Source organism: Butyrivibrio sp. AC2005, assembly GCF_000424145.1.
GTDB lineage: Bacteria > Bacillota > Clostridia > Lachnospirales > Lachnospiraceae > Butyrivibrio.
On sequence record NZ_AUJI01000013.1, the window covers coordinates 1 to 115343 of the forward strand.

90 protein-coding genes, 2 pseudogenes and 1 riboswitch (1 of these 93 running past the window's edge) are annotated in these 115343 nt (G+C 38.5%); of the genes and pseudogenes, 76 read left to right on the forward strand and 16 right to left on the reverse strand.

What is annotated here, in order from left to right:
• Positions 1-1005 (reverse strand): hypothetical protein (locus tag G602_RS25120; protein WP_044931023.1); only part of this gene is annotated, 1005 nt, incomplete at its 3' end.
• Positions 1006-1289: 284 nt separating this feature from the next.
• On the opposite strand from G602_RS25120, the gene G602_RS0104225 reads away from it, so the two are divergent.
• The 5 genes from G602_RS0104225 to G602_RS0104245 all read left to right on the forward strand — a co-directional run bounded on the left by G602_RS0104225 (position 1290) and on the right by G602_RS0104245 (position 7083).
• A complete protein-coding gene (locus tag G602_RS0104225; RefSeq protein WP_026657835.1) occupies positions 1290-2000 on the forward strand; it encodes a Wzz/FepE/Etk N-terminal domain-containing protein in 711 nt (236 codons plus the stop codon).
• Positions 2001-2010: 10 nt separating this feature from the next.
• Positions 2011-2727, forward strand: coding sequence for a CpsD/CapB family tyrosine-protein kinase (locus tag G602_RS0104230; protein WP_026657836.1), 717 nt, complete (start codon positions 2011-2013; stop codon positions 2725-2727).
• A complete protein-coding gene (locus tag G602_RS0104235; RefSeq protein WP_026657837.1) occupies positions 2724-3866 on the forward strand; it encodes a hypothetical protein in 1143 nt (380 codons plus the stop codon). The genes G602_RS0104230 and G602_RS0104235 overlap by 4 nt, the downstream gene beginning before the upstream one ends.
• Positions 3867-3929: 63 nt before the next feature.
• Positions 3930-6026: a glycosyltransferase gene (locus G602_RS28555; RefSeq protein WP_049945042.1), complete on the forward strand. Its 2097-nt coding sequence runs from the start codon at positions 3930-3932 to the stop codon at positions 6024-6026.
• A 4-nt stretch (positions 6027-6030) separates the two neighbouring features.
• Entirely contained in the window at positions 6031-7083 is a 1053-nt protein-coding gene (locus tag G602_RS0104245; protein WP_081675829.1) for a glycosyltransferase family 2 protein, read from the forward strand.
• A gap of 24 nt (positions 7084-7107) precedes the next feature.
• Here G602_RS0104245 and G602_RS0104250 read toward each other — a convergent pair whose 3' ends face one another.
• Positions 7108-8034 carry a glycosyltransferase family 2 protein gene (locus G602_RS0104250; RefSeq protein WP_081675830.1) on the reverse strand — a complete coding sequence of 309 codons (927 nt, stop codon included), beginning with the start codon at positions 8032-8034 and terminating at the stop codon, positions 7108-7110.
• Between the two features lie 53 nt (positions 8035-8087).
• Here G602_RS0104250 and G602_RS25130 point away from each other — a divergent pair, with 53 nt between their 5' ends.
• The 14 genes from G602_RS25130 (at position 8088) to G602_RS0104320 (ending at position 23257) form a co-directional block, all read left to right on the forward strand.
• The gene (locus tag G602_RS25130) at positions 8088-9041 is read left to right on the forward strand and encodes a glycosyltransferase family 2 protein (protein ID WP_049945043.1); all 954 of its coding nucleotides are present in this window, start codon (positions 8088-8090) and stop codon (positions 9039-9041) included.
• A gap of 47 nt (positions 9042-9088) precedes the next feature.
• Positions 9089-9805: a WbqC family protein gene (locus tag G602_RS0104260; RefSeq protein ID WP_026657841.1), complete on the forward strand. Its 717-nt coding sequence runs from the start codon at positions 9089-9091 to the stop codon at positions 9803-9805.
• Positions 9795-10895, forward strand: coding sequence for a glycosyltransferase family 2 protein (locus tag G602_RS0104265; protein WP_026657842.1), 1101 nt, complete (start codon positions 9795-9797; stop codon positions 10893-10895). The genes G602_RS0104260 and G602_RS0104265 overlap by 11 nt, the downstream gene beginning before the upstream one ends.
• Positions 10896-11120: 225 nt before the next feature.
• Positions 11121-12560 carry an IS110 family transposase gene (locus G602_RS0104270; protein WP_026657843.1) on the forward strand — a complete coding sequence of 480 codons (1440 nt, stop codon included), beginning with the start codon at positions 11121-11123 and terminating at the stop codon, positions 12558-12560.
• A 538-nt stretch (positions 12561-13098) separates the two neighbouring features.
• Positions 13099-14883 carry a glycosyltransferase gene (locus G602_RS28560; RefSeq protein WP_256374966.1) on the forward strand — a complete coding sequence of 595 codons (1785 nt, stop codon included), beginning with the start codon at positions 13099-13101 and terminating at the stop codon, positions 14881-14883.
• Entirely contained in the window at positions 14867-15823 is a 957-nt protein-coding gene (locus G602_RS28565; RefSeq protein ID WP_049945047.1) for a glycosyltransferase, read from the forward strand. Before G602_RS28560 ends, G602_RS28565 begins: the two co-directional genes overlap by 17 nt.
• Before the next feature lie 44 nt (positions 15824-15867).
• Complete coding sequence (locus G602_RS0104285; RefSeq protein ID WP_026657844.1) at positions 15868-16365, forward strand: GNAT family N-acetyltransferase; 498 nt, start codon at positions 15868-15870, stop codon at positions 16363-16365.
• On the forward strand, positions 16365-17504 hold the full coding sequence (locus tag G602_RS0104290) for a DegT/DnrJ/EryC1/StrS family aminotransferase (RefSeq protein ID WP_026657845.1): 1140 nt from the start codon (positions 16365-16367) through the stop codon (positions 17502-17504). The genes G602_RS0104285 and G602_RS0104290 overlap by 1 nt, the downstream gene beginning before the upstream one ends.
• Before the next feature lie 14 nt (positions 17505-17518).
• Positions 17519-19270, forward strand: coding sequence for an ABC transporter ATP-binding protein (locus G602_RS0104295; protein ID WP_026657847.1), 1752 nt, complete (start codon positions 17519-17521; stop codon positions 19268-19270).
• 25 nt (positions 19271-19295) lie between these two features.
• Positions 19296-20411: an acyltransferase family protein gene (locus tag G602_RS0104300; RefSeq protein WP_026657848.1), complete on the forward strand. Its 1116-nt coding sequence runs from the start codon at positions 19296-19298 to the stop codon at positions 20409-20411.
• A complete protein-coding gene (locus G602_RS25145; protein ID WP_044931026.1) occupies positions 20408-20650 on the forward strand; it encodes an acyl carrier protein in 243 nt (80 codons plus the stop codon). Before G602_RS0104300 ends, G602_RS25145 begins: the two co-directional genes overlap by 4 nt.
• 18 nt (positions 20651-20668) lie before the next feature.
• A complete protein-coding gene (locus G602_RS0104310) occupies positions 20669-22075 on the forward strand; it encodes a class I adenylate-forming enzyme family protein (protein ID WP_196808587.1) in 1407 nt (468 codons plus the stop codon).
• Between the two features lie 16 nt (positions 22076-22091).
• Positions 22092-22847 carry a glycosyltransferase family 32 protein gene (locus G602_RS0104315; protein WP_026657850.1) on the forward strand — a complete coding sequence of 252 codons (756 nt, stop codon included), beginning with the start codon at positions 22092-22094 and terminating at the stop codon, positions 22845-22847.
• Positions 22848-22873: 26 nt separating this feature from the next.
• Positions 22874-23257, forward strand: coding sequence for a hypothetical protein (locus G602_RS0104320; RefSeq protein ID WP_155829684.1), 384 nt, complete (start codon positions 22874-22876; stop codon positions 23255-23257).
• A 94-nt stretch (positions 23258-23351) separates the two neighbouring features.
• On the opposite strand, the gene G602_RS25150 is transcribed toward G602_RS0104320, so the two are convergent.
• The 7 genes and pseudogenes from G602_RS25150 to istA all read right to left on the reverse strand — a co-directional run bounded on the left by G602_RS25150 (position 23352) and on the right by istA (position 29184).
• Entirely contained in the window at positions 23352-23789 is a 438-nt protein-coding gene (locus G602_RS25150) for a hypothetical protein (protein WP_049945048.1), read from the reverse strand.
• Positions 23782-24051 (reverse strand): annotated as a pseudogene (locus tag G602_RS31985) (ATP-binding protein); the annotation flags it as partial. The pseudogene G602_RS31985 and the gene G602_RS25150, both read right to left, overlap by 8 nt.
• A gap of 104 nt (positions 24052-24155) precedes the next feature.
• On the reverse strand, positions 24156-25154 hold the full coding sequence (locus G602_RS0104330) for a tyrosine-type recombinase/integrase (protein WP_026657852.1): 999 nt from the start codon (positions 25152-25154) through the stop codon (positions 24156-24158).
• The gene (locus G602_RS0104335) at positions 25147-26127 is read right to left on the reverse strand and encodes a tyrosine-type recombinase/integrase (RefSeq protein ID WP_026657854.1); all 981 of its coding nucleotides are present in this window, start codon (positions 26125-26127) and stop codon (positions 25147-25149) included. The genes G602_RS0104330 and G602_RS0104335 overlap by 8 nt, the downstream gene beginning before the upstream one ends.
• Entirely contained in the window at positions 26117-27010 is an 894-nt protein-coding gene (locus G602_RS25155; protein ID WP_049945049.1) for a tyrosine-type recombinase/integrase, read from the reverse strand. The genes G602_RS0104335 and G602_RS25155 overlap by 11 nt, the downstream gene beginning before the upstream one ends.
• 142 nt (positions 27011-27152) lie before the next feature.
• Positions 27153-27653 carry an ATP-binding protein gene (locus G602_RS25160; protein ID WP_049945050.1) on the reverse strand — a complete coding sequence of 167 codons (501 nt, stop codon included), beginning with the start codon at positions 27651-27653 and terminating at the stop codon, positions 27153-27155.
• On the reverse strand, positions 27646-29184 hold the full coding sequence (gene istA / locus G602_RS0104350; protein ID WP_155829687.1) for an IS21 family transposase: 1539 nt from the start codon (positions 29182-29184) through the stop codon (positions 27646-27648). Before istA ends, G602_RS25160 begins: the two co-directional genes overlap by 8 nt.
• Positions 29185-29398: 214 nt before the next feature.
• On the opposite strand from istA, the gene G602_RS0104355 reads away from it, so the two are divergent.
• The 17 genes from G602_RS0104355 (at position 29399) to rsgA (ending at position 54357) form a co-directional block, all read left to right on the forward strand.
• Positions 29399-30592: a glucosyltransferase domain-containing protein gene (locus G602_RS0104355; protein ID WP_081675832.1), complete on the forward strand. Its 1194-nt coding sequence runs from the start codon at positions 29399-29401 to the stop codon at positions 30590-30592.
• 200 nt (positions 30593-30792) lie between these two features.
• Complete coding sequence (locus G602_RS0104360; RefSeq protein WP_026657857.1) at positions 30793-32187, forward strand: sugar transferase; 1395 nt, start codon at positions 30793-30795, stop codon at positions 32185-32187.
• A 15-nt stretch (positions 32188-32202) separates the two neighbouring features.
• Complete coding sequence (locus tag G602_RS25165; protein ID WP_044931028.1) at positions 32203-33354, forward strand: glycosyltransferase family 4 protein; 1152 nt, start codon at positions 32203-32205, stop codon at positions 33352-33354.
• A 30-nt stretch (positions 33355-33384) separates the two neighbouring features.
• Positions 33385-34812 (forward strand): sugar transferase, encoded by a 1428-nt coding sequence (locus G602_RS0104370; RefSeq protein WP_026657858.1) that lies wholly within the window; start codon positions 33385-33387, stop codon positions 34810-34812.
• 70 nt (positions 34813-34882) lie between these two features.
• Positions 34883-35872: a glycosyltransferase family 2 protein gene (locus tag G602_RS0104375; protein ID WP_026657860.1), complete on the forward strand. Its 990-nt coding sequence runs from the start codon at positions 34883-34885 to the stop codon at positions 35870-35872.
• Positions 35873-35924: 52 nt separating this feature from the next.
• Entirely contained in the window at positions 35925-36611 is a 687-nt protein-coding gene (locus G602_RS0104380) for a polyphosphate polymerase domain-containing protein (protein WP_026657861.1), read from the forward strand.
• A gap of 66 nt (positions 36612-36677) precedes the next feature.
• Complete coding sequence (locus G602_RS0104385) at positions 36678-37322, forward strand: DUF4956 domain-containing protein (RefSeq protein ID WP_207638168.1); 645 nt, start codon at positions 36678-36680, stop codon at positions 37320-37322.
• A 4-nt stretch (positions 37323-37326) separates the two neighbouring features.
• Complete coding sequence (locus G602_RS0104390; protein WP_155829685.1) at positions 37327-39642, forward strand: CotH kinase family protein; 2316 nt, start codon at positions 37327-37329, stop codon at positions 39640-39642.
• A 23-nt stretch (positions 39643-39665) separates the two neighbouring features.
• The gene (locus G602_RS0104395; protein ID WP_026657864.1) at positions 39666-40607 is read left to right on the forward strand and encodes a helix-turn-helix domain-containing protein; all 942 of its coding nucleotides are present in this window, start codon (positions 39666-39668) and stop codon (positions 40605-40607) included.
• Positions 40608-40856: 249 nt separating this feature from the next.
• Complete coding sequence (locus tag G602_RS0104400; protein WP_026657865.1) at positions 40857-42299, forward strand: ABC transporter substrate-binding protein; 1443 nt, start codon at positions 40857-40859, stop codon at positions 42297-42299.
• An 88-nt stretch (positions 42300-42387) separates the two neighbouring features.
• Positions 42388-43281 (forward strand): carbohydrate ABC transporter permease, encoded by an 894-nt coding sequence (locus G602_RS0104405; RefSeq protein WP_026657866.1) that lies wholly within the window; start codon positions 42388-42390, stop codon positions 43279-43281.
• Positions 43274-44125 (forward strand): carbohydrate ABC transporter permease, encoded by an 852-nt coding sequence (locus G602_RS0104410; protein WP_026657868.1) that lies wholly within the window; start codon positions 43274-43276, stop codon positions 44123-44125. Before G602_RS0104405 ends, G602_RS0104410 begins: the two co-directional genes overlap by 8 nt.
• Before the next feature lie 46 nt (positions 44126-44171).
• Positions 44172-47240 (forward strand): glycoside hydrolase family 2 TIM barrel-domain containing protein, encoded by a 3069-nt coding sequence (locus tag G602_RS0104415; protein ID WP_026657869.1) that lies wholly within the window; start codon positions 44172-44174, stop codon positions 47238-47240.
• Between the two features lie 531 nt (positions 47241-47771).
• A complete protein-coding gene (locus tag G602_RS0104420) occupies positions 47772-50546 on the forward strand; it encodes an FAD-dependent oxidoreductase (RefSeq protein WP_044931069.1) in 2775 nt (924 codons plus the stop codon).
• A gap of 135 nt (positions 50547-50681) precedes the next feature.
• On the forward strand, positions 50682-51425 hold the full coding sequence (locus G602_RS0104425) for a Stp1/IreP family PP2C-type Ser/Thr phosphatase (RefSeq protein ID WP_026493713.1): 744 nt from the start codon (positions 50682-50684) through the stop codon (positions 51423-51425).
• Entirely contained in the window at positions 51422-53440 is a 2019-nt protein-coding gene (pknB, locus tag G602_RS0104430) for a Stk1 family PASTA domain-containing Ser/Thr kinase (protein ID WP_026657871.1), read from the forward strand. The genes G602_RS0104425 and pknB overlap by 4 nt, the downstream gene beginning before the upstream one ends.
• Before the next feature lie 14 nt (positions 53441-53454).
• A complete protein-coding gene (rsgA, locus tag G602_RS0104435; RefSeq protein ID WP_026657872.1) occupies positions 53455-54357 on the forward strand; it encodes a ribosome small subunit-dependent GTPase A in 903 nt (300 codons plus the stop codon).
• A 254-nt stretch (positions 54358-54611) separates the two neighbouring features.
• Here the strand turns inward: rsgA and G602_RS0104440 are convergent, their stop codons facing one another.
• Entirely contained in the window at positions 54612-55520 is a 909-nt protein-coding gene (locus G602_RS0104440; protein ID WP_026657873.1) for a LysR family transcriptional regulator, read from the reverse strand.
• Between the two features lie 179 nt (positions 55521-55699).
• Between G602_RS0104440 and G602_RS0104445 the strand changes: the two genes are divergently transcribed.
• From G602_RS0104445 to G602_RS25170, 3 genes are all read left to right on the forward strand, one after another.
• Positions 55700-56149: an Hsp20/alpha crystallin family protein gene (locus G602_RS0104445; protein ID WP_026657874.1), complete on the forward strand. Its 450-nt coding sequence runs from the start codon at positions 55700-55702 to the stop codon at positions 56147-56149.
• Positions 56150-56354: 205 nt separating this feature from the next.
• The gene (locus G602_RS0104450; protein WP_081675833.1) at positions 56355-58859 is read left to right on the forward strand and encodes a GGDEF domain-containing phosphodiesterase; all 2505 of its coding nucleotides are present in this window, start codon (positions 56355-56357) and stop codon (positions 58857-58859) included.
• A gap of 17 nt (positions 58860-58876) precedes the next feature.
• The gene (locus G602_RS25170) at positions 58877-60088 is read left to right on the forward strand and encodes a TrkA C-terminal domain-containing protein (protein WP_242835484.1); all 1212 of its coding nucleotides are present in this window, start codon (positions 58877-58879) and stop codon (positions 60086-60088) included.
• A gap of 127 nt (positions 60089-60215) precedes the next feature.
• On the opposite strand, the gene G602_RS0104460 is transcribed toward G602_RS25170, so the two are convergent.
• Positions 60216-60905, reverse strand: coding sequence for an anaerobic ribonucleoside-triphosphate reductase activating protein (locus G602_RS0104460; RefSeq protein WP_026657877.1), 690 nt, complete (start codon positions 60903-60905; stop codon positions 60216-60218).
• Positions 60902-61507 carry an ECF transporter S component gene (locus G602_RS0104465; protein ID WP_049945053.1) on the reverse strand — a complete coding sequence of 202 codons (606 nt, stop codon included), beginning with the start codon at positions 61505-61507 and terminating at the stop codon, positions 60902-60904. Before G602_RS0104465 ends, G602_RS0104460 begins: the two co-directional genes overlap by 4 nt.
• Positions 61508-61644: 137 nt before the next feature.
• Between G602_RS0104465 and pdxR the strand changes: the two genes are divergently transcribed.
• From pdxR to G602_RS0104490, 5 genes are all read left to right on the forward strand, one after another.
• Positions 61645-62784, forward strand: coding sequence for a MocR-like pyridoxine biosynthesis transcription factor PdxR (gene pdxR, locus G602_RS0104470; protein WP_044931032.1), 1140 nt, complete (start codon positions 61645-61647; stop codon positions 62782-62784).
• A 44-nt stretch (positions 62785-62828) separates the two neighbouring features.
• Entirely contained in the window at positions 62829-65168 is a 2340-nt protein-coding gene (feoB, locus tag G602_RS0104475; RefSeq protein ID WP_026657880.1) for a ferrous iron transport protein B, read from the forward strand.
• Positions 65169-65544: 376 nt separating this feature from the next.
• Positions 65545-66978, forward strand: a complete 1434-nt coding sequence (gene uxaC / locus G602_RS0104480; protein WP_026657881.1) for a glucuronate isomerase — start codon at positions 65545-65547, stop codon at positions 66976-66978.
• A gap of 57 nt (positions 66979-67035) precedes the next feature.
• Positions 67036-68127 (forward strand): sugar kinase, encoded by a 1092-nt coding sequence (locus tag G602_RS0104485; protein ID WP_026657883.1) that lies wholly within the window; start codon positions 67036-67038, stop codon positions 68125-68127.
• Between the two features lie 22 nt (positions 68128-68149).
• A complete protein-coding gene (locus tag G602_RS0104490) occupies positions 68150-68788 on the forward strand; it encodes a bifunctional 4-hydroxy-2-oxoglutarate aldolase/2-dehydro-3-deoxy-phosphogluconate aldolase (RefSeq protein WP_026657884.1) in 639 nt (212 codons plus the stop codon).
• A 4-nt stretch (positions 68789-68792) separates the two neighbouring features.
• Here the strand turns inward: G602_RS0104490 and G602_RS0104495 are convergent, their stop codons facing one another.
• Positions 68793-69674, reverse strand: coding sequence for an AraC family transcriptional regulator (locus G602_RS0104495; protein ID WP_026657885.1), 882 nt, complete (start codon positions 69672-69674; stop codon positions 68793-68795).
• Between the two features lie 121 nt (positions 69675-69795).
• Here G602_RS0104495 and uxuA point away from each other — a divergent pair, with 121 nt between their 5' ends.
• The 4 genes from uxuA to G602_RS0104515 all read left to right on the forward strand — a co-directional run bounded on the left by uxuA (position 69796) and on the right by G602_RS0104515 (position 74350).
• Positions 69796-70872: a mannonate dehydratase gene (gene uxuA / locus G602_RS0104500; RefSeq protein WP_026657886.1), complete on the forward strand. Its 1077-nt coding sequence runs from the start codon at positions 69796-69798 to the stop codon at positions 70870-70872.
• Positions 70873-71050: 178 nt separating this feature from the next.
• Complete coding sequence (locus G602_RS0104505) at positions 71051-72673, forward strand: mannitol dehydrogenase family protein (protein WP_026657888.1); 1623 nt, start codon at positions 71051-71053, stop codon at positions 72671-72673.
• Between the two features lie 124 nt (positions 72674-72797).
• Complete coding sequence (locus G602_RS0104510; RefSeq protein WP_026657889.1) at positions 72798-73037, forward strand: hypothetical protein; 240 nt, start codon at positions 72798-72800, stop codon at positions 73035-73037.
• A gap of 35 nt (positions 73038-73072) precedes the next feature.
• Positions 73073-74350 (forward strand): O-acetylhomoserine aminocarboxypropyltransferase/cysteine synthase family protein, encoded by a 1278-nt coding sequence (locus tag G602_RS0104515; protein WP_026657890.1) that lies wholly within the window; start codon positions 73073-73075, stop codon positions 74348-74350.
• Between the two features lie 11 nt (positions 74351-74361).
• Here G602_RS0104515 and G602_RS0104520 read toward each other — a convergent pair whose 3' ends face one another.
• Positions 74362-75588: a ribonuclease H-like domain-containing protein gene (locus G602_RS0104520; protein WP_044931033.1), complete on the reverse strand. Its 1227-nt coding sequence runs from the start codon at positions 75586-75588 to the stop codon at positions 74362-74364.
• Positions 75589-75847: 259 nt separating this feature from the next.
• Here G602_RS0104520 and rsxC point away from each other — a divergent pair, with 259 nt between their 5' ends.
• The 13 genes and pseudogenes from rsxC to G602_RS0104585 all read left to right on the forward strand — a co-directional run bounded on the left by rsxC (position 75848) and on the right by G602_RS0104585 (position 89725).
• Complete coding sequence (gene rsxC / locus G602_RS0104525) at positions 75848-77164, forward strand: electron transport complex subunit RsxC (RefSeq protein WP_026657892.1); 1317 nt, start codon at positions 75848-75850, stop codon at positions 77162-77164.
• Between the two features lie 26 nt (positions 77165-77190).
• Positions 77191-78141, forward strand: a complete 951-nt coding sequence (locus G602_RS0104530; protein WP_026657894.1) for an RnfABCDGE type electron transport complex subunit D — start codon at positions 77191-77193, stop codon at positions 78139-78141.
• Complete coding sequence (locus tag G602_RS0104535; protein WP_026657895.1) at positions 78138-78740, forward strand: RnfABCDGE type electron transport complex subunit G; 603 nt, start codon at positions 78138-78140, stop codon at positions 78738-78740. The genes G602_RS0104530 and G602_RS0104535 overlap by 4 nt, the downstream gene beginning before the upstream one ends.
• A gap of 12 nt (positions 78741-78752) precedes the next feature.
• Positions 78753-79661 carry an electron transport complex subunit RsxE gene (gene rsxE, locus G602_RS25175; protein ID WP_330369029.1) on the forward strand — a complete coding sequence of 303 codons (909 nt, stop codon included), beginning with the start codon at positions 78753-78755 and terminating at the stop codon, positions 79659-79661.
• Positions 79658-80245, forward strand: coding sequence for an RnfABCDGE type electron transport complex subunit A (locus G602_RS0104545; RefSeq protein WP_026657896.1), 588 nt, complete (start codon positions 79658-79660; stop codon positions 80243-80245). The genes rsxE and G602_RS0104545 overlap by 4 nt, the downstream gene beginning before the upstream one ends.
• A 145-nt stretch (positions 80246-80390) precedes the next feature.
• On the forward strand, positions 80391-81188 hold the full coding sequence (locus G602_RS0104550; protein WP_026657897.1) for an RnfABCDGE type electron transport complex subunit B: 798 nt from the start codon (positions 80391-80393) through the stop codon (positions 81186-81188).
• 199 nt (positions 81189-81387) lie between these two features.
• Positions 81388-82185, forward strand: coding sequence for a heparan-alpha-glucosaminide N-acetyltransferase (locus tag G602_RS0104555; protein ID WP_026657898.1), 798 nt, complete (start codon positions 81388-81390; stop codon positions 82183-82185).
• Positions 82186-82297: 112 nt separating this feature from the next.
• Complete coding sequence (locus G602_RS0104560; protein ID WP_026657899.1) at positions 82298-82777, forward strand: hypothetical protein; 480 nt, start codon at positions 82298-82300, stop codon at positions 82775-82777.
• Positions 82778-82842: 65 nt separating this feature from the next.
• Positions 82843-84258 (forward strand): annotated as a pseudogene (pyk, locus tag G602_RS25180) (pyruvate kinase).
• Positions 84259-84386: 128 nt separating this feature from the next.
• Complete coding sequence (locus G602_RS31320; RefSeq protein WP_049945054.1) at positions 84387-86219, forward strand: N-acetylmuramoyl-L-alanine amidase family protein; 1833 nt, start codon at positions 84387-84389, stop codon at positions 86217-86219.
• 217 nt (positions 86220-86436) lie between these two features.
• Positions 86437-87822 (forward strand): condensation domain-containing protein, encoded by a 1386-nt coding sequence (locus G602_RS0104575; RefSeq protein WP_026657901.1) that lies wholly within the window; start codon positions 86437-86439, stop codon positions 87820-87822.
• 55 nt (positions 87823-87877) lie between these two features.
• A complete protein-coding gene (locus G602_RS0104580) occupies positions 87878-88114 on the forward strand; it encodes a phosphopantetheine-binding protein (protein WP_026657902.1) in 237 nt (78 codons plus the stop codon).
• Between the two features lie 117 nt (positions 88115-88231).
• A complete protein-coding gene (locus G602_RS0104585; protein WP_044931035.1) occupies positions 88232-89725 on the forward strand; it encodes an AMP-binding protein in 1494 nt (497 codons plus the stop codon).
• 4 nt (positions 89726-89729) lie between these two features.
• On the opposite strand, the gene G602_RS0104590 is transcribed toward G602_RS0104585, so the two are convergent.
• Complete coding sequence (locus tag G602_RS0104590) at positions 89730-90302, reverse strand: TetR/AcrR family transcriptional regulator (protein WP_026657904.1); 573 nt, start codon at positions 90300-90302, stop codon at positions 89730-89732.
• Positions 90303-90634: 332 nt separating this feature from the next.
• Between G602_RS0104590 and G602_RS25190 the strand changes: the two genes are divergently transcribed.
• A complete protein-coding gene (locus tag G602_RS25190) occupies positions 90635-91138 on the forward strand; it encodes a DUF2752 domain-containing protein (RefSeq protein WP_044931037.1) in 504 nt (167 codons plus the stop codon).
• Positions 91139-91181: 43 nt separating this feature from the next.
• On the opposite strand, the gene G602_RS28575 is transcribed toward G602_RS25190, so the two are convergent.
• Entirely contained in the window at positions 91182-92417 is a 1236-nt protein-coding gene (locus G602_RS28575) for an alpha/beta hydrolase (protein WP_026657905.1), read from the reverse strand.
• A 390-nt stretch (positions 92418-92807) separates the two neighbouring features.
• Between G602_RS28575 and G602_RS28580 the strand changes: the two genes are divergently transcribed.
• From G602_RS28580 to G602_RS0104680, 14 genes are all read left to right on the forward strand, one after another.
• Positions 92808-96824 carry a BspA family leucine-rich repeat surface protein gene (locus G602_RS28580; RefSeq protein ID WP_049945055.1) on the forward strand — a complete coding sequence of 1339 codons (4017 nt, stop codon included), beginning with the start codon at positions 92808-92810 and terminating at the stop codon, positions 96822-96824.
• 737 nt (positions 96825-97561) lie between these two features.
• Positions 97562-99622: a hybrid sensor histidine kinase/response regulator gene (locus G602_RS0104620; protein WP_026657907.1), complete on the forward strand. Its 2061-nt coding sequence runs from the start codon at positions 97562-97564 to the stop codon at positions 99620-99622.
• Entirely contained in the window at positions 99619-103065 is a 3447-nt protein-coding gene (locus G602_RS25205; RefSeq protein ID WP_049945056.1) for a DegV family protein, read from the forward strand. Before G602_RS0104620 ends, G602_RS25205 begins: the two co-directional genes overlap by 4 nt.
• A 15-nt stretch (positions 103066-103080) precedes the next feature.
• Complete coding sequence (locus G602_RS0104630; protein ID WP_026657908.1) at positions 103081-103875, forward strand: response regulator; 795 nt, start codon at positions 103081-103083, stop codon at positions 103873-103875.
• The gene (locus G602_RS0104635) at positions 103872-105017 is read left to right on the forward strand and encodes a diguanylate cyclase (RefSeq protein ID WP_026657909.1); all 1146 of its coding nucleotides are present in this window, start codon (positions 103872-103874) and stop codon (positions 105015-105017) included. The genes G602_RS0104630 and G602_RS0104635 overlap by 4 nt, the downstream gene beginning before the upstream one ends.
• Positions 105018-105034: 17 nt before the next feature.
• Positions 105035-105250: riboswitch (cobalamin riboswitch) on the forward strand.
• Positions 105251-105943: 693 nt separating this feature from the next.
• Entirely contained in the window at positions 105944-107119 is a 1176-nt protein-coding gene (locus G602_RS31325) for a sirohydrochlorin cobaltochelatase (RefSeq protein ID WP_442855898.1), read from the forward strand.
• Complete coding sequence (locus tag G602_RS25215) at positions 107088-108656, forward strand: ABC transporter substrate-binding protein (RefSeq protein ID WP_049945057.1); 1569 nt, start codon at positions 107088-107090, stop codon at positions 108654-108656. Before G602_RS31325 ends, G602_RS25215 begins: the two co-directional genes overlap by 32 nt.
• A 12-nt stretch (positions 108657-108668) precedes the next feature.
• On the forward strand, positions 108669-110138 hold the full coding sequence (locus G602_RS0104650) for a cobyric acid synthase (RefSeq protein WP_026657910.1): 1470 nt from the start codon (positions 108669-108671) through the stop codon (positions 110136-110138).
• A gap of 5 nt (positions 110139-110143) precedes the next feature.
• A complete protein-coding gene (locus G602_RS0104655; protein ID WP_026657912.1) occupies positions 110144-110773 on the forward strand; it encodes a precorrin-8X methylmutase in 630 nt (209 codons plus the stop codon).
• Positions 110774-110792: 19 nt separating this feature from the next.
• On the forward strand, positions 110793-111941 hold the full coding sequence (gene cbiD / locus G602_RS0104660) for a cobalt-precorrin-5B (C(1))-methyltransferase CbiD (protein ID WP_044931039.1): 1149 nt from the start codon (positions 110793-110795) through the stop codon (positions 111939-111941).
• A gap of 44 nt (positions 111942-111985) precedes the next feature.
• Positions 111986-112870: a precorrin-4 C(11)-methyltransferase gene (cobM, locus tag G602_RS25220; RefSeq protein WP_081675838.1), complete on the forward strand. Its 885-nt coding sequence runs from the start codon at positions 111986-111988 to the stop codon at positions 112868-112870.
• The gene (locus G602_RS0104670) at positions 112837-113859 is read left to right on the forward strand and encodes a FecCD family ABC transporter permease (RefSeq protein ID WP_026657933.1); all 1023 of its coding nucleotides are present in this window, start codon (positions 112837-112839) and stop codon (positions 113857-113859) included. Before cobM ends, G602_RS0104670 begins: the two co-directional genes overlap by 34 nt.
• Positions 113849-114895 (forward strand): ATP-binding cassette domain-containing protein, encoded by a 1047-nt coding sequence (locus G602_RS25225; RefSeq protein ID WP_049945058.1) that lies wholly within the window; start codon positions 113849-113851, stop codon positions 114893-114895. Before G602_RS0104670 ends, G602_RS25225 begins: the two co-directional genes overlap by 11 nt.
• Positions 114873-115343: the beginning of a cobalt-precorrin 5A hydrolase gene (locus tag G602_RS0104680; protein WP_049945059.1), read on the forward strand. 564 nt of this gene lie beyond the right edge of the window; the window shows 471 of its 1035 coding nt (coding positions 1-471); it begins with the start codon at positions 114873-114875; the stop codon falls past the right edge of the window. The genes G602_RS25225 and G602_RS0104680 overlap by 23 nt, the downstream gene beginning before the upstream one ends.

The following is a 115343-nucleotide window of genomic DNA, read 5'->3' on the forward strand; positions in this document are numbered from 1 at the left end:
GCCAGGAGAAGTTTGATTTTCATTTTCCGATAAATTTGAATCACTAGAAGGGGTATTCTCAAGTAAATAATTACTAGAGGCATCATTGCTTTCTTCTAAAGATTCACCATTATAAAGTTTATTTAGTAGAGATGTATTGCAGTTTATATACTCTGAGTTGGGCACAGTCTGTCCCCATACGGTTTTAGGCTTTTGAGATGAAGCTAAACCTCTGGAAGTATATAACTGAGATATAGTATTAATTCCGGTAGAGTCTTTTGTGTCAATTCCACCTACAGCGGTCAGGTTATCAACAGCTTCTTGATCAACCCAGAACGTATATGCACTTGCATAGTATATATAATCATCCTTCTCTAAAGGTACTGATCTTCCCCAGAAATGCAAAGCGCTACTATTCATTTCTTCAGCTGTTAATTCGATTTTTGCATAATTTGCTGTATAGGATATATTACATTTTTTTGGAGTAGAGTCTGACCATGGAAGAGAATACAGGTATATTCCGCGAGGATAAGGATTATCGTCTATTATAATCCATGAATTTTGAGATTTAGAGAATGCAAATAATTTAATGTTGCTTAGGTAGACTGTAAACTTCGCAGGAAGAGGCCTATCACTGGTCGGGTATATTGAACCTATAGATAAAAGCTTTTCAGAAAGAGGGGATAATGTATTCCCGATAATATGAGCATTATCAATACCACCGTTTTTCATTAACTGACTCTGTGATTCTGAAGGCAAATTCATTGAACAATAAACAGGGTCATTTAATAATGAAACAGGAATATAACCATCTTGAACATCACTTGTTAATTTCTTATATGAATTCCAATGGATTATGTCATCGTTAGAATACATATCAGCTGTTGATTGCAAAATAGAAGAGCGATCAAGATCTATAGTTATATCTTTAACATAATAGGAATGAACACTTAAGATGTTTAAAGATAAAAAAGCAACGGTGAAAAAAGGAACAAATAAGAATCTAGTAAAAAAATTATGAAACATATTATTATATCCCCCCTTAGAATGAGTAATTAATAATAAACAATAATAAAAACATCACCTATTTTCAATAATACTTTGAAAAGATATTTCATTCAAAGGTAATCATATAAAATAATTCGAAAATAATTCTTAACAACAAAATTCACAAAAAATGATAGATAAAATAAATATTCTCTATAAAAATATCAATATACATTTTGGAAGATTGAATGCTATAATCGTATATATTTTGCGAAAATATGAGAATGGTATTCGACTGAATACATATTTAGAAAGGGTTCAAAATGTATAAGAACGAATTTGAGATTGATGTTTTTAGATGCTTAAAAGCACTTTTGAAAAATGCAAAGTTTATAGCTCTAATTACAATGCTGTTTTTTATTATCGGGGTTGGATTGACTTTAAATAAAGGTAGCGATAAGTATGGCGCGAAAGCAACTGTATATGCATCAGCAGGGACTTCTTATTCTGATGCTACTAATGCTGTTACTGCCATGAATGCATATATGGATGTAGCAAAGTCATATAAAGTATGTCAAAGAGCAGCCCTCATCCTAGGAAGAAGCGATGTTGAAGCTTCTGATATTCAGAATAATATTTATGTATCGTCATCTGTGGGGTCAGGTGTAACAGCAACTGCGTTGGCAAAGGCTAATTCTGCAACAATAATATCGTTTAATGCAACAGCTTCAGATTCTGATCTTGCAATGGCTATGGCAGATGCTATGGCTCAGGCATATACAATAGAGATGGCAAATATACTTCATACAGATTCAGTTAAAGTATTGGATAATGCATACACGTCTTATAAAGCATATAGTGCTATAAAATCTGCTTGGAAAGATAGAATAAAAATAATGCTTATTGGCTTCGGATTAGCGTGCATTGTTGTTCTGGTTTTAGAAATACTTAATAATAAAGTTAGAACTGTTAGAGAGGCAACTATCAGAAATGAGCTTCCTGTTATAGGGTTAATTCCTGATTATAAGGATTAAGAGGTGTAAATTGAGAAAATTAGAGATTTATAAAAATGATGATTTTGTTTTAAATGATGCATTTGACCAGGTTGTAATGAATCTTCATATTCTTAAGAAACAAAATGAATATAAAAGCTTTGTTATATGTGGATGTGAATCAGGCGATGGGGCTACAACTGTGTCTATAAATCTGGCTGCAGCACTTGCTAGTTCCGGATGGAAAACAGTACTAATAGATGGAGATATGAGAAAAAAGAATCGTTATAAAAGGCTAAATGAAAATGCCACTGTAGGTCTTTCTGATTATCTCATGGATAGAGCACCTATCGGTAGAATTAAATATGATACGACTACTGAGAATCTTACATATATTCCTTGTGGTGAACTAATTGATAATCCCGTACGTCTTTTATGCTCAGGAAAGATGGATGAAGTAAGGGAGGAACTTGCAGGTAGTTTTGATTTCATTATTTATGATATGCCGGCAGTTAATGCAGCTATGGATGCAGAAGTTATTGCTGTTAGTGCAGATGCGACTATATTAGTATCTGCTATTGGCGAGACCAGTAAAAACGGAGTAGTTAAAGCGGCAAATGCATTAACTGATGCTAAGGCTAATCTTATTGGGACAATAATAAATAAGATAGATATGAAACAATATTCTACATATCATGAAAATTATGATTATTTTCAAAAAGAGAAATATACTAAACGTTCGAAAGAGAATAAGGGAATAAAATCATGAAAAAATATTTTTTAGGGATGACAAAAGTTGCAATAAGTATTTGCTTGATGATGCTATTATTTATCTGTGATAATATTCCGGTATTTGCGACTGGTGCAGGAATTCAGTTGGGGACAGACATAGAAGAGGAAGTGATTCCTCAGGGAGAAGGTCAAACCACATATGGAACTGAAAGTGAGCAAGTTCAGGGACCGAATACTGTGGATGAAGCTGCCGGAGAACAAGTACAGGAAACGGTTACTGCGGATGGAACAGAGAGTGGGCAATCACAGGAGATAGCTAATACTGATAATTCTGTTGAAGCTGCATCTGAGACATCGTTAGCTGTTGAGTCAAAGGTTGCATTTATAGAAGTCCAAAACTATTCCGTAGAAGGCGGACTCTTGGAAGCTGGAAGCGATCTTACGGTAAATATCATTCTTCATAATATTAGCTCTACTGTAAAGGCAGAGAGTCTTGTGATTACTATGTCAAGCTCTTCTGGAATGATATATCCCAGATATGGTAGTGATAATCAGATTTTTGCAGGGACGATTCTTCCGGATGAAAGTAAAGTGATTTCTATTCCAATTACCGTAAGCTCAGAGTTTAAAGGCGATGCTGCAGACTTCATTTGCCAGTTTGATTACTTGAGCGAAAATAGCACAATGAGCAATTCTTCTACAATGATCATTACTACTTCTACAGGCAGAAGTCTGATAGTTAAAGGGATTGATGTAGGCGGTAATGCAATATTAAATGGTAAATCCTTGCTTAGTGTGAATTATGTTAATACAAGTAATTTGAACATAACAGATGCCAAGCTGATTATTGAAGGCAATGTTTCGGATGATAGTAAGATTATAGATCTTGATACTGTTTATGCCGGAAAGAGTTATTCTAAAGACTGTAAAGTGACATTTGTTTCAGGTGGTAATCAGGAAATAAATGTTAAGTTATCATATACAGACATAAGTGGAGAAAAGGTAGAAACAGATTTAGGTACTTATAGCGTTATAGTTAGCGAGGAAGAAATAACATCTGATAAATCAAATGCTTCAAATAAGGTGCTCTTCTGGGGGGGAAGAATGCTAGCAGCTATCGCATTTGTTGCAGCTATAGCTTTGGGATTTAATTATTTTAAGAAAAATAATATATAACATTATTATGGCTGCTTTTTATTTTTACTATAAAGATTTAAAGCAGCTTTTTTGGGGAGTATTATGAAAAGAGTTGCTATAATAACACCTTTTGTTTTGCCGGTTCCGGCAACAAAAGGTGGTGCAGTTGAGGGATTAATTACCAAGCTTATAGAGGATAATGAGAAATTCCAAAAAATACATATAGATTTATTTACACTTTATGATAAAAGACTAAATGAACATCAATATTTAAATACAAGTTTGTTGACTTTAACAGGTAATTCTACACTTAAGAAAATTGACAGATCTTTAGATGCTTTTTATAGAAGAGCAAAAAAATATAGTGCTAAAAGGCTATTGGATTATCAGATAGTAAGTGAGTTTTCAGAAATGGAACGAGTTTTAAGCGCGCCTTATGATGCTATTGTAGTTGAAAACCATATGTCGACAGCATTACGAATAGTTAAAACTATTCATGACAAATGTGATACACCCGTATATTTTCATATGCATAATGATGTTGATGTTTATAGAAGCCCTGAATATATCAGAGAATTGGTGAAATATGGGGTTCAGTTTATTGCTGTAAGTAATTATATTAAATCAAGAATCCTGTCATTTGATAAAAATGCTTTAGTCCATGTTTTATATAATGGTGTAAGTCTGGCTGATTGCCCTCAAAAAGATATAACTAGGGAGATTCCCCAAAGTTTTCTTTATTCCGGACGAATAATACCGGAAAAGGGGGTAAAAGAATTAGTTCTGGCTTTTGAGAAGCTGGTTGATGCCATTGATCTAAAAGACAGGGATGGATTAAAACTTGATATTATAGGTTTTTCTGACTATAAGACAAAATATGAAAAGCATATTTTAGAGCTGGTTAAACCTTATAAACAATATATATCCTGTAAAAAAAGAATTTCAGCCAGTAAAATTTTGAAGAGGTACTATGATTATGATGTTGTAGTTATGCCAACAAAAAATGAGGAACCATTTGGACTGGTTGCATTGGAAACATTAGCCCGAGGAATTCCATTAGTAACTACAAAATCAGGAGCTTTACCTGAAGTAGTGGATGATTGTGCAATTATTGTAAATAAAAACGATAATCTTGTTGATGAATTGACTAATTCAATGCATGATTTGATTTCATCAACGTATCAGTGTAAAGAATTATCAGATAAAGGGTATGCGCGAGCAAGAGGGGTATCGGAGTTCAATATAGACAATTACTATAGTCGTTTCATAGATATTATAGTTCCAACTGGAATGAATGAAACTATTTCAGTAATCGTTCCGGTATATAACATTGAAAATTATATTGAAATATCTTTAAAATCCTTAATAACGCAGACATATAAGAACCTTGAGATAATACTAGTGGATGATGGTTCTACAGATTCTTCAGGGAGCATATGCGAAAAAGTTGCAAAAGAGGATGACCGTATACGGGTTGTGCATCAGGCTAATCAGGGATTATCAGCTGCTAGAAATACTGGACTGGATATTGCCAAAGGAGAGTATATATTCTTTTGTGATAGTGATGATTATTTACAAAAAGATGCATTGGAAAAGATGCTTAATATTATGAATCGTGACCATGCAGATATAGTGGCATGCGGAATAATGCATGTTGGTGACAACGAAGGAATGTTTACAAGTCCCCAATATGGTATTTGGAGTGGGCATGAAGCAGTAATACAGATGATGAGATCAAATAATATATGCACGGTTGCTTGGAACAAGTTATATAAGCGGGAGTTGTTTAGAAAATTGAGATTTCCAATAGGCGCTCTTCATGAGGATGAAGCAACAATTTATAAGGCTTTATATCATGCAAAATTGGTGTCATTTACTCCTGAGCCATATTACAATTATGTCCAAAGAAATACAGGAATAATGGGCGAATCTGTAAGTAAGCGTATTGTATTTTTTCTTGATGCTATTCAAAAGAGAATACAATACTTCACGGCAAAAGGTGAAGAAGAGCTTGCAGAACATAGTCTTATAACTATGTGCGACGGCATTAAATATGGTTATAGAAACGAAAAGGATTCTGATGCTAGGAAGAAATTGGCAAAAGAATATAGTAATCGAGTGAATATAAAAAATGTTCCAAAAGTAATGGGAGTAAAGAAGTCGATTGCTTTAATATTATGGAAGTATATAAAGTATTAAAAAAATGAATGAGAGCAATTTAATTTCGATAGTGATGCCTACCTATAATGGTTCGCGCTATATTAGAGAATGTATTGAGGCTATTATAAATCAAACATATAAGAATATTGAATTTATTATAGTTGATGATGGTTCAAATGATAAAACAAATGATATATGTAAACAATATGCTGCTAATGATCATAGAATAAAAGTAGTTAAAACTATAAATAGAGGTGTTTCTGCAGCTAGAAACAAGGGAATTAGTGAAGCAAGTGGTGAGTATATAGTTTTTGTTGATGATGATGATTATCCGGAACTGACACTTATAGAGAAATATGTGGAAGCTTATGATTGTTGGAAGAACAAAGATGTATCTTTTGTCCTATGTGGGATGAACTTCAAAAATGCATATAATAAACGTGTTCCGGATAAAGTAATGGTCCTTGAAACCGGAAGAGGATATATATTAGGGGAAAGCTACTTGCTATCAAGGAATTCAGCATCAACTCTCTCCTGGCTTAAGATATTTAATTTTGTGACAAATAAATGCTATAAGCTTAGAGTTATAAAAGATAACAAAATAGAATTTGATGAGAATGTTAGTGTTGGAGAGGATTTAAAGTTTAATATAGACTATTTGGAGCAATGCGAAGGCAACATAGGGATGTTAAATCTCCCACTATATAATTATATAAAAAGAAAAAATGATGGATTGTCAGTTAAATACCATTCTGATGATTTAGAAAATACTAAGGAAATATATAGACGTTTTATTAGATGGGAAGAAAAGCAACAGGGAGTAACGGAAGACAATATTAACGTATTAAAATCCCTTTTTATATATGACTGGACTAATCGATTGACTGCTATTCATGAGATACATAAAGGAGGAACAACATTTTCGTGTGCGAAAAAATATATAAACAGTGAACTCAGAAGCAGAGAGTTCAGAAACATGCTCCATGATGTTAGAAAAGCTGGAAAAATACGCTTAGTTAGATATCTATGTCTTCGAACCAGAAATTATAATATTTATTATTTCTGCAGATGCTTTTATCAGTTTATGAAGGGATGATGATATTTTGTGTTTTGTGTGCAGTTATTTTAAAAAATGGCTGAAAAGCAGAGGGGCATATATATATATGATTCTTCTTTTTGAAACTGATGAAGGCTTAACAGCTTTTATATCTTTTTGAAGCATTTTTATTTGAGGTAAGACAGTTTTGTTGCCTGTTTTATAGGCTTTTAAAAGGCAATACATACTATAACATAATATGGAGTCATAGCAGTCTATAACATATTGTTTGTTTACTAATTTCTGCAATAAAACAAATGAAGGTTCATATTTAAAAACTAAACCTTCGTATAGGTTTAAGCTATTTGTGGCATTGGAATCGCTTTGAACATAGTGATATAGCGGTTTATTGATACATGCGAATTTTAGATTATTGTTGTTTGTATATAACTCAGCTTGGAAAAGAAGATCCTCACAGATGTCAATATTTTTATTGAATTCATAATTCTTTATAATATCTGCTCTGAATAATCTGTTAAACAGAAAACCTCTGATATTTTCATCAGTAAACATGGCTTCTAATAAAACTGAAGATGAATACAAAGAAATTGAAGAACTGAAAAATGATGTAGTAACCCTGTCCTTTTCAGTAAAATAGCCACAGATACAACCATCGATACTTTCGTCAGTTATAGCAGCTAAAAGCTCGCTATACATATCTGGCTCGATGAAGTCATCGGCATCAAGGAAACTTATAAATTCGCTGGAGGCTATCTTGAGACCGCGGTTTCTTGCAGCAGAGACTCCGGAGTGTGGCTGATTTACAAGCTTAATGATTGAATGCATGTCGGCATATTGTGCGGCAATGTGCGAAGAATCGTCGGTTGAACCGTCATTTATTAGAATTATTTCTGAAGGCAAAACAGTCCCGCTCAGAATACTGTCGAGCATACGCGGTAATGTCAGAGCACTATTATAGAATGGAATAATGGTTGATATTGTTTTATTCATATCTTTGATTATAAATATGTAATCTTACTAAAGCAAGGAAGGAGTACACCAATTTGGATGATAATATTTGTAATAGACTAATTTCAGTAATAGTTCCTGTTTACAATGTGGAAAAATATCTGAATGAGTGTATATCCTCAATTGTGAATCAGACATATAAAAGTTTCGAGCTTATTTTAATTGACGATGGATCAACTGACTCAAGCGGTAAAAAATGTGATATGTGGGCCACTAAGGATCCGAGAATAACAGTAATTCATCAGGAAAATGGTGGCCTTTCTGCGGCAAGAAATGCTGGATTAGATGCTATGTCAGGAGAATACGTATGCTTTGTGGATTCTGATGATTCTATTTCATCTGTTTTTCTGGAAAGGCTTGCAAGTGAAATTGAACGATCTGGAGCGGATTTCGTTTTTTGTGATATAGATTCAGACAAACTATGTAACGCAGATATTAAAACAGATGATGTTATAGAAATGAATGCCAGACAATGCAGAAAGTGGCTTACAAATCCTATTTCAAGAGAGTATGTTTTGATGGTAGTTGCATGGGCAAAACTATATAATAAGAGGCTGTTTGATGGTGTCAGGTTTAAACAGGGATGTTATCACGAAGATGAATTTATGATTAATAATTTTATTTACTCTGTGAATAAGGCAGTTTATGTCCCTGAAAGGTACTATTATTATCGGAATAATGAGGGCGGCATTACAGGTAATAATAATGCAGTAAGCACATATCATCTTCATGTAATTGATGCTTATGAAGATAGAATAATAAAAGCGTTAGATAACGATGACGTTACTTTTGCTAATATTACTTTAAAATGGGGACTACTTAAAACGGCACGGCTTTATCATGAAGGGGACAGAACAATGAAGAATGAAGCGATAAAAAAATATAAATATATATTTAATAAATACTATAGACTGTTGACAAAAAAGCAGAGTCATAAATATCATGTTTTCGAAATGTTTCCAGAAATGTTCTGTCGTTTTTTTATATAAAAGATTTATGCCATTAAATAGAATATGTTAAGTGGAGGTTTTGAATAATGGGCAAATCAGTAGGTTTACATCAGACATATTTTTTTCCGTATCTTGGATACTTTACAATTATGAATAATGTTGACATTTTTGTATATGCAGATTCCTTGCAGTATATCAAGCAGGGGTGGGTCAATAGAAACAGGATTATTTCTGAATCAGGTCAGGTACAGTATATAAATGTACCAATAAAGCATGCAAGCCAAAAAACACCTGCAAATGAAGTTGAAATAGACTATGACAAACCATGGGAAGAGGCTATAATAAACAAACTCTGGTACTATAAGAAAAAGGCACCTTACTATAATGAAGTAGTGGGGATTTTGGAACAGTTATTTTCAAAAAAATACGACAGCATAGCAGCGCTGACAATGGAATCTACTAACCTTGTTCAAAAGTGGCTTGGGAGAGAAGCGCCAAAGTATAAACTTTCGGATATTAACCTTGAAGAGCACGATAAAATAATGCGTGATGAATGGGGAATTATAGTGACAAATCACTTTCCGGATGCTGATACCTATAGAAATGCGCCTGGGGGAATTAAGTTCTATGACAGATTAAAATATGGCTTTGCCGGGATGAACATTGAATTTCTTCAGAACAGGCTTAGACCCTACGATCAGAAAAATGATGAATTTATACCAGGCCTTTCTATTATTGATGTAATGATGTTTAACACACCTGAAGAAGTAAACGAGATGATATCAGATTATTATGTGCTGTAAAAGTGAAGAAGGTATGGTTTCTGTTATCATACCTGTTTATAACTGTGAGAATTACATAATTAATTGTCTTGAATCTGTTTGCAGTCAAACCTATAAAGCTCTCCAGATTATTGTTGTTGATGATGGTTCTTCTGATAATTCATACAAACTGATTAAAGATTTTTCAGACGGAAGGCCGGAATTTTTAATACTTCGTAAAGAAAATGGAGGGGTATCATCAGCTAGAAATCTTGCACTAAAACATGTGCGTGGTGAATATGTCTATTTTCTTGATGCTGATGACTATATTGAAAAGGACTCCATTGGTGTTCTTGTAAGTAGCATGAGAGAAACTGGTTCTGATTGGGTATCATGTCAGTATTCAAGATGGGATACTTCAGGGAAAGAGCTTGATAATTATAACTTTTTGATTGGAGAAAGATGCTTTTCATCTAATGATGAGAGATTTTCTTTTGCTATAAATGATTTACTAAATTATTATGTTGGTTTTGAGGTATGGGATAAGCTATATAAAGCTGAGGTAATATCGAATAATAATATTGCTTTTTCAGAAAAATGTAGTATAGGTGAGGATCTTGCATTTAATCTGAAATACCTTATGAATTCAAAAAAATTAGTATGTATAGCTGATAGATGTGTCAGATACACTGTAAGGGATGATTCTGCTATGGGGCAGCACGATAATATTAGCAGTAAGCTTTCAGAGACAATTGTATTGCTGCAAGATGTGTGGGAATATGCATATAAGTCAGAAAATCAGCTGTTTATAGATAAATTTGCGCTTATTTGTATAAGGCTTTTGGATAATTCTTATAGAGGCTATTCTCCCAAAGAGGTATGTGTGGGATATAAGGACATAAATAACACTTCTTTCATTTTGGATAGATATAAAGGAATTGAGAAAAATAAGAAAGCTGTAATAGGGCTTTATCAACCAGATATTGCGAAGATTAAGTTCAGATATCATATGTTGGTTTACCATTATATGATAGGCCTTAAAGGAATGGATCGGATAAAGCTGAAATTATATGATGTTTATAGGAAACTGAGGCATAGAGAGCCATTGCTTGAGTGGAAGATGCCATATTAAAGAAAATGATTTATTTGTTTGGTTGTTGTTAATGAAGAAGCACGCGTATTTGATAATTGCACATAATGAATTTCATATGCTAAAAAAACTCCTTGCGGAATTGGATGATGAAAGCTTCCTGTATGATTTAAACAGGGATTGACCTAAAAAGAATACCTCAAGTAAAGTTGGATTGTTACTGACCTGGCAGTTGGTAATAATCCAAGAATACAAGAGGTATCTAACATGAATGCTAAGACAACAAGAAACAAAAATCAAGTCACCAATAGTTTTTCGGTAATAAACACTCTATCAGCCGAAGAAAGACAGTCAAGAATCGATGAACTTCTTAAGACAATGCAGGCTAAGACCTGGCATGATCTTGAAACAACGGGGAAGTTTGATAAGAATGCCAAGCTTTCTTTTATATCGGAGGACATGCTTATAGTAGGATGCGATATAGGCAGTGAAACTCATTATCTGAGAGCTATAGATATACGAGGCAGAGAACTCAGCAAAAAACCATTTTCATTCACGAATAATGAAGAAGGATTTGAAGCTGCAAAGGCATGGATGGTTGAGCTTGCTGCAGTAAATGGCAAAAAGCAGATAGTATTAGGACTTGAGCCTACAGGTCATTACTGGTTCTGTATAGCGACATGGCTTATAAGCAATGGTATCAGTGTTGTACAGGTAAATCCATATGCAGTCAAGCAGACAAAGGAGGTTGAAGACAACAGCCAGTTAAAGGATGACAGAAAAGATCCCAAAGTAATAGCAAATCTGGTAATGAACGGAAACTATGGTATGCCATATCTTCCAGAGGGCATATACGCAGATCTGCGTAGTCTCTCGCTTCTAAGGAGTCAGCTTACCGAGAACAGGATCCGTTGTGCAAACAGGATGCACAGGCTAATGAAAATACACTTTCCTGAATATAAGGACGCATTTGGAAGAGTGGATGGAAGTTTTGCTTTAGAAGTATTAAAGATTGCACCATTTCCAAAGGACATAGTTGCATTGGGTGAAGATGGCATAAGAGAGATTTGGCACAATGCTAAGCTAAGAGGACGCGGCTATAGCAGGGCAGCTGAACTATTCAGATATGCCAGTACAAGCGTGGGAAGAAATGAAGGCGCAGAATACGACAGAGAAGCTGTCAGATGGTTTGTGGAAGAAATGATCTCTCTAGATGAAAAACTGACCACAATAGAGGCAGCTATAAATGCGAAGTGTATGGAAATACCACACGCTGAAAACATTCTTGAAATATCTGGTCTGGGTCAGAACATAGTTGCAGGGATCATATCTTCAATGGGGGATATTGATAGATTTGACGATGTTAAGGAAATACAGAAACTAAGTGGATTAAACCTTGTTGCATGCAGTTCGGGCAAGCATAATGGCGAAACAAAGATAAGCCACAGAGGACGCAAAGAACTGCGAACCTGGCTGTTCCAAGGAGCTAAATCAGTTGTGGCTCATGCTGAAGAATTCCAGTTGATACATGAGTACTACACTACACGGCCCAAGAATCCGCTAAAGAAGATGCAGTCGCTGATAGTCATAGCGTGTAAGCTTCTGAGGATTATATATGCAATCCTCAAGAAAGGCGTTACTTATGACCCTCAAAAGATGCTTGATGATATCAAGAGATTTGAGAATGCTGAGATAGTAGCTGCATAAGTAAGAATCACATTTCCGGAATCCTGCCGAGCTGTTGAATACAGTTCGATAGCTGAGCAGGGTTCCGGATGGTAACCCATTAACAGTAGGGGGAATCTCCTACAAAAACTACCAACATATGTCTTTGATGGATTGCGTCCACCGTTTGCCGGTACCATTCAAGACATAATAGGTCAGTTAGTAAGTACCAAAGACAAACAAGAGCTGTAGCTGGCGGGAGTTCTCTCCATAGGGCATAGACCCTGTTTGAAAGCTTTGCTGGCACTTGGTGTATGAATAGGTGGGACGAAGGAAGTTGGGACACGATCCCTTTAGACACGGAAGGTTCACCATCATAGTTGATCAAAGGGAAAATAGCCTTTATAGAGCAAACAAAGGGATGCTTTATTAGTGCTACCTTCAATCAGCTATTCAGTATATGATATATGACTATTCATCACCTCTGGCTCCTGTTAAAGAGGTATATCAACAAACAAAAAGCTCATAAATACTGAAATTTGAGCTTGAAATTATAGGAAGGAATGATATTTATTTACATATAGATAAAAAGGCTAAATATGTAGATGAGGATGAAATATCATCATGGGTCAATAAATCAGATATTCGGTTTATTAAAAGGACAAATATTAACTGGGGCACTATTAGTATTGTTGAATGTGAGATAGCCCTTTTAAAAGAAGCGACTAAAAATAATTATTCCTATTTTCATTTAATATCCGGAGTGGATTTTCCAATAAAAAGTCAGGATAAGATACATCAATTCTTTGATGATGAAGACCGTGAATACATCTCATGGCATGTTAATGGTGAGCATAATGATTATTTTATGGATAAAATTCATTTTTATTATCCATTACTTAAGTTTGTTGGTAAGGGTGAATTTGATGGGCCTGGCAGAAAAAAGGCTTTTATGCGAAGTCTTGTAAGGCTGCAGTGGAGGCTTTTGGAATTACAAAAAAAGCTAAATATATACAGAACAAAAAAGTATAAGAATATAGAGTTCTATAAGGGTGATCAATGGTTTAGCATAACCCATGATTTTGCAGAATATATTATTAAAAATGAACGAAATATATTAAGAATGTATAATTTGTCCAACACCCCTGATGAAATGGTAATACCTACATTGGCGATGAATTCTATATTTCGAGAAAGAGCTGAAAACAATAGTTTAAGGCAGATAGACTGGCACCGAGGGACCCCCTATGAGTATACAGTAGATGATTATGAGGAACTTATAAATAATAATAATTTTTTTGCAAGAAAAATATCCTATGATAAAGAACCATTATTAGTGAATAACCTGATTAGGAATATTCATGGCTTAAATGATCAGAGAAATGAGCCGTTAGTAAGCATTATCGTCCCCTGTTACAATGTTGAAAAGTATATGGATGAATGTGTTGGTTCTCTATTAGCTCAAACATATAAAAATATTGAAATACTTCTTATTGATGATGGCTCTACTGATTCTACAGGAGAAATTGCCAGAGATTTTGCTAAAAGAAACAATAATGTGATTTATATTCATAGAGTGAACGGAGGACTTTCTGCGGCAAGAAATACTGGTCTTGACTTCGCTAAAGGAGAGTATGTCTCTTTTGTTGACTCTGATGATTGGGTGGAACCTGACTATACTAGAAAACTATTAGATGCAATAGAAAATGATTATTCAGACATGGCTGTCTGCGGATATATAAAAGAACAGACTGATACAGCGAGGGTTTCATTTGATGGTTGTAAAGTGATTTCTCCACATGAAGCCATGAAGGCGCTGGGAGATATTTATCCTAAGGAAAATGTTCTTTTGGTGATAGCCTGGAATAAGCTGTATAGAAAAGAGTTGTTTGAGGATTTGCGATTCAAAGAAGGTGTAATTCATGAGGATGAATTCATGAGCCACAGGGTAATTAGTAGAGCTGATTCTATATCAGTACTATCCGATTGTTTATACCATTATAGAATACGCGAAAATAGTATAACCGGTGGGAGCAGGATGCAGGACATTAAACATCTTGATATTATGGATGCTTTTGAGGATAGGCTTGAAACCGTGAGTAATATGATGTATGGTGACATCCGAATCCTTATGTTATATACCTTTTTTGAAGGTATTAAGCAGCTAATGGTAACTTTTACTGATGAAACTATCATTAAAAACGGACTTATGAATAAATTCAGAAAAAGAGTCCTTAGAATGTATTTTAAAAATTTTAAAGATCTTGATAATTATCAAAGGAAAGATTATTTAAAGCTTATTATTTTTCCAAATAAGTATAGAAATAGAGTGTTAGATTTAGTTAAAAATGAAGGAAACAGGTAAAAGATTGGTAAAGGCAAGTGTTGTTGTTGCGACATATAATCACGAAAAATATATTGCCAAAACGCTTGAAAGTATTGTGATGCAAGAGTGCACTTTTGATTATGAAGTGCTGGTCGGTGATGATGCTTCAAAGGATAAAACAGGTGCTATAGTTAATGAATATGCTCAGAAGTATCCTGATAAAATCAGAGCATTTCTCAGAAAGAAAAATCTAGGAGCTTTTCGGAATATCCATAATCTTGTAAAATCCGCAAAAGGTGAATATATTGCATTTGTTGAAGGTGATGACTATTGGCTTGATGATAGAAAGCTACAGAAGCAGATAGATTTTTTGGAGAATAACCCGGATTTTGCTGCGTGCTTTGGCAGATGTATAGTTGTTGATGAAAATGATGAAAGGCAAAAAGACTTTGAAAAATATATGCCTTTCTTTTCAAAAGAAGAATATACTTCGCAGGATTTAGAAGATTATTATTTGCCTGGGCAAACAGCCACGGCTGTGTATAGAACAGAGTCACTTCATAATTTAGAAAAGCTGGCAAAAAAAGATAAAAGAGTTATTCCAAGATGTCCGATGGTTGACATTTTTCTAGTGTTGGCAATTCTTTCCCAGGGAAGAATTAAAACCATGGATGAGGTACTTTCTGCATATAGGTATGTACTTAGAAAAGGGAGTGGCTCATGGTCTTCCAAACATGATGGTTTTAGTCTTATAAACGTGATTTTTTTCTTATATGGAATGAAAGAGCTGGAAAGAGTAGGAAAACTGCTGGGAATAAATATTTGCTACGATGAAAGAAGAAAATCAGAATTTGCTAAGGTTGCTATGTATAAAGGTCAGATGCCAATTATTGCAATTCAAATAATAAGATTTTTTATTTGGCTTTGGTATCAAAACAAAAAAGATTTTTATAGGTTTATTAGAGATAGACATAGGTGATTATATAGCTGAAAGTGAACTGCATTTGTCAGGAGGCTGTTTTTGTGGGAAGAGAAATTGATGTCATTGAAGTGAAAGAGGTAACTGAATTTATTGAGATTTTGAATGAGTTCAGGGACTATAAAACATTGACTTTTATGATTGATGAAGATACTAAAAAGAAATTTGCTAAAAAGCAGATTGATAATGGCCATGTGATTGTTGAAAGACATGATGGACTTCCGGTTGGCTTTATATGTATTTACTGTAATGATACTGAGAATAAAGTGGCATTTGTTACAGCGTTTGCTTTAAGTGATAAGCTAGGATTTGCTAAGGGACTGACTATGGCAAGAATCCTTAACAAAGCTTTTGAATTGGGAATTCAGGCTGGTATGGAGAAAGTAAAGCTGGAAGTGGATGATGAAAACCATAGAGCAAGGAAATTGTATGAGGCAATAGGTTTTAAGTATCTGCCTGAAAAGGGAGAGCACTCCTCCTTTATGATAATGGAGAAGGGGCCGTTTACTGAGTTTATGGCCAGCAAAATGAGGAATAGATAATGTATTTTGAGAAGTTTTCAGATGATAGAAAAGGGATATTTGTTACAAAGCCTACCCTACCGCCTCTTAAAGAGTATATTTCATATCTGGAGAGAATATGGGATAAGGATATTCTCACCAATATGGGACCATTACATGAGGAGTTTCGAGAGAAACTTTCAGATTTTTTTGGAGTCGATATTTGTCTTCCAAGTAGCAATGGGCATATGGCATTGGAATTGACAATTCAGGCTATGGAATTGAAGGGTGAGATAATAACTACGCCGTATACGTTCGCATCAACCACACATGCAATTGTAAGAAATGGCTGTACACCTGTTTTTTGTGATGTTAAAGAGTCTGATTGTACGATTGATTCGAATAAAATTGAGGAATTAATCACAGACCAAACTGTAGCGATTCTACCTGTTCATGTTTATGGTATGCCATGTAATGTTGACGAAATAGACAGAATTGCAAATAAATATGGATTGAAAGTTATATATGATGCCGCTCATGCATTTGGAGTGAAGATTGGAGGTAAGAGCATTGCATCTTTTGGAGATGCTTCAATGTTTTCTTTTCATGCAACCAAAGTGTTTAACACTATAGAAGGTGGTTGTGTAACAGTTAAGGATCCTCAAAATGCTGTAAGACTTTATCAGTTATGTAATTTTGGCATAATGGGTGAAGATGTTGTTTCAGCTGTAGGCGCGAATGCTAAGATGAATGAGTTTCAGGCAGCTATGGGGCTTTGCAATCTGGAACATTTTGAAGAAAATAGGCGAAAAAGAAAAAGTATATATGAGTTGTACAAGAAGGAACTTAATGAATTTGATGGTATAAGGATGCTTGATGCTTACCGGGATGATATAGAGAGGAACTATTCATATTGTGCGGTATTTTTTGATAGTGAAGTTCTTGGAGTTACACGAAATGAAATCTATGATTATTTAGTAAGTAACAATATTTATGTAAGAAAGTATTTTTATCCTATAACAAGTGATTTTGATTGCTACAAAAATGCAGGTTATAGAGGGGAAACTCCTATTTCAAGAAAACTCTCTAACCAGGTCCTGACACTTCCGATTTATCCGGAACTGGAAGAAGAAAAGATTTTTGATATTTGTGAATATTTAAAAGCGTTTATTAGAAGGTAGGAGAGATTTTTATTATGAGTTTTCCGTTAAAAAAGGAAAAACTGCATATTTTTGTTGATATATTTAGAACTCTTAGGTGGGCTCTTAGAGAACTTAAAAGCTTTAGAGTGAGACTTTACTTATATGTTATTATACTGGTTTTACAAGCTCTTTACGAGATATTTATTGCAAGCAGAGTGGGGAATATTATAGATTTAGCCCTTCTTGATAATATGAAAGAGCTCATTAAAACAGCAAGTATATTTATAAGTATGTATGCTTTTAATATTGTTATTTGTATCATAAGTAATAGGTTTGCTGCTCATAATTATAATGGTATGTATAACACCCTTGAATTAAAGGTATATAGGAAAATTATGGATTCTTCTTGGGAAGAATTGACTGAATATCATTCTGGGGATTTAATAACGAGATTGGCATCAGATATAAAAACTGTTGCTGGTAATACCAGTGGCCTTGTCCCTACGATGATAGCCAAGCTGACTATGATCATCTGTGCGGGGATTTATATTATAGCCCTTGATTATTCCATGATTTTGGTTGCAATTATTGTGGCTCCTATAGTGCTTATAGCTTCAAGATTATTAATGGGTAAAATATATAAGTCCCAGATAGAAATAAAAGAAATAGAGTCAAGAATTAATTCATATAATAAGGAGACTTTCAATAATATTCAAGCTGTTAAAGCCTTTAACCTAGGGAATTCATTTTATGATAAAATGGTCGCGTTTGAAGATTACAGGAGAAGTGTGGACTTAAGGTCAAATAAATACTCGATTATTTCATGGGGGATTTCCTTCTTTGCCGGACTTCTTGGTGCTGCAATTTGTATAGGCTGGATGTTCTACCGTGTACATCTTGGTGCGATATCTTTTGGAGCTCTTACAATATTGATTTTTTTGGCTTTTCAGGTAGGAGATGCAATGAAGGTTTTGCTAAATCTCATACCAACCATAATGGAATATATGGCTTCTGCTGATAGGGTGAAGAAAATTTTAAATCTAAATGATGAGGATGTTATCTCATCTGGTGAAAATATTCAGTCTTTTGCAGATGATGCTGAAAAGAATGGCGCATCAATAAAAATTGAAGATATGTTTTTTAAATACAGAAATGGATACGAAGTCTTTAAAGGTGCTTCTTTAGAAGCTAATCCAGGTGAGATAGTTGCACTGGTCGGGCCTTCCGGAGAAGGTAAGACTACCATGCTAAGAATTATTCTTGGAATCGTAAAGGCACAGAAGGGAATGGTCTTAGCATCTAATGGAATATCTTCACTCCCCTTGGGGAAGGAAACGAGACAGCTGATTTCATATGTTCCGCAAGGGAACACTATGATGGCTGGTAGTATCCTGGAGAATATGAAGTTGGTGAATCCTGATGCATTGGATGAAGATATTATAGATGCGCTCAAAACAGCATGCATTTATGAGTTTATAGAACAGCTTCCTGATAAGCTGCATCATATGCTGGGAGAGAATGGCTTAGGATTTTCTGAGGGACAAAATCAAAGGTTATCAATAGCAAGAGCACTTTTGAAAAAAGCACCGGTGATACTCTTGGATGAAGCAACTTCTGCACTGGATGTAGCTACTGAAAGACAGGTTCTTAACAATATTATGAAAAAGGATCCTAAGAAAACTGTAATACTTACAACTCATAGACCCACGGTCTTGTCGATGTGCGATAGAGTTTATAGAATAGCAGATAAGCGCGTTAACGTAATAGGTGATACTGATATTAAAAAACTTATGGATGAGTTTTAAATATATATAGAAAGAATATAAGGGAATGAAAACAAAGAAATTTGAAATTAAAAACACTTTAGGTATGTTTGATCTTCTTAAGGGTATCATTATGATTGCGGTGATGCTTTATCATACCTATGGATTATTTGACTTTATGGCTGTTTACAATTCTGTATATGATCTGGTAAGAGACAGAGGGGTGCTATTCCTTATAATATTTTTACTGTTAAAAGTATTTATGCAGGCAATAATGCCAGTATTGTTTATAATAAGCGGATATGGCTTTAGGAAAACAAGCTTAAAAAAGTGTTTGAACAAACAATTTAAAATATTATTGGTTCCATACCTGACGATTTGTGTTATGGCTTTTGTTGTAAATTTGATTGGGTTTTATGTTTTGTATGGAGGAATAAGGGCATCTATAAAAAGCTCTATACAAGTATTAATTATTTTTCTTTTGGGATTTCCAAAGGAAAGTGCTCTATTTGGAATTACTATTGATAGTAATGGAGTTGGCTGGTTTTTGCTTGCTTTGATGTTTGGAAATATTATTTTTAATCAATTGCTTAATCATTTTGAAGGAAAAAAACTACTGTATTCATCAGTAATATCTGCTTGCATTGGTTGGCTTTTGGGATTGGGAAATGCATTGCCATGGAGTATTTCACAAGGGTTTGTCGCAGCCTTTTTTCTCTATATAGGTTATACTGCAAAGAAAAAGAAACTGCTTACATCACCTGAAAGCATAAAGAATAGAAATAAGGTTGTGGGGCTAATTATTTTTGCAACCACTATTGTAGGTGCGATTGAGAATTTTAATATAGCTGACAGTAGCTATATATTTGGCCCTCTTTCTATATTTTTGTATGGTTTATATAGTCTTTTGGTTATATATTTCTTCTTGTGCTTTAACTGTTTAAAAGGTACAATTTCTATGTTTGTCAGAAAGGTAGGAAGATTATCCTTATATGTTTATTGTGCCCATACTATTGAGTTTAAGACTATAGGAAGCTATCTGCAGTACGGTTTTGCCAATAGTTGGAGGGGGAATCAATTTGTAAGAAGCATGATTATTTTTGGAGTAAGAGCAGTGGTTGTTCTTTCTACTGCATTTTTATATGCTCACATAAAAACGCTTATAGTAAGGAGGGAAAAATGAGTTCAGTGTTTTCAAAACTAGCCAATATTATAAGTGATATTGCAGATATTGATTTGAATGACATCAATGAGGACAGTTCATTCATGGATGATCTGGATTTATCATCATTAGAGATAATGTCAATAATTGCTAGAATTGAGAAAGAATTCTCAATCAAAGTCGAGGAAAAAGAGTTACTTTCAGTTGCTATTGTTGATGATGCAGTAAAAATAATTGCAGCCAAGCAAAAAGAGCTTTAAATGAGAGAGGAGAAAATTATGTTTAAATATTTGGAGTCATTGGAAAAGTATAGCAATGAGTGTGCATTTAGATTTTTGGATGGTGAGAATTCATACAATATCAGTTTTGAGAAATATCTTAGTGATATAAAGAAATGTGCATATCAGTTAGAGAGTATTATGGGAAATGTGGAAGGAAGACACATTGCTCTTATTGGTGGTAACAGCTATGAGTACGTTGTAATTATGGCTGCTCTTATGTTTAGCAGAGCTGTATTCGTTCCTCTTAATTTCCGTGAAACAGAAGAAAACCTTACATTTGCTGTAAAAAATGCAGAGGTTGAATACTTGATTGCAGATTCTTCAAAGTCATATGATTTTGGAACAGAAATAAAATATCTTGGTTTTGATGACGTTCTTTGTGGTACAGAAGAAAAAGAGCTGAATGATTTTACAGAGGATGAGGCAGATAAGCTCTTTATGATTGTTTACACTTCCGGAACAACGAGCCTTTCTAAAGGCGTAGCGCTTTCTGTTGGCAATATTTTCAAGGAAGAAAAAATAGCTCTGCCGGAAGGGTATTCCCATGGATATAAGGCTGTACCTGGATTTAAAATATATACTAATTTTCCTTTTTATCATATAGGTGGAATATTAGCGTGGATTACTTGGTCTGAACATGGATGTACTATGATGCAGAGTGTTAATCCGCAGAATATTCTGTCAGATCTTGAGAATGAGTCTATCGATTATACCTGTGTGCTTCCGGCTACAATAAAGTTATGGCTTAAGGCCATAAGAAGAGGTCATCTTGAAAAACTTGGAGGCGCCAAAATTGTCTCTACTGCAGGAGCACCTGTCAGCGTAGAAGATGTAAAAGAAATTCAGTCACATGGAATGCTGTTTGGACAGTATTATGGTATGACAGAGACCGGTGGAAATGCAACATTTAACTTTGATATGGAAAAACATATTGCTTCCGCAGGGCGTCCTTATGATGATGCAGAGATAAAAATCATTGATGGTGAGATCTGCATCAAGTATTGGGGCAACATGATGGGCTATTACAAAAATGAGGAAGATACAAAGGAAACTCTAAAGGACGGTCTTATTTATACAGGTGATTTAGGATATCTTGATGATGAGGGATATTTGTATATAACTGGTAGAAAGAAAAATCTTATTATTCTTTCAGGCGGAGAGAATATAAGTCCGGAAGAACTTGAAAACCTTTTATATAAGAATATAAATGTTAAGGAATGCAAGGTTTTTGAAAATAATGACAGAATCAATGCTGCTATATATGCGGAAGAATCTGCAAGGGACGAGATTAAGGAGTATGTTTCAGAACTTAATAAGACATTGCCTATTTATAAAAGAATATATGGAATTGAATTCCAAGACGAAGCCTTTGAGAAAACTGCAAGTGGCAAGATGAAGAGATAAATTGTGTAGTAAGCAAATGATTCCTCATATAATTCATTATTTCTGGTTTGGGAATGCTCCCAAACCAGATTCAGTAAAAAAGTGCATAGCAAGTTGGAGAAAATTTTGCCCTGATTTCGAAATAAAAGAGTGGAATGAATCTAATTATGATATTCATAAGCATCCATATATGGCAAAGGCCTACGAAGAAAAAAAGTGGGCCTTTGTTTCTGATTATGCAAGATTAGATATTCTATATAATCTAGGAGGAATCTACCTGGATACAGATGTCGAGCTTGTAAAGGATTATTCTTCTTTATGTAAATTTAAAGCCTTTTTTGGGTTTGAAAGAATTGACTTGGTTAATGATGGACAGGGATTTGGGTGTTCTCCAGGATTGCCCATATTTAAGGAAATGCTGGATGCCTATGATAGCGATGAAGCATATGAATTTTGGGGGGGAGAAATGCATAATACAGAGAGCCCAAAGCTCCGTACACTTGTATTGAAAAGACATGGTCTTATATGTGATGGATCAAGACAAAGCGTTGATTGCGTTGAAATTTTCCCAATAGATTATTTTTGTCCTTTGAATTATGCTACAGGAAGGTTGAATATTACTGAAAATACATACAGTATTCACCATTTTGATGGGAGCTGGCATGGTGGGAATAATAGCATTTATATAAACATAATGCATCTTTTCTGCCGGTTATTGGGAGAAAAGCGTGGGATGGTTGTATATCAAAATCTCATGATGAAAAAAGATGTAATTAAAGCTTATTTTTCTTAATGCTAAAAGATATGGTCATGCTGTTTATGAATTTAAATACATTAAAGAGTAGATTTTTAGATATTAAAATAGAAAAAATTATAAAAATTATTTTTGTAAATTGGCTTATTGCAGTTTTGTGTTACTTGCCTATAATCTCAAACAGTTATACCAATTCATTGGATGGTTTGTGGCAATCCTCAGATTTTTCCCCGGGCAATTGGGAACTCTCATTAGGTAGGTGGGGATGGTATTTGCTGGATAAAGCTAGAGGCAGGTATGCTGCTGAGCCTTTTAATTCATTTCTTTCATTGATGTTTTTAGCAATGGGAGCATGCTTTTTGATTCTTGTTTTTGGCAGGATAACCATAAAGCATTTTTTATATACTGTTTTTTGCAAGAGCTTTTTGGAAAAAGTTGCAAAGTATTAATGGACAAACTTGCATGTCCATTTTGGACAAAGTTGCAAGGGGTTCCCGGCACCATTTAGGTACCAGGAAATCCATTGCAGGCTTGTTGCTTTTATCAGAGGTAAGTAATGGAGGTCTTATCTGTTCCCTTGCTTAACCTGCTCATTAAACTGGCGCGTTTCTTGTTGTCAAATGGATCCTTTCCATTACAACAGCGCTTTACATAATAGTTGTATGCATCAAAGTCTTCATAGACATTCAGGTAGATGTTATCAAAGATGTCCTGCTGAAGGCCATCCGCCCATCTTTCAGGCAGATGCTTTATCAGAGCCTGCCGCCATCTGACTACCTCTGCACGAAGCTCATTTATCTCATCAACCATTGCGTCTGTGAGCTTCAGAAAATCGTTTATATCAGAGCATACAGAACAGTAATCGGGGTAATCTCCGGGCACATGTTCTTCGCTCTCTGGTATTGCAGCATTGCTGCTCATATAGCTTACGTCATCAAACGGAAGCTCCGGTACATTGAAAACTGCATCATTGTTATCCATTTGCAACCTCCTGATCGTTACTGGCTGACATGCCTACGTTAATGCTTGATTCCCTCAGACGGTTATTGCCGCCAGGAAAGAGTATGAGCTCAACATGATGTGTGAGCCTGCCTATAAGGGCTGTAGTCATGCGTTTGTCGTAGAGTACGTTTACCCACTGGGAGAACTCAAGGTTAGTATTAAGAATGACTTCCTTCTGCTCATGTATTTCTGAGAGATAATCGAAAAGAAGCTGGGATCCGGTCCTGTCGTAAGGGACATATCCAAACTCGTCTTATGGGAAGTAAACTGTTATGGGAAGTAAGCGAAAGATTAATGCCATTATCAATAATCGAGCGGATAACTACTTCCCATAACAACGAGAGGTCAAATGTTATCTTTAAGCCAGTTGAGCAGATCATTCATCTGCTTTTGATCGTAATCCGGATGATCAATAATTCCAATTGATGCCGCTTGAATGTATTTTCGCTTGAGTTCGGGATTTGCCTTTGCATAGATTTCTGTAGTAGTAACTGATGAATGACCAAGCAGATCCCGTATATATACAAGGTTAACACCATTTTCAAGTAAATGCATGGCCCGACTGTGTCGAATGCAATGAGGTGAAATCTTTGTCGGAAAGAGAGTTGGATCTTCAGATTTGGCTTTTTCAAAATGTTTCTGAAGCATATAGTCCACACCTTTTCGTGTCAATGGCTTTGACTGAGAGTTTGTAAACAAATAGTCATCAGATTTTTTCTTGTAGGCAATTATGTATCTGCTCATCTGTTTGGCAACAGTTGCATCTATTGGAACGATTCGGGTCTTTCCCCCTTTTCCGTGCAATACTACTGTAGCCGGCTGGTCAAGCCTGACCTCGAACACTTTTATGGCGATAAGTTCCGAAACACGAGCTCCGCTTTCATACAGCATAGCAATTACACAGTAATCACGCAGATCATGAATATTTTCCAGATTGAAGCAGGAAAACAATAGCTCTATTGCTGCAATGGTCAAATAGTTCATCGGAGCAGAGGCTGTCTTCTTAGCCTTTATTTCCAGAATAGAATTGCAGCGATTCAGATACTGAGGAGCCCTATAGCTAACATACTTGAAATAGGATTTCAGACCGGCAAGTCTGTTGTTACGAGTAGAAACTGAAAGTCCCTTTGTGTTCTCAAGCCAGTCAAGGAATCCATTGACCATATTAAAGTCAAATGTCTCCATTTGAACATGGTTTGAAGGGATATTGTGGGTTTCATTCAGATACTCAAGGATTTCAGCAAATGTATCGCGGTAATTTTTCCTGGTATTGATGCTGCAGCCCCTCTCAACTGAGAGATACTTTAAAAAGAAGTCTTCGAGAAGAATCGAGAAGTCATTCATTGTGATCACCCTTTCCTTTCTCGTAAATATGATGGCAGGCACTGGATATTTCCAAGAAGTGGTCTGCTGTTAATCGAAGATATTTTTCAGTGCTTTCAATGCCTTTGTGACCCATGTAAGTGGACAAATACGGTAGGGCACAGAACGGGTCTGCACCACTACGTACCATTTTGTCCAGGCAATGGCAGGCATATGTGTGACGAATATCATGCAGTCTTGGTCCAGTATTATCCGGTTTCCGCTGGATTTTAGCTAATGGCAAAAGCACATTCTGAAAAGTATGACCGACTGCAACCCGATTGCGCGCGCCGCCCTGTGGAGACTCAAAGAAATATGAATCATTAGGTGCAAGAGCCGCGTCCTGGTATTTTATCAGCCAACCGCGTATGTATTCATTAAACGGTACAAGACGGGAAACATTTCCTTTGCTGTTTTGAACAATCAGGATGTTGTTGGCAAAGTCCACATCTTCAAGCTTAAGATGAAGAGCTTCGCTGATACGTATTCCAGTACAATACAGCAACCTGATCAATGTCTGGAAGAATATTTTGTAGTGTGGGTTATTCGGTGTGCTGACGATCTGATCTGTAGCAGTAAAGATCCTGAGGATTTCACCGGATGAAAAAATATATGGAACGAAATCGGTGGCAACCTTAGTATGCTTCTCTGGGTATATATATATGGATTCGTATCCCACATTTCTAAGATAAAGAGCGAATTGACGGATACGACATTCATATGCATGTACTGTAGCAGGTGCTAGAACTGGATTTTGATGCACATACTCATATGCCATTTGTTCAGTGAGTATTACTTCATTTGGTTCATATTTGTTAAGGAATCCATTCAGTGTGTGCAGCGCCAGCGTCTCTCTGTATTCAATGTTGCATCCGAGAGCGGTCTTGTATGTAATGTAGCCTTCAAAGGCTTCTTTGTAGACACCGCTGAATGACAGATTTTTCTTAGTTCTCATGCGGCACCTCCAGACAGCAATCGCGAAGGGATTCAACGTCAATGGACAGATACTTTGAGGTTGTGTTGAGGTCCTTATGCCCAAGAATACCCGTGATTACAGGCATCGGTGCATTTTCTCTCAACAGATTTGATGCTAGGGAATGACGCATCGCATGTGGCCCATGCTTCCTGTTTCCGATGGATATATTAGCTTTTCTGAAGTAGTGATTGATCACCACGTACAGAAATGATGCACTGTACGCAGTGCCGCTCTCTTCGCGGATGAATACATATTTTTCGTCTGAAGTTGGACGGTAGTTTCGTATATAATCAATGAGAAGTATCTTGAGATTTTTAGGTAACGGCACAGAAACAGGAAGCTTCGTTTTCTGCTGAATCTTGCAGATGAGATCTTTGTCCCAGAATATCTCTTCAAATCGAAGATGAAGAATATCGCTAGCCCTAAGACCGGTTTGGGCGGCAAGTAAAACCATACATTTGTCACGCACGCCGTTCTTCGCTGAAATGTCGATGCAGTTAATAAGGCTGCGCACTTCATTAGTCTCATAATAGGACAGAATTCTGTCTCTCTTGTTAGTAAAAATAACAGGGAAGACTGTTCTTCCGGAAAGAGATGTGACGTTGTTGTCATGCATTACATCGAAGAACTCGCGTATGTTGAACTGGAAACCGCTGATTGTCTGCGATGAATATTCCAGCGAAGCAATGAACTCATATACGACATTGACATCAAACTCAGCAAGAGTATGGATATTTCGTGAATCGAGATATCTCAAGAATAAAAGTGCTTGATGTTCCTTGTTGTATAGGGTTCTGACAGATAGATTCGGATCTTGTGCAGCAATAAAAAGATTGAGATAAGATTGTAATTGTGAATTCATAAGCAAACCTCCTTTGAAAAAATATAATCATAAGGAGATTGTTATGAGAAGTAAAAATAAAAAAGACCTTGGAAATCCAAGGACAACGCAGTCAACTTCCTATAACATTTTACTTCCCATAAGACGAGTTATGAGAAGCTTCTCATAACTCATCCAGAATGATTATCTGGGCCGTATTGAGTTTCCTTTTAAGGGCTGTAAGCGTGCCATTCTGATGACTTTCCGTGAAAAGATTTATCAGTCCGGCAGTACGGTAGAATCTTACAGGGATCCCCTCTTTACAGGCCTGTATCCCGACCAGTATGGAGAGCATTGTCTTACCTGTTCCGGTTCCGCCATACATGATGATGTTCTTGCCCTGTCTGTGGAAATCAAGTCCCATCAGACTTTCAAAGGAAACACCATCCGGGAAGTCGACTTCATCTGTCCGGAACTGCTCCGGTGCATATCTCTTTGGAAAGCCGGCACTGTTCTGGAGCTTGATGATCCTTGTTTTTCTCCGGTACTCTATTTCGTTTTCAAGAAGTTTGCAAAGGTATTCCTGGTTCGTTTTTCCTTTCTGGGACATTGCCCTGTCAGCAAGGTTTGAAGATAACCTCAGCTGTTTGCAGCATGCGGCAATCCTTTCGGTATAGTCAGCCATTCATGGTACCTCCCTTCTTTAGCGCAGCATCCATCTTTTTGAGATCGATGGTATTGAAGGGAATGATCTTGCCATCCGGGATTGTCTGTATATCATCCAGCGGTGGGAGCACAGGCACATCGGAATACAGACGGTTATAAAGGCTCTTAAGGCTGTCCGGGTCAGTGCTGTTCATGGCAATGGCTTCATTAACTGTCCTGAGTGCACTGTCGAAACCGGTGCGGTCAGTGAGTTCTGAAAGCACCTTCAGGATTCTGCCACGTTCACTGTTTTCACAGCTGTCCATGAACAGCTGCATGCTCTGCGGCATCATATCGTAAATACCGCTGTTCCTTAAGGAACGTGGTTTACGGGCTATATATTTCAGGTATGGCAGCCAATCCATACTTGTCTGTTTATAGTCACCATACAGGCGCTTATGGGTCACGATCTCTTTCATGTGACTGTCCATGATGGTAACTGTCATGGAAGTGAGCTTTACATTGACTTCACATTCGCTATAGGTGGGGGACACGGAATAGGTGTGCCTGCCATCTGCCAGCTTTATCTGGCCGTATTTATTTGTTCTTGCCGTAATGTATGCCGCTGTATCAAAAGCGGCTTCAGGAAGAGGCAGAAACGCAGCTTTGTCATCCCTGAAGAGATCACTTATGAACAGATCATCATGTTCATAATGCTCACGCTCCATATCCCGGTCACAGGCAAAGAGCAGTTCCTTGTTGAATTCAGTGAGTGATTTGAATTCAGGCACAGGCACGAGTTCGTTGCGACGGAGGTACCCGACTTTATTCTCAACGTTCCCTTTTTCCCAGCCTGATTCCGGATTCATGAAGACCGGTCTGAAGCGATAATGGGATGCAAACCGCTGGAAGCGTTCAGTGACTTTACGGCCACCGCCTTTAATGATATCGGTCACGATGGTTCTGGTATTGTCGAACCATATCTCTGTCGGAACGCCGCCCACATGCTCAAAGATGGCGACCAGTCCTTCGAGAAGGCATTCCATGTTTTCTCCATAATTGAGCTGAAGGTAGCCACCATTGCTATGGGGATAACTGACAACAAGATACTTGCCTTCGTGGTAGAAGCCATTCTCCTTGAAGTCTGCCTTGCCAAAATCAGCCTGGCCTTCCCCGGGGTGGTGCTCTAAAGGAATGTAGCCATCATCCTTTTTCTGCCGGATGAGTTCTTTCTTTTTGAGAGACACATAGCTTGCAACAAGACGGTAACTACAGTCAAAACCTTCGACCTCGTTTTTCAGCCGACGGTATACTCTTTTGGCTGTATGACGCTGCTTACGAGGCGCCTTCTTATCAGCAATCAGCCAGCTGTCGATGATTGGTTTATAGGGATTCAGCTTTGACTCCCTTTCCTGATCAGATGCAGGCTCAGGTGGCGGGCTGCTGAAGTCCTCCATGTCAATGTACTTGGTAACCGTTTTCCGGTTAAGGTTGGTGATTTCCGCTATCTGGGATATGTTTGTTATTCCCTGCTCATAATAGAGCTCGCGGATGTGGCGTATCTGATCCATGTTCAGCATACTCCTTTCCTCCTTGTCTTTGATTTTCATGACAAGGATAAAATACAGGGGTTATGCCTGCAATGAATCCACCATGATGATCTATGTGGTATTCAGGATGCAATGATGCAACTTTGTCCAAAATGGACATGCAACATTGTCCGTTTTTGTTTTGCAACTTTGTATATTTTAATTATGCAATAAACATTTATATACTTTACTCATTATGCTAAGCACTACTGCGTGTTGTTTTTTGTCTTATAGATTTAATGCTCCAGCATTTGGCTTTTCAATATTATTACCTATTTCTGCTGCATGGTTATTAACTAAAGATTTTGAGAAAAGAAATGAAAGAATAATCAGCAATGTTATTTCTATAATATTTTTGGCAATTGGTCTTGGAGCATATCAACCGAGTTTTGGCTGCTTCTTTGTAATAGTTATTTTTATGTTCATGCAATTTCTCGTAAATGGAGATGAGAAAAAAGGATACTCCCTCTTTTGTAGATGTTTTTTATCAGCTTGTTCAGCTTGTATAATCTATAAAATTATTTGGGATATTGTCCTTAAATTTAGAGGAATAAGTGCGGCAGATTATAACGGCGCAAATTCAATTTCTGTCATAAAAATATTGATGAATATACCTGTAGGTATTATTAGAGCATATTATGCATGGTTTGAATATTTCTTATTGTACAATGGCAATTATGTTTTTAAAATCGCTAGAATTACATTGTATTTTTTTCTAATAGCTATAGTAATTATAGTTGGAGTAAGGAAATTAGTAAAAAAACCCAAAATTTTATTTCTATATTTGCTTGCTTATGCATGTGTTCCTGTAGGAGCGAATATTGCATTTATTTTGGCACCAGGCAATTATGGATTAATGTGGCAGATGACAGGCGCTCTATCTATAATAACTACAGTGAAGCTGTGTTTTCTTGATAATCATGTTAGCTATTCTAAAGTGATAACAGTTATTTCAGCCATTTTTCTTTACGGAAATATTTTGGCAGTCGGTACGGATATAGATGCGATGGTACAAGGTAATAATTCTATGAGAACTGTTATGAGTAATGTAGTTACATCTATGATAAAAGAAGATGTGTTTAATACAGAGTTTCAGTATGCATTTATTGGGGATATTTCTGGCAATGAATTATTTTCCAAAAATAGTTTATGGGATTCTGCGAGCGATTATGCAAAGGCAGGAAAATTATGGGTTAAACCGGATTGTATGATAAATAGCTATATTGGATTGTTGGATGATATGGGACTTAACCTAAATATTGTAGATATAGCTACATATGAGGAAATATTGAGGGATGATCATTTTGCTAATATGCCTGTTTATCCTCAGAATGGTTCCATAATAGAGAGAAATGGTGTCGTGGTAGTTAAAGTGTCAAATAATTATTAAAAAAATGACATGATAGATCATCAAGATAATTATTTATTTTGATGATGGTCGGAATTGAATGTTTTTGTAGTCTATTTATTAGAAATATTTAGATTTTACTAGACTGAAAATAAGTGTCATAGTATAATTTTACAATGTATGACAAAATACCTATGTGGGGGTAATAATAGACGAAATAGAATTGGAATTTGGGGTTTTATATGAATCGTTCTAATGTTTCAGCATCTTTTGATGTAGTACATCTTATAATGGATATATTGTTCCAACTTATTGCTTTAGGTCTTACTGCACTTGTATGGGGGAGATTTGTGGCAAATGATGAGTGGGATAGTCTTTTATCCATGTTCGTTATTTTTTTAATAATCTTTCTTGTTTCAAACAGAGCATCTAATATTTACAATAATACATTGTTTTTTTATCTGGACAGGGTAATAAAGAGAGAATCTATGGCTTTTTTTACTGGGGCTTCAAGTGGTGTTTTGATATATTTCTTTTGCCTGGGATCATCAATTGAACCAAGCGTTTTACTTGGGTTTCTTACTGTATCATATTGTGTACTATTGCTGAAGATATTGCTATTCCGTAATATTATTGACAGAATTATAAATAGAAAGCATGTCCCGAGAGTTATTTATGTAGGTAGTAAAGATTCTTATAACAAATTTAGGTATTTTCTAAACAAGACCCCTTTGATGGTTAATGAAATCGGTTATGTCAGCTTTGATGATAATGATGAATCCATTGAGTACATAGGGTGTCTTTCAAATCTCGAACAGATTATTCGTAAATACAATATTGATCAAGTATTTATTTTACAGAAACGAGAGATGGATATTCCATATATTCAGAAGTATATTGATCTTTGTATTGAAATGGGTATTACATGCAGAGTAATTGTTGATATATACAGAAGGAGAAAAGCTTTTTCATATAACAGTAGTATTGGAACATATCCGATTATGACATATCATACGGTTTGCATGAATACCTGGGAGTCAGCATGCAAGCGTATTTTTGATATTTTATTTTCTATCGTAGGAATTATTTTGACTTCACCAATAATGCTTATTACCGCTATTGCCATTAAGCTTGATTCTCCGGGACCTGTTATTTTTAAACAGGTGCGTGTTGGCAAAAATGGCAGACATTTCAAGATATGGAAGTTCAGGAGTATGAACACTGATGCTGATGAACAGAAGGCTGAGCTCATGAAATATAATGAGGTTGAAGATGGCAGAATGTTCAAGATAAAGGATGATCCCCGTGTTACCAAAGTAGGCAGATTTATTCGCAAAACCAGCATTGATGAGCTTCCACAGTTTTTTAATGTGCTTTTTGGTTCTATGAGTTTTGTTGGAACAAGACCACCGACGCTTGATGAGGTTGAGAAATATACCACTGACCAGTGGAGAAGAATTAGCATAAAGCCAGGAATTACCGGAATGTGGCAGGCTAATGGTAGAAGTAATATTACTGATTTCGATGAGGTAGTAGGACTGGATGTCGATTATATTGATAATTGGAGCCTGTGGATGGATATTAAGATCTTATTCAAGACTGTTTCAGGGCTTGTAAAGCATGAAGGATCTTACTGATTTTTAGAGGATATTATGAAAATTGCGATGATTGGGCATAAGAGAATACCGTCCAGGGAGGGTGGAATAGAGATTGTTGTAGAAGAGCTCTCTACAAGACTTGTTCAAATGGGGCATTCTGTAACGGTATATAACCGAAAAGGTAAAAATGTAGCTGATAAAAATGCAGATAAGGAAGCTCATAAATTAAAGTCATATAAAGGAATAAGAATTGTTCATATTCCAACTCCGGATAAAAAGGCGTTGAATGCTGTAGTTTATTCTTTTCTTGCAACTATTGCTGCTTTATTAGGTAACTATGATGTAATTCATTATCATGCGGAAGGCCCTTGTTCGATGTTGGTAATACCTCATTTTTTTGGAATAAGGACAGTCGCAACTATTCATGGTCTTGATTGGCAGAGAGCTAAGTGGGGCGGATTTGCAACAAAATTTCTTAAGTTTGGTGAAAAGATTGCTGCGCGTTATGCGGATGAAGTAATTGTTCTTTCCAGAAACGTACAGCAGTATTTTTTGGACACATATAACAGGCAGACAATATATATTCCTAATGGAGTAAATAGAACAGAGTTTATCGAGCCTGACAGGATTGTTAAGAAGTTTGGTTTGGAAAAAGAGAAATATATCCTGTATCTTGGAAGGATTGTACCTGAAAAGGGCATAACATATCTGCTTGAAGCATATTCGATGATTGACACTGATATAAAGCTTGTAATAGCAGGAGGTGGAAGTCACTCAGGAGATTTTATGAAACAGGTTGAGAAGATGGCCGAAAAGGATGATCGTGTCATAATGACAGGTTTTGTCCAGGGAAATACTTTGGCTGAGCTCTTTAGTAATTGCTATATGTATGTTCTACCAAGCGATATAGAAGGTATGCCAATAAGTTTGCTTGAGGCTATGAGTTTTGGCAGAAGATGTCTTGCCAGTGATATTCCGGAGAATAAGGAAGCATGTCGTGAGTATGCCAAGTATTTTAAGAAATCTAATATTGAAGACCTCAGGGATAAATTGAGAGAATGTATAAATAACCCTGAAGGATTTTATTCATTCGATGAGATCATGGAATATTGTTACAAGAGATTTGACTGGAACAAGGTTACAGGAGCCAGTGTAAGACTTTATATTGATACAATTCTTAATGTTGAAAGGATCAATAACATATAAAGATTTGTTATTTGTGTTTTAGGAGTTTTTATGAATCAGAAACAGAAGGGAATACAGACATATGGCTTGTGGCTTTTGGATATAGCATGTATTTGCCTTACTTATCAGATTGCGACATGGGTGCGATTTTCTAACCGAAACGATTGGGGTAGTAAGTATCTTCATTATGCGACCCTGGTAATTTTTATATTGATAAGCACACTATATAGCTTTTTTAGGGACTGGAATGAAAATTATACACAGAGAGGATATCGCAAGGAATTCCTTGCTGTAGCCAAGTACATTGTGATCATGTTTGTGACTTCTCTGACAATAGCTTTCTTTTTGCAGTGGTCATACATCCTTTCAAGACGCGTGATTATTGATTTTGCCTGGATGAGTGTTCTATTGACATATATTGTCCATGTTTTATATAAGAAGTTCCTTTTAAGGCTTTATAATAATGGAACATATGCTTCTCAGGTGGTTATAATTGCTGAGAAGAATCAGATGAGAGATATTATTCAAAAGCTTCAGAATCAGATGTGGAGCATGGATTATAATATTGTAGGTGCTGCATATGCTGATGTAAAGGCTATAGATTCAAATGCTGAGCCCGAGATGATATGTGGGGTACCTGTTTTTGCAGGCTATAAGAATCTTACTGAGAAGATGGTAACTCTTTCCTTTGATGAGGTGTTTATATGTGCTCCAGACCTTCCAAGAGATTACATTAAGCCTATGGTTGAGGGCTTTAAGGAGATGGGAGTCAGCACCCATTACAGTCTGGACATCCCTGAGTTTGGTGGATCCGGAAATACAGGAAAATTCTGTAATTACAATGTCATAACTTATAGTGGTCCTGACTATAGTTATAAGAAGATGTTCGTAAAACGTGCAATAGATATTCTGGGAGCTTTAGTTGGTCTTATTCTTACTGTTATAATTACAGTGTTTGTGGCTCCTGCAATATGGCTGGAGGATCATGGTCCAGTATTCTTTTCTCAGGTAAGAATAGGAAAAAACGGCAGAAGATTTAAGATTTATAAATTCCGTTCTATGTATATGGATGCTGAGGAGCGTCTAAAGGATCTTCAGGTGAACAACGAGATGAAGGGACTTATGTTTAAAATGGAGAATGATCCCAGAGTCACAAAGGTTGGTAAATTCATCAGGAAGACCAGCCTTGATGAGTTTCCTCAGTTTTGGAATATCCTTAAGGGCGATATGAGCCTTGTTGGAACAAGACCACCCACGGAAAAAGAGTTTGAGCAGTACAATGAGTATTATCGCCGCCGTATCAGTATGACTCCGGGGCTTACAGGAATGTGGCAGGTTAGTGGTCGAAGTGATATTGATGATTTTGATGAAGTTGTAAAGCTTGATCTGGAGGCTATTGATAACTGGAGTCTTGCACTTGATTTTAAGATTCTGCTTATGACAGTGGTAGCTGTATTTGCTTCTAAAGGAGCAAAGTAATATATATTATTAGAGAGGATTCTTATTTAAGTAAAAATATATAGAAATAAAGGAATAATTTAGAAGTAATATGAATTATCTTATATCAGTAATTCTCACTGTTTATAACAGAGAACACTATATACATAGATGCATAGACAGTATATTGTCTCAGAAAAATGTCAATATTGAATTGATAATTGTTGATGATGGTAGTAAAGATTCTTCACCAGAAATTTGTGATGAATATGCTGCTAAAAATGTAAATGTTAAGGTTATTCATCAAAAAAATGCCGGCATTAGCGTAGCGAGAAATGTGGGCTTAGATAATGTAACAGGAGATTTCATTTTTTTTATGGATGATGATGATTTTCTTCCTGAAAATGCATTGCAATCTCTTTTGAATTTGTCAATTGAACATGAGGCAGATCTTGTTATTGGAAATTATGCATGGTATAAAGACGATGGTAGCTATTACAAGATGTCTAAAATCCCGGAAAAGTATTGCAATAAACTTATTAGTAATCGTGAAGTTTGTGAGTTGCTGTTATATACATATCAAACATGGGTAATAATTGTAAACTGGGGAAAACTATATAGAAAACAAGTTTGGGATAATATTAGATTTCCGGCTGAAATAAATAAAAGTGAAGATCAGTTTGTTTTTGTAGATTTAATGGAATCATGTAAAAAGATATATCTAACTGATCAGGTGGTATATAATCAGGTTCTTTCTAAACGAAGTATTTCACGGAGTAAATATGCAAGGTGGCATTTATTTCATGCTGCAGGGGTTTCAGAAATTATCAAATACCTCATTTCAAAGGGGTATTTTGATATTGCCATGTACAAATTTGGAATGGGGACCAGAGACATTATATTTTTTCGCAAAGTTTTGAAGGATGAAATAAGTAAGAAGGAAATAAAGAGACTATATGGAGTCTATTGTAATCTTGCAAAAGAATTAGCACCCCATGTCAATTTTAAAACAAAAATGAGATTATTATTTTTCAGGTGCTCTTTAAAAGGTTATGCTTATTTTCAGGTAAAACATGGAAAAAAGTTTGCAAGGCAAGCATGAGTTAGGCTAGTTGATAGTGATAAAGTTTGAGAAGAAACAATAAAAAGTATAAATGATAAGAAATAATAGTCGATGTGAAAAGAAATTCTATATCAGTATTACAGAATACTATTATATAAAACAGTTGGTACAGACTTTGATGGAGCCTGATCCACACATGAGAGATAAAGACCGGTATTATGTAAGAAGCTTGTACTTTGATTCTGTTGATAACATAGATTATTATTCAAAGCTTTCAGGTATTGAAGAAAGAAAAAAGATAAGACTTCGCATTTATGATATTGCTGATACTGCTGTAAAGCTTGAAATAAAGAATCGTCATAGTGATTATATTGAAAAGGAATCTTCAGCAATTACTAAAAAGGATGCGATTTCAGTTATAAATGGAGATTATTCCTGTCTTGAAACATATACTGATAGCATTGTTATAAAAGCACATAATATCATGACTGGACAGGTTTATAAGCCTAAAGTAATTGTTGATTATGATAGGGAGGCCTATGTTTATCCTGAGCATAATGTAAGAGTTACCTTTGATAAGTATATTCGAGGTGCTTTTTCTGATCGGTTGTTTGATGGGAATATTGGAATGGTTCCTATTATCAGAGAACCCATATTGGTAATGGAAGTAAAATATGATAGGATATTACCTGAATTTATTAAGCAAGCCATTAGCTCAGCTATTTCTCATCATTCTGCTATAAGTAAGTATTGTATGGTAAGAGAAGTATTAGCTTAAGTAATGATTTTATAGTCTAAAAGGAATTTTGATTTAAGAATGAGTAAACGAGAGTTACTATATTATTTGCTAGAAAATAATACAAATATCTCAATTGAAGAGATTGCGATTGGGTTAATAATGTCAGTACTTCTGGCATTTTTTATTTGCTTTGTTTATAAGAAAACTTATACCGGAGTAATGTATTCTAAAAACTTCAATGTTACATTATTGCTGGTAACTATCATTACAACGATGGTAATGATGATAATAGGCAGTAACCTGGCGCTTTCTCTTGGTATGGTAGGTGCACTTTCTATCATCAGATTCAGAACTGCTGTTAAGGATACGAAGGATAGTGCCTTTATTTTTTGGACGATAGCAGTCGGGATAGCTTGCGGATCAGGTATTTACATGATTGCGATTCTTGGAAGTATTATTATTGCAGTCATCCTTTTCTTCATAAGTAAGGGCGTTTTTGATGATACAACATATCTGGTCATAGTACATACAGATGAGAATGTTGATGTAGATAAAGTAACTGACATTATTGAAAAGCATTGCAAAAGAACTAATCTAAAAATGAAAAATGTTAATTCGCAAGGGACGGATATAACTTATGAGGTGTCCTTTAGCAAAGGGGAGGATTCCGAAATAACTAAAGAAATCAAGGAAATTGATGGGATTAAAGCAATTAACATAGTTACTTATAACGGAGAAATTGCGGGGTAATATTTTGAAGAACCGTTATTTTTACAGATTAACCGGTAGCATACTATTGATGCTTCTGGTTTTTCTTTTAATAATCTGTATTAAATCTGAATATAGAGATATTAATGCCTATGCTGAAAATGCAACAGGAATTACTCTTTGCATAAATGAAATTATGTATGAAAATCTGGGTCAGCAGTTAGATGCAGACGGAGATAACAGCGATTGGATTGAAATATATAATTATGGATCAGAATCTGTCAATCTTTATGGTATTTCAATTTCGGATCATGTTGGGGATAAAGTGAGATGGCATTTTCCAGATTATGAACTTGGGGCAGGAGATTATCTTATAGTATGGGCTTCAGGAAAAAATAAGGTTACAGATGATGGGGAGATGCATACTAATTTTTTGATTAATTCTTCTGACAGAATAACCTTATATGATGAGAAAAACAATTCTATTGATGAAATGGAGATTAATTCTGATGTTCAACCCGGGATATCAGCCGGAAGACCGGTAAAAGAACCACAGGTACTTGCCATTCTTTCAAATAATTCACCGGGACTTCCTAATAATGCTAAGCTGATTTCTTATGTATCAAGAGTAGATGCCAAGTTGGAAGCACCTTCTTTTTCAGTACAGTCGGGGATATACAACGAAGAATTTGAATTGGAACTATCTGCAAATGATAAAGAAAGTGTGATTGTTTATACGTTGGATGGTTCAGAGCCTGATGAAAATTCGCATATTTATAAAGAACCTTTGATAATAAGAGATAGAAGTAACGAGAAAAATTTAATCGGAGATACAAAGACCACCCATGATTATCTGTTTAGTAAGAAGTGGGAAAACTCATATAATTACAAAGGTACAGTGGTAAGAGCCAGAACTTTAAAGGACGGAGTAATATCTAAAGAAATATCTACTGAATCCTTTTTTATAGATCCCAAAACAACCATGAATATAGTTTCATTGACAGTAAATCCGGATGATATGTTTGATGAATGGGATGGTCTGTATGTTCCCGGCGAAACTTATTATTTATGGAAAAAATATAATAAAAGCATTCAGAATTCATTCTCTACACCTTCAAATTATTATTCGGATAAAAAGGTAAATGCGCATGTTCAGATTTTTAGTAAAGAAGGAGCGCTTAAAGCTGATAATGATGTAAAGCTGAAGTTAGCTGGTTCGGCATCAAAATCCAGTGCTGCAAAGGGATTAAGACTCATAGTTAATGATGAAGATTCCGGTTTTGATACCGGTATATTTGAACTACTTCCGATAGCTGCAACTGAAAAAGAACATAGTCTTTATGATGAAGATAAAGCAAATAATTCTGATATTGAATCATATGATGCTAATGCAATTACATTAAGACCAAGTGGATCGGATTTTAACAGTACCATGTTTTGCGACGTGTTATCGCAATCTCTTATAGCCGGAAATCTGGATGTTCCGTATCTTGCTGCAGAGCCTGCGGTGCTTTTTATCAATGGAGAATACTGGGGAATACATAATATCAGGGAAGTATGCAATGAGGATTATTTTTACAGGCACTATGGAATCGATAGTGAAAATCTGAATTTGATCAATCTTAATATTGGTACAGTTCCGCATGTGACAGAGATAGTTGCCGGTACGGATGAAGACCTTCAGGATTATTATGATTTGGTTGAATATGTTAAAACGCATGATATGAATGCACAGGCTAATTACGCATATTTTTGTGACAGGATGGATGTTGATAATCTTATTGATTACTTAGTGGTAGAAATTTATTTTGCAAATTTTGACTGGCCTGGGAATAATTATCGTATCTGGAGAGCTGATCAGTCTGATTCTGATTATGGAGATAATAAATGGAGATTCTTTCTGTTTGACCTGGATAAAGCATTTAGATATGCTGATTTTAATTCATTGGAATATCTTTTTGAAGAAAATTATGATGAATCAATTCTGGAAGGAATGAGTCATTATCATGATGAGAACAGGGAGCTTTTTTATAGTCTTATAAAAAATAAAAACTTTTCAGATAAGTTTAATAATAGGCTGAATGAATGTTTGGATACTTGCTTTTCAGAAGGAAAGGTAATTAGTCAGATTGATAAATTGTCTGCTATGTATGCACCGGAGATGGAATCGCATTTTTTACGATGGCACACTACTGATGGATGGCTGAAAAAGCTTAAAAACATGATAAAACCTGGTTGGTCAGAAGATGACATTTATACAGTAAAGAATTGGGAAAATAATGTAGAATCCATAAAGGATTTTGCAAAGAAAAGAAACCTGGTATTGCGAAATTATATAATTCAATATCAAGAAGGTAACTGAAGATTTTGTGGTAATATATTTTTATGGGAAGAAAAAAGAAACCAACAATTGAATTTAGATTTTACGAGATTCCGCAGGGTAAAAGCTGCCTTGCTCTTCTTGGTGAGAAGTGGATAAGGGTTTATGGAGAAGGCGAAAATATGCTTCATTTCCATAATCTTTATGAAGTTGGATATTGTAGATATGGCGACGGTGTAATGACACTTGATGAAAAGGCTTGTGATTATGAGTCGGACATGTTTTCTCTTATTCCACCAAATTATCCGCATACTACAACCAGTGAGAAAGAGAACTTTTGGGAGTATTTCTTTTTTGATGCTGAAGCAATTATAAAGCTGATCTATCCGGATAATATTTCAAAACAAAGGGAAGCGACAGCTATTATCAATAAACGGGCTGATTTGATTCATTCTGAAGAGCATCCTGAGATGGCAGAAATAATTAAACTTATAATGGAGGAAATGAGAGATGAGCGTCCCTATTACAAGGAGACGACGCAAAATCTGATAAAAGTACTTATAAGTTATATTATGCGAATTCATAAGTCCATGAATGCCGAAAATTCCACCATTACAGAGCTGGATACCGGTGGAGATATGATGAGCATAAAGCCTGCTATTGAGTATATTGAGGAAAAATATGCAGAGGAGATTAGGGCTTTAGATCTTGCTAATGTGTGTAATATGAGTGAAACGCACTTTAGGCGAACCTTTGCTGAAATAATCAATATGGCTCCGATGGACTATCTTAACCTTGTCAGGGTTCAGAAGGCCTGTGACACAATGAAGAAAACTGAGCATTCCATGGAGATTGTTGCTGTTGAATGCGGTTTCGGCAATGTGTCAACTTTTAACAGGAATTTTAAAAAGTACTTAGGCACTTCGCCATATCAATGGAAGAAAAACAAGGATAATTATGTCGGAAAGCTCCTGGATTACAATATTCATGCCCTAAAAGGCTGGTAAGGCTTAAAATGGGCAACTTAATGGTTTAAGTTTATTAATATTCTGTTCAAATTTTATTCATAATTGGTCGAAAATGCACATTTTAGTAATTAAAATGTGCATTATTTTTTTGACTCGTTGGTATAATATACATATATTTGATTCGGAAAGAGATTATTTCAGTCAAAATGCCTAAAACTCATCTGACATAATCTTAAGAAATGAATCAGGTACTAATAATAATTTATTTTCATTAGGGAGGACAGAATAATGAAAAGAAAAGCATTATCTATGGTACTTGCATCTGCTATGACACTTTCCATGATCGCTGGTTGCGGCGGAAACGGTGGAGCAGATACAGCAACTGACACAACAGAGAAGACAGAGACAACAGAGACAACAGAGAGCACAGATTCTGCAGAGACTACAGAAGAGACAGCAACTGAAGAAGCAGCTACAGAAGAGGCTGCTCCTACAGCAGATGTTTCATCTGAGGGCGAGCATGAGCTTTCAGTATATGCTTGGGATGAGAACTTCAATATCCCTGCATTGAAGGCAGCAGAGAAGGCTTATCAGACAGTAGATCCTGAGTTCACTCTGAACATCATCACACAGTCAGGTTCACAGGACGTTGAGCAGGCAGTTACACTTGCTGCAGCTGCTGGCGATTTCAGCACACTTCCTGATATTGTTCTTTTCCAGGATCACTACATTCAGAAGTTCGTAGCTGATTATCCGGATGCATGGCAGGATATCGATGATGCCGGTATCGATTGGTCAAACTTAGGTGCTGAGAAGATTTCTTACAGCACAATCGGTGGTAAGCACTATGGTGCACCTGTTGATAACGGAACAGCAATCTTTGCATATCGTACAGATATCCTTGAGCAGTGCGGTTACACACTTGATGATGTAACAGGTATCTCATGGGATAGATGGCTTGAGATTGCTAAGGATGTACATGATCAGACTGGCATGGCTATGCTTTCCATGGACCACTCAGGTGATGATCTTCCTTACATGATGCTTCAGGCTGAAGGCGAGTCACAGTGGACAGATAATACAACTCCTAACCTTGTAGGCAACGATAAGTTCAAGAAGATTATCGAAGTTATCGTACAGGGTGCTAATGATGGTTCTATCATCCTTGCAAACAGCTGGAGTGAGTACACAGATCAGACTATCCAGGGCGACCAGGTTGCAGGTGTTATGAATGGTAACTGGATTATTCCTACAATTGAGCAGGTTGCTGACAACAGTGGTAAGTGGGCAATCACAACACTTCCTACAATCGATGGTGGAAAAGAAGGTTATGCTGCAAACGGTGGTTCATCTCTTTATGTAACTGCTAACTGCACAAAGCCTGAGCTTGCAAAGGCATTCCTTGCTTACACATTTGGCGGTGGAGACGGAGCTATAGAGACATATGACGCAGCACTTACAGATGGTGGTGTTATCACAACATGCATCTCAGCTGGTAAGTCTGATGTATATGCTAAGGGCGTTGACTTCTTCAATGGTCAGGCTATCTACGCTGACATCGTTGAGATGGGTTCACACGTTCCGGTAATTCAGCAGAGTGATTTCCATTACAACCTTCGTACTCTTGTAAATACTCTTATTACAAACGTACAGAATGGTAACGACATTGATTCTGAGATTCAGGCTGCACAGGAGCAGATTGAGTTTGAGATCGCTGGTTCACAGAACTAATTTATAGATATTGTAAGTTGTATTTAAACCGGGGAATCGGGATTTTCCGATCCCCGGTTTTGTAAAATAAAGAAAAGGAGCGGTTAGGATGAAAACAGGTAAGTCCGTTACTGCAAAACAGAAAACAGCCGGTTGGATGTTTCTTGCGATTGCATCCATAATGATTTTTATATTCAGCTTTTATCCGATGGTTTCAGCCCTCATCATGTCATTTAAGACAGGTTCAGCGGCTTCAATGAAATGGGCAAATCCCATTACTTTTAACTACACTCGTATGTTCCAGGACAAGACTTTTATGAAGTCTGTCGGAAACACTTTTTTGTATCTGATAATTCAAGTACCGATAATGCTGGTGCTGGCAATACTTCTTGCGCAGCTCCTTAATAATAAAGACCTTAAGTTCAGGGGACTTTTCCGTACAATGGTATTCTTACCGTGCGCAATTTCTCTTGTATCATATGCCCTTATATTCAGAACACTTTTTGCTACACAGGGTCTTGTAAATATGACTCTGATGAATATGGGACTTATAAGTGAAAATATTAACTGGCTTGGTCAGACCGATACAGCAAGATTTGTAATTATATTTGCTCTTATCTGGAGATGGACAGGTTATAACATGGTATTCTTCCTGGCAGGACTTCAGAATATTGAATATTCTGTATACGAAGCAGCGAAGATAGATGGAGCAACAGGCTGGAAGACCTTCTGGCATATTACAGTGCCGCTTCTTCGCCCGGTAATCATTATGACCTTCATTATGTCAATCAATGGTACATTGCAGTTGTTCGATGAGTCTGTAAACCTGACAAACGGTGGACCTGCAAATACCACAATCACTATGTCACATTATGTATATAACAATGCCTTCGGAACCGGTGTTGCTAACTTTGGATATGCATCCGCAATGTCATTCTTTATCTTTATCCTGGTTGCTATCCTTGCCTTTATCAACTTGAAAGTAGGTGATACACGTGACTAATAAGAAGAATAGATCAAATATACAAAGAAGACTGATACCCAGTTATATATTTCTTACTCTTTTTTCACTGTTTTCTGTATTCCCGCTGTTCTGGATGGTTACAGCAGCTACAAATGCTACAGTAGATGTTGCAAGAGGTAAGATCTGGTTTGGAACACATGCAGCTGAAAACTTTAAAAATCTGCTTAGTACAGCAGCAGCACAGGGGGCAGGCGCTTCACTTTGGAAGTTCATGGGCAACTCCTTTACATATGCAACAGTACAGACTTTGTTATGTATTCTTATCTGCTCACTGGCCGGCTATGGCTTTGAGCTCTATCATGACAAGGGTAAGGATTTCCTGTTTGCAATACTGCTTATGGCTATGATGATTCCCGGTGTTGCAACTATGATTCCTATGTTCAGAATGATGAGTAAACTTCATTTCTTGAACCAGGTATGGGGATTTGTACTACCTGCTATATCTACACCGTTTATGATTATGATGTTCAGACAGAACAGCCGTAATTTCCCTGTTGATATTATGGAAGCAGCCAGAATTGACGGCCTTTCTGAATTCGCAATCTTTTTCCGTATGTATATGCCGGTTATGAAATCTACATATGCTGCAGCTGCGGTTATTACATTCATGAATGCATGGAACGCATATCTGTGGCCCAGAGTTGTACTTACAGAGAACAAAGCACAGACTATGCCGATTCTGATTGCCAATATGTCTAACGGTTATACTGTCGATTATGGAATGCTTATGATGGGCGTATTATTCTGCTCATTACCGACCATGATTATATTCTTCGTATTGCAGAAGCAGTTCGCAGAAGGTATTACAGGTGCTGTTAAGTAATCATTTTGCGTAGAATAAAACTTTTGTTATGACGAGGATGTTATTTATGAAAGAGTTTAATTACGATATAGTTAAAAATCCCGAGGTTTTCCAGCAAAATAGACTTCCTGCACATTCAGATTATGTGGCGTTTAAGTCTATGGCAGAGCTTATGACGGGGGAGACAAGCTATAGATTATCTTTGGATGGCGTATGGCATTTTCATTATTCTAAAAATGTTAATGACGCTCCAAAGAATTTCTGGGAAAAAGATTATGATACCACCACCTGGGACAGGATAAATGTTCCTGCGCATATCCAGATGGAAGGGTATGATAAGCCTCAATATGTAAATATTCAGTATCCCTGGGATGGATCTGAGGATTTAAGACCCGGTGATATTCCGGAGAGATTTAATCCGGTGGCTGACTATGTAAAGCTTTTCACACTTCCTAAGGATTTCAAGGGAGAGAAAATCTGCATATCCTTCCAGGGAGTGGAGAGTGGATTTGCTCTTTGGTTAAATGGAAAATACATTGGATATAGTGAAGACAGCTTTGATCCTTCAGAGTTTGATCTTACGGAAGCTCTTGTTAAGGGAGAAAATAAGCTTGCTGTGAGAGTTTTTAAGTGGACTTCAAGCAGCTGGTGCGAGGATCAGGATTTCTTCAGATTTTCAGGTATTTTCAGAAGCGTATATCTGTTTGCAGTACCTAAGGTTCATGTTTCAGATCTTACAATTGAAACCGGATTATCTGATGATTTTAAAACTGCTCATCTTGAAATCAGTGCAGAAACATCAGGAAGCGGAATGATGGAATTAAGACTCTTATACAAGGGCGAAAAAGTTCTTGAGGGAAAAATACCGCTTTCCGAAACCGGAAAAACGACCGGAAGCTGTGATTTTGAGAAGATTTATTTGTGGAGCGCCGAGGAACCGAATCTTTATGAGCTCTATTTAACCATCACTGATGTCAGGGGTGTAGCTTACGAAGTTATCCGTCAGTATGTTGGACTTAGAAAGTTCGAGATGAAAAACGGGCTCATGCATCTTAATGGAAAGCGCATAGTATTCAAGGGCGTAAACCGTCATGAATTCAGTCATGTTAATGGACGTGTTCCCAACAGGGATGAGCTTATACAGGATATTGTTACAATGAAAAGAAACAATATCAATGCAATAAGAACAAGTCATTATCCTGATGATAGTGCGCTTTATGAGCTGTGTGATATCTATGGTCTTTACATGATTGCCGAAAGTAATCTTGAGACTCACGGTACCTGGGAGCCTTTTGAGAGAGGTATTGAGACGGAAGACTTTATAGTTCCGCGAGATAGAGAAGAGTGGAAGGAGATGCTCCTTGACAGAATAGATTCATGCTATCACAGAAACAAGAACCATCCGTCGATTCTCATATGGTCAATAGGTAATGAAGCTTTTGGAGGAACTGTTCCATATGCTATGAGCCAGCGTTTTAAAGAGCATGATAGCACAAGGCTTGTTCATTATGAAGGACTTTTCCATGACAGAAGATTTAATGATACTTCGGATATGGAGAGCCAGATGTATCCTTCAGTGGAGATGATAAAGGAACACCTTAAGAAGGATAAAAAGAAGCCGTTTATATGCTGTGAGTACACTCATGCAATGGGTAACTCCTGCGGCGGAATGCATCTTTATACAGACCTTACGGATACCGAGCCCAGATATCAGGGCGGATTTATATGGGATTATATAGATCAGAGTATCCTTAAGAAAGACAGATACGGCAAGTATTTTGAAGCCTACGGCGGAGATTTTGGTGACAGACCTACAGATTATAATTTCAGCGGCAACGGTATTGCGTATGGTGACAGGACACCTTCTCCTAAGATGCAGGAGGTAAAATTCAATTACCAGAATATCTCTGTTGTATTTGAAAAGAACAAGTTCAAGGTAATAAATAAAAATCTGTTTGTTAATACGGATTCTTTTGATGCCAAGCTTACTCTTTTGGCAAATGGTAAGAAAATATGTGAAGCTGGCATGGATATAGAGGTTAAGCCTTTATCTACCAAATCCTTTAATATTCCGGCTGTTATAACAGAAGCTATGATGGAATATGAGAACGGATATCAGCTTACATCAGGAAACCTTGAGTTTGTGCTCATAGTTTCGTTTAGCTTAAAAGAGAATACTCTTTGGGCAAAGGCCGGATATGAGGTTGCCTTTGGACAGACCGTTCTTAAAAAGGTATCCAAGCCTGTTAAATGCAACAGTAAGCTTAGAGTTGTGCATGGCAAAAATAACATAGGAATTCATGGGGATGAATTTTCAGCACTGTTTTCTGTTATGGGGGCAGGACTTTGCTCATATGTTTATGCCGGCAGAGAGATGATCGAGAAGGCACCTGCTCCGAATTTCTGGAGAGCACCTAACGATAATGATAATGGAAGTAAGATGCAACAGCGTTACGCTCAGTGGAAAATTGCCAGCATGTATCCTTCAATCTCCGGAAAGCCGGATTGTGCTCCCTTTGTTCCTGAGATGACTGAGGAAAAGAATAGTGTAAAGATTTCTTACAGATACTATCTTCCCACATCTCCTGAGTCAGAAGTGTCAGTTACCTACGAGGTATACGGAGATGGCACTATCAGAATTGATATGAATTACGAAGCTGTTGAGGGACTTCCCGACATGCCTGAGTTTGGAATGCTCTTTAAACTAAGTGCAGATTATGACAACCTGACCTGGTATGGTCTTGGGGCTGAAGAAACTTACCAGGACAGAAAGCGTGGCGGTAAGATCGGTATTTATAGCAACAAGGTCGCTGATAATATGGCTAAGTATCTTGTTCCGCAGGAATGTGGTAATAAGTGCGATGTTCGCTGGGCTAAGGTGACTGATATGAAGGGCAGAGGAATGGAGTTCTTCGGGGATAACATTTCCTTTAGTGCACTTCCTTACACACCTCATGAGCTTGAGAATGCAATGCATGATTATGAGCTTCCGCAGGTTCATTACACTGTAGTCAGAGCAGCCATGCAGCAGATGGGTATTGCCGGCGATGACAGCTGGGGAGCAAGACCTCATCCGGAGGACAGACTTCCGGAAGGAAAAGATCTTAAGTTTACATTCTGGTTCAAAGGTATTTGAGTAGGTATTTTTGAAGGTATTTTTGAAGGTATTTTTTAGGGTATAGTTTTATATTATTTTAATTAGGGTATATTTTTACACCCCTCATCCGGCACTTCGTGCCACCTTCTTCGCTCCGCTTCGGTCGGCGCAAAGCTATCGTCCCCCGGACGATGTGCGCCCCCAGAGGGGGAAGGCAATTCTTAGGCGGTTGTATTTAGCTGACTTAAGACATGCCTTCCCCTTGGGGGGAGGCTATTCTTAGGCGGTTGTATTTAGCTGACTTAAGACATGCCTTCCCCTTGGGGGGAGGCTATTCTTAGGCGGTTGTATTTAGCTGACTTAAGATACGCCTTCCCCTTGGGGGGAAGGTGGCGCGGTAGCGCCGGATGAGGGGATTTACGTAGAGCACTTAGCGAGGTGTTTTGCGAGCTTAGTGCGAACCATGCAAGTTCACTTGGCGAGGTTTTGTCGAGCCTAGTGAAGCTTGTTTTAAGGAGTTTGGAATAATTTATGGGAAGAAGTATGAAAGAGTGGAAAATCGGCGATCCGATGATCAATGAAAATGATTATTGGCAGGATCCGAATTATGTAGCAGAGGATCCTGAAAAAGAAAAGCTGGTTTTAAAGCTTGCAACAATGGTAACAGACCGTTATGTAAAAAAGCTGACGGGAAAAATAAATAACAGGGATCCTGAGTATTGGATGCTCGATATGATCCTTAATAAGGAACAGGTTGAATTTCTGATAAATTTCAAGAAGACCAGAGTTCCCTACAGCATAGAAGAACTTGCTAAGATGAACAACATGACTGTGGAAGAAACTCAGAAGATGGTTGACCGACTTGTCTGGATCGGAATCATTGAGATGAACAGAGCAAAGACTGCGGATAAGCATAAGCAATATGAGCTTCCGATTTTTGTTCCCGGATCTGCCGAGTTTATGATGATGCAGGATAAGCTTACGGATGAATTCCCACAGCTTGCAACCTTCTTTAACCTGATGACACAGCTTCCCCTTGGCGGAATAACACAGATGGTACCGCCCGGAGGAGCCGGCGTGGGAATGCATGTTATTCCGGTTGAAAAGGCTATAAGCATAGAAAACAAGTCCGTTCCGGTTGAACATCTGTCACGTTGGATTGATATGTATGATAAATACGGAATATCTGAGTGCTCATGCAGAAAACAGCAGACAATGAGAGGCGAAGGAAGTGGTGAAATTCGCGGAGATTACTGCATCGGTATGGGTGATATGGCTGAGTATATGGACAGCCGCGGAATTGGTCACTATGTTACCAAGGAAGAAGTATATGAGATTCTTGAAAGAGCAGAGCGTCACGGATATGTTCATCAGATAACCAATATTGATGGGGAAGGCAAGATTGTTGCGATATGTAACTGCGCACCCGGTGTATGTAATGCACTAAGAACATCTCAGCTTTATAACACGCCTAACTTATCAGCTTCAGCTTATCGTGCACATGTTGATAAGGAGAAGTGTGTAGCTTGCGGAAAATGCGTGGAAGTATGTCCTGCCGGAGCAGCCAAGCTTGGACAGAAGCTTTGTAAAAAGAACGGCTCAGAGGTTAAGTATCCCAAGGTTGAACTTCCGGATGCAAAGAAGTGGGGACCTGAAAAGTGGAACTATAATTTCCGCGATGATAATAAGATTAACTGCTATGAGACAGGTACAGCACCATGTAAAACCGCATGTCCCGTGCATCTTTCCGTACAGGGATACATTAAAATGGCTGCTGAGGGCAGATACGAAGATGCTCTTAAGCTTATAAAGCAGGATAATCCGCTTCCCATGATCTGCGGTGCTGTCTGCAACAGAAGATGTGAAGATGCCTGCACCAGAGGCACTATCGACCAGCCGCTTGCAATCGATGAGATCAAGAAGTTTATTGCTTCACTTGATCTTAAGAAGGAGGACAGATATGTTCCTCTTTGTGAAAAGCATGACGGCGGACTGTGGGGAGATGAATTCAAACTTGCTGTTATTGGCGCAGGTCCTGCAGGACTTTCTGCTGCATATTTTGCAAGAAGAGATGGATATCCCGTAACAGTATTTGAGAAAGAAAAGAGAGCCGGTGGAATGTTAATGAATGGCATTCCGAGCTACAGACTTGAAAAAGATATTATCGAAGCCGAGATAGATGTAATCAGCCAGATGGGAGTAGAGTTTAAGTACGGCGTTGAGGTCGGAAAAGACGTAACAATCGATGAGCTGAGAAAACAGGGCTACAAAGCTTTCTTTATCGCTATTGGTTGTCAGGGAGGAAGATTTGTAGGAGTGCCCGGGGAGGATGCAGATGGTGTCCAGACCGGTGTAGACTTCCTTCGAAAAGTTAATCTTGACCACAGTGTGAGATTAACAGGAGAGACTGTTGTTGTCGGTGGTGGAAATGTAGCCATTGATGTAGTAAGAACTGCTGTAAGAGCAGGTGCCTCAAAAGTCACAATGCTGTGCCTTGAAAGTGAGGCAGAAATGCCTGCTGCAAAAGATGAAGTACACGAAGCGAAGGAAGAAGGCATTGATATTAAGAATGGATGGGGACCAAAGGAAATCCTTACCGAGAATGGAAAAGTTACAGGAATCGTATTTAAACGTTGTACTTCTGTAAAGGATGCCGACGGAAGATTTAACCCTAAGTATGATGAAAATGATACAATCACGCTCAACTGCGAAAATGTTCTTCTTTCAGTTGGCCAGTCCATCGTCTGGGGCAATCTTCTTAAGGGAACAAAGGTTGAACTTAGACCAAATGGTGGAGCTATTGCAGATCCGCTTACATTACAGACTGCAGAGCCTGATATTTTCGTTGGTGGTGATGTGTTTACAGGCCCGAGATTTGCTATTGATGCTATAGCAGGTGGACGTGAAGCAGCTGTTTCAATGAACAGATTTGTTCATCCCGGAAACAGGCTGGATCTTGCCAGAGACAGAAGAGAGTTTATTGAGCTGGATAAGGAAGATATCAGGGTTGAAAGCTTTGATAATGCTCCTCGTCAGATTCCGGGAACCAAGGCAGGCGTAGCAAAAGATACCTTTGATGATCTGAGACTTACTCTTACGGAAGCACAGGTTAAAACTGAGGCAAACAGATGTCTTGGCTGCGGCGCTACAACAGTTGATGAGCATAAATGTATTGGTTGTGGTCTTTGCACAACAAAATGTGAATTTGATGCTATTCATCTTAGTCGTGATATACCTGAAGCAAGTACCATGATTCGTGCTGAGGACAAAATGAAGAAGGTAGGACCTTATGCTGCTAAGAGAGCAGGGAAGATACTGATTAATCGAGTAACAGGTAAGAAATAAATTAGTGTAATGGGCGTTTTGGCATTATTGTCAAAACGCCTATTTTATGGTATATTTTTATATTGGCAAAGGTTCTTTTTGTACGATATTATGAAGAACTTTATGCCAAATAATATTCATTGATCGGAGGCATCTTTGCTTAAGACTTTTTCCATAACTGACGTAGGTCAGAAACGAAAACTGAATCAGGACTATGTATTTTCCTCCGAGCGACGAATCGGTAATTTGTCTAATGTATTCATTGTGGCTGACGGAATGGGTGGACACAATGCGGGTGATTATGCGTCGAAATTCACTGTTAATACCATGGTGGAAGAGATTGAGAGATCTTTCGAGCAGAACCCTGTGAGAATATTGGAAAATGCAATAAAGATTGCAAATCAAAAATTACGTGCCAAGGCTGCAGAGGATGAACACCTCTACGGCATGGGGACGACTGTTGTCGCTGCAACGGTTATGGGGCGCTACCTTCAGGTTGCGAACGTTGGAGACAGCAGACTTTATGTTATCGGAGATGACATAAGACAGATTACTCGTGATCATTCACTGGTACAGGAGATGGTGCGCGCAGGCGGACTTGATCCTGAGGAAGCGCGTACGCATAAAGAGAAAAATATAATTACTCGTGCGATTGGCGCAGATGACACTGTCGACGTCGATTTCTTTAATGTTGAGCTCGAAAAGGGGGACATCGTGCTCATGTGTTCCGACGGCCTTACAAACATGCTGGAGGATCAGGAGATTCGAATGATTGTCAGTGGACAACGGGATATTATAGAGAAGGCGCAGAAGTTAGTGGATATGGCAAACCAGCATGGCGGTAAGGACAATATCGCTGTTATCCTGATTGAGCCTTTTGCTGACGGAGGAGCTGAATGATTAAGATAGGAATGATGATCGGCGACCGTTACGAGATCCTTGAAAAAATAGGAACAGGCGGTATGTCGGATGTTTACAGGGCAAAAGACCATAAGCTGAACAGACCTGTCGCTGTTAAAGTCCTTAAACAGGAGTTTTCTGAGAATGATAACTTTGTCTCAAAATTCCGTGTTGAGGCCCAGGCAGCTGCCGGACTTATGCATCCTAATATTGTAAATGTCTATGATGTAGGAGATGAGAATGGCATCCATTACATAGTAATGGAGCTTGTTGACGGTATTACCCTGAAAAGATATATAGAAAAGAAATCAAGGCTTTCGGTGAAGGAAGCAGTAAGTATTGCAATTCAGGTTGCTATGGGATTAGAAGCTGCTCATAACAATCACATTATTCATCGTGACATTAAACCTCAGAATATAATTATATCCAAGGAAGGAAAGGTTAAGGTAACAGACTTCGGTATTGCAAAGGCTGCCACCAGTAACACCATAACTTCCAACGTAATGGGCTCGGTTCATTACACATCGCCGGAACAGGCAAGGGGCGGCTATTCTGATGCGAAAAGTGATGTCTATTCACTTGGTATTACACTTTTTGAAATGCTTACAGGACGCCTGCCTTTTAACGGAGATACAACTGTAGCAATTGCAATTAAGCATATCCAGGAGGATTTACCTTCACCTGCCGAGTTTAGCGATGAGATACCTATAAGCGTTGAGAAGATAGTAATGAAATGCTGTCAAAAGAGTCCGGACAGAAGATATCAGAGTGCGGCAGAGCTTATTACTGATCTTAAGAGATCGCTTATTACTCCTGACGAGGATTTTGTTAATCTTGTTGATCCTGATGAGGAGAGTGCTACCAGAATTGCCTCAGATGAGGAAGCAAAGAGCATAGGCGGCATAAGTGATACAGAGCGGATGAGACTTAATGAAGAGAGCATCCGCGAATATGAAACACAGAAGAGACGTGAGAAGGAATATATCAGAAGGCGTTCTGACAGCTATGACGATGACGAAGATGATTATGATGGAAGAGATTATGGTGATGGTAATCGTATAGAGAAACTCACTATAGCTCTTGCTATGATAGGTGCTGTACTTGTCGGAATTATTGTTATTATCCTGGTTGGAAGATCACTTGGAATTCTCGGAGGAACTACTGAAGAGGAAGTTTTAACACAGTCCAGTCAGACTGTCGCAACTGCTGAAAGTGGAATAGAAGTTCCGAATGTGACCGGGCTGTCTTATGTTGAAGCTGTAACAGCTCTTAAGGATAAGAATTTTAAGTTTGAAAAGATAGATGATGACGAGAGTACACTTGCCAAAAATACGGTAGTGTCTCAGGAGCCTGCAGCAAATACCCGTGCAGAGAGTGGCTCAACAGTTAAGATTACTGTAAGTACAGGAAAAGCTGCTGCTGCTGAGGCAGTGGCTAATGCTTCTATAGAGGCAAGTACTGAGGATACAAGTGCTAATGCATCCACAGCTGAAAGTGACTCAAAGGTTTCCGTACCTAATCTTGTAGGGCTTTCTATTGACGAGGCAGTTGCAACTCTTTCGGAAGTCGGACTTGTTCAGGGGCGTGTCGTTGATGTTAACAGCGATACATACGGTGTGGATGTCGTAACTGCGCAGAGTCAGCCTGTTGGTACAAAGGTTGAGCCTGGAACGGCTATAGATGTGGAAAAGTCCATTGGACCTATTACTAACAGCATATCCTACAGCTTTTCCGGAGATATAGCTGCTCCTACTGAAGGGCAGAATTATACAGACGGAGTATCCGTACATGTTTCGTTTGTAACTGCAGACGGAACATCACTTCTTGATACTACTACAGCATCTTTCCCGATTACCGGGGTAGTTCGTACAGGACTTACTTCTGCTACAGGAGTAATAACGTTTACTTACACAGCAACAAGCCCTGCTACTACTGATGAATACGGTAACATCGTGGGCGGTACTTCAGAGGAATACACCGTTACAAGAGCTGTTACATTTAATCAGGAGAATTAATTGCAGGAGTGTCTATGAAGGGAAGGATTGTTAAAGGAATTGCGGGATTTTACTATGTTAATACCGGTAGTGAACGCGTATACGAATGCAAAGCAAAAGGCATTTTCCGAAAAGACAATATAAAGCCGCTTGTCGGTGATGACGTAGATATTGAAATAATTGATGAAGAAGCCGGGACAGGTAATATCACTAAGATATTGCCCCGGCGTAATGAACTTATAAGACCGCCGGTCGCTAATGTCGACCAGGCGGTTGTTCTGTTTGCAATAGTAAAGCCGGATCCTAACTATAATGTCCTTGATAAATTCCTTATCCAGATGAGGAGGAACGGACTTCCGGTCATTATATGTTTCAACAAGCAGGATATTGCATCGGAAGAAGAGCAGAAGGAACTTATGGATGCCTATGAAAAGTGCGGATATGAGGTTATTTTCATAAGCGTTCATGAAGGCGCCGGAATTGATAAACTTTGTGAAAAGCTTAAGGGTAAAACCTCTGTTGTAGCAGGTCCAAGCGGAGTAGGTAAATCCTCGCTGTTAAATAAGCTTCATCCGGAAGCGGCAATGGAGACCGGAGAGCTTAGCCGTAAGATTTCAAGAGGACGAAATACTACGAGACATTCGGAGATGTTTTATATTTCCGCATTATCGGATGAGAATCAGGTAACATATGTATTTGATACTCCCGGATTTACTTCACTTGCATTAAAAGATATTACCGCAGAGGAATTACCACTGTATTATCCTGAATTTGAGCCCTATGAACCCTCCTGCAGATTTGGAGGATGTAGTCATATTGCTGAGCCTGATTGTGGAGTCAAGGCAGCTCTTGAGGCAGGAGAGATTTCTAAGGTTCGATATGATAACTATAAAATCATCTATGAAGAGTTGAAGAATATGAAACCCGTATACAGATGACAATAAATTTTACTATTTTTGTAAAAATATTTGAAAACATGTTGACAAATATTACATAAATGTTACAATTGTTTATGTTGTATATGAATTAAAAACTTATACAACAATATCATTATTCCAAACTTTTTTATTATATTTTTCAAAAACCGGTGTCACAGCCCCCAAGTCTGTGACACCGGTTTTTGATTTAGGCTATAGTCTGATAAAAGTAAAAAAATACTGCGTGGAGCCATTAAGCTCTGCGCAGTATTTTTTTAGTTCAATTCCGGAACAAATTTTTCAAGTTTATCAACAAACATCTGACCCATCTCACTTAATTGGGCATTCTTTCTTGTAATGTATCCGAATGTGAGAGTTTCTTCTTCCTTAAGCTTGATGTGAGTTAAGTCTGAGCCATTTAGACTGTCCCCCAGCATTGCGGCACCTACGGCATAACCGTTTAGTCCGAGCATAAGCTCAATGGAAGTAGCTCTTTCGTTAGTGCTGATTATTTTTTTATAATCGTAGGTGGCCAGGGCTTCTTCTCTGTAATAAAAAGAGGTATTGTCTCCCTGATCAAAGACCATGCATGGATAGTCCTGAAGCTCTTCAAGAGACAGCTCATCCTTGCCTGCGAGAGGGTGGTCCTTTCGCAGATATACATAGGTATTTCTTGTGAAAAGCTCATGGAATTCCAGTGATGCATCAGCGAAAATCTTTTTGAAGGTATTCTTGTTAAAATCGCTAAGCGCTATCACACCTATTTCACTTTTCAGAGTTTTTACATCTTCAATAACCTCACTTGTCTGAGTTTCTTTTATTGAAAACTGGTACTCATCATAATCATATTCCTTTACTGTTTCTATGAAAGCATTAACTGCGATGGTATAGTGCTGCATGGATACAGAAAAAGTAGGTTTATCATTCTTTTTGTTCAGGTATTTTTCCTCAACCTTTGAAAACTGTTCGACAGCATTTCTGGCATATGCAATAAAGGAAGCGCCAGCAGCAGTAGTAACCACGCCATTATGAACTCTTTCAAAAATCTGGATTCCGAGCTCTTTTTCCAAATCCCTTACAGCACTGGAAAGGCCGGGCTGAGATACGTAGAGCTTGTCGGCAGCCTTTCTTATGGAGCATTCTTCGTCAATTGCAATAACATATTTTAACTGTAGTATTGTCATATCCAGACACCTCGCTAATTTATTTACCTACTAATATACCATATAAATAGTATAAATGTTGCTTAAAATTTTTATTAGCACTCACTTGACAAGAGTGCTAATAAATGTTATAACAGTTATAGAACAAGGGAACAGAAATGTTTCTAAAAAAACATTTTTTACATAAGGAGGTAACTATTATGTTGATGCCTAGTATTTTTGATGAGAAGTTATTTGATAACTGGTTTGATTTCCCGATGTTTAACGATTTTGATAACACCGAGAGGAAGCTCTATGGCAGACATCCTGAGAGACTTATGAAGACTGATGTTCATGAGGCTGAGGATCATTACGAGGTTGATATAGATCTTCCCGGATTTAAGAAGGAAGAGATTACACTTGAACTGGATAACGGATACCTTACAGTAAGCGCTGCCAAGGGACTTGATAAGGATGAGAAGGACAATAAGGGTAAGCTCATCAGACAGGAGCGTTATGCAGGATCAATGCAGAGAAGCTTCTATGTAGGTGATAACCTTACAGAAGAGGATATTAAGGCCAGCTTCAAGCATGGTGTACTGAGCCTGAATGTTCCTAAGAAAGAACAGGCTAAGGTTCCTGAGAAGAAGACTATAATGATTGAAGGCTAATACTTTTACAACAGATAACTCCAAAATAACTTTATACCTAATCCAATGACAAGGAGCCGGGTGCATAACAGATGCGCCCGGCTCCTTTAAAAATATTAGTAGAATTTTATAATCCTTTAATATGATTATAAGGCTTAATTTATAAAGCACCCATATGTATAGTGGTAGAATTTAAATATACTACTATAATTATGGACGGTTTCTTATGACAAAACAGTCAGCACTTCAAAAAATACGCATAGTATTTATATTGCTCAGCGTCTTGTGTCTACTGATTGCCGTTGTATTTCTCAGGCAGTTTGTTACCACAGATGATGGTTCCTCGATGAATGGATCTGTTTACAAGGGAGAGGTTCAGCATCGGGTTCTGTTTCTTGCGTCTTATAATTCCCAGTATTATACATTTGAGCCTCAGATAGAGGGGCTAAAAGAAAGCTTTGAACCCAACGGCATTGAATTTGACGTTATGTTTATGGATGCAAAAAAGCATGGATCGACAAAGGATACAGAGACCTTCCATGATTATTTTATACAGCGTGTAAATTTGAAGAATGATTATGATGGCATTTTGCTTGCGGATGATGAGGCAGTAAAATTCGCAATGAAATATAAAAAGGAATTGTTCTCGGATTTACCGATAGTATTTTTCGGTGTAAATAATATGACGCTTGCACAAATGGCTGTTGAGCGCTATGGAATGTATGGATATTACGAAAATGACTATCTTGTTGATACCATAGAGCTTGCAATGAAGCTTATGCCGGAAAGGAAAAAGTATTATGGCATTCATGATAGCTCGCCTGCAGGCTTGGCTGATATGGTTCTTTACAATCGGGTAAAGAACGCATCTACGGGCTATGAGTTTAATGAAATCAATGTGGCTACAATACCTTTTGAAAGCCTTGAAGATGAACTTAAGGCAATCCCTAAGGATGCTGTCCTCATTTATATGACCTGCTTTAAGGACTCGGATAAAATCGTTCATTCTACGAACGAAATGACCAATATTATTGTAAATAATACGAGTGTGCCGGTTTTGAGAAATTATGCAAGTGGAACCATAGACGGTGTTCTTGGAAGCATAGCTATGGATTTTTCTTATCAGTGTAAATCAGCCGGACATGATATGGTGAATCTTCTTAATGGCAAATCCATTGGCCACGAAAAGCTTATTGTTGATTCACCCTATAATACTGAGTTTGACTATGCGCTTTTAAAAAAATTTGGAATAGATGAATCAAAATTGCCTGATGATGCTGTGATATTTAACAAACCACTAACTTTCTTTGACATGTATGGCAATATTTTCCCGACAATGGGAATGATCTTTTTATCAATGGTATTCCTCATTTTGGCTATATATGTGACGGTTCTTTTAGGTAAGGCAGCCAATCAGGAACTCATGAATTCCAAAAATGAGCTGGAAAAATCTCAGGAAAAATTGAAATATCAGGCAGAGCATGATGACTTCCTTGATATCCTTAACAGGCGTAGTGCCGTAAATTATCTGCGCGAAAATCTGACAATAAAGCATGTTTATTCAATGCTTATGATTGATATAGATAACTTTAAGGATGTAAATGAAACCTATGGGCATCAGCTTGCTGATGAAATATTAAAGTATCTGTCTCTTACTCTTGAACAGATATCTTCCCAAAGAGACTGGATGATTTCAAGATATGGCGGAGATGAATTCCTTATAATGGTTCCAAAGGAGCAGCTGGATGAGGACTCAGAAACCATAAATGAGATACTTGAACTTTTCAGAACGCCGATACCGGTTGGGGATGAGACAATTATTTTATCCTGCAGTATAGGTATATCCGTATCTGATGGAGCGACCCTTCCGGATCAGCACATTATCAATGCTGAAATAGCGATGTACGAAGCTAAGCAGCGAGGACGCAATAAGGCCTTTAAGTATTCTGATGAGATTAAAAAGAAGGTACGAGAGGAAAACAAGATCAAGGCAAAGATACTTGAGGCTTTTGACAACGATGGATTTTTCATGCTTTATCAGCCACAGGTGGATGTACAGACGAAGGCAGTTACCGGATTTGAGGCTTTGGTAAGAATGAAGGCAGAGGGGCTTTACCCCAACATGTTCATTCCGATTATAGAATCCAGTGGATGGATTGGAAGGCTCGGAAGAGTTACGACGGAGCTTGTTATCAAGCAGCTTGCAGAGTGGCGTGATCAGGGGTATGAGCTTAAGCCGGTTTCCATAAACTATTCCAGTAATCAGCTTGGAGATACGGGATATGTAGACTTTATAAAAGAGCTGCTTTCGCGTTATAATATTTCAGGAGAGTATGTTGAGATTGAGATTACCGAAGGTCTGTTTCTTGAGAGGACAGAGCAGGCGGAAAGGTTGTTTGCTCAGTTTAAGGAACTTGGTATAAAGCTTCTTATGGATGATTTCGGAACAGGCTATTCATCTCTGGGCTATCTTACATATATACCTGTTGATTTTGTAAAGGTCGATAAATCCTTTGTTGATTCCTATCTTGTTGATGGCAAGGAAGCTTTCATGCAGGATGTTATCCGGCTTGTACATGATATAGATAAGCAGGTTATAATTGAAGGTGTTGAGGAAAAATGGCAATTTGAAAAGCTTAAGACTTACGGAGCTGATAAGATTCAGGGGTATTATTTCAGCAAGCCCGTTAAGCCTGAAGAAGCAATTGTATTTGATACAGGTGATAAATAAGTTTAGGGGAAAAGGTTGTGGAAAAAAGTAATAACTTTGAAGAGTTCAGGAAGAAACTTTTCAGAATAATATCTGTAGGATATTTGGGGGATATTCCAAGCATAGCTTATGATGTAATAGGAACGGTGGCACTGGTGCTTAATCTGGTGGCAGCGTTCCTTTCTACGTTTTCGGACTTAAACGCCTCCTACGGTTTCATTTTTAGCGAGATTGAAAAATGGACTGTACTGTTTTTTGCTATTGATTATATTTTGAGAGCCTTTTGTGCTAAAAATCTGTTTCCGTATAAAAGTGAAGCAGGAGCGCTTGTGGCATTTGTTTTTTCATTTGCCGGAATTATAGATCTTTTGAGCTTTCTGCCATATTATCTGCCGGTATTTTTCCCTGCTGGTGCAGCTGCATTTCGAATGTTCAGAGTGGCAAGAATATTCAGACTTTTCAGAATCAATGCCTATTATGACTCACTCAATGTTATAACCGAGGTTATAAAAAGTAAGGCACAGCAGCTTCTTTCATCGATGTTTATCATTTCTGTAATGATGCTTGCTTCAAGCCTTTGTATGTATTCGCTTGAACATGATGCGCAGCCTGAGGTATTTGCAAATGCTTTTTCGGGAATATGGTGGGCAGCATCCACACTTCTGACTGTGGGCTACGGAGATATTTATCCTGTAACTTTTTTGGGAAAAGTGTTCGGAATACTGCTTGCATTTCTTGGAGTCGGTATGGTTGCCATCCCTACCGGTATTATTTCCGCAGGTTTCGTGGAACAATATACGAAATTAAAGCATATGGGAGATTACGCGAAGTCTATAGATATGCACTTTATAAAGGTGCAACTTGGTGCTAAGGATAAATGGGTGGATAAAAAGCTAAGAGATATCGACCTGCCTCATGACGCTCTTATAGCAATGATTCAGAGACGTGGCAATGCCATTATTCCCAATGGGAATTTGACTCTTGAAACAGGAGATAAGGTAATAATTGGAGCTCAGGCTATTAAAAACGATACGCCCATGAATTTGAAAGAAGTCACTTTAGGGAACACTCATCCGTGGGTAGATAAATTCATAAAGGATCTTGATTTTCCGAGACAGACACAGCTCTTATCAATTAAGAGAGGAGCAAAAACAATTATTCCCAAGGGTGGGGTGAAGCTTAAGGAAGGCGATACCATAATAGTTATTTCAAAGGTGCACCTGCCTGAGGAGGATGAAGTTACAGTATAAGACATGTGTTTTTTTACAAAAAAGCCTTCCCCCTAAGGGGCGCACGACGTCCAGGGGACGTCGGCTTTGCGCGGACCGAAGCGGAGCGAAGACAGGTGTCAGCGAAGCTGACGGATGAGGGGAATTTCTACAAGCCCCTTATTTCAGCTTTAGGAACATATTTCTGAACCGTTTTCAGGTACAGCATCATATCACTTTCCGTAGGAGCTGTAAGCCTCTTATCAGGCACAGTATCTCTTACAGTAAACTGCTGTAAATAATATGCAGCAGCACCCTCAATCCATTTGCCAATTTCTTCAAAATCCGAAGCTTCATGATATTCATGTACAACCGTAGTCCGGAATTCATAGGGAACACCTGAATTCATAATGAGACTAATACTTTTTGAAATATTATCTAAATTTATATTATTCAGCCCTATTGTCATAGAATACTTTGCCGGAGAATTCTTGATATCCATCGCGATATAATCTATAGCCTTGTCAGCTAATAGAGTTTCTACAACCTCCGGGTGATTTCCGTTTGTATCAAGCTTTACAAGGAACCCCATGTCCCTGATTTTTGATATGAGAGTTGGAAGATCAGAATATATACAGGGCTCTCCGCCTGTTATTACGACTCCGTCAAGGAGTCCTTTTCTTTTTTGGAGAAATGAAAAAAGCTCCGTATCATCCATGATGGGAGCCATGCTTCCGTCTACAATTTCAAAATTATGACAAAACGGACATTTAAAATCGCAACCGCCTAAAAAGACGGTTGCTGCTATTTTTGACGGATAGTCCAATAATGTCATTTTCTGTAATCCATGAATTTTCATGATGCCTGCTTAATTTCGTTCTTTGTTATGCTCGGAAAAAGATTTGCTTTAAATAATGCCGGGCGAAGTGCATTGTACATTACTACTGCAAGAAGTGAATTGATCACTGCATTTATTATTGTAGCATAGGTGGTAACAGCTACAAGAGCACCAATGGCTGCTTCAGCCTTTTCAGCATTTGGTGTGAGAATAGTGTACCAGACATACTTAAGAGCAGGCTCGAATATGCAGTTAAAACCAAGTCCCACAATGGCAGCTATTATAGACCATTTAAGTATGTAGGTCTTTTTATGATCCTCAGAAATTCTGGCTAGCTTGTGAGCTACAAGTCCGACAATAAGTCCGATAACAAGTTTGCAGATAAAGGTTCTGGGAGCGGAGGCAGCATAACCGGAGATGATATCCGCAAGAGATAATCCAATTGCTCCGGCAAGTCCGCCGTACAATCCGCCTAATAATAAAGCACCGAGTACCACAAAGGCATTGCCAAGATGAACTTTGGTTCCAGAAGCGTTTATTGCAGGAAATACAGCATAGCCAACATAGCAAAGAGCTGCCATGAGACCTGCGTATGAAATTTTAGTAATCTGATTGTTTTTCATTATGTCCTCCATCGTTCGTTAACTTTTTTATTATTTTTCGTTTGACGAAATCATTTAACATAATATATCATCAAACTGGTAGTATTAAAAATATCAGATTTGGATTTTTTTATATAATCAGAATAGGATTGAAGACTATGGAAAAGACCAAAAGGTATCTGAAAGTATACGAACAGGTAAGGGAAGATATTATTAAAGGAAGATATTCCGTGGGCACGAAGCTTCCGTCAAAGCGCGTAATGGCCGAAGCTATGGGAGTCAGTGTGATAACAATAGAGCATGCTTATGAGCTTTTAACTGAAGAGGGATATATCAGTCCAAAGGAAAAAAGCGGTTATTTTGTAAGCTTTGATGATAAGGAAATATATACCGGAGCAGGTAGTAAGAATAAGACTACTGTAGCTGAGGATAACAGCAATTTAATTAAAGAAAAGGCTGCTTCTTCAGATCAGTTTTCCATGAGCACACTCCGTGTACCGAAGTTTTCATATTCTATATATGCAAAAACAGTGAGAAGAGTACTTAGTGAATACGGCTCCTTTGTTATGAATAAGTCTCCAAAGAATGGCACAGAAGAACTTAGAAGAGCCATAGCTGCATACCTTAGCAGGTCCAGGCGGCTACTGGTTTCACCGGATCAGATCATAGTGGGGGCGGGAGCAGAATACCTATACCTACTGATAGTGCAGACCTTTGGCAGAGATATAGTTTACGGAGTTGAGAGCCCGTCCTATCAGAAGATTGCGAAGGTCTATACAGCCGGCGGAGCAGACATACATATGCTTAAGCTTGGAAACGATGGCATTGAAAGTGAAGAGCTTTGGAATGCTGATGTTAAGGTTTTGCATATAACACCCTATAGGAGTTTTCCCAGTGGTGTAACTGCTTCTGCTGCAAAAAAGAGAGAATACCTTAAGTGGAGCAGGAATAAAGATGGTTTTATTGTTGAGGATGATTTTGAATCTGAGTTTACACCCAGCAGAAAGCCTGAGGAAACCATATTTTCACTGGATGAAGAGGGGAGAGTTATATATGTAAATACCTTTACAAGGACTATTGGCAGTTATGTAAGAGCTGCATACATGGTTCTTCCGAAGAGTTTGCTTCCTCTTTTTGCCGAAAAAACAGGGTTTTATGAATGTCCGGTGCCGACTCTTGATCAGCTTGTTATCGCTGCCTTACTTAATAGTGGAGATTTTGAGCGGCATATAAACAAAGTCAGGAGACAAAATAGGAAAAAGGATATTGAAAACAACCCGCAAGATGATATTATATAGAAGAAAATAATGAGAATATTTCTCAATAAATAATGAGGCTAATAATGAATTTAAAAGAATTGTCGCTCGGACATTCCGCAGTAATAACCAAGGTAGGAGGAGAAGGGGCTTTAAGGCAGCACTTCCTTGATATGGGTGTTATTCCCGGTGCAGAGATAACGGTTGTAAAATATGCACCCCTTGGTGATCCTATTGAGCTCCAGATACATGGTTATGAACTCACACTTAGATTATCTGAGGCTGAAAAAATCGAAGTAACTGAGATAAACGAAAGAAAAAATAAGCACGAAAGAATTACTCAGATAGATAGCTCCGAACATCCGGGACTGGGTGAGGATGGAAGATATCATAATGACTTTGAGGGAGAAAAGCTTCCTGCCGGAACACTTCTTACCTTTGCGCTTGTCGGTAATCAGAACTGTGGAAAAACAACACTTTTCAATAAGCTTACCGGTGCAAATCAGCATGTCGGTAACTTCCCCGGTGTTACTGTAGACAGGAAGGACGGTCCGATAATAGGCTATCCCGATACTCTTGTAACAGATCTTCCCGGAATTTATTCCATGTCTCCTTACAGTAGTGAGGAGATTGTTTCAAGAAACTTTGTACTGGAAGAAAAACCTAAGGCAATTATCAATATTGTTGATGCTATGAATATAGAGAGAAATCTCTATCTCACCATGCAGCTTCTGGAAATGGATATTCCCATGGTAGTGGCACTGAACATGATGGATGAAGTGCGCGGCAATAATGGTTCGATAGATATTAATAAAATGGAAGCGTTGTTAGGAGTTCCCGTAGTTCCTATTTCCGCTGCAAAGAATGAAGGTGTTGCAGAGCTTATTCGACATGCGGTTCATATTGCGACCTATCAGGAAAAGCCGGTAAAACAGGACTTTTGTCAAAAGACAGATCATGGCGGAGCAATTCACAGAGCAATTCATGCTGTAGAATCCATAATAGAAGATCATGCTGAAAAAGCTGACATACCTATTCGATTTTCAACCACCAAGCTTATAGAGGGTGACATCCTGATATTAAAAAAGATGATTCTCGATAAGAACGAAAAGGAAATGATAGAGCATACCATTGTTCAGATGGAGAATGAAAGCGGAATGGACAGAAGCTCTGCAATTGCTGATATGCGCTATGACTTTATAGAGAGAGTCTGCGAGCAGACAGTTGTTAAGCCTTCTGAGAGTAAGGAACGTATAAGATCCGAGAAAATCGATGAGGTTCTTACCGGAAAATGGACAGCTATTCCATTCTTTATAATAATTATGGGAATAACCTTCTTATTAACCTTTAACGTAATAGGACCATTTTTCCAGGATATACTGGCGGCGGGAATTGATTTACTTAAAGAGGCTACAGATGCCTGGATGCAAAAGGCAGAGGTTAATATAGCCATAAGAGAGCTTGTTATAAAAGGAATATTTGAAGGTGTTGGCAGTGTTGTAAGTTTCCTGCCGATAGTAGTCACGCTGTTTTTCTTTTTATCAATTATGGAAGATAGCGGATATATTGCAAGAGTTGCGTTTTTTATGGATAAGCTCCTTAGAAAAATCGGACTTTCCGGAAGAAGTATTGTGCCGCTCCTTATAGGCTTTGGATGTACAGTACCTGCCGTTATGTCAACAAGGACGCTGCCTTCAAGACGTGACAGACGAATGACTATTGTGCTTACTCCGTTTATGAGCTGTACGGCAAAGGTTCCGATTTACGCTTTTTTTGTAGATGCATTTTTCCCCAGACGCGGTGGACTAATCATGATTGGTCTCTATGTGCTTGGCATAATTATGGGAATTCTTGTTTCGCTGATTTATAAGAATACCTTCTTTAAGGGTGAAGCAGTTCCCTTTGTAATGGAACTTCCTAATTACAGAATGCCCGGATTTAAGAATGTTACTCAGCTTCTTTGGGAAAAGGCAAAGGACTTTCTGACCAAGGCGTTTAGTATCATTTTCCTTGCTTCAATTGTTGTCTGGTTTTTGCAGAGCTTTGATATGCACCTGAATTTTACGACAGATTCTGCAGTCAGTATAATGGCAACAATATCAGGACTTTTGGTGCCGATATTTAAACCTTTAGGTCTTGGCGATTGGAAGGTAGTCACTTCTCTTATAAGTGGTTTTATAGCAAAAGAAAGCGTCGTTTCAACCATGGAGATTCTGTTTACGGAAGGCATAGAAAACGCGCTCACAACAGTTACAGCTGCAACACTTTTAGTGTTCTCACTTTTATATACCCCCTGTGTTGCTGCTATAGCATCCATAAAACGTGAGTTGGGAGCAAAATATGCAATCTGCGTTGTCCTCTGGCAATGTGCGATAGCATGGGTGGTTGCACTTGTTGTAAGATTGATAATGCTGGCTATAGGATGAAAAGATTGACTTTTTCCAATATTACCAGCAAGAAGTCATAAGTATTTTTGAAAAAATGCGCCTGGGTATAGAGTTCTATACCTAAGCGCTTTTTTATATATTAGGAAATTCCTCCGGATTTCCAAATATATAAAAAACGCTCCGCTATGGATGCGCACTCGCGCGTATGGTATTTGTTGCATAAATGCAACCGCGCTCGGCGCGAGCATGTTGCAAGCAACATGCTTTTTCATTTTTTCGGATGTTATTCTGCATACATTGCAAAACTTGTTGTGCTTGTTGAAATAGTTGGTTAGATACCCGGTAATTATATAAAAAAGCACTCGAAAGAATTAAAATAGGCAGGGTAACAATGAAGAAATAAAGGAGCTTAAGGATGAAGAGTTTTTTGGACAACGATTTTCTTTTGCAGACAGATACGGCAAAGCATCTTTTTCATGATTATTCAGAGGAACTTCCGATTATAGATTATCATTGTCATATTTCTCCCAGGGAAATATATGAGGATAAGCGTTTTGACAGTCTCGGAGATGTATGGTTTGGCGGAAAACAGGCAGACGGATCATACTTCGGAGATCATTATAAGTGGAGACTTATGCGTTCAAATGGTATCCCGGAGGAACTGGTTACAGGCAGAGATGATGAGCTTGAAAGGTTTAAGAGATTTGCGGATGCACTTTCTCTTTCAATCGGCAATCCAATGTATCACTGGTGCCATCTTGAATTAAAAAAGTATTTTGGAATTGATGAGCCCTTAACACCGGTAAATGCTGAGAAAATATGGAACAAATGCAATGATATGCTGGGGAATGATGACAGCTTTACAGTAAGAGGTCTGATCAAAAAGAGTAATGTTGCATATGTGGGAACAACGGATGATCCTGTAGATTCACTCGAGTGGCATGAGAAAATTGCTGCGGATGAAAGCATAGATTTCCTTGTTAGACCTTCCTTCAGGCCAGACAAGGCTGTAAATATACATAAGGAAGGCTTTAAGGAATATATTCAGGAGCTGGCAGGGGTAGTAGGAAAAGAAACCCTTGATTCCACACAGGATGTAATTGATGCTCTTATAGAAAGAGTGGAGTATTTTGCTGGGCGCGGATGTGTTGCATCAGATCATGGTCTTGACTATGTGCCCTTCAGAATTGTTTCTATGGAGGAATGTGATAAAGCCTTCAGAAAAGCGATGAGCGGAGAAGCGGTTTCTACTGAAGAGGCAGAAGGCTATCAGACAGCACTTCTTATAGCTCTTGGAAAAGCATATCATAAGCATGGAATAGCTATGGAAATTCATTATTCCTGCATGAGGAATAAGAATGAGAGAATGTTCAGACTTATCGGGCCTGACACAGGTTATGACATGATAGCAAATAATACCTGTGGTGAGAATATTGCAAATCTTCTCTCAGAACTGGATAAGACAGAAGAACTTCCAAAGACAATTATCTTTTCGCTTAATCCTGCAGATAACCAGCAGATCGGAACTATTATCGGAGGCTTCCAGTCCTCTGAGGTTCCTGGGAAGATACAGCACGGCCCCGCATGGTGGTTTAACGATACAAAGATTGGTATGGAAGAACAGATGAAGTCTCTTGCAAGTCTTGGAATACTTGGTAACTTCATCGGTATGCTGACTGATTCAAGATCCTTCCTGTCATATACAAGACATGATTATTTCAGAAGAATAATGTGTAATCTTATTGGCGGCTGGGTTGAGAATGGTGAATATCCTAATGATGAAGAAGCTCTTAAGAGAATTGTCAGTGGCATCTCATACTACAATGCTAAACGATATTTCAATCTTTAAGAGATTCTAAAAAATATTACATCGATATATTAGGAATATATTTAAGGAGAAAAAGACATGGAATTAAATTTAAGACAAGACTGCGCATACGATGCAGTATCACTTGGTGAAGTAATGCTGAGACTTGATCCCGGCGAAGGAAGAATTAGAACTGCAAGACATTTTACTGCCTGGGAAGGTGGCGGAGAGTACAATGTAATCCGCGGACTTAGAAGATGCTTCGGCATGAAAACAGCGGTCCTTACAGCCTTTGCTGATAATGAAGTAGGTAAGCTTATGGAGGATTTTATTCTTCAGGGCGGTGTTGATACATCCTTTATTAAATGGATGAAGACTGACGGAATTGGCAGAGAATGCAGAAATGGTCTGAATTTTACTGAGAGAGGCTTCGGTATAAGAGGAGCAAAGGGATGTTCAGACAGAGCTAACACAGCAATTTCCAAGGCTAAGCCAGAAGACTTCGACCTGGATAGATTATTTGGCGAGCTTGGCGTTAAGTGGCTTCATACAGGTGGAATTTATGCAGCACTTTCAGAGCAGTCAAGTGAGACAGTAATTGAGGTTATTAAGACTGCAAGAAAATACGGAACAGTTATTTCCTATGACTTAAACTACAGACCTTCCATGTGGAGTGCTATTGGCGGTAAGGTAAAAGCACAGGAGGTCAATAAGGAAATTGCAAAGTACGTTGACGTAATGATAGGAAACGAGGAGGATTTCACTGCTTGCCTCGGTTTTGAAATAGAGGGTAACGATGAAAATCTTGCAAAGCTTGATATTGAAGGCTACAAGAAAATGATCAGAGAGGTTGTAAAGACCTATCCTAATTTCAAGGCAGTTGCCACAACCTTAAGAGAGGTTAAAACAGCAACAGTTAATGACTGGAGTGCACTTTGCTTTGCAGATGGTGAAATTTACAAGGCTAAGGATTACAAGGGACTCGAGATAATGGATCGTGTCGGAGGTGGTGATTCTTTCGCATCAGGACTTATCTATGGACTGATGACAACAGGTGATGCAGAGCTTGCCGTAAATTATGGTGCAGCTCACGGAGCACTTGCCATGACAACACCCGGCGATACAACCATGGCTGACAAGAGTGAAGTTGAAGCTATTATGGGCGGCGCCGGTGCCAGAGTACAGAGATAAAAAAGAAAAGAGGTTAAAGCAGATGACTAACATAATAGAAGAACTCTCCGCATACGGAGTTGTTCCTGTAGTAGTAATAGACAGAGTAGAGGATGCAAAGCCACTTGCTGAGGCGCTTGTAAAGGGCGGTCTTAAGTGTGCGGAGGTTACCTTCCGTACAGCAGCCGCTGCAGATGCCATTAAAATCATGACAGAGAATTTCCCTGAAATGCTAGTTGGAGCAGGAACAGTGCTCTCAACAAAGCAGGTAGATGACGCAATTGCGGCAGGTGCAAAATTCATAGTAAGCCCCGGCTTTGATCCGGAGGTTGTGGATTACTGTATTGAGAAAGGGTACCCTGTTCTTCCAGGAGTTGCCACACCTTCAGAGGCTGCATGGGGAATAAAGAGAGGCCTGAAGGTTCTTAAATTCTTCCCTGCAGAACAGGCAGGCGGACTTGCCATGATCAAGGCTATGGCTGCACCCTATACGGAAGTTAAGTTTATGCCTACAGGTGGAATTAATACAAATAATATGTCAGATTATCTTTCCTATGACAGAATTGCCTGCTGCGGTGGCAGCTGGATGGTAAAGGGTGATCTCATCAAGGCCGGAGATTTTGATAAAATTGAGGAAATGACCAGAGAGGCTGTAAAGAAAGTAAAAGAAATCAGAGGATAAAACTCTAATGTGAATACAGAGTCTGATATTCCTTTGGAGATATTCCGTATTCTTTTTTGAAAGCCTTAAAGAAGCTGGAATAATCCCTAAAACCAAAACGTTCATACGTCTTGCTGATGCTTTCGCCATTTGTTATGGCGCTCTGGCATTCGGCAAGGCGTTTTTTTATTATGTACTGATGCAGAGAGATACCAAGAGTATCCTTGAAAAGGTGTGAAACATAATATTTACTTACAAAAAACTGACCTGCAATTTCGTCAAGGGAAAGTGAGCTATCAAGATTACTTTCGACGTAAGAGAGGATGTTTTGAAATAGTGACACTTCATCGGATTTTGCATCTATATGCTCATTGTCATAGATCACGCGGTTAATGGTGAGTATCAGATCACAGAGACACAGATGCCTTGCTGTGCTGCTGCCATATCTGTCTGAAGATATTTCCTCCAAAAGACGCAGAAATCTATATTCCACCTGATGATATTCTGCAGGTGAAAGAGAATAGATATATTTGTGAAATGCCTCTGCCTTTTGTATGAGATACATGTAGTCGACTGATTCCTGCATCAGACTTTTACAGCATTCTTTACTTATCCAGAATACAAAACGTCTGTAGTTTTGCGTCGGGTCGTTCATTATGGCATGGTGACTGGTTCCGGGTGGAACAATCATAAGGTCTCCTGAAGACATTTTGTGGAGCTGCGATTCACCATTTGATCTGAAAATCTCCATGGTGATATCGCCCTCGATAAACAAATAGAATTCATAGTAATCGTGGGAATGGGGATTCAGAGTCTTAAAATTTCTGTCCGAATAATAGAACACCTCAAAGTCTGAGGATAGCATATATTGTCTTGTATTAAATGATGATCTGAGTTTGTTTTTCATGAAAAATATTATAGGACAATTTTTGCAAACATGGCAACAAGTAATTCTATTCTAAACAAATAGGCAAAAAAGTAAGCTATATACATAAGAACAAGACATTTATTTGGAGGTAAGAATTTTTATGGAAATGACATTACGCTGGTATGGCACAAATTACGATACGGTCAAGCTCTGGCAGATCAGACAGATTCCGGGAGTACATGGGGTAATTACTACTCTTTATAATAAACAGGCAGGTGAACTTTGGGAGCAGAGCGAGATACAGGCTCTTAAGAAAGAGGTTGAAGATGCAGGACTGGAGATATCCGGTATCGAATCAGTAAACGTTTCAGATGCAATCAAGGCAGCAACCGCTGACAGAGATAAGCATATAGATAACTATATCAAAACACTTGAAAATTTGGGTAAGGAAGATATTCACATGGTATGTTACAACTTCATGCCTGTGTTTGACTGGACCAGAACAGAACTTGCAAGAAAGAGAGAAGACGGTTCAACAGTTCTTGCATATACTCAGGAAGCAGTTGATGCCATTAATCCTGAAAAAATGTTTGAATCCATTTCCGGCGAAACAAACGGTGCAGTAATGCCCGGATGGGAACCTGAGAGAATGGCTCATGTAAAAGAGCTTTTTGAATTATATAAGGGCATTGACGAGGATAAGCTCTTTGAAAATATTGTTTATTTCCTAAAGGCAATCATGCCTGTATGTAACAAATATGATATTAAGATGGCTATTCATCCTGATGATCCTGCATGGAGTGTATTCGGACTTCCCAGAATCATAAACAATGAAAAGAACATCCTAAAGCTTATGAAGGCTGTAGACGATGTGCATAACGGAGTTACCTTCTGTTCTGGCTCATACGGTACAAGCCTTGAGAATGACCTTCCACACATGATAAGAGCACTTGAGGGCAGAATACATTTTGCACATGTTCGTAACCTTAAGTTTATCTCACCAACAAACTTTGAAGAGGCTGCACATCTTTCATCAGATGGTACCTTCGATATGTATGAAATTGTCAAGGCACTTTATGAGACCGGCTTTGACGGCCCTATCCGCCCTGACCACGGAAGAATGATCTGGGGAGAAGTAGCAATGCCAGGGTATGGCCTCTATGACAGAGCCCTCGGCGCTACATATATAAACGGACTTTGGGAAGCAATTGAAAAATCTCATCAGCGCGGACTGTGATTATATAACTAATAAATCTTCTTTTGGAGATGTAGAGAAAGGCGAAAACAAAAAAAGCCTTCCCCCACCGGGGGCGCAAATCGTCCGGGGGACGATTGCTCTGCGCAGACCGAAGCGGAGCGTAGACAGGTGGCGCGAAGCGCCGGATGAGGGGATAAACAAATCAGGAGAAAAAAAAATGAAACTAAATTCATCAAGCATAAAAACAGATACTGCCTGGAAGGACAAAGGTTACATCCTTCCTTCCTTCGACAGAGCAAAAATGATAGAAGAAACCATTGCCGCACCCGAGTGGGTTCATTTTGGAGCCGGCAATATTTTCAGAGCCTTTCAGGCAAATCTGGCTCAAAGAATGCTGGAGCAGGGCTATAACACCAAGGGTATTACAGTAGTAGAAGGCTTTGATTACGAGATAATTGAGAAAATGTACAGACCTCACGACAATCTGTCAATTCTTGTAACACTTAAGGCTGATGGCTCTGTAGATAAAACGGTCATCGAGAGCATAGCTGAGTCCTGCATACTCGATTCCGAAAACGAAAAAGAATTCGGAAGATTAAAAGAGATTTTTAGAGCAGAGTCTCTTAAGCTTGCAACCTTTACAATTACTGAGAAAGGATATTGCCTTACAAATGCTGCAGGTGAAACACTTCCTGCCGTGGCGGCAGATTTTGAAGAAGGTCCTGCGAAACCTCAGAGCTATATAGGTAAAGTAGCAGCACTTCTGTATGAGAGATATGCTTCAGGCAAAAAGCCCATAGCTATGGTAAGTACAGATAACTGTTCACACAATGGAGATAAGCTTTATGAAGCTATCCATGCTTTTGCTGAGAATTGGGTGAAGAACGGAAAGGCTGATAAGGATTTCCTTGGCTATGTTGAGGATGAAAGTAAGGTATCCTTCCCCTGGTCTATGATTGATAAGATTACACCCAGACCGGATGATTCTGTTAACGACATTCTGAAGGGTGATGGCGTTGAGGAACTTGAAGCTGTTGTAACAAGCAAGAATACCTGGGTTGCGCCTTTTGTAAACGCCGAGGAAAGTGAATATCTCGTAATTGAAGATAAATTCCCTAACGGACGTCCTGCTTTGGAAAAGGTCGGAGTTATCTTTACAACAAAGGAAACTGTAGATAAGGTTGAGAGAATGAAGGTCTGCACATGCCTTAATCCTCTTCATACATCCCTTGCGGTATACGGATGCATTCTTGGCTTTGACAAAATTTCCGAAGAAATGAAGGATGAGGATCTGATAAAGCTTGTTAAGCAGGTTGGCTATGTTGAAGGACTTCCTGTAGTTACAGATCCCGGTGTTATCAAGCCACAGGCCTTTATTGATACAGTTGTAAATGTAAGAATACCAAATAAATTTATGCCGGATACACCTCAGAGAATTGCCTGCGATACTTCACAAAAGCTACCGATAAGATTTGGTGAGACAATTAAGGCATATATGAAATCCGATAGCCTTGATGTAAAGGATTTAAAGTGTATTCCGCTTGTATTTGCGGGATGGCTAAGATATCTGATGGGAGTAGATGACAATGGACAGACTTTCGAGCTAAGTCCCGATCCGCTTCTTGCAAAATGTCAGGAATATGTAAAGGACATAAAGCTTGGCGATAATAAAGATAAGGAATCTCTGAAAGCTAAGGTTCTTCCGCTTCTTAAGGATGAGACAATTTTTGGAGTTGATCTTGAAAAGGCAGGTTTGCTTGATAAAGTAGTCGACTATTTTGCAGCTCTAGTGGAAGGTACGGGCTCTGTCAGAAAAACTCTTCATGCAACAGTTGCTTAATTATATTTTTATATTGTTTTAATGGTACTTGAATAAATCCCAATATAGAATAAGGATGTAGAGGTATGTAAAAAAAACACTTGAATGAGTTTTTAATGTAGGCTAATAATATAGAGGTGATGCCATGCTGGACAAACTTATTCTGATTGGGGCAACAACCCTGACATTAAGTGGCATTATAGGTGCCATACTTATAATTTCATGGCCGGATAAACCGGTTGAAGGCAGCTTTAAGGAAGTTCTAAAGGGACTTCATCTTAAATGGAAGATTCCGCTTCTGATAGAAGCATTGCTTATTGTGGCATCTATAGTTTTGTGTATCTTATCACTGATATTCTGGATCAGAGGAGGTAAGACACTTTAACCATTAAAATAATATCTACACGAGAGGAGAGTTGTATGAAAAATTATAAGATCAACACTAAATGTGTTCAGGGTGGCTATACGCCTGGTAACGGTGAACCCAGACAGATTCCCATAGTTCAGTCTACTACTTTTAAATATGATACAAGCAGTGATATGGGAAAGCTTTTTGATCTTGAAGCATCAGGTTATTTCTATACCAGACTTCAGAATCCCACTAATGATTATGTGGCTGCAAAAATAGCAGAGCTTGAGGGAGGCACAGCAGCAATGCTTACATCCTCCGGACAGGCAGCCAATTTTTTTGCACTTTTCAATATCTGCGAAGCAGGTGATCATATTGTTTCTTCCGCATCAATCTATGGTGGAACCTTTAATCTTATGGCAGTAACCATGGCTAAGATGGGTATTACCACAACCTTCGTGGCTCCTGATTGTTCAGAGGAAGAACTTAATGCAGCATTTCAGGATAATACCAAGGCAGTATTCGGTGAGACAATAGCTAATCCAGCACTTACAGTTCTTGATATTGAAAAATTTGCCAAGGCAGCTCATGCACATGGCGTTCCGCTTATTGTAGACAATACCTTCCCTACACCTGTAAACTGCAGGCCTATTGAATGGGGGGCAGATATAGTTACCCATTCCACAACAAAATACATGGATGGACATGGTGCAGCTGTAGGCGGAGCAATTGTTGATTCCGGTAAGTTTGACTGGATGGCACATGCTGATAAATTCCCCGGACTTACACAGCCCGATGATTCCTACCACGGAATAGTTTATGCTGAAAAATTCGGAAAAGAGGGTGCATTCATAACAAAAGCAACTTCACAGCTTATGAGAGATCTTGGAAGCATACAGTCTCCTCAGAATGCATTTTATCTTAACCTTGGACTTGAATCTCTTCACGTACGTATGCCACGTCATGTTGAGAATGGAACAGCAGTAGCTGAGTTCCTTGAAAAGCATCCGAAGGTTGTAAAGGTAAATTATCCCGGACTTAAGAGTGATGCTTTTTATGACACAGCAATGAAGTATATGGGAAATGGCGGATGTGGTGTTGTATCCTTTGAAATAGAAGGTGGCAGAAAAGCAGCCGAAGAATTTATGGGCAAACTGAAGCTTTGTGCAATTGAAACCCATGTTGCAGATGCGAGAACCTGCTGTCTTAATCCGGCAACCTCAACTCATCGTCAGATGACAGATGAGCAGCTTGAAGCAGCCGGAATACCTGCAGGCCTTATCAGAATCTCCTGTGGCCTTGAGGATAAGGAAGACCTTATAGCTGACATTCAGCAAGCTCTAGCGTAAGGAATAAAAAGCTAAGCCCTCTCAATAATATGCGCCAGCACATGAACAGCATATAGACTCATAGCAGCTCTGCTTTGCTTTAACTTATCGGTTAATTCAAAGTAGAGCTTTTTATCACCGTATTCCTTTTTGAAAACAGGTGTAAAAACTGAATCCCATTGCATTAAATACTGCCCGGGTTTTCTTGTGTAACAGTTAGCAGCGGTAGCCTGTACTCTGTGAGTTTTATCCACAAACTGAGCAACTGACTTATGCAGAGCCTGATCCTCAGCCGGTAGATAATAGTAGTCCTTATAATTGCTGTAGAAATATTTGAGTTCAGTCTCAATAAGCGGAATGCGCAGGGTTGCAGTATCACCCTCGGCTTTAAAATAACATTCGTCAGCGGTTCCTCCAATTGAAGAGGGAAGTATATCGGGAAGAGATACTTTCATAAGAATCTCTTGCTTTTGCCTGCCATCAATATCGTTATAATAGTTTGCCTGTACCTTCATCGCACGAATAGGAAGATCAATTACAGCATCCGGATTTTCATTATCCGAAACTTCATCCACTAAAAATCCTGTACGAACCTGAGGGTATACAGGAGCATCCGTCTTGAAAATAATTACCTTCTGACCTGTGATCATACTGAAAAAGTCATGATAATAAAGAGCAGGAAGTAGCGCAAACATACCGCGAACATCATCAGCGTTATGCAGTAATAGAATTTTATAGTTGTCTTCGTCAGGCTCTATAAGATAATCCTTGTAAACACGTATCAGTTCTCCACCGGAGTAAATGTCCTGTCTGTCAATGCCAAGAAAAAGCTCTATTGTTTTTTGTTTGCAGTCAGGCACTCCAAGTATATTTTTATAAGGCGCTATAAGTTTGTATATGTCTATGGAGTTCATCTTTTCCAAAGAGTTCTCTATATGAAATCTGTCACACTTAAACTGAATAAAGGGAAGATCGAAACGATTTCCGTTAAAGTGAATCAGAACCTTATACTCTTTTGAGAATGTGATAAATGCTCGGACAAGTTCTTCTTCATCACCACGTCTGTCTGCAAAGAACTGCTTGAGATTCCAGGTACCATTTTTATAAAAAGCGCATCCTATCAGATAAATAGTACTGTTTTTGGGAGAAAGACCGGTAGTTTCTATGTCAAGAAATAAAATATCTTCAGGCTTATCGCAGATTCGGCTGATAGGATAGCTATCAGCTGTAGCATTTATTACTTCATCCATAATTTTCATATCAGAAAACCCCACGAAATTTAAATAATTCTATATAATCTACAAACATTTTTATTGTATCACAGATATATTGAAAATAAATGAGGATAATTCTTATTAAAATCTGACTATTAAAGAATTTATGTAGTATAATAGAATAAATTTATTATTCGTTTAGAATAATTATTCTTATGGGGAAAATCTTTTTTACAATTCCATTTTAATAATTTTATTCTGAACATAATTCTGCCTTCGAGGCAAAAAAAAGAAAGGGTAGGAAATGGCTAAATTAACTTTTGTGGGGGGAGTTCATCCTTATGAAGGTAAAGAGCTTTCTAAGGATAAACCCATCAAAGAAGTCCTGCCGAAGGGTGATCTTGTCTATCCGGTATCTCAACATATCGGAGCACCTGCAAAGCCTATTGTTCAAAAAGGCGATCATGTGCTTGTGGGACAGAAGATTGCTGAAGCGGGGGGATTTGTCTCAGCACCAATCTATGCAACAGTATCCGGAACCGTTAAGGGGATTGAAAAGAGAAGACTCGCAAATGGCGGTATGTGCGACAGTATAATTGTCGAGAATGACGGCCTTTACGAGGAGGGCGAAATGCTTCCGACTAAGCCTCTTGATGAACTTACAACTCAGGAAAAAATTGACCTTATCAGAGAAGCCGGAGTAGTCGGAATGGGAGGAGCAGGATTCCCTACCGCTGTCAAATTATCTCCAAAGGAACCTGAGAAAATTGAATATGTAATCGCGAACTGCTCAGAATGTGAGCCTTACCTTACCAGTGACTATCGTCGTATGGTTGAGGAACCGGAGCTCCTTCTTAGTGGTCTTAGAATTGCGGTTTCATTATTCCCCAACGCAAGAGGAATTTTGGCGATTGAGGATAACAAACCTGATTGTATAGCAAAGTTCCGCGAGCTCACAAAAGATGATGATAAGATCATGGTCAAGGCACTTCAGACAAAGTATCCTGAAGGTGCTGAGCGTATGCTTATATATGCCTGCACAAAAAGAGAAATCAATTCTTCCATGCTTCCTGCTGATGCAGGCTGCATAGTTGACAACGTAGATACTCTTTGCGCCGTAAGCAGAGCCGTAACAGAGGGACGTCCTCTCATGGAGAGAATCGTTACCATTACAGGTGATGCAGTTGCTGATCCCAGAAACTACAAAGTAAGAATCGGAACCAACTACAGAGAGCTTCTGGATGATGCAGGCGGATTTGTTAAGGCACCTGCCAAGATCATATCAGGCGGACCAATGATGGGCTTTGCGCTATTTGATCTTGATGTTCCGACAACCAAGACAGCATCAGCGTTAACTTGTCTTACAGAAGATGCGGTTTCAGCAATTGAGCCCAGCGCTTGCATTAACTGTGCTAAATGCGTAGAGGTTTGCCCCGAGAGACTCATTCCCAAGAACCTTGCGGATGATGTTGAAAATGGACAGGAAGAAAAATTCCTTGCAGAGTATGGAATGGAATGCTGCGAATGCGGATGCTGCAGCTATATCTGTCCTGCCAGAAGACAGCTTACACAGCTCATAAAAGGTATGCGTAAGATTCAACTCGGAAAGAGGAAGAAGTAAAGGACTATATCAGAAAGGAAAAGACAATGAGCGATATGATGAAAGTTTCGTCAAATCCGCATGTTCGGTCCGGTGTGACAACCTCTAACATTATGATGTGGGTAGTCATTGCACTTCTTCCGGCTGCAGGATTTGGAATTTATAACTTCGGAATAGATGCGCTGATAATACTTTTATTATCTGTATTTTCAACAGTAGCTACCGAGTTTTGTTATGAAAAGATATTAAATAAAAAGATAACCATAGGTGATTTTTCAGCGGTTGTTACAGGACTGTTGCTCGGAATGAACCTTCCCTGCACAGTACCGTGGTGGCTTCCAATTATCGGTGGAATATTTGCAATTCTTGTCGTTAAGATGCTTTTCGGAGGTCTCGGTCAGAACTTCATGAACCCGGCTCTTGGTGCAAGATGCTTCCTGCTTATATCATTCCCGGCACTTATGACTAACTTTGTTACCGATACATATACGTCAGCAACACCTCTTGCTGCACTTAAGGCAGGAGAGGAGGTTACCGTGATTGATATGATCATCGGTAAGATTCCCGGAACAATCGGTGAGACTTCAATGATTGCCATAGTTATTGGTGCATGCATTCTTATCATGCTGGGAATCATTGATCTGAAAATACCTGGAACTTATATTGTTTCCTTCGTTATTTTCATAATCCTCTTTGGAGGACACGGACTTAACGGTGCATATATTTCTGCACAGCTTGCAGGTGGCGGACTTATGCTTGGTGCATTCTTTATGGCAACCGATTACGTAACAAGTCCAATTACAACAAAGGGTAAGTACATTTATGGTGTTTTCCTTGGCGTCCTCACCGGAATTTTCCGCGTGTTCGGCGTATCTGCAGAGGGTGTATCCTATGCGATCATAATCGGCAATCTTATCGTTCCGCTTATTGAGAAGTACACAATTCCGAGAGCGTTCGGTATCAGACCCGTAGAAAAGAAGGAGGAGAAAAAAGCATGACAGATGTAAAAACTATGCTGAAAAATGCACTCATCCTTTTCATAATTACTCTTGTGGCAGGTGTTTCCCTTGGCTTTGTTTATCAGGTTACAAAGGAACCCATTGCCTACCAGGAGGAGCTTGCTCAGATAAAGGCTAATCAGGCAGTTTTCCCTGATGCAGCTGATTTTGAAGATGTTGATATTGATGAATCTGTAAAAGCTTCTGTTCTTAGCGGAGCTGATTACAGCAAAATCGATATTCTCAGTGCTAAGAAAGCTGTTGATGGCTCCGGGAACGGACTTGGATATGTTATTCAGGTATCAAGCGGCGGATATGGAGACAAGATAGTATTTACAGTTGGTATATCCAATGAATCCAAGGTTAATGGTATATCACTTATTTCCATAAACGAGACACCCGGTCTTGGTATGAATGCCGAGAAGGTTCTTGTTCCTCAGTTTGCAGGAAAGCCTGCGGGTCAGTTTTCTGTAACTAAAAATGCTGCTTCTTCAGACAGTGAGATAGAGGCTATTTCAGGTGCTACTATCACTTCAAAGGCAGTTACATATGGCGTTAATGCAGCAGTTGCTTATTTCCAGGCTGCTTTTGCAGGTTAAGGAGGTGTTCATATGAGTGAAGAGAATAAAGGAGCTTTAGGCTTCAAACAGGACACCCCCATGGAGCGTTTCCTGAACGGACTTATAGTTGAGAATCCGACACTGGTTCTTATGATCGGTATGTGTCCTACACTGGCTGTTACAACCTCAGCAATCAACGGTGTTACAATGGGACTTGCAACAACCTTTGTTTTGGCACTTAGTAATGCGGTTATATCACTTCTTAGAAAAGTGATTCCGGATACTGTACGTATTCCTGCATTTATTGTTGTAATCGCATCCTTCGTTACACTGGTTCAACTTGTTATGCAGGCTTATGTTCCGGTAATGTATCAGGCTCTTGGTGTTTATATTCCGCTGATAGTAGTTAACTGTATTATCTTCGGAAGAGCCGAGGCTTATGCATCAAAGCATGACCTTATTCCTTCCTTCTTTGATGGAATAGGAATGGGACTTGGCTTTACCTGTGCAATCACTATTATCGGACTTTTCCGTGAGCTCATCGGCGGCGGCACAATGTTCGACGTTCAGATATTCGGAGAGGGTTCCGTAGTTCCCGGACCTGTGGGTTATTTCTTTAGCCAGTATCAGCCGATTCGTATTTTCATTCAGCAGGCCGGTGCATTTATCGTACTTGCAGTACTGATTGCAATCATGAATCAGGTTAAGTTTAATATGGAAAAGAAGGGCAAGGATACTTCCAAGTTTGGCGTAGGCGGATGCTGCAGTGATGTTGAGATCAAGGATCCGCATAAGGTTAAGGACGAGCTTCTTGCAAAGGAAAAGGCAGCTCTTGAAACAAAGACTGAAACTATTAAACCTTCGGATATAAAGGTTCCTGAAAAAGAACCTGTTCCTGTGGAAAAAAATACAGAAGAAATAAAGGAAGTTATTACACCCGGAGAGGAGGATAAGAAATGACAAATACAATAATAGGACTTTTGTCCATCATGATTACAGCCTCTCTTGTTAATAACGTAGTACTTAGCCAGTTCCTTGGACTTTGTCCTTTTCTTGGTGTTTCAAGAAAAACAGAGACGGCTTTTGGGATGGGTATGGCGTGTGTATTCGTAATATCACTCGCATCCCTTGTTACAAATGTGATTTACAAATTCATTCTTTCACCACTTGACCTGTCATTCTTGCAGACAATCGTGTTCATCATGGTTATTGCAATGTTGGTTCAGTTCGTTGAGATGTTCCTTAAAAAGTTTGTTGTATCACTTTATCAGTCACTTGGTGTTTACCTTCCGCTTATTACAACAAATTGTGCAGTTCTTGGTGTTGCTCTCAACAACGTAACAAACGGCTATAGTATTTTAGAGAGTACAATATGCGGTTTTGCAACAGCAGTCGGCTTTACAATTGCCATCGTAATTCTTGCCGGTATTCGTGAGAAGATTCAGTTTAATGATATTCCCAAGCCTTTCAGAGGAATGCCTACTGTACTTCTTGCTTCAGCACTTATGGCAATTGCGTTTACAGGATTTTCAGCACTTAGATAGTAGTTGTTATAAAGATTTTAAAAGATATATTTCCTGCCTTCTCCTTGGGGGCGCACGACGTCCGGGGGACGTCGGCTTTGCGCGGACCGAAGCGGAGCGTAGACAGGTGCCCGAAGGGCGGATGAGGGGAAATAAAAAGGAGACAATTATGATTAGTGGTGTACTCATTGCTACGGCAGTGGTAGCCGGCGTCGGAATTCTTATTGGAATAATCCTAGGCGTAGCCGACATGAAGCTGCATGTAGATGTTGATGAGAAAGAACAAGCTATATTGGAAGCACTTCCGGGAAATAACTGCGGTGGATGCGGATTTCCGGGATGCTCAGGATGTGCTGCCGCAATTGCTAAAGGGGAGGCTCCGGTAAGTCAGTGTCCTGTCGGAGGACCTCCGGTAGCAGCAGTAATATCAGGAATTATGGGAGTAGATGCAGGAGATGCTAAACGTATGGTGGCCTATGTTCACTGTGGAGGTGATTGTGAAAAGGCTACGCAGAGATATGAATACGTAGGTGCAGATGACTGCCGCGTGATCAACCAGGTTCCGGGTTCCGGACCAAAGACCTGCACATTCGGATGCCTCGGTGGAGGAAGTTGTGTAGGCGTTTGTCAGTTTGATGCTATACATATCGTAAATGGAATAGCAGTTGTTGATAAGGAAGCATGTAAGGCCTGTGGCCAGTGTATTAACATCTGTCCCAGACATCTTATTGATCTTATTCCTTATGATGCGACAGAGTCAGTTCGCTGCAAGTCTCAGGATATGGGTCAGGCAGTAAACAAGTATTGTAAGGTTGGATGTATTGCCTGCCACATCTGTGAAAAGAATTGTCCTTCAGGTGCTATCACCGTAGAGAACAATGTTGCCACAATTGACCAGGATAAATGTACACACTGCGGCTTGTGCGCAGAGAAATGTCCTAAAAAAGCAATACAGGCTATGTAATTGAAAAAAAGGATGCCCCGAGGTATATATATTCATCCCCAACCTCGTTACGCTTCGCGTAGAATCGGTTGGAGCTGAATATATATGCCCCGGGGCTGTTTTTGGATTAATTTATCATAAGAATGGATGAGATATGGTAAACTAGTCTTTGTGAGATAAGTATGAAGAAAGTGGGGATTAATGGAGGATTACTGTTTATATGAAAAAAGCACGACTTGAGACAATAGATGTAATCAGGGGAATTACCATAATAAGTATGGTTTTATACCATTTTTGCTGGGATTTAAAGTATTTAAAGGGCTTCGAAATGTCCTGGTATGGAACCTTTGGATCATACCTGTGGCAACAGAGCATATGCTGGTCTTTTATACTTATTGCAGGATTCTGTATGCATTTTGCAAGAAGCCCCATTAGAAACGGAGCTATTGTTTTTCTGTGTGGCATAATAATTACTCTTATAACGGAAATGTTTGTTCCTGAGGCACCTGTATATTTTGGGGTTTTGACATTTCTTGGTTCAGCGTTGATTATTTTGGGATTGATAAGACTTATTATTAATAAGCTTTTCAATAAAAAAGCAGAAGATAATCCTGATGATAGAACCTTTATTGTAGATCCGTTTTGGGGATGTATAGTAAGTATCCTGTTGTTTGGTATAACAAAATCAATAAACTTTGGAATGCTTAATCTGTTGATTACAAAAGTGACGCTTCCTGTTTCTCTGTATGGTATAGGTGCAGAGGGTATGAACAATTCATTTCTTACCTATCTTGGATTTATGCAGGATGGCTTTTATTCCTCAGATTATTTTTCATTGATGCCATGGATATTCCTGTTCATAGCAGGCTATTTTGCATATGGAGTATTGGAAAAGCATTTTGAAAAAGGTGTATTTCATATAAATATTAAGCCGCTGTCATGGATTGGCAGGCATTCACTTTTAATATATATGCTACATCAGCCTGTATTATATGGAATATCAATGCTTATTAAATAATCATATAGTTAAAACGTTTCCATATGTTACTATATTTGTGTTACAATCATTTCTTGTGTGCTTACAAATTGCACATAAATAGCTGGAATAATATTTACCGGAGGGAACAAGTATGAAAAAAAGAATGAATTTTGGGGTTGTATTTGCAGTTGTATTTGGGGTGGCATGTGCTATTCTTGTGGCTTTTTTGATCTTCATATTAAGCACATCGAACACTCTTAGAGAATTTAAGGTTGATATGTTTGTTCTTTGCAATGAGGCAGATATATGTGTAAGAGAAAGTGATGAGGGGAATCTCAGGATAGATTCAGATAATCTTGGGGCCCTGTATGCAATCATTTATTCTACAAAGGGGTACTTTACAGTAGGGACTCCTGAAGTTACAGAAGAAATCAATTTGAATTTTGATCACAATGATGATAAATGGAATCTTACAATAGGAAGGGCCGGAGAAAACAGGCTTTTAGTCGAACTCGACGGGCCAAGAAATTACAAGGTGTATGTAAAGGACAATAAGAAATTCGAAGAAATCCAGAGATGTGTTTCTAAAAGCGGTTATCATACTGCCAACAAACTAATAGGCGGTAAGTAATATAAAAAGGCATTATTGCGGACTGGGAAGTTTGCAAAAGTAAAAAATCAAAGAGGAGATTTTTAATGAGAAAAACTAAGATCGTTTGTACAATTGGACCCGCAAGTGAATCAGAGGAGATGATTGCAGCACTTTGCAAAGCAGGTATGAATGTTGCAAGACTTAACTTTTCACACGGAGATCATGAGGAGCAGCTTGCCAGAATTAAAAGGATAAAGAAGATAAGAAAAGAACTCGGACTTCCTATAGCTATACTTCTTGATACCAAAGGCCCTGAGTATCGCATAGGCACCTTTAAAAATGGCAAGGTTACTCTTGAGGCAGGAAAAAAGTTTACCTTTACTACTGAAGATATCAAGGGAGATGACACTATTGTTTCAGTAAGCTACAAGAATCTTGCCAAGGAGCTTTATAAGGGCGACAGAATTCTTCTGAACAATGCTCTTTTAGAGTTCAGAGTACTCAGCACAGATGGTACAAGGATCGAAACAGAGATAGTTACCGGTGGTGAGCTTTCCGATAAAAAGAGCATGAGCTTCCCCGGAAAGCATATTAAGCAGGTTTACCTGTAAGAGCAGGACAAGTCTGATATTCTTTTCGGTGTTGAAAATGATGTGGATTTCATCGCATGTTCCTTTGTTTCAGTCAAGCAGGATCTGGTTGACGTTCATGAGTTCCTTAAGGCTCATAACGGAAATGATAAGGTTCAGCTTATTGCAAAAATTGAGAACCAGTCAGGTTATGACAATATTGAAGACATCTGTACAGAGTGCGATGGTATTATGGTTGCCCGTGGAGATATGGGTGTAGAGGTTCCTTTTGAGCAGCTTCCTGCAATCCAGAAGGATCTTATCACAAAGTGCCGTATGCTTGGAAAGCGTGTTATTACAGCAACAGAGATGCTCGAGTCAATGATCCATAATCCCAGACCAACAAGAGCAGAGACCTCTGACGTAGCTAATGCTGTTTATGACGGAACAAGCGCTATCATGCTTTCAGGAGAGACAGCTGCAGGACAGTATCCTGTACAGGCTGTTGAAACAATGGCAAAGATTGCAGAGACAACAGAGCAGAACATTCACTACAACAAGCGCTTCTACAACTATGATTTCATTATAAAAAATGATGTGGATGCAATTTCTCATGCAACCTGCGGAATGGCTATTGACCTTGATGCCAAGGCTATTGTTGCCTGCACTTTATCCGGACGTACAGCGAGAATGGTTTCAAGATTCCGTTCACCTGTAGATATCATCGGTCTTACAACTAATGAGAAGACCTGGAGATGGCTCTCACTTTCCTGGGCTGTTACACCCAAGATGTGTGATGTATTTCCATCAACAGATGTACTTTTCTACAGCGCCAAGAAAGTGGCTATCGAGACCTTCGATCTCAAGGAAGGTGACAAGATTGTTATCACAGGCGGCGTAACCAACGGAGAGTCAGGTAATACGAATCTTATTAAGATAGAGGATGTCTGAGTAATTAAAATTACTTAGCATAGATTATTTAAATTTATTGGTGAATTTATTTAAAGCCTTCCCCCCTATGGGGCGCACGACGTCCAGGGGACGTCGGCTTTGCGCGGACCGAAGCGGAGCGAAGACAGGTGTCAGCGAAGCTGACGGATGAGGATGAGGGTGAGAGAGGAGTGCGAAATATGAAAAAGAAAAGCATAGCTAGTATGATGCTTGCTCTTGCACTTACCTTAAGTGCATGTGGTAGTAATGTTGCAGGTAAAACAACAGAAAGTTCTGTGACAGAAGAATCCATATCTACAGAAGAAAGAACTGAAAACTCTACAGAAGAAGCTGCAGAAACTTCTGAAACAACAGAAGCTTCGTCTGAAGAAACCGAGGATGCTACAACTGTAGAAAGCCAGGATGCAGAATCTGCGGAAGACGATAATAGTATTGAAGAAAGTGCAGAAGATACCACAGATGATACTGCAGATACTGATGAAGAATCAGATGCAGAACCAAATACCGAGGAAACTACGAGTGATGAAAATATAGAAACCTCGCCATTTGTTTTGTGGTCATACAATGGATATGTTGATGAATGCAAGGAATATACATGGTGTGATGATTTCACTGATAAGGATTTTGACAAAGATGGTACCACAGACAGGCTTTATCGTACTCATCACGAGGAACCTCAGACGGCAGATTATGTTATCGAATTTGGAAATGGCAACAAACTGGAAATTGACGGAGTCTGGGAGACCGGCTTTCCGCACATTCAGATGGATGACCTGAATGGCGATGGCGAAAAGGATGTACTATTTACACTTTCCTATGACACCAGCACCGATCCATGGGCTTTTGGGAATATGCTCGTCTATGAGTATGACAGCGCAGGCAAGAGTTACAAAGAAGCTGAACTTCCCTTTGAAAAGACTGACGAAGTAGGAAGCACAGCGCTTATGGTTGACTATGGCGTACCTTCAGAGGATGGCCATATTAGCTTCGATGTAAAGAAGGCAGGATATTCAGCTACTCTTTTGACAGATAATGATTTTATCAGTAACTATTGGACAAAAGAAGCAACATCCGAGGAACGAAATGTCTATGAGGCTTCTATAGAAGATTATCAGGGCAGTAAAGCAATACATTGCAATATGGAAATGATAACAAAATCAGGAATAACAATATCCTTTTATATAGTTAATGAAAATGGGCAATACGTAATAAAGGATATGGGAAGTACTGATGACTTAATCCAGGTAAAAGTCAATGAGATTAAGGAAATGTCTGCTTCTGAGAATACGGAACAGACTGAGGTGCAGGCTACCGCAGCAACTCCTCAGACAGGCGGACATCTGGTTGTAATAGATCCGGGACACCAGTCAAAGGGAATGTCTGAAAAAGAGCCTAACGGCCCGGGGTCTTCTAATATGAAGGCTAAGGTTACCGGAGGAACATCAGGCAAGACTTCAGGACTTACGGAGTATCAGCTGAATCTTACAATTGGACTGCTACTGCGTGATGAGCTTGTTAATCGCGGATATACTGTAATTATGACAAGAGAATCAAATGATGTAAGCCTGAGTAATGTTGACCGTGCCCAGATTGCAAACAACGCAGGGGCAGAAGTTTTTATCAGAATTCATGCAAACGGATCAGACGACACTTCAGTTAATGGAGCTATGACAATCTGCCAGACCTCATCAAATCCCTATAACGCAGCGTATTACTCCCAGTCAAGAAAGCTTTCAGACTGCGTTCTTAGCGCTTATTGCTCAGCTACAGGCTTCAAAAAGCAAAGCGTTTGGGAGACGGATACCATGACGGGTATTAACTGGGCTAATGTTCCATCAACTATTATTGAGATGGGATATATGTCCAATCCTACAGATGATGCCAATATGGCAAATCCTGAGATACAGAAGAAAATGGCTGTAGGTATTGCAAATGGAATAGATAACTATTTTGCCCAGTAATCTTTTTAAATAAAAAACGGTAGGAAACACAATGACCGAGATATATCGAACACTTTTAAAAAATCTGTTTGATATGTTTCGGTCATTTTTTATGTATGTGTTCATTAAGTCTTACAGCCTATGGAACAGTGGAAACAATTATGATAACTTCGTTGTTGTTAACAGGAACCAACAATATTATATGGAAACTGAAATGATTCCTGAAGGGAGAACTAAGATGAAAAAAACTTATCCGCTTACAGCAGCACAGAATATGCATTATAGATGGATAAAAGAGTATGGCACTCAGCAGGTATCCGGACTAAGCATTGTCGCAGCATTAAAAGCTGAACTTGATTTCGGACTTCTGAAAAAGTGCATCGAGCTTGAAATGGAAAGATATGGCTGTATGAGAGTTCGCTTTACAAAGGCTGACAAGGATGGAAATGTACAGCAGTATCTGATTAAGAAGGATCACAGAGACATTCCGATTAAAGATCTTACCGGAATGAGCATGAAGGAAGCAGATGACCTTATGCAGAGCTGGGCTTATCAGACCTTTGATGGTGATGACATTCCCATGTGTGAAGTCTATATGATGAAGCTTCCGGAAGGATATCGTGGATTTTTCATACATATGGATCACAGACTGATTGATTCCTGCGGAGTTGTGGTAATGACAAACGACATAATGTCACTTTACACACACTACCGATTTGGCGCTGAATATCCGGCAGATCTTGCTGACTTTGAGACAGTTCTTGAATCTGATCTGAAAAAGGCAAGTAATGAGAAGAGATTTCAAAAGGATAAGAAGTTCTGGGATGATCAGCTGGACGCCTATGGCGAACCTTTATATTCGGATATACAGGGACCATCAGTTTTGGATGAGGCAAGAAAAAAGCATAAGAATAAGAAGCTCAGAAGTGCTGATATTGAACGAAAGGAATTATTTGTAGCAGTAAAGGATTACAAGCTGGAACCTGAACCGGCAAAAAGACTTATGGATTTTTGCATGAACCATAGCATTTCAATGACAAACCTTTTGCTTCTTGGTATTAGAACATATCTTTCAAAACAGAATGACGGACAGGAAGATATATCAATACAGAACTTTATATCAAGACGATCCACAAAGGATGAATGGACTTCAGGTGGAAGCAGAACAATCATGTTCCCTTGCAGAACTGTTATTAGTTCAGATACGGATTTCATTTCTGCAGCATATGAAATACAGGATGTACAGAACAGAATTTATATGCATAGCAATTATGATCCGGCACTAATTTATGATGAGATAAAAAAGCGCTATAACACACCGGATGATACAACCTATGAGAGCTGTTATCTGACCTATCAGCCCATGCCTGTTAAGATGGATAATCCTTTTCTTAAAAATATACCGATGCATGCCAAATGGTTTGCCAATGGTGCTGCAACAAAGAAAATGTATCTTACTGTTTCTCATACTGAGGACGGTGGCATGAATTTTTCATATCATTATCAAACAGTGCAGCTTAACGAAAAGGATGTAGAGTTGATGAATTACTACCTGATGAGGATCCTTTTCAGAGGCATTGAACAGCCTGATATGACAGTTGGCGAGATTATGGAAGCAGTTTAAGGAAGTAACAAATTATTTTTCATATAACAGATTATAAATTGAGGAGGAAAAAATTATGAGCAGAGAGATGAAATTTAAGGAACTGATAGCACAGTACTGTGAGGTTGCACCTAAGGATATGAAGGATGCACTTAGATTTAGGGAGGACCTGGGCTTTTCATCACTGGACTTTATGTCATTTCTTGGAGAGCTTGAAGATGAATTTGATGTCGAGCTTGAGCAGGAAAAAGCAGTTTCAATTCACACAATCGGTGAGGCTATGAACCTTCTTAACGAGCTTGCAGTTGCATGACCACAATGTGAATGTTTTCAATATATGAAAAAGGATGTAGCTCCTACATTATAGCCTTCTCCCTTGGGGAGAAGGTGTCAGCGAAGCTGACGGATGAGGGGAAATACGGAGGAAAATATGAATAATATAAGATATATCTGGGACGAGTCAGTTGCAAAATATAAAGATATACCGGCAGTAAGATGGCTGGTAAAAAAAGACATACGTGAAAAAAATTATGGGGAACTTGATAGCTCAGTGAAAAAAGTGAGAGCTTTTCTTGAAAAAGAGGGGTACAGAGGATCACATATAGCCATAATAGGAAGCAGTTCTCCAGAGTGGATTGAGGCATATCTTGGAATAGTGACAGGCGTTAACATTGCAGTTCCGCTTGATGCAGGACTTCCCGATGATGAACTGATCGAGCTTATCCAGAGATCCGATTCCGAGGCACTGTTCCTTGGAACCAATAAAGTGACCTTAATGGATAAGGTATTAAAAGAGTGTCCAAAAATCAGAAAAGTATGGGTGCTCACAGAGGATGAATTTTCAAAATTCCCTGAAGCGGAAGTAAATGTTCCCGGTGCTGCAGGTTATGAGATTGCAACTATTATCTATACCTCAGGAACAACAGGTAAAAGTAAGGGCGTAATGCTTACACAGCAGAACCTTTCCGATAATGTAAAGTATGTGGAATATGATGGCGAGCCCGGTGGCGTGACAATGAGCGTCCTTCCTATCCATCACGCATATTGTCTTGTAATGGACTGGTTAAAGACACTTTCACTTGGAACAACTATTTGCATAAACGATTCACTTATTCATATGGTGAGAAATATGTCAATTTTCAAGCCTGAGGTTATGCTGATGGTACCTCTTATGATTGAAACAATATATAAGAGGGTAGCAGCGCTTGATAAAAATGATGTTAAAGCTGTTTTTGGTGGGAAACTCAGAACTATCTTTACCGGTGGAGCTCATCTTGATCCGTATTATATTGAAAAGTTTGCAGACTACGGAGTGGAGATTCTTGAAGGCTATGGCATGAGTGAATGTTCTCCTGTTATCACTACAAACACTGTAAAGGATCATAAGCCCGGTTCAATAGGAAGGCCCCTGGATAATGTGGAAATTACATTTGAAAACGGTGAAATCCTTGTTAAAGGTACTTCGGTAATGAAGGGATATTACAAGATGCCCAAGGAGACAGAGGAGACCTTAAAGGATGGATGGCTTCACACAGGAGACAAAGGATATCTTGATGAGGACGGATATCTTTTCATAAATGGTAGAGTTAAGAATCTTATCATTATGTCCAATGGTGAAAACGTATCTCCTGAGGAGATTGAGAACAAGCTGGGACTAAGTCCTCTTATAGCTGAGGTAATAGTAACCGGTGAAAACAACGGACTTACTGCAAGAATTTATCCTGAGGCTGAATATGTTGAAAGACAGGGCCTTGATGTTAACAGCCTTTACACAGAGCTTCAGAAGTTTATAGACGAGTATAACAGCGGACAGCCCACATACAGACATGTCACATCTATAGTTGTTCGCAGTACTCCGTTTATCAGAAATTCTACAGGAAAAATAAAGAGGCAGGACGCTCTGAAAGAGAATCCTGCAGCGTAAATAATTACTGCATAAAAGGCAGTATTCCGTTAAGGAAAATTGTAGTAAGAATATCAGCAATATTTTCAGCCGGGGATTCAAAATCCTCGGCTGTCCATTTATGTAAGACACCGAGTGTACTTCCGATGATACCGGCTATAAGATAAGAATATTTTTCCCTTGAGACGTTGCCACTTCGTTTTACATCAGAAACCTTTGTTACATACTGGTGAAACATTGTCATGGCTTTCTCAAAAAAACTATCTCCTCTTGCGCTTTCAAGAAGGCTTGCCAGGAATGGATTTTTTTTAGTGTAATTACATATGACAAGGAAGTAGGATTTGCAAAGTTCCCTGTTGTTTTCCGGATGGAAGCTTTCCATCATATGAAATATGTCATTGATGGTTTTGTCTTCGGCAGCGCTTACCAACGCGGGTATATTCTCATAATGATTATAAAAGGTGCTTCGTACAATCCCGGCCTTTTTTATCACATCAGCGACAGTAATTTTTTCAAAATCTTTTTCCTTTATCAAAATAAAAAAAGCATCAATTATTGCTTCATCAGCAGTACTATATCTTTCATCAAGCTCGTTCATTGCATGTCCTCATATTATTACTAGTCAGCCCTCCGTATTTATGTCACAAAATCTGTGTTTACGTCTGCGTCGTGATTTTCTAAAATTTTATTAAAATGGATGTCTCATCTCATTTTATTCGGGACAATCGATATCCATTTTAATAGAATTTTGAAAATCATCTCCTCGTCCGAGAACTACAGATTTTTGACATATATAAGGAGGTCTGATATCTAAATTATTGCTTACAATTTACTAGCAGATTGTATCATAAATAGGTTTAGTGTTACAATTTTTCAAGGCAATTATAAAAAGATATAATTACTAATTCGGTGATACTAGAGAAAAATAGTATGGAAATGATAAATAGAAGAGAAGATACACAGGAAGTGATTAAAGATAATAATGGAGAAAATTTTAATAAAGATATAGCTGATTCAAAATATAAAAGAATCCGTTCAGTTATATCTGAATTGGCATTTATAGTAGGAATTCTTGTGTTGAACTCTATCGTATATGTGCTTACAGGCTATGGAATTCCGTGTGTATTCAGGCTGGTAACTGGCTTTAAATGTCCGGGATGTGGGCTTACACATGCTTACCTTGAGTTGTTTAAGGGCAATATTCATGGAGCGATGGAATATAATATTATGTCTGTAACTATGATGCCGGTACTGGGACTGTTTTTGTTTTATAAAGGGATAATCCTACTTAAAACGGGTGAGGTAAAAATCAAGAAGTGGGAGAATGTATTTCTGATAATATGCGCAATAATAATAGTGGTGTTTTTTGTCTACAGAAATATACCGGAGTTACTTAATCATCCGATTTTTAAAATGATTATAAGTAAAAAATAGATTCCAGCTTTTCTTGATTTGAAGAAAAGCTGGAATCCATTTTTTAATGGATATTTTCGTCATCATGCTTGAATGCGATCTGTGCAAAATTATAAAAGCCCTGATACCAGATATGGAAATCGTGACCACCGTTCATTTCCTGCCACATAAAATTCTCACCATCAGTGAATTTGTCACTTAATGCAGGAAGACTTTTTGCTGCGGCAGAAGAACTCTGATAAGCTATTCTGTCCTGAAGTCCGCATATGTTGTAGAAATAATATATGGGATATTCGCAGCTCTCAAGAAGGCTAGCGGTCTTAGTTGCAGGGTTACTGGTAGGAGCAGCGGAAAAGGCACCAAAGTAGCCGAAAATATCATTACATTCACCAAGGCCTATATTTATGGTCTGCATGCCGCCCATAGACAATCCTGCAATAGCTCTGTGGGCTCGTGCAGCACTCAGGTCATAGCCATCCTCGCTGTATTCGCCATAGGTGCTATAGTGTGAATCCATGTATGGAATAAGATCATTTCGAAGTTCCTCTCCAAATTTATAGAAGGAATCGATCTGACTTGTATCTTTTTTATTATCGGCACCGGCCCTTCCGTTTGGTGTAACTACGATAAAGGGTTCTATGTCTCCATAATAGGTAAGGTTATCCATTATAGCCTTTACCCTTGAAGTATTCTTTGTAAGTCCCCATTCATCTTCATCTCCGCCAATGCCATGAAGAAGAATCATGAGATTATATTTCTTTTCAGGATCATAATTGGGTGGAAGATATACGTTAGCTTCTTTTGTTATTTCACTTCCGTCTCCGGCATAATCATGTCCCGTATATGAAATATGTTCGATTGTCCCTGCTTCATCTGTCCTAAGATTCGTATATTTTGGAAGTACATGCTCACCAATTTCTGCTGTAGGAGTGCGTTCTTCTGATGAATCGACGTCCGTATTTTCGGTAGCTTCCTCTGATACAGAAGTCTCTTCAGCTATGGCTTCTGCATAGGCATTATCTGTGGAACTTTGTTGATTTTGCTGTTGTTCGTGGTCTTCTTGATTTTCTGAGGTTACTGTTGACACAGCTTCATCTGAGATATCCTCTGTTTGAGTCTTGACAACTGTGTTCTCTGTTTCTGACGTTTCTATTTCTTCACTTCCTGATTCATTATTAGCTGTACTTTCTATCATACTTTCTTCTACGACAGAATTTGTATCTGAATTTGTATCTGGTTTAGTGCAGGCGCTCAATAATCCCATTGTCATAATTAGTTCCCATATTACTTTTTTCTTCATTTTGTGACTCCTCCTAAATAATGATTATGATAGCGATATGCTTCAATCTCTACCTGATTATTGCGCAAAAATGCTCAGATATAAACTTATGCCTTTTTACGCCTGCATGCAAGTAATCCTACTTTTTTGAAAATGCTCTTACATTAGAAGATCGTTTTTCGAGAGAATTGGTTTATGGTTCATATTATATAGCTGTATGCATATGCTCAGTGTTCAACAAAGAAAAAAGAGAAATTATTTCAGAAATTTGAATTTAATATCCTTTTTTTGTTTATCTCATTGAAATAAAAGTCCAAAAACAAGAAATAAATCCATTAATATGATTGCGATTTAATAAATGACATGGTACCATTTTGTCCGTTGCGTTTTGAAATTATTAAGGAGAGGTTAATGAGAAAAATGTCACAAAAGAGAATAGCGATAATAATTCTTACTGCTATACTAATGTTCACACAGAATAGTACAGTAATACTCGCTGAAGAACTTAATAATGATTCCACAGTCATATTGAACCAAGAGAATGATGAAAACTCTCAAAATGGCGATTCATCACAGGAATCATCTTCAGAAGAGGATAATACATCCACTACAGAATCCGTAAATGGATCAACCGATGCAGTAACTAATGAAAATAACTCTGAAGAAAATAGCTCAGCTAGTAATGAAACAATAACTGATGAAAATAACTCTGAAGAAAATAGCTCAGCTAGTAATGAAACAATAACTAATGATAGTAACTCTGGAGAAAACAGCTCACTCAGTAATGACTCAGTAACGGATGAAAGTAACTCTGAAGAAAATAACTCAGTTGGTAATGAATCATATACTGAGCCTGCAGAACAGACAGAAAAACCTGAGAAACCTGAAGATAGTTCTAATGTTTCTTATGATAGTTCAAGGGAATCTGCTGACGCTGAAACTCCTGCTCAGTCGAATGAAGGGGATACCGGTGCACCAGATGATGCAGACTTATTTGATTTCAATTTTGATGAGTCCGAGAATAATAATAGCAGCAATGATTCTCGAGAAAACTTAATACTCGACTCAAAAGTACGTACAACCAACCAAAATAATTCAGATTGGTATGAATATTACGATTATGAGTTAGATGATTCAAAAATGACAATCACCTTAAATGTATTTAATGGACGCGGTGACGCATATGTCTATAACCATGCATATATCAATGGAAAGGAGTACCAAACATATGTATCAGGAACAACTTTCTCTTATCATGGCAATATTAACGCCACTTCCGTCAGATTTGAAGAAGGATGTAAAACTGTTGGTTCTCACTTGAAGTTTACATCTAGTTGCTTAACATCTGTTGATCTAACTGGATTAGATACAAGCTCTATAACTGATATGAGCACCATGTTCTCATCTTGCACATCTTTGGAAACAGTTGAGTTTGGAGGTATCAATACTTCAAATGTTACAAATATGAGAGATGCATTTCATTATTGCGGAAAACTAAAAAACATAAGTTTTTCAGGAATTGATACTTCAAATGTCACTGACATGTCAGGTATGTTCATGCTATGCTATCAACTTGAGCAAGTAGATTTAAGTGAGTTTGATACCTCAAAAGTAGAAAACATGCATCAAATGTTCAACGAGTGTAAACGACTTGTAAACCTTGACTTAAGCAATTTTAATACTGCTACCGTAAAAAATATGTCTGGTATGTTTTATGATTGCTCAGCTTTAGAAATGCTTAATATATCAAGTTTTGACACTTCTAATGTGACTGAAATGAACAATCTGTTTTGTGGGTGCTCAAAATTGGAAGAGCTTAATCTTGGCAATTTTGACACATCAAATGTAAAAAACATGTCAAGTATGTTTAGCGGTTGTAAAATATTGACATCTTTGGATCTTAGTAGTTTTAATACGTCAAATGTCACTAATATGTATTCAATGTTCGGAGCATGCTATAACCTAGAAAATATTAACATACGTAGTTTTGACACTAGTAATGTTACTAACATGGAATGGATGTTTAATGATTGTAAATCCTTAAAAAATATTGATGTTAGCAATTTCAATATCACAAATGTAAATAAAATAACTGGCATGTTTTGTGATTGTGAAAATCTTAAAACTTTAGACATGAGCTCTTTTAATATGCCAAACGTAAAAAGCTTTTCTTTAGTTTTGTCCAAATGCAAAAAATTAGATGTTATTGTTACTCCAGCGGATAACCATAGTTTGGGGTTACCTGGAAATTTCATTATTGATAACGATAACGATGGAAAATCTGATGACGGAAAAACTTATACAAATATGCCCTCTACACTAGGTGTTGTTCGCCTCATTAGGAAAGGGGCAATAATCGAAAATGAAGTAAATAATACTTCCAATACCACTACTGGTTTTGATCTTACAAAGCATGGACATTGCGTAATAAACTCAAGTAATTCCTTCAAATACTATACACATTATCGTATCCCTTTAGAACGATATCAGGAAGTATTTGGAGAAGAATACACACAGAATATTTATGATCAAAACATAGATGATTGGGGCGGTAATTGCTTTGGAATGTCATCAACAGCTATCCTGTTCCAAGAAAATAAACTGACCCTTGATAAATTCGTGAAACATAATAATGGTTCATTAAACTCTTCAGGATATGATGACTTTGACAATACAGAAGATGGCAGTTTCCTCTATTCAAATATAGATTCTGAATTGACTAAACTGATAGAACGATATCAGATTTGGCAGGAATCAACGCAATTGATTAATATCAAAACACAAGATAGAGCAAAATTTAAAACTGAATCCCAACGAGCTAAGAATTTTAAGACTGTTGTCCAGAATATTGAAAATAACAAGAAAACATATTATCTGTCCGTGAGATGGAACACTTCATATGGAAATAACGTCGGACATGCTATGGTTGTTGATTCATCAAGAGCTCCAGAAAAACAGTCAAATGGTTGGATTAGAATATATTTATACGATCCAAATTATCCTTATTTCGAAAGCTTTGGTGATAAAACTCCCTGCTATAATTACAATCAGGCAACAAACAGATACGTAGATATAAATACTAATAATGGACATTGGAAAATGGATGCAACTTTGGACGGATCTGGTAACAGTAACTATCAGATTGGTTATACTGACAATAATAGCTTGCTCCCCGGAAGCAGTATAGCTTTTATTGATACCAGTAACTTTCCTTCAGATTTCAGTAAAAAAGCAACTTTCAAGGAGCCTGAGAACTCAACATGTATAGCATATTCCAGCAAAAACTTTAAAGTATACAATTCTTCGGACAAGCTATTGTATCAAGTTGCTGATGGTTCTGTTTCATTCATCGATGAAAGTGCTGTTGAAGATGTTGGAATTGAAGGATACATATCAGATTCAGATCAAGCGAGTAATGTCGGAAGATTAATCCTGTCAAAAGGGAAATACAAAGTAACTGCTGATGATGGCTCAATAGCATTTATAGAAAACGGGGATTATGCAGGTATACTGACATCAAACAGCACTATTACACTTGAAAATACCAACACCAATGCCCTGGCTATTTCATCTGATAATAGTGGAAATACAATGATTGTTATCCAAGACCATGTTTCAGATAACGAATTCTACTCAGTAAAAACCAACCTGAGCACTGATAATGGTGAACTTGGTATTTCACTTAATAAAGACAAACTTACAATAGATACTGCAGAAAATCAAAAAATAGATCTAAATGTTATTACTAAGTCAGGTCAGAAAAAGATGACAAATATCGCTACTGATGATATTAAAAACCTTGATGTTGATGATTCAAATAATACTAAGAAACCTGATAAAAAGAGGAATGACAACATTACCACACCATCAAACAGTGACACAGCTTCAAATAGTCAGGCTACTTCTAACAATCGAATAAACAATGTCTCTACTGATGATACTAAAGACCTCGATGTTGATGATTCAAATAATACTAAGAAGCCTAATGAAAATAGGAATAACAACATTATCACACCATCAAACAGTAGCACATCTTCAAACAATCAAGCTACTTCTGATAATCAAACATCAAGGACTGCTCCCAGCAGTAATAATACTGATACCAACGTAAATTCAAATACAATCGGTTCAGAATCAAATGAGGTGACGATAAGTCAGAACAAGAAAAAAATTAGCTATTCAAAGCTGAAGAAAAAGTCTCAAAAAGTAAAAATTACTGTAGATAATACCACAGGAACTATAACGACTAAAAATACTTCTTCAAAGAAGATAAAGAAGTATATGTCAGTATCAGTGAGCGGCCAGACCGTTACCTGTAAACTTAAAAAAGGTGCTACCAAAGGAACATACAAAATAAAAGTATCTATCTCAGGTGATAGCAATACTAATAATAACATTAGTAAAACAATAAAGATTAAAGTTAAATAATTCTTAACCATATATCTACATTACGAACCACAAAAGGGGCTGTCGCATTAGTGCGACAGCCCCAATGATTTTACCTCGCTGTTACGTCAGAAAAAGGTTTTGGGAGGAAATTGGTATAACCCCAAAATGGTGGGTATTCCTAATGGCTGATTTGTTCGCGAATAGACGTAACTCATTGAGAAGGTGTGCTCCCGCAAGCTGTAGTAATTCAGTCAATGGAGGCAGAAAAACTGATAATGGTCTACTGCAAAATATGAGCAATGCACCAATGAGACAATATCTCTAGGAATAGACGTAAAGTAGATAGAATATGAAAATTTCCATTTCTGAATATTTACGTCAATAGTTAGAAGAATTAAAGTGCTGGTTTACCGCCCAAATTTTGCATGCGTCTATATACATAATTGTTCTCGAGTTGACTTAACTCATACAGGAAGCATAACATCCGCAAGTTGACATGTATCAGTCTAAAATTGCAATAATTGATTTATTGGATTACCGCCTTAATATCGATTACGTCAATGCAAATGAAAAAGAGATAATTGATTGATCTGCGCGGAGATGATTATACGGAGTATGAAAGCATGCTCGCGAACAAGCTTGATGAAACAAGAATATTCATGGAAACTTTATAGATATTTAATCAGAGATATAAAAAAACGTATATATAAACATGATAAAATACATATATTAGGCGAAAGAGGTGGAAAAGCATGATCTTTTGAGGGGGCTAAGAGGTGAATGATAATACTGGCCGTAATCTCAAATCACATAATGTTGTAATTGTTATCATTACCATTGCGTGCATCGGTGCCATAATAGAGAGCGTGAATCTGAGGTGGGAATTCTGGGTTTCGCCCTTGATTTTGTGCGGTATCATCGCAGTTTGGGCTATGCATATAAGTCAACATCGTGACTCAAGGTTCAGAGAAAATTTCTATATGATTTTTTCAATGATAGTTGCTTTCTTTCACGGTGTACATTTTACAAGCTATTTTGATATTTTTGTTATTTCATCGCTTCTTTTGGTTACAGCTACGCTTCTTAAACGTAAAATATATCTGCACCTGAATATCGCAGAGTTCTATCTGATAATGATCATGCAGACAATAACAGCTGCATTGAATCATTCTATGAATTTCGATTCCCTTACAATTTCGAGAATAGTTTTGCATTGTATTGCTGAACTGGGCCTCTATAAAGCTCTTTTGATCCTTCTTGAGGACAATCAGAAGATGCTGGCAGAGGTCGAGTCCAAGGAAAAAGATGAGGAAATGAGTAGTGCAACAATGGAGGATTTCCTTGTAAACATTTCTCATGAACTCAGAACCCCTGTAAATGTAATAACAGGAATGTCGGAGCTTATATTAAAAAAGGAATACAGAAATGATGTTGTTTCCATCAGAAATGCAGGTATACGCTTGTCACATCAGATTGAGGACATACAGGATTATTCTGAAATTCAAAGAGGCGACGCGCTCATCGTTGAAGAGAAATACAGCATAATCTCAATAGTAAACAATATTGTTTCAGGCCTTAATATAATGGGCTTAAAAAAAGGCCTTGACCTGATAATAGACATTGATCCGAATCTGCCTGCTCTTTTAAAAGGAGACGGAAGCAGGCTAAACAAAATTATTACCCAGCTTCTTGATAATGCCATCAAATATACAAAGACCGGTGGGATTTGCCTTAAAATTACAGGCATCAGAAAAGACTATGGGGTAAATCTGATTATAGAAGTTACTGATACCGGAGTTGGTATGAGAAACAGAGATATTGAAAAGCTTTCTAAAGGCGGATATCAGGCAAATAGAAAAAGAAACAGGAGCACAGGCGGTATTGGTCTTGGGCTCTCAATAGTGTATGGATTTGTCAGACTGATGAACGGCTTTGTGACTATAGAAAGTGAAAAAAACAAGGGAACTACAGTAAGGATCAGCGTAGTGCAGGCAGTTCTTGATGGATCACCATGCCTTCGTGTAAAATCCAAGGATTTCATTAATATCATTTATCATGTCAATCCGGAGAATTTTAATAATAACAAGGTTCGTGCTTTTTATAATGAGATGGCTACAAATATGGCGGCGGGACTTAGAGTTAATCTTTATCCTGCTCCGAGTATCAGTGAACTAAAAAAATTACTGGACAGAGGAGATATTACTCATATTCTGATGGGATATGAGGAGTATAAGAGTGCACCGGTATTTTTTGATGAACTTGCTGATAAGAATATTAAGGTTGCGGTTTTTTCTGATAAAGGAACGGTTTTACCTAAAGGAACCGCGGTAATCAATATGCCAAAGCCTATGTATGCATACCCTGTTGTGAGAATACTTAACGGTGACGAATCAGGATACCTTCCGGGAGAAGAAGGGGTAAAACCGGTTCTTGATGGAGTAAAGGCTCTTATTGTTGATGATGAGCCAATGAACCTTATAGTGGCATCGGGATTATTTAAAAATTACAACATGATAACCGATACTGCCGAGAGTGGTAAAGAAGCACTGGAAAAGTATGAAAAAAATGATTATGACATAATTTTCCTTGACCATATGATGCCGGAGATGGATGGCGTAGAGGCTATGAAAAAGCTGAAGCTACTGGCTGAAAGAAAAGGGAGAAATTTGTATACCATAGCACTAACGGCAAATGCCATAAGCGGTGCTAAGGAGATGTTTATCAGAGAAGGATTCGACGGCTTTATAAGTAAACCAATAAAGATAACGGATTTTGAAAGAGCTATGCATCGTGCTTTGGAGGGCGGTAAAATCGCCCGTGGCGGAGGTATAGGGTGATACGCAAAGCATTTAGAAAAATAATTGCGATGATAAAGGATCCCTCCAGAAGCTTCAGAGAGCGCGTATTTATACTGTTAACGTTGGTTTCCTACTTTGTACTTATACTTGCGCTTATAGGAGATATTACTTTTGGAGAAAACATTGTTGAGGTAGTGGCACTTACTATTTCGATGGTTTTGATTCCTCTCATTACATTTGTTTCCGTAAAACTGAATAAGGTCAATCTTGCATCAAGAGTAGTGGTTCTTAGTCTTGTTTTTGTGCTGCTTCCGATTCTGTTCTATTTTGGTGGTGGAATTGAGGGTGGAGGTATACTCTGGATTATTTTTGCTTATCTATATACCGGCCTGGTACTGAGTGGAAAATGGAAGCCTGCAATACTTGCTGTTCTGACTATTGAAACCATAGCATTTTATGCTGTGGAGTATTTTTATCCGGAATTGGTGCAGCATCATACCCAGAAACTGTTCTATGTCGATTCATTATTATCGATGATAATGGTTGGCGTAGTGTGCTGTATGATGGTGTGGTTTGAAGAGTGGCTTTATAAGGAGGAAAACAGAAGAGCGAGAGAAGAAACAAAAAAGATTGAGGAACTTATCAGCAACCAGAACAGGTTCTTCTCTAGCATGAGCCATGAAATAAGAACTCCCATAAACTCTATCCTTGGCCTTAATGAGATTGTTTTGAGACAGGAGGATGCATCCGACGAGATAATAAAGGACTCTCAGAACATACAGGGAGCCGGGAGAATGCTGCTTTCACTTGTAAATGATATTCTTGATATATCAAAGATGGAAGCAGGTGAGATGGATATTGTCCCTGTAAATTACAATCTGGAGACATTGGTATCGGACATTTTTAATATCATGTGCCATAGAGTAGAGGACAAAGGACTTGAATTTTATGTAGAGATTGACCCGACACTTCCTGCCGAGCTTTTCGGAGATGAAGTAAGAATTAAGCAAATTCTCATTAATCTTCTGAATAATGCGGTCAAATATACAGATGAAGGCTCTGTAACACTGCATATTGAAAAGGGAGATATTACCGGTGATGATGTTTTACTTTTAGTTTCGATAATTGATACAGGAATTGGAATTAAGCAGGATGCAATTCCATATTTGTTTGATGCATTCAGAAGAGTTGATGAGGAGCGTAACGCGGGAATAGAAGGAACAGGTCTTGGTCTTGCTATTGTTAAAAGACTTGTTGATCTGATGAATGGCAAAATAACTGTAAGCAGTGTCTATACAGAAGGTTCAACGTTTATCGTTTCGCTTAGGCAGAAGGTTGCCAGACATGAGAGCGTTGGAGAAATCGATATAAAGAAGCTTGGCTTCAATAAAAAGGACGGAAAATATATTCCGGCATTTACGGCTCCTGATGCAAGAGTGCTGATTGTTGATGATAATGAGATGAATCTTGAGGTTGAAAGGAAGCTCATAGCAGATACTCTTATCACTATAGATACGGCACAAAGCGGTGAAGAAGCCCTGTCCATGACATTAAGTGAGAAATATGATGTTATTTTTATGGATCACGAGATGCCCAAAATGGATGGTATTGAATGCCTGCAATATATAAGAAAACAGTCAGGAGGATTAAATAATCATGTTCCTGTTATTGCGTTTACGGCTAATGCAGGTAGTGATAACAGGGAGTTATATAATAAGAGTGGATTTGACGGATATCTGGTAAAACCTGTTACAGGTAAACAGCTTGAAGAAATGCTTCTGGAACATTTGCCTGAGTTCAAGGTGAAGAGAACAATGGCAGATAATGCTTCAAGTGTCCATTCAAATGCTAAAGGAACTTACAGTAAGAAAATTTCCGTAATAGTGGCTACAAGCAGTATGTGTGATCTTCCTCAAAATATATTAAGGGAATGCCAGATTGATATTATCCCCTTTAGTATTACTGCGGATAAGAAAACTTATTATGACCGCTTGGAAGCCAGCACGGATGAAGTAATTAACTATATGCGTCAGGGTGTTACATTTGAATCTGAACCACCGTCAGTAGAAGACTTTGAGAAATTTTTTGGTAAAGAAATTAAAAAGGCTCATGAGGTTATATACGTATCGCTTCCTCCGGCAATAAGCAAAGAATACTATAATGCACTTGAAGCAGCCAAAGAGTATGGCAATGTGCGAATAGTAGACTCCGGATTTAATTCAGGAGCAATGGGCATGCTGGCTCTTATTGCATATAAGATGTCAATGCAGGGAATAAGCTCTGACAAAATAATAGATGAACTTGAAAAAGTAAAGAGGAGAATTAAGTGCAGCTTTGTAACCGATGATGCTGAACTGATGATGAAACGTGGATCAATAGGTAAATGGATTTATGGTTTCATTTCTACATTCGGATTCAGACCGGGGATTGTTGTAAAAAACGGAACTTTATACATTAACAGAATGTATCTGGGTGACCTCCTGACATGCTATGAGGAATATATTGAACACATGCTTTCAAAGAGGATAAAACCGGATACGGATGTGATTATTGTTGAGTATGCATCATTGACAGAAGCTCAACAAGTAAAGATTAAAGAAGTAATAGAAAGCAGATTTCCTTTTGAGCATATTATTTTCCAAAAGGCATCGGCTGTTGTGTCACTTAACTGTGGTATGGGAGCTCTCGGATTATCATTTATGACAAAAGGAGAGACTTCTTATGAGCTAAGCAGACTGCTTGTTCCTGAAGAGCCTGAGAATGAGTCAAAGGATGAATATTTTGGGGAAGATGAGAATGATGACTTATATTCAGATAACCTGGAAGGTGAACTGTCATCTACAGATTATGAATATGAAGATCAAAATGTTTCCAGTACAAAGTGGTATGAGAACCTTGAGGGGATAGACAGCAGAATGGCTCTCGATTACTCAGGCTCAGAAGAATCACTTATGTCAGTTATGAAGATTTATTACGAGGCAATCGACAAGAAGGCGGATGAAATAGAAGAATACTTCACACATGAGGATTATAAGAACTATACAATTAAAGTTCATGCGCTTAAGAGCTCTTCAAGGCTTATTGGTGCTGCTGCTCTGGGAGATCATGCGGAAAAGCTTGAGCTTGCAGGAAAAAGCAGCGATATAGGGTATATAAAAGAACATACAAGGGAATTGCTGAATGAATATCGTGCTTACAAATCCATATTGGCTCCTGTTTTTTCTGATATGAATGAGGAAGAAGCCGGTAATAATGAAAAAGCATACGATTTAAATGAAAAGTTTGACAGGAATCTGCTTGAAAGCATATATGAAGGTATCGCTCAGGGAGTGGAGAACAAGGATGATTCTATGATTGCTGATATTCTTGATGAGATTTCAGAATATGATTTACCTGAAGAAGACAGTGAAAGATTCAAAAAGATAGAAGGTTATTTAAATGAAAAAAACTATAGTGCAATTTCAAACCTGATACAGGGATGATACAGGGGGTAAGCTATGGCAAACAGGGTGGCACTTATTTCGAATCATTTCAGCGTGGTTGTGAGATCTATTGAAAAGAATCTTACTGAACAGCATTTTACTGTTAACCTACTGGATATTAATATGGAACAGATCATGGCTTTTATAGAGAAGGCCGATGTTTTTCTGATTTATCTTCAGAATACTATTGTCGATGATGAGAAAAAAGTAAAAGATCTGTTCAAGCTTTGTGATGCAGTAAGGGATCACAACAGAAGACTTATTTGTATCGGAGCAGACAGAGACAGGGATATGTTTATTCAAACCGTACCTGCTTTACATGATTGTACATGGATGGACAGGCCGGTTGATATGGAACTTCTTACTGATGAAATTAAGGGTGAGATTGAGAGACTGGCAGATGAGAATTCTCACTATAGCATACTTATAATAGACGATGACCCTGTGTATGCGAGAATGGTAAGAGAATGGCTAAGATTTAATTACACTGTCAGTACAGTTGAGGATGGAACACAGGGAATAACTTATATATCGAGAAGAAGGGTCGATCTGATTCTCCTTGATTATGATATGCCTGTTGTTGATGGCCCAACTATTTTGGAAATGCTTAAATCATTTCCTGCAACCGCTCATATTCCTGTTATTTTCCTTACCGGAAAGGGGGACAGGGAGAGCATAAAGAGAGTAGTTGGATTAAAACCCGAAGGGTATATCCTCAAAACAGTGAAAAAGGATGAACTTCTAAAAACTCTTAATGATTTCTTTGAGAAAATAGGAACGGAATCAATTGAGGTGGAAGGTAAGAAATGAGTACCAGAAAGGCGACTATTAAAAAAATATACATAAGCCTCTTTGTCTACTTTATAGTTGTCTCTATACTATATGCGCTAATCATAAACGGAAGACTGGATATAGTGAGTTTTTTACTGATTAGATCCGTCCTTATGGTTATTTTTGTGGCATGTTTTCTGAGGTGGTGGAAAAAGGATTATGCGGCTAAGGAAAGGGACCGTTTCATTAACCGTGCCATTCAGTATGCGGTATCTTCAAATTCTCCTGAGGAAAATATCAGAATGATGATCAGATTCCTTGGAAAAGAACTTGGTGCAATGCGCATTTTTATTTTTGAGGATCAGAAAAACGGAAAGTATCACGGGACTTATGAATGGTTTGATGATGAGCTTGAGTCGGCGTCGCTGGAGCTGATGTATCTTCCTTACAATGGATTGGTAGATGTGATTCTTGATGAGTGTGAGAAAAATAATTATCTTATTATATCCAGCCCCGAGGCTTGTAAACATACCATACCTTCGCTATATGACCTTATTAAAACAAGTGACATTGACAATATGGTTCTTGGGCCTCTTGAAGTAAGCGGTAATATATTCGGACTGTGCGGAGTAATAGATGTTCCAAAGGATAGATTGGAAGAAGTTGCAGAAATCATAACACTTATTTCATATTTCATTTCGCAGCTGATTATGCAACGCGAAGAACAGCGACGAAGCCTATTCTACAATTATAATGACACTTTGACCGGAGCTTATAACAATATTGCATACAAGAGATTTGTAGAAACAGATTTGGACATAAGCTCACCCTTTGGATATATTCGCTGTGACCTTATTGGGCTTACGGAAATAAATATCTCTCAGGGATATGAGGTTGGAGACATGATAGTTATTATTCTTGCCAAGTCACTTATGGAGGTATTTGGTGAGACTAATGTCTATCGCATGAATGGTACTGAATTTGTTGCCTTTGGGTTTGAGACAGATGAGGTTTATTTTAATAATGATGTTGAAAAAGTAAAAAAGATAATAAAGGAAAAAGGAATCAATGTAGCGATTGCACCGGTTTACTGCATGTATGGTGTTACAGATATCAGTCTTGTGGTGAAAAGAGCAGATAATCTGATGCATGAAAATTTTGAAAAAATGAAAATAAGATGATATTATAATGCAGACAATTGCATAAAGCGTAAGGTGTCTGCAGGCATTACTGTTTTTATAAACAGGTGCTGTGCAGGTGAAAAGGGAAGCAGGTGTGAATCCTGCACGATCTCGTCACCGTGATTCGAGAGTTTGTTTCTGTTACCACTGGATATTTATTCCGGGAAGGGGAAACATACGATGCGTAAGCTGAATCGATCAGCCGGGAGACCTGCCTTTCGCTGTACATGGATTTATCCGGGCTACGAGGAATTAGCTGTACGAATAATTTTGAAGCAAAATAGTATTTTGCTTTCTTTGACTACGTACATTTTTAACCTCTGTCTTCCGGGCAGAGGTTTTTATTATCTTATAGATAATTAATAAATGTAAAATCTAAAGAAAAGAGGATTGTTATGAAAAGAAAAACTATTGCGGTAATCATGGCTATGACACTTACACTTTCTCTTATGAGTGGATGTGCCGGCAAAACAGAATCAAACGAATCGGTGGAAACAACTACAGAGGCAAGCACAGAACAGGCTGCAGAAGAAATTCAGGAAGAAAGTACAGAAGAAACATCTTCAGAAGCGCCAGAAGAAACATCAGAGGAATCAGAAGCTGAAGCTACAACAGAAGAAAAATCTGAAGAAGCTTCAAGCGATGCTGCTTTACAGGATGGTGAGTATAGCGCAAAGTTCACAACTGATGGCAGCATGTTCCATATCAATGAAGCTTATGGAGACAGAGGCACACTTACAGTAAAAGATGGTGAGATGACACTTCATATCACACTCCCTTCAAAGAACGTTGTCAATCTGTTTCCCGGAACAGCAGAGGATGCACAGAAGGATGGTGCAGTACTTCTTGAGCCCACAACAGATAAGGTTAAGTACGAGGATGGAACAGAGGAAGAGGTATACGGCTTTGATGTTCCCGTTCCTGCAATTGACGAGCCTTTCCAGCTTGCGCTTATCGGAACAAAAGGCAAGTGGTATGACCATGAAGTGACTGTATCTGATGTTCAGAGTGCTGAAGCAGAGGAAGGTGATGATGATATGGCTGCAGCAAAAAAAGTAGCAGAACTCATTGATGCAATCTATGTTCAGAACTGGACAGAGGAGACTGATGCTCAGTGCGAAGCAGCAAAGAAAGCATGGGATGAACTTACAGATGAGCAGAAAGCGCTTGTTGAAGGTGAAGTAGCAGATCCCGATTATTTCGGAAATGATACAGGTGATGCCTCCAAGGATGATCCGCTTAATGGAGATGAAATCGGAGAAAATGAACTTTTGGTTGTAAGCTTTGGTACTTCCTTTAATGACAGCAGAGCAGAGGATATCGGCGGAATTGAGAAGGCCCTTGCTGCAGCATATCCTGAATGGTCTGTCAGAAGAGCGTTCACAGCACAGATCATTATCAATCATGTAAATGCAAGAGATGGAGAGAAAATCGATAACGTAGATCAGGCACTTCAGAGAGCTGTTGACAATGGTGTTAAGAATCTGGTTATACAGCCAACACACCTTATGCATGGCGCTGAGTATGATGAGCTTGTAGATACACTTGGTAAGTACAGTGATAAATTTGAAAGCGTTAAAATAGCGGAACCCCTTCTTGGAGAAGTAGGAAAAGATCCCTCTATTGTTAATGAAGATAAGGAAAAGGTTGCAAAGGCAATCACAGAAGCAGCTGTTAAGGATGCGGGCTATGACACCATTGATGCTGCCGATGAAGATGGAACAGCCTTTGTATTCATGGGACATGGTACATCACACACAGCGAATGTAACCTACTCTCAGATGCAGACACAGATGCAAGAACTTGGATATAAGAATGTATTTATTGGCACTGTTGAGGGACTGCCTGAAGAAACAGAACTTAATGCTGTAATTGAAGCAGTAAAGACAGCAGGATATAAAAAGGTAATTCTTCGACCTCTTATGGTAGTTGCCGGTGACCATGCTAACAATGATATGGCCGGTGATGAAGAGGATAGCTGGAAGAGCGGATTTGAAAAGGATGGTTCCTTCGACAGTATAGAGTGCCAGATTTCCGGACTTGGCGGAATACCTGCAGTTCAGGAAGTCTATGTTTCACACACAGGTGATGTTCTTAATTGATTTTATGAAAAACAGAAAAAGAAGATTTGAATTAAAAGTTGTAGCTTTTTTCTTACTTCTTTTCACTGTAGGTTTGACAGGATGCGGTGGTATTTCCGATGGGGAGTATACCGCATCTGTGTCACTTACGGGAGGGAGTGGAAAAGCTTATATTGAGAGCCCCTGCAAGGTTACTGTAAGTAATAAAAAAGCAGAGGCAGACATAATTTGGAGCAGTTCTAATTATGACTACATGATAGTTGACGGAAATACTTATTACCCTGTTAATACAGAGGGAAATTCGGAATTCATTATTCCGATTGAAATAGATAAGGATATGGAAATTCAGGCTGATACCACTGCTATGAGTCAGCCTCATTTAATAGATTATAAGCTTAGATTTGAGCTTATAGATACTAAAAATCAAACTGATTCTGATACAGAAAACGTTGACGAAGGCGGTGAGAGTGCAGAAAAAACAGATGCAGATTATTCTGAAAATCTAAAAAATCCGCCTGTGGCAGGAAATCTTCAATATCTAAGTACCGATGAGAATAAGTATGCAGAATGCTTTGTTATTCACCGATACGAAGATGGTTATGCAATAATATCGGTTGATGATGGAAATAACTATCTTGTAGTACCGGAAGGTATGACTGTTCCGTCAGGACTGGGTGAAGACATCATTGTACTGAGTAAGCCCCTTGACAGAATTTATCTTGCGGCCTCCGGTGTAATGTGCCAGTTTGATACCCTTGGAGAAACAGTGAAAATAATTCTATCAGGCATAGAAAAGGATAAGTGGTATGTGGACTCGGCAAGAGAAGCCATGGAGTCCGGAAGTATGGAATATGGCGGAAAATACAGTGCTCCGGATTATGAAAAGATGGTAATGGAGGACATAAACCTTGCTGTTGAAAATACCATGATTCTTCACACGCCCAAGGTTTTGGATAAGCTAAAAGAGCTTGGAATTCCGGTTTTTATTGACAGATGCAGTTATGAAAAGGAGCCCCTGGGGCGCCTTGAATGGCTTAAGATATATGGTCTTCTTACAGATAAGGAATCTGAAGCGGAAGAAGCCTTTAAGGTGCAGACAGACCTTGTGAATAATTCTGATAATTCTGATGCAGGAGACAAGACTGTCGTAGTGTTTTCAATTAATTCAAATCATATGGTATCGACAAAAAAGAGAAGTGACTATTTTTCTAAAATGATAGAAATGGCAGGTGCAAGGTATCTGGGCCCCGATATGGAGGATGATGAGAAAGCTACATCGCAGGTAACTGTAAGCGTAGAGAGCTTTTATCAATATGCATCGGATGCAGATATAATTATTTATAATTCTACTATTGAAGAAACTCCGGAATCGCTGGAATCCCTAATGAGTACGGATATAACCTTTAAGGATTTTAAAGCATTTAAGACCGGTTCGGTTTACTATACCGATAAATCACTTTATCAGTTTGCAAATAAGACAGGAACGATAATAGATAATCTTGGAGATATTATTTCCGGCGAAAAAGACGATACTGAGTTTTTTCACAAGCTAAGATAAAAAGGAGAAAAAGTGGCTAAAAATCTCATGATTCAAGGCACAATGTCAGGTGCCGGAAAGAGCATATTAACTGCCGGAATATTGAGAGTGCTACGCCAGGATGGCTACAGAGTGGCACCCTTCAAATCACAGAATATGGCGCTAAATTCCTTTGTTACCAGGGATGGCAGGGAGATGGGGAGAGCTCAGGTAGTACAGGCACAGGCTGCAGGACTATCCCCTTCGGCAGATATGAATCCTATTTTACTAAAGCCTATGGGAGATACGACCTCACAGGTAATAGTGAACGGACTTCCAATAGGAAATATGAAAGCTGCAGAATATTTTAAAATGAAAAAGCAGCTGATACCTGACATTAAGGCTGCATATGAGAGATTAGCCGCAGAATCGGATATTATAGTAATTGAAGGTGCAGGTAGTCCTGTTGAAATAAACCTGCGGGAGAATGATATTGTGAACATGGGACTTGCACAGATTCTGGACGCGCCTGTTCTTCTTGCCGGGAATATTGATCCCGGTGGAGTTTTTGCTCAGCTCTTGGGAACAGTTAATCTTATGTCTGAGGATGAAAGAAACAGGGTTAAAGGACTGATAATTAACAAGTTTCGCGGAGATGTCTCACTTCTTGAGCCGGGACTTCAAATGTTTTCAGAGTATTGCAGCATCCCGTTTGCGGGTATTGTTCCTTATGTTTCTCTTGATATAGATGAGGAGGACAGTGTTTCAGAGAGACTTGAAAACAGGGGCGATAAGAAGGAAAAGGATGCTCTTATAAAAATAGCAGTTTTGCGGCTACCCTTTATAAGTAACTATTCGGATTTTTCTGTGCTTTCAAGGATAGAGGGTGTAAGCCTGTCGTATGTTAAGGCTGCGAAAGAACTGCAAGAGGCAGATATGGTAATTCTACCGGGGACAAAGAATACCATTAAGGATATGGAATGGCTTAGAAAGAATGGTTTGGATGAGGCAGTAATGAATGCTGCCAAGGATGATAAGCTGATCGTAGGAATATGCGGCGGCTTCCAGATGCTTGGGGAGAGTATCGACGACAGGGATAATCTTGAAGGTGGCGGAAGCATTAAAGGATTAGGACTTCTTTCTGTTTCTACGATTTTTAATCATGAAAAGATGCAGAGGCAGACTACAATAGAATTAGCCTCCGTTACAGGATACTTTTCCGACCTTAACGGTGCCAGGGTAAGCGGATATGAGATTCATATGGGAAGGACAGACAAAGTAAAAAATGAGCTTCCGATTTTGACAAATGAAAACGTGTTGGGAACATATATACATGGAATATTTGATTCGGCAGATGTCTGCAGACGAATTCTTGGTATCATTTGTGATAAAAAGGGGATTGGACATAACCGGTTTGTCATAGAAGATGCGTTGGTTCATCAGGAGAAGGAATTGGACAGGCTTGCAGATGTATTAAGAAAGAGTCTTGATTTTGACCTTATTTATAAGGCAATAGGTATATAGAAAATATGGAGATAAAACATATACTGCCTTCTGATATAGAGAAGGAAAGCTTTAGGATTATTAAAGAAGAGCTTGGTGAGATGGGAAAAGTTTTTCCTGAAAATCTGGAACCCACAATAATGAGAGCTATACATACAACAGCGGATTTTGAATACGCAGATACCATGACTTTTTCAGAAGGTGCTATAGAAAAAGCAAAGGACGCTATAAGACGAGGCGCACATATTGTGACTGACACCAATATGGCTTTGCAGGGTATTAGCAAGAAGACTCTTATGAAGTATGGTGGAGATGTTCACTGCTTTATGGCGGATAAAGATGTTGCGGAAGAAGCTGCAAGGAGGCAGGTAACAAGAGCATACATTAGTATGGAAAAGGCAGGTAAGCTTAAATTTCCAATAATCTATGCAATCGGGAATGCACCAACTGCTCTGATAAGGCTTCGTGAGATGATAGACGAAGGATACAGACCCGAGCTCATAATCGGAGTTCCGGTAGGTTTTGTTAATGTTGTAGAAGCAAAAGAACTGATTCTGGAAACAGATATACCGTACATAATAAACAGAGGAAGAAAAGGCGGAAGCGGAGTTACAGCAGCAATATGCAATTCCATTCTTTATAACATGGATATGTAAATGCTGCGAATGAGGGAAAATGCCGGATAGTATTTTTATAGACAAAAACGGAAATAAGCTAAGGTGCGGATATACAACAGGGAGCTGTGCTGCAGTAACAGCAAAAGCAGCCCTTATGATGCTCCTTTCAGGTGAAGATATATATAATGCAAGCATTATAACGCCGAAAGGACCTGTGTATAATGCTGAAATTATCGACATTGAAAGATGCGATAGCTCCGTAAGCTGTGCAGTTGTTAAGGACGGAGGAGACGACCCGGATATAACAAGTGGAAGCAAGGTATACGCAAGTGTGGCGCTTGCTGAAGAATCAGAAATTGTTATCAGGGGTGGAAAGGGTGTAGGTGTTGTTACTAAACCGGGGCTTGATCAGCCTATAGGTGAGGCAGCGATTAACTCTGTACCTAGGAAAATGATAAGGGAGAATCTGGAAGAGGTTCTTGGGCAATATGGCAGACACAACCAGGGACTTGAGGTTACCATTAGTGTTCCTGATGGGGAAAAGCTGGCAGAAAAAACTTTTAATCCAAAACTTGGAATTGTCGGAGGTATATCAATTCTTGGTACCACAGGAATTGTTGAACCCATGAGTGATCAGGCAATCCTTGATACTGTTCGCACGGAAATCAGGGTTAAGAAAGCAGAAGGAAAAGAGATATTGCTTGTTGCTCCGGGGAATTACGGATTGACGTTTTTAAAACAGGAATATGGTATAGATGAAAATGATGCGGTGCTATGTTCTAACTTTGTAAATGATACGGTAAAAATAGCCTGTGAAGAAGGTTTTTCCAGGATATTATTTGTGGGCCATATAGGAAAACTTGTAAAGGTTGCGGGAGGTATCGGAAATACGCATTCCATGTACGGGGATCACAGAATGGAGATACTTTCCGGGATTGTAGATGAGTTTACGCAGGACTTAAATAGCAATAATCTAAGAAGTAAACTTATGGAATGTGTCATGACTGATGAGGCAGTAAGAATTATAAATGAGGCTGACCTTGGAGAAAAGGTTTTTCCAAGAATGGCAACGAAAATAAAAGAAGTAATGGAAACTTTCTCAGAGGGGAAAATAATTACTGAAATCATTGTTTTTTCAAATGAATATACAGAGCTTGTAAGTACTCCTGATGCATATGCTTTTTTGGATTACTTTAGACATGAATAAAAGGTTACATGATTTGGGAGCTGTTGAAAGAGGAAACTGATTATATGGTTCATTTTGTTGGTGCAGGTCCGGGAGCTGCCGATCTGATCACTGTCAGAGGAAAAAAGTTAATAGAGGAAGCAGACGTTATCATTTATGCCGGTTCACTGGTAAATCCTGAACTTTTGAAGTATGCAGGATCGGATGCGGAGATTCATGACAGTTCAAGACTGACACTGGATGAAGTAATAGCCTTAATGAAAAAGGCAGATAGCGAAGGAAAGACCGTTGTCAGATTACATACAGGGGACCCTTCCATATATGGCGCAGTAAGAGAGCAGATGGATATTCTGGATTCTGAAAAAATATCCTATGATTCAACTCCGGGGGTGAGTTCATTTTGCGGTGCAGCGGCAGCACTCAATATGGAATATACACTTCCCGGAATAAGCCAGAGCGTCATCATTACAAGGATGGAAGGAAGGACTCCCGTTCCTGAAGGAGAATCTGTTGAAGCTCTTTCTTCCCACGGAGCCACAATGGTGTTCTTCTTATCGGCAGGAGATATAGACAGACTTGTTAATAAATTGGAAGCTGCCGGAATGTCTTTGGACACACCTTGTGCCATCGTATATAAAGCAACCTGGGATGATGAGAAAAAATTCATCTGCACACTTGATACACTCGCCCAAACTGCAGCTGATAATGATATTCATAAAACAGCTCTTATCATAGTTGGAAAAACAGTAGCACAAACCGGATATGAGAAATCCAAGCTCTACGCACCGGATTTTTCAACCGAGTACCGACCAATAAAGCCTTCCCCTGATGGGGGCGCACATCGTCCGGGGGACGATGGCTTTGCGCGGACCGAAGCGGAGCGAAGACGGTGGCCCGAAGGGCCGGATGAGGGGACATGCAACAAAAACATAAAAAGCGAACCTACATAGTATATATAACACTAATTATTCTAATAATTATCGGCTTTTTTGCTAACGTTTGCATAGGAAGCACAAGTATAAGCATAAACGATGTACTAAATACTTTTACTATGCCATATGCCAACTCAAAAACAGCCAGCATCATAATGAACATCCGCCTCCCACGAACAATAATGACCTTGTTTCTCGGTGGGGCCCTTGCTGTGTCCGGATTCCTTCTTCAGACCTACTTCGCCAATCCAATTGCAGGGCCATACATACTTGGAATATCTTCGGGAGCAAAAATGGCAGTTGCAATAACTCTTATTTTTATAGTAGGAAGCACAGGAAATTCATCAGGACTGATGCTTATTTTTTCTGCCTTTGCAGGAGCTATACTATCGACCGGTTTTATTATTCTTATATCATCGAAAATAAAAAACATGGCAGCGCTTCTTGCAGCAGGTATTATGGTCGGATATATATGCAGCGCTGTAACGGATTTTCTTATAGCCTTCGCAGACGATTCGGACATAGTGAATCTTCATGGATGGTCACAGGGGAGTTTTTCCGGTGCGAATATGGCAGGGGTAAGATATTCAGTAGTTGTTGTTTTAGTCGCATTTATTCTGACTATGACACTTAGTAAAAGCCTTGATGCATTAAGACTTGGAGAGACATATGCAAAAAGTGTGGGCGTTAATGTTAAGGCATGCAGGATATTTATCATAATATTATCCAGTCTTTTGGCTGCATGTGTTACAGCTTTTGCAGGACCCGTTTCCTTTATTGGAATAGCAGTTCCGTTTTTGATGAGACAGTCACTTAAATCCTCCAAACCAATAATCCTTATCCCGGCTGCATTCCTTGCAGGGGCAATATTTTGTATGTTCAGTGACCTTTTGGCGAGGGTGATGTTTGCACCAATGGAACTTAATATATCAGCAGTTACATCATTGTTTGGAGCACCTATTGTAATTTTTATGATAATCAGGAGAAATAGAAACCATGAAGCTTGAGAAGGTTATTGCAGGCTATGGGAAGAACATAATAATAAACGAAGTGGATGCCAAATTCGAAAAAGGAGAGATTGTATCTCTTATAGGCCCAAACGGAGGAGGAAAATCCACCCTTCTTAAGACTATTTCAGGTCAGCTGAAGCTCCTTGGAGGTACGGTTTATCTTGGAAAAGAAGATATAAAGAACATATCTTTAAAGGATCTGTCCGGGATACTCTCTATTGTTACAACGGAGCGTGTGAAGCCAGAGCTTATGAGCTGCTTTGATGTAGTCATGTCCGGACGTCTTCCGTATACAGGGAGCTTTGGCTCGTTTTCAGATGAAGATTATCAGGCGGCAAACAAAGCAGCGGGCCTGATGAGAATAGACAAGCTGAAAGGTAAAGCTTTTGAAGCATTAAGTGATGGACAAAAACAGAGGACACTCATAGCCAGGGCAATATGTCAGGAGCCTGAGTATCTGATAATGGACGAGCCCACATCCTACCTTGATATCAGATACAGGATGGAGCTTATGGATGTTCTTAAAAAGCTGGCTGGTGAAGGCATAACAATAATAATGTCCTTGCACGAGATCGAACTTGCCTTGGAAATATCATCAAAAGTTCTTCTTATACGAAGTGATGGAAATGTAGTAGCGGAAAGGCCACAGGCTGTTATTGAAAACGGAGTAATAAAGGAACTATACAGACTGACGGATGACATGTATGAGAAGATCGAAATACAACTTAAAAATAGTCTGTATTACGATGATAAGGGAAATGATAAGCCGGATGAGAATATAAGGCATTCCTCATTTTTTCTAAACAAAAAGTGCGAGTATTATCCGTGCCATGATCTGCCGGAGGAAAAATTCAGCTGTATGTTCTGTTATTGCCCCTTATATGATATGGAAAACTGCGGTGGCGATTACAGCTATACCGAAAAAGGAGCAAAGAACTGCAAAAATTGTACATTTCCACATGATAGAAACAATTACGGCAAAGTGATAAAAAAGTTAAAGGAAAAGATGTATGGAGAGCGTCGAGATTCATAATTACAAATTCATATGTTTTACCGATGCAGGCTGTAACCTTATGTTAAAGGTAGTCAAATCTCTAGTTGTAAATATTGAAAAGCCGGGGAAAGAAAACTCAGAGATTGAAGATGCAATTATTCCGAATAAACTGCATGACTTGAAAAGCTTTATTGAGAAGAGCTTTAAAACAGGAAACATACTGGTATTCATTGGTGCTATGGGAATAGCGGTCAGGTCAATTGCTCCATTTATAAAGGATAAAACAACAGATCCGGCCGTAATAGTCATTGATGAAAAGGGAGAGTTTGTCATACCTGTTTTATCAGGACACATAGGTGGTGCAGTTGATGCAGCCAGGACTATTGCAACACAAATAGGTGCTACACCTGTTGTAACAACCGCCACAGATGTCGAAGGACTTTTCGCAGTCGATGTATTTGCCTGTAAAAACGGCATGTTTATGTCT

What these genes read in the sequence shown, in the direction of transcription:
- G602_RS0104670 (WP_026657933.1), top strand. Translation starts at nt 112,837, where the DNA reads ATGCAACAAAAACATAAAAAGCGAACCTACATAGTATATATAACACTA.
- rsxE (WP_330369029.1), top strand. Translation starts at nt 78,753, where the DNA reads ATGAGTGAAGAGAATAAAGGAGCTTTAGGCTTCAAACAGGACACCCCC.
- G602_RS0104360 (WP_026657857.1), top strand. Translation starts at nt 30,793, where the DNA reads ATGAATCGTTCTAATGTTTCAGCATCTTTTGATGTAGTACATCTTATA.
- G602_RS0104355 (WP_081675832.1), top strand. Translation starts at nt 29,399, where the DNA reads ATGCTAAGCACTACTGCGTGTTGTTTTTTGTCTTATAGATTTAATGCT.
- G602_RS0104330 (WP_026657852.1), bottom strand. Translation starts at nt 25,154, where the DNA reads ATGAATGACTTCTCGATTCTTCTCGAAGACTTCTTTTTAAAGTATCTC.
- G602_RS0104495 (WP_026657885.1), bottom strand. Translation starts at nt 69,674, where the DNA reads ATGAAAAACAAACTCAGATCATCATTTAATACAAGACAATATATGCTA.
- G602_RS28580 (WP_049945055.1), top strand. Translation starts at nt 92,808, where the DNA reads ATGAGAAAAATGTCACAAAAGAGAATAGCGATAATAATTCTTACTGCT.
- G602_RS0104440 (WP_026657873.1), bottom strand. Translation starts at nt 55,520, where the DNA reads ATGACAATACTACAGTTAAAATATGTTATTGCAATTGACGAAGAATGC.
- G602_RS0104300 (WP_026657848.1), top strand. Translation starts at nt 19,296, where the DNA reads ATGAAAACAAAGAAATTTGAAATTAAAAACACTTTAGGTATGTTTGAT.
- G602_RS0104375 (WP_026657860.1), top strand. Translation starts at nt 34,883, where the DNA reads ATGAATTATCTTATATCAGTAATTCTCACTGTTTATAACAGAGAACAC.
- G602_RS0104465 (WP_049945053.1), bottom strand. Translation starts at nt 61,507, where the DNA reads ATGAAAAACAATCAGATTACTAAAATTTCATACGCAGGTCTCATGGCA.
- pdxR (WP_044931032.1), top strand. Translation starts at nt 61,645, where the DNA reads ATGGAAAAGACCAAAAGGTATCTGAAAGTATACGAACAGGTAAGGGAA.
- G602_RS25215 (WP_049945057.1), top strand. Translation starts at nt 107,088, where the DNA reads ATGTTTCACACACAGGTGATGTTCTTAATTGATTTTATGAAAAACAGA.
- G602_RS25165 (WP_044931028.1), top strand. Translation starts at nt 32,203, where the DNA reads ATGAAAATTGCGATGATTGGGCATAAGAGAATACCGTCCAGGGAGGGT.
- G602_RS0104545 (WP_026657896.1), top strand. Translation starts at nt 79,658, where the DNA reads ATGACAAATACAATAATAGGACTTTTGTCCATCATGATTACAGCCTCT.
- G602_RS28565 (WP_049945047.1), top strand. Translation starts at nt 14,867, where the DNA reads ATGAAGGAAACAGGTAAAAGATTGGTAAAGGCAAGTGTTGTTGTTGCG.
- G602_RS0104395 (WP_026657864.1), top strand. Translation starts at nt 39,666, where the DNA reads ATGGGAAGAAAAAAGAAACCAACAATTGAATTTAGATTTTACGAGATT.
- G602_RS0104630 (WP_026657908.1), top strand. Translation starts at nt 103,081, where the DNA reads ATGGCAAACAGGGTGGCACTTATTTCGAATCATTTCAGCGTGGTTGTG.
- G602_RS0104510 (WP_026657889.1), top strand. Translation starts at nt 72,798, where the DNA reads ATGCTGGACAAACTTATTCTGATTGGGGCAACAACCCTGACATTAAGT.
- istA (WP_155829687.1), bottom strand. Translation starts at nt 29,184, where the DNA reads ATGGATCAGATACGCCACATCCGCGAGCTCTATTATGAGCAGGGAATA.
- uxuA (WP_026657886.1), top strand. Translation starts at nt 69,796, where the DNA reads ATGGAAATGACATTACGCTGGTATGGCACAAATTACGATACGGTCAAG.
- G602_RS25225 (WP_049945058.1), top strand. Translation starts at nt 113,849, where the DNA reads ATGAAGCTTGAGAAGGTTATTGCAGGCTATGGGAAGAACATAATAATA.
- cobM (WP_081675838.1), top strand. Translation starts at nt 111,986, where the DNA reads ATGGTTCATTTTGTTGGTGCAGGTCCGGGAGCTGCCGATCTGATCACT.
- G602_RS25155 (WP_049945049.1), bottom strand. Translation starts at nt 27,010, where the DNA reads ATGAATTCACAATTACAATCTTATCTCAATCTTTTTATTGCTGCACAA.
- G602_RS28575 (WP_026657905.1), bottom strand. Translation starts at nt 92,417, where the DNA reads ATGAAGAAAAAAGTAATATGGGAACTAATTATGACAATGGGATTATTG.
- G602_RS0104295 (WP_026657847.1), top strand. Translation starts at nt 17,519, where the DNA reads ATGAGTTTTCCGTTAAAAAAGGAAAAACTGCATATTTTTGTTGATATA.
- G602_RS0104370 (WP_026657858.1), top strand. Translation starts at nt 33,385, where the DNA reads ATGAATCAGAAACAGAAGGGAATACAGACATATGGCTTGTGGCTTTTG.
- G602_RS0104490 (WP_026657884.1), top strand. Translation starts at nt 68,150, where the DNA reads ATGACTAACATAATAGAAGAACTCTCCGCATACGGAGTTGTTCCTGTA.
- G602_RS0104555 (WP_026657898.1), top strand. Translation starts at nt 81,388, where the DNA reads ATGAAAAAAGCACGACTTGAGACAATAGATGTAATCAGGGGAATTACC.
- G602_RS0104225 (WP_026657835.1), top strand. Translation starts at nt 1,290, where the DNA reads ATGTATAAGAACGAATTTGAGATTGATGTTTTTAGATGCTTAAAAGCA.
- G602_RS0104590 (WP_026657904.1), bottom strand. Translation starts at nt 90,302, where the DNA reads ATGAACGAGCTTGATGAAAGATATAGTACTGCTGATGAAGCAATAATT.
- G602_RS0104515 (WP_026657890.1), top strand. Translation starts at nt 73,073, where the DNA reads ATGAAAAATTATAAGATCAACACTAAATGTGTTCAGGGTGGCTATACG.
- G602_RS0104405 (WP_026657866.1), top strand. Translation starts at nt 42,388, where the DNA reads ATGAAAACAGGTAAGTCCGTTACTGCAAAACAGAAAACAGCCGGTTGG.
- G602_RS0104535 (WP_026657895.1), top strand. Translation starts at nt 78,138, where the DNA reads ATGACAGATGTAAAAACTATGCTGAAAAATGCACTCATCCTTTTCATA.
- cbiD (WP_044931039.1), top strand. Translation starts at nt 110,793, where the DNA reads ATGCCGGATAGTATTTTTATAGACAAAAACGGAAATAAGCTAAGGTGC.
- rsgA (WP_026657872.1), top strand. Translation starts at nt 53,455, where the DNA reads ATGAAGGGAAGGATTGTTAAAGGAATTGCGGGATTTTACTATGTTAAT.
- pknB (WP_026657871.1), top strand. Translation starts at nt 51,422, where the DNA reads ATGATTAAGATAGGAATGATGATCGGCGACCGTTACGAGATCCTTGAA.
- G602_RS0104485 (WP_026657883.1), top strand. Translation starts at nt 67,036, where the DNA reads ATGGAATTAAATTTAAGACAAGACTGCGCATACGATGCAGTATCACTT.
- G602_RS0104575 (WP_026657901.1), top strand. Translation starts at nt 86,437, where the DNA reads ATGAAAAAAACTTATCCGCTTACAGCAGCACAGAATATGCATTATAGA.
- feoB (WP_026657880.1), top strand. Translation starts at nt 62,829, where the DNA reads ATGAATTTAAAAGAATTGTCGCTCGGACATTCCGCAGTAATAACCAAG.
- G602_RS0104380 (WP_026657861.1), top strand. Translation starts at nt 35,925, where the DNA reads ATGATAAGAAATAATAGTCGATGTGAAAAGAAATTCTATATCAGTATT.
- G602_RS0104530 (WP_026657894.1), top strand. Translation starts at nt 77,191, where the DNA reads ATGAGCGATATGATGAAAGTTTCGTCAAATCCGCATGTTCGGTCCGGT.
- G602_RS0104310 (WP_196808587.1), top strand. Translation starts at nt 20,669, where the DNA reads ATGTTTAAATATTTGGAGTCATTGGAAAAGTATAGCAATGAGTGTGCA.
- G602_RS25190 (WP_044931037.1), top strand. Translation starts at nt 90,635, where the DNA reads ATGGAAATGATAAATAGAAGAGAAGATACACAGGAAGTGATTAAAGAT.
- uxaC (WP_026657881.1), top strand. Translation starts at nt 65,545, where the DNA reads ATGAAGAGTTTTTTGGACAACGATTTTCTTTTGCAGACAGATACGGCA.
- G602_RS28555 (WP_049945042.1), top strand. Translation starts at nt 3,930, where the DNA reads ATGAAAAGAGTTGCTATAATAACACCTTTTGTTTTGCCGGTTCCGGCA.
- G602_RS0104245 (WP_081675829.1), top strand. Translation starts at nt 6,031, where the DNA reads ATGAATGAGAGCAATTTAATTTCGATAGTGATGCCTACCTATAATGGT.
- G602_RS25160 (WP_049945050.1), bottom strand. Translation starts at nt 27,653, where the DNA reads ATGGCTGACTATACCGAAAGGATTGCCGCATGCTGCAAACAGCTGAGG.
- G602_RS0104505 (WP_026657888.1), top strand. Translation starts at nt 71,051, where the DNA reads ATGAAACTAAATTCATCAAGCATAAAAACAGATACTGCCTGGAAGGAC.
- G602_RS25145 (WP_044931026.1), top strand. Translation starts at nt 20,408, where the DNA reads ATGAGTTCAGTGTTTTCAAAACTAGCCAATATTATAAGTGATATTGCA.
- G602_RS0104635 (WP_026657909.1), top strand. Translation starts at nt 103,872, where the DNA reads ATGAGTACCAGAAAGGCGACTATTAAAAAAATATACATAAGCCTCTTT.
- G602_RS0104260 (WP_026657841.1), top strand. Translation starts at nt 9,089, where the DNA reads ATGGGCAAATCAGTAGGTTTACATCAGACATATTTTTTTCCGTATCTT.
- G602_RS0104290 (WP_026657845.1), top strand. Translation starts at nt 16,365, where the DNA reads ATGTATTTTGAGAAGTTTTCAGATGATAGAAAAGGGATATTTGTTACA.
- G602_RS0104320 (WP_155829684.1), top strand. Translation starts at nt 22,874, where the DNA reads ATGAATTTAAATACATTAAAGAGTAGATTTTTAGATATTAAAATAGAA.
- G602_RS0104580 (WP_026657902.1), top strand. Translation starts at nt 87,878, where the DNA reads ATGAGCAGAGAGATGAAATTTAAGGAACTGATAGCACAGTACTGTGAG.
- G602_RS0104520 (WP_044931033.1), bottom strand. Translation starts at nt 75,588, where the DNA reads ATGAAAATTATGGATGAAGTAATAAATGCTACAGCTGATAGCTATCCT.
- G602_RS0104445 (WP_026657874.1), top strand. Translation starts at nt 55,700, where the DNA reads ATGTTGATGCCTAGTATTTTTGATGAGAAGTTATTTGATAACTGGTTT.
- G602_RS0104585 (WP_044931035.1), top strand. Translation starts at nt 88,232, where the DNA reads ATGAATAATATAAGATATATCTGGGACGAGTCAGTTGCAAAATATAAA.
- G602_RS0104460 (WP_026657877.1), bottom strand. Translation starts at nt 60,905, where the DNA reads ATGAAAATTCATGGATTACAGAAAATGACATTATTGGACTATCCGTCA.
- G602_RS0104335 (WP_026657854.1), bottom strand. Translation starts at nt 26,127, where the DNA reads ATGAGAACTAAGAAAAATCTGTCATTCAGCGGTGTCTACAAAGAAGCC.
- G602_RS0104315 (WP_026657850.1), top strand. Translation starts at nt 22,092, where the DNA reads ATGATTCCTCATATAATTCATTATTTCTGGTTTGGGAATGCTCCCAAA.
- G602_RS0104400 (WP_026657865.1), top strand. Translation starts at nt 40,857, where the DNA reads ATGAAAAGAAAAGCATTATCTATGGTACTTGCATCTGCTATGACACTT.
- G602_RS0104415 (WP_026657869.1), top strand. Translation starts at nt 44,172, where the DNA reads ATGAAAGAGTTTAATTACGATATAGTTAAAAATCCCGAGGTTTTCCAG.
- G602_RS0104265 (WP_026657842.1), top strand. Translation starts at nt 9,795, where the DNA reads ATGTGCTGTAAAAGTGAAGAAGGTATGGTTTCTGTTATCATACCTGTT.
- G602_RS0104270 (WP_026657843.1), top strand. Translation starts at nt 11,121, where the DNA reads ATGAATGCTAAGACAACAAGAAACAAAAATCAAGTCACCAATAGTTTT.
- G602_RS0104235 (WP_026657837.1), top strand. Translation starts at nt 2,724, where the DNA reads ATGAAAAAATATTTTTTAGGGATGACAAAAGTTGCAATAAGTATTTGC.
- G602_RS0104450 (WP_081675833.1), top strand. Translation starts at nt 56,355, where the DNA reads ATGACAAAACAGTCAGCACTTCAAAAAATACGCATAGTATTTATATTG.
- G602_RS0104250 (WP_081675830.1), bottom strand. Translation starts at nt 8,034, where the DNA reads ATGAATAAAACAATATCAACCATTATTCCATTCTATAATAGTGCTCTG.
- rsxC (WP_026657892.1), top strand. Translation starts at nt 75,848, where the DNA reads ATGGCTAAATTAACTTTTGTGGGGGGAGTTCATCCTTATGAAGGTAAA.
- G602_RS0104560 (WP_026657899.1), top strand. Translation starts at nt 82,298, where the DNA reads ATGAAAAAAAGAATGAATTTTGGGGTTGTATTTGCAGTTGTATTTGGG.
- G602_RS25150 (WP_049945048.1), bottom strand. Translation starts at nt 23,789, where the DNA reads ATGGATAACAATGATGCAGTTTTCAATGTACCGGAGCTTCCGTTTGAT.
- G602_RS0104655 (WP_026657912.1), top strand. Translation starts at nt 110,144, where the DNA reads ATGGAGATAAAACATATACTGCCTTCTGATATAGAGAAGGAAAGCTTT.
- G602_RS0104420 (WP_044931069.1), top strand. Translation starts at nt 47,772, where the DNA reads ATGATCAATGAAAATGATTATTGGCAGGATCCGAATTATGTAGCAGAG.